Consider the following 115,343-nt stretch of genomic DNA (forward strand, 5'->3'; position numbering starts at 1 on the left):
AGCCGCTCGCCGCTGATCAAAATAACTGGTGATTGAGCAATCCACGCCAGCAATGGCAGGCTGGCAAAGCCCAATGCCAGCGCACCACACAGAAAACGGCGGTTAGCGAGCACTTGCTTATAGTCGCTCCACATCGCCGCTACTGACAATTTCTCACCTTTTCGCGATGCGGTTTCCGGCATGGCTCGCCACAAGCCAACAAATGAAATAGCGCCGAGTGCCGCGAACAGCACAAACATCCACTGCCATGGCGCGACGTGAATCAGCGCAGCACCGGCCAAGGGGCCAAGTAGCGGGGCAATCAGGGCCACATTTGCCATCAGCGCGGTGATTTTGATACACACCGCCTCCTCGAATGACTCCTGAATCGTGGCGTAACCGACTGCGCCAATAAAGCATAAGCCGATCCCTTGCAGGAAGCGCATGGCGATAAACTGCTCAATAGTATTGACCAGCAAAATGGCAAGGCAGGTGACCACAAAAAACGCCACGCCGACCAGCATCACCGGACGACGCCCACGGCGGTCTGACAGTGGCCCCAGCAGCCATTGCAGAAACATCCCACCCGCCAGATAGGCGGTCATGGAGGTCGGAACCCACTCAACACTGGCATTAAAATCGGCGACTACCGCCAGCATTCCGGGCTGAATCATATCGTTGGCGATATAAGCGGCAAATTCGAATAATACCAGGCACAGCGGAAATAAAAGCGCCCGTGAGCCTAAACGCGTCGCGGGTGAAAATGAAGTTTGCATAGATTAAGCTATTAATAGTAAACGTAAAAAAAAGGGAAGCGCTCAGGTAGAATGCCAATTAGAGCGCGTCAGGTCGGCTATTTTGCCGTCAATATAACGTTATGGCAACAATTACCATCCCCCTGTGTATATCCTCAAACTTACGTTATTATTCGTGAGGTAACTGTTTTCTGGCTTATATTAAGGCGATCGAGAGTATGCATGACCAATAAGATTGGCTGGATTGATAATCTGCGGGCCGTGGCCTGCATTATGGTGGTTATGATCCACGCCACCACCTATTACGTGACCAGTGGTGCGCAGGTGGGGGAAGTGAACTGGGATATTGCCAATCTGCTGAATTCCGCCTCTCGTGCCTGTGTGCCTCTGTTTTTTATGATCTCCGGTTACCTGTTTTTTGGTGAAAAAAGCGCCAAACAGAAACATTTTACCCGCATTGGGCTGTGCCTGCTGTTCTACAGCATAATTGCACTGATCTATATTTCGACCCTCACCCCCATCGACGGCTGGGCTTCACTGAAGCATATTTTGCAAAAACCGGTGTTTTATCATCTGTGGTTTTTCTACGCCATTATCGTGGTTTACCTGGTTTCACCGCTGATCAATGTTAAACCGGTGTCGGGTCGCTATCTAGGGGTGATAATCCTGCTGCTCGCGGTGCTCGCCAACCCACAGAGCAGTAAATTTTCCCTTGGCGGCTTCCAGTTACTGCCGATCAACCTCTATATCTATGGCGATACTTTCTACTATTTGCTGTACGCACTGCTGGGGCGGGCGATTGGGATGTTGGAAACTCAGGGGCGAATTATCAGTTGGAGCGCGGCTGCGCTGTTTATCCTGAGCGTGATATTTATTGTTATCTCAACGGAAAAGCAGACGCGGATCAATGGCAGTTTTGCCGACACTTTTTATATGTACTGTGGCCCGTTGGTCTTTGTGGCGGCGGTATCGATGCTGGTGTGGTTTAAAAACTGCCTCAACCAGCAAATTGGCTGGCTGAGTTGGCTGGCGGGTCATTCATTGGCGATTTATGGTTTTCACGCGCTGATTATCCATTTTATCCGCACCCATCATTACGATTTCACCGCTTATCCGGTGCTGGATATCTTCTATGTCTTTGCGCTGTCCCTCGCATTGAGCACCTTGCTGTCAATGGGGTTGCAGCGCATCGATCGGCGACGTTTAGTTAGCTAACCGTCGGCAATCCGCGCTGTTGCGCGCGCCGTAGTTGGCGACCGGAGGAGAATCCGGCGGCCAGCGCGGCTTGCTCCAGATTAAACCCCTCTTGCAAGCGCACTTCGGCGACCGCTACCCGCAGTTGCTCGTGGAATTCGCGCACACTGACGCCGACATGTTCGCGGAACAAGCGGGTTAAATGGCGACTGCTGACGTGGGCTTTCTGCGCCACCTGCAGCAGCGACCATTCGGCTTGTGGCTCCGCCGACATCACATCTTGCGCGCGGTGAACGGCGGGGTGGAGATGATTGCGGTAACGTAACCAAGGCGAAAGTTGTGGGTCATCCCCCGAGCGGCGGAAATAAACCACCATCTCCCGCGCCACCTCCAGCGCGATTTGCGGGCTGCAATAGCGGCTGATCAGATGCAAAGAGAGATCAATCCCCGCCGTGATCCCGGCGCTGGTATATACCCCACGATCTTCAACAAAAATGCGATTTTCTTTGGTTTGTGCCGCCGGTGCTTGTTGGCGCAACCGCTCCAGCACATTGTGATGGGTGGTGCACTGATAACCATCTAGCAGCCCTGCTTGTGCGGCCAGCAATGCACCGGAGCAGACACAGACCAAGATGGTTTTTTGCTGCGCGATGGCTGTTTTCTGCTGCTGTAACCACTGGCGCGCTACTGCTGCCGTTTCGGTCGCAAAGTAGTGGCGTGAATCGCTGACACCTGGCACCACCAGTAAACTACCTTCCGGTAAGTGCGCGGGCAGCGGTTGCAACTGACCCAGCAGCATTTCGGTGGAGGAGATCACGGCCGGTAGCGGGCTGATATAGCAAAGGTTAAATGACCCTGCCAGCCGTAAAGTTTCAGCAGGGCCAGTTAAATCCAGCGACAGCACGCCGGGCAGCAAGAGAAAATAGACATTTCGTTGCATGGTTAATCCACAGTTACCGTCAAATAACGGTTCATATAAGCCGGAATATCCGGAGTATGCTGTAGCAAAGTAGCAACAAAAGCGTCGCGCTCAAAGGCCAATACCTGCAAATCCCACACGCAGAATGATTCATCCCGCGCTGCGCGCCAAACGCCCTGTTCCTGCACCCACACTTTCACGCGTAATTCGTTTTCGTTATCCCACCATCCGACAATCAGGTAATTCAGTGTTTTTCCCTGATGCTCAATCACAACACCCACGCCAGGACGATTGACGGTCTCTGCATCGCGCGGTAACCACTGCCCAACAAGTTGATAAGCGGGGCTGTAATCCGGTGTCGCCCCCTGCGCCTGCGAGTAGCGAATCACATAGCGCTTTAACCGCCATTGATTAAGGATTTTGATGCCTGCTGGCGAGATGGCTCGTGGTAAGTAGGGCTGCGGTTGCCAGCTTATGGTTTTGTCGGCGGCGGCGACAGGTTGTGAATCCAGCGCATCCAGTGTCTCTGCGACTGTACGGATAGCGGCAAATCGATCCGCTAACACGGTTTCAGTGCGCAGTTTCAACTCTGTGCTGCTCAACAGCACACCATTTGGCTGGGTCATCGGGAAGGTCAGTGTGGCCTCGGTGACAAAGGTGACCTGATAGCCCAGATCCGACGCCACGCGGGCCGTGGTCTCACAACACTGCTCGGTGCGCATACCCGCAATAATAAGATGGCTGATATCTCTCTCTTTGAGCCATTGATCCAGCCCTGAATCGGTCAGCGCGTTATGCACGCGTTTTTGCACGGAAACATCGGCCTGATGGGAGACCAGCGACATCGGCTTAACATAGCCGGAAGCCAACGAGAATGGCCCCTCGGGCGAAACATGGAACACATCCACCAGTGCGACGCCACGTTGTTTACAACCGCTAATAAGTTGGTTCAGCGCGGCTGAGAAGGCCGGCACCTCTTGCTGCTGCCAAAAAGGTTTATGCTCGAATGATTGCTGAACATCGATGATCAATAGTGCGCTGTTAGTCATTTTCGGCCCTCCGCCGTGTGGGTATGAACCCATCATGCGCGGGTTTCAAGCCGGGTGGAATGCCAAATCGGGCCATCATAGGGGATAAAAGGGACCAGTTTTTAGTTGCTCCCTTTTATTGGCCTTCCTGTGCGCTTTCGCTTTTATCTATTCAGCTAGCGGTAGTAATTGCTGATACAGTTTTTTAAAAATTATCCGACGTGCGGCGTAATCTTGATGTCGCTGCGCATCTGGCAGGTGGGTCTGCTCCAGTGGCAGCGCGGGTAATAAATCAGCCAGTGACCGCTGCGGATTTAGCGCGATTTGAGCCAAGCGCGCCGCACCTAGCGCCGGGCCAACATCGCCGCCAGTACGATACTCCAGTGTTTGGCCGCTGATATCCGCCAGCATCTGCCGCCAATAGGCACTGCGCGCACCACCGCCAATCAAGGTGACCGATTTTGGCTGTAACCCGCTGGCATGTAGAGCATCCATACCGTCGGCTAAAGCAAACCCCACCCCCTCCAACACGGCGCGCGCTAAATCTGCTCGGCGATGCTCGTGGGTAAAGCCCCAGAATGCCCCTTTGGCATTAGGATTATTATGGGGTGTGCGTTCGCCAGAGAGGTAGGGCAGGAACCATACGGGAGTCGAGGCGACAGGTGAGCTTGCCACCTCATCAATCAGGGCGGGAACAGTGTCGGCACCGGTCAGCTGGCAGGCCCAATCCAGACAGGAAGCGGCACTGAGCATCACTGACATCAAGTGCCAGCTGTTGGGGAGCGCATGACAAAAACTGTGAACCGCACTGGCCGGATTGCTGAGGAAGCCGTCGCTAACCGCAAAATAGACGCCGGAGGTACCCAGCGACAACATCGCCTGACCGGTCTGGTACAGGCCAACCCCTATTGCACCAGCGGCATTATCGCCCCCACCCGCAACGACGGGGATGGTGTTGATACCCCAGCGCTGTGCTATCTCCGCGCTGACATGGCCGGTTATCTGGCTACCCTCGAACAATGCGGGCATCTGCTGGCGGCTTAAACCGCAGGCGGACAGCATCTCATCACTCCAGTCGCGTTTAGCCACATCCAGCCACATTGTTCCGGCGGCATCGGACATATCACTGGCGAAATCACCACTGATCAGAAAGCGCAGATAATCTTTGGGTAACAGCACCTTATCGATACGGCTGAAAACCTCTGGCTCATATTCCGCCAGCCATTTCAGCTTAGGTGCGGTAAAGCCCGGCATCATCAGGTTGCCGGTAATTTGGCGCGATGCAGGCACCGCCTGTTCCAGCGCCTGGCACTGAGAAAAACTGCGGCCATCATTCCATAAAATGGCGGGGCGCAGCACTTGGTGCTGCTTATCCAGCAAGGTCGCGCCGTGCATTTGACCCGTCAGCCCGAGGGCTTTTACCTGCTGCAAAACATGGGCTGCGGCCAGCGCTTGCATGGCCTGATCGGTTGCCTGCCACCAATCGGCAGGGTTCTGTTCTGACCATAAGGGGTGGGGGCGCGAGACAGATAATGCAGCACCTTGGCTAGCAAGCACTTGCCCGTTTTCGGCCAGTAGGATTGCTTTGACGCCGGAGGTGCCCAGATCGATACCAAGGTACATATAACCTCCTTCATTATTAGGCTATTTTATCGTGCAGAGCCTGACGGGGCGACTGCACCGATGGGCACTCCGACGGCTCACGCCACTTGTATTTTAAATAAATAGGAACCCATCCGGTACATTTCCCCGTCTATCAACAGCTGTTATTAGCCCAATGTTATTAACCAAAGATATAGCGGTTAACCTGATTCTCCAGCAACTCCTGATGGCCGCTTTGGTGATGTGGGTTCAGATTGTGTTGGCCTGCATAGCGCGCCAGATCTTCCAGCGACATTTTACCTTTCAGAATCTGTTGGCCCAGTTCGGTATTCCAACCGGCATAGCGTTTAGCAACCCACTGATCCAACTGGCCATCTTCAATCATTTTGGCGGCAATTTTCAGGGCTAATGCCATGGTGTCCATCGCCCCAATGTGACCATAAAACAGATCATATTTATCGGTACTTTGGCGGCGCACTTTGGCATCAAAATTGAGGCCGCCAGTGGTAAAACCGCCCGCTTTAAGGATCTCAAACATCACCAATGCATTCTCCTCCACACTGTTGGGGAACTGATCGGTATCCCAACCCAGCTGTGGATCGCCACGGTTAGCATCCACGGAGCCAAAAATACCCAATGCAATGGCACTGGCAATTTCGTGATGGAAAGAGTGCCCCGCCAGTGTGGCGTGGTTGGCTTCAATGTTCACTTTTATCTCTTTTTCCAGCCCAAACTGCTTGAGGAAACCATACACCGTCGCGACATCATAATCATACTGATGCTTGGTCGGCTCCTGCGGTTTTGGCTCAATAAGCAAGGTGCCCTGGAAGCCGATTTTATGTTTATGCTCCACCACCATCTGCATAAAGCGGCCAATTTGCTCGCGCTCCTGCCGTAAATCAGTATTTAGCAGCGTTTCGTAGCCTTCGCGCCCGCCCCATAACACATAGTTTTCGCCACCCAGTTTTTGGGTCGCATTCATGGCAGTAAAGACTTGGGTTGCCGCCCAACTGAAAACTTCGGGGTCAGGATTGGTGGCCGCCCCTGCACCATAACGCGGGTGGGTGAAGCAGTTCGCGGTGCCCCATAATAGTTTTACGCCGCTGCTCTCTTGTTTCTCAGCCAGGACATCACTCATCACCGCAAAATTATTCAGATACTCTTTTAGTGACGCGCCCTCAGGGGAGACATCCACATCATGGAAGCAGTAATAGGGCACATTCAGTTTATGGAAGAACTCAAACGCGACATCGGCTTTGTGTTTTGCCAGTGCCAGTGCATCGCCAGAGTGCTGCCACGGGCGGTCAAAGGCATTGGCTCCGAACATATCAGCCCCGCCCCAGCAGAAGGTGTGCCAGTAGCAGGCGGCAAACCGCAAGTGATCGGCCATTCGCTTACCAAGGATAATTTCATCCGGATTGTAGTGATGAAACGCCAGCGGGTTAGCGCTCTGGCTGCCTTCGTAACGCACTTGTTCTAATTCATCAAAATAAGATTGCATGCAATACTCCTTGGAAGCTGGCCCGCATTATTGGGCGGGTGAGCTTTTATCTTCGGAGTTGTTTGCTATTCTCTCAATTACGTTATTTCACACTCAAATTCAGAGAATTATTAATTGTGCTGTAGATCTCATAAATAACCCATTAATTATAAAAACGCGCTAATACTTATCGTGCGGATAACATCTCGCTGTGGAATTATGCATTTTGCAGAGAAGAAAACATGATCGTTATCATAAAATTAACATTAAACCAAAAAACATAATTGGCGGATAAAAATCTGTAATTGCTGATGTGCAAATAAGCGTCAACAATCCCTATTGCAGTTGATGTTTACCGTTTCTCTTCCCCTGCTTGCACAATAAGAAAGGTACTGAAAGATGAAATTTAAGAACATTTTACTCTCCGCATGTGCCGCACTGGTGATGTTTAGCCAGCCAGGATTCAGTAAAGAAATTAAAATCGGTATGGCGATAGACGATCTTCGTCTTGAACGCTGGCAGAAAGATCGCGATATTTTTGTTAACAAGGCTGAGTCTCTCGGCGCTAAAGTATTTGTTCAATCAGCAAACGGCAATGAAGAAACACAAATGTCGCAGATTGAAAATATGATTAACCGTGGTGTTGATGTGCTAGTTATTATTCCCTATAACGGCCAGGTATTAAGTAATGTGATTGCCGAAGCGAAACGGGAAGGGATAAAAGTATTGGCATATGACCGCATGATAAATAATGCGGATATCGACTTTTATATCTCATTTGATAATGAAAAAGTGGGTGAGTTACAAGCTAAAAGCCTGGTTGAGCGAGTGCCACAAGGTAACTACTTCTTGATGGGCGGTTCGCCGGTGGATAACAACGCCAAGTTGTTCCGTCAAGGGCAGATGACAGTACTTAATCCACTGATAAAAGAGGGTAAAATCAAGATTGTTGGCGACCAGTGGGTTGATGCCTGGTTACCTGAAAATGCCTTAAAAATCATGGAAAACGCGCTGACGGCCAATAATAACAAGATTGATGCGGTAGTGGCGTCGAATGATGCCACCGCTGGCGGTGCTATTCAGGCATTAGCTGCGCAAGGTCTGGCGGGTAAAGTGGCTATTTCCGGGCAGGATGCTGATTTGGCAGCCATAAAACGTATTGTTGCAGGTACGCAAACCATGACGGTATATAAGCCAATCAGTAAATTAGCTAATGACGCCGCAGAAATTGCCGTGAGCTTGGGTAAAGGTGAACAACCCAAAGCGAACAGCCAATTAAGTAATGGCATAAAAGATGTGCCCGCTTATTTATTAACGCCGATTCAAGTCGATAAAAATAATATTGATAGCACAATTATCGCCGATGGATTCCATAAAAAATCAGATATTTACTGATTAAGTATATTTTGCGGTTTTATTACTAATTTTAATAAGTGGTGAATTTTACCAGTTTATTAAAATTGCTGCTATTTCATATATGGCATAAACAATTAAAGTTGCAGTTTTATTAGCTGCAACTTTAATTAAAAAGGTACAGGAGGGAGCAATGGCCTACCTGCTAGAGATGAAAGAGATCACCAAGCAGTTTGGCGTCGTTAAGGCAGTCGATAATATCAGCCTAACACTGGAGGCTGGGCAAGTATTATCATTATGCGGCGAAAATGGCTCGGGAAAGTCCACACTAATGAAGGTGTTATGTGGTATTTACCCCACAGGTTCCTATCAAGGGGAAATAATTTTTGCAGGTGAAACGCTTCAGGCCAAAAATATTCGTGAAACAGAGCAAAAGGGTGTTGCAATAATTCATCAGGAATTGGCATTGGTGAAACAAATGTCTGTGCTGGAGAACATGTTTCTCGGCTCAGAATGGGGCCGCTTCGGCATCATGGATTACGACGCCATGTATTTACGCTGTCAACGGATGCTGGCGCAGGTCAAGCTAGCGGTCGATCCCCATACACTGGTTGGTGAACTGGGCCTTGGGCAGCAACAATTGGTCGAAATCGCGAAAGCGCTGAATAAACAAGTGCGGCTGCTGGTGTTGGATGAGCCAACGGCCTCGCTGACGGAGAGCGAAACGGCCATTTTGCTGGATATTATTCGTGACCTGCGAAATCACGGCATCGCCTGCATCTATATCTCGCACAAATTGAACGAAGTGAAAGCCATCTCGGATCATATCTGTGTGATCCGCGATGGTCGTCATATTGGCACTCGCCCTGCGGCAACTATGAGTGAAGATGACATTATCGCCATGATGGTGGGCCGCGAACTTAAAGAGCTATACCCCCACGAGGCGCACCACATCGGTGAGGAAATTCTGCGGGTAGAAAATCTCTGCGCCTGGCATCCGGTAAACCGCCATATTCGTCGGGTAGATGGCGTCTCTTTCTCTTTGAAACGCGGCGAGATTTTAGGGGTGGCCGGATTGGTCGGTTCGGGCCGCACAGAAACGGTGCAATGCCTGTTTGGCGTCTATCCAGGCCGCTGGCAGGGCGAGATTTTTATTGATGGCAAAGCTGTCACCATCAGCAATTGCCAGCAAGCTATGAAGCTGGGTATCGCGATGGTGCCGGAAGACCGCAAAAAAGATGGCATTGTGCCGGTGATGGGGGTTGGGGCCAATATTACCCTGGCGGCGCTGGATGATTTTACCGGTGCTTTTAGCGTGCTGGATGATGCTAAAGAGCAATCGACGATTGTGCACTCTCTGGCGCGATTGAAAGTGAAAACCTCCTCTTCAGAGCTAGCCATCGCCCGCCTCAGTGGCGGCAATCAGCAAAAAGCCATATTGGCTAAATGCCTGTTATTGAATCCACGGATTTTGATCCTCGACGAACCGACGCGTGGTATCGACATTGGCGCAAAATATGAAATTTATAAACTTATCAATCAATTGGTCCAACAGGGGATTGCGGTCATTGTGATTTCCTCTGAACTGCCGGAGGTCTTGGGATTAAGTGATCGGGTGCTGGTCATGCATCAGGGGCGCATCAAAGCCGATCTCATTAACCAGAACCTGACTCAAGAAAAGGTCATGGAAGCCGCACTCAGGAGTGAAACCCATGTCGCAAGCTAACCAACCAGAAGTTAATGCACCGGAAAATGGCGCTAAAAAGCCGCTATTTCGGCTAAAATCAGTTAATTTGCAAGTTTTTGTTATGTTGGCGGCTATCGCCATTATTATGCTGTTTTTCACATTCACCACCGAAGGGGCCTATCTCAGCGCCAGAAATATCTCGAACCTGCTGCGCCAGACGGCGATCACCGGCATCCTCGCCGTTGGCATGGTATTTGTCATTATCTCAGCGGAAATTGACTTGTCCGTCGGCTCAATGATGGGGTTGCTAGGCGGAATTGCGGCGATTTTTGATGTGTGGCTTGGCTGGCCGCTACCCCTGACCATTGTGATCACGCTGGGTTTAGGGCTGGTACTTGGGGCATGGAATGGTTGGTGGGTGGCCTATCGCAAAGTGCCCTCATTTATTGTCACCCTGGCGGGAATGCTGGCATTTCGCGGCATTTTGATTGGCATCACCAACGGCACGACGGTGTCGCCCACCAGTAACGCCATGTCGCAGATTGGTCAAAGTTATCTGCCCAATGGTCTTGGGTTCGGCATCGGCGCAATTGGCCTGATGCTGTTTGTCGCCTGGCAGTGGCATCGCCGCAGTCACCGAATCCGGCTCGGTTTGCCTGTCGCCGCGCCACAAGGGGATGTCACCCGCCAATCAATTACCGCCATTATTGTTCTTGGTGCAATATATTTACTGAATGATTATCGCGGTGTCCCTACTCCGGTATTGATTCTGACGGCGTTGATGTTGGCAGGGATATTTATGGCTACCCGCACGGCATTTGGCCGCCGAATCTATGCCATTGGCGGCAATATTGATGCCGCTCGTTTATCAGGGGTGAATGTTGAGCGCACTAAACTGGCGGTATTTGCGATCAATGGATTGATGGTCGCTATCGCTGGTTTGATTCTTAGCTCACGTCTGGGGGCCGGTTCACCTTCGGCGGGTAATATTGCTGAACTGGATGCCATTGCCGCCTGTGTGATTGGTGGCACGAGTCTTGCCGGTGGGATCGGCAGTGTGGCCGGTGCGGTGATGGGCGCATTTATCATGGCTTCTCTCGACAATGGGATGAGTATGCTAGATGTTCCGACATTCTGGCAGTACATTGTCAAAGGCGCGATTTTGCTGCTGGCCGTGTGGATGGATTCTGCCACCAAACGCCGGGTTTAACCCTATCCCGCAGCAGAGAGTTCAGTGCCATACTGCATTGATCTCTCTGCGGATTTCGTTTTAATCCCCCATCCATTTCAGGAGCCACTCCCATGTTTGAGAAACGCTACCGGATAACCTTGCTGTTTAACGCTAATAAAGTGTACGACCGGCAAGTAGTGGAAGGCGTCGGCGAGTATTTACAGGCTTCGCAGTGCGATTGGGATATTTTTATTGAAGAGGATTTTCGCTGTCGCATCGATAACATCCGTGATTGGCTGGGTGATGGTGTTATAGCTGATTTTGATGATCGGCAGATAGAGCAACTGCTGGTGAATGTCGATGTCCCTATCATCGGGGTCGGCGGCTCTTACCATCAGCCGGAGGAGTACCCGCCGGTCGATTATATTGCGACCGACAATCAGGCCTTGGTCGAGGCCGCTTTTATGCATCTGAAAGAGAAGGGTTTAAATCGTTTTGCTTTCTACGGGCTACCGGCCAGCAGTGATAAGCGCTGGGCACAGGAGCGGGAATATGCCTTCCGCCAATTAGTGGCGGCGGAGCAATATCAAGGGGTGGTCTATCAAGGCATGGCCACCGCGCCGGCGAACTGGCAATACACCCAGAATCGGTTGGCGGATTGGGTACAAACCTTGCCGCATCAGACGGGGATTATTGCCGTGACGGATGCGCGGGCGCGCCATTTATTGCAGGTGTGCGAGCATCTGGATATTGCCGTACCAGAAAAGTTGAGTGTGATTGGCATCGATAATGAAGAGTTAACCCGCTATTTATCACGAGTGGCACTTTCATCAGTCGCGCAAGGGACACGGCAAATGGGCTATCGGGCGGCCAAGTTGTTACATCAACGCCTTAACCAACGCCAAAAACAGCAAGAGGCCCCGCCGTTGCAGCGCATTCTGGTTCCTCCAGTGAAAGTAATAGCTCGCCGTTCAACGGATTTTCGTTCGCTACGTGATCCGGCGGTCATTCAGGCGATGCACTACATTCGTCATCACGCCTGCAAGGGGATTAAGGTGGAGCAGGTGCTGGATGCGGTAGGGATGTCGCGTTCGAATTTGGAAAAGCGCTTTAAAGACGATATTGGGCAGACGATTCATGGCGTTATTCATGAAGAAAAGCTCGATCGAGCGCGCAATTTACTGGCCGCTACCTCGCTGCCTATCAATGAAATATCACAAATGTGCGGTTACCCGTCGCTGCAATATTTCTATTCGGTATTCAAAAAAGGCTATTCCATCACCCCGAAAGAGCACCGTGATAAATATGGCGAAGTGAACTATTAGCTCTTTCGAGCTGTTGTAGAGACATAACCGCTGAGTGATTCCGTAAATACAGCAGAATCTGTCACCGTGATTCGACTCTTTCAGATTTCATCTCAGACAATAACCACAGAGCAAAATCCCGCATCGCGGCAGTTTCTGTGCGGGATTGTAGGCGAGTTAACCAATATCCTCCGAGGTTAATCGTCGTGCTAAAAGGTTGGATGATGCGTTCACTACGTAGCAGGTGCATAAACATGGACGGTGGGGCCAGCGCAATACCTATTTCCTCTTGCGCCGCTTCCAGCATACTTACCGACGAGTCGAACATGATTATTTGCTGGGAAGGTGAAGGGAGAGATCCCCCTGCGGCGGTAAACCATGTCGACCATTCATCGCGACGATAGGAGCGAAGCAGAGTAAATTTTTGAAGGTCATTAGGGGTACGTAAACACCCTGCTAATGAGGGAGCACACAAAGGCGCAAGGGGGGCATCGCATAAAAATTGCGACTCCGTGCCATGCCAGGCACCATTGCCATAGCGAATGGCGTAGTCCAGCCCTTCAGCCACAACATCGACGCGATTATTATGTGTGGAAAGTAAAATATCCACATGGGGGTAATGCTGTTGAAAATGCCTCAAACGCGACAATAGATAGCCGGTGGCGAAGGTTCCGACAACGCCCACTCTGATTTTTTCACGCATCATCCCAGCAGAAAAACGGTCTAGGGTGTCAGCTATCCGATCAAAGGAGTCGTTAAGGATGGGGAGTAGATTCTCACCTTCCGTTGTTAGCACTAATCCGCGTGAAATACGAATAAAGAGGCGACAGTTGAGGCGTTGTTCCAGGGCTTTGACTTGCTGGCTTATTGCGGCATGGGTAACATTTAATTCGATAGCAGCCTTAGTAAAACTTAACTGTCTGGCCGCAGCTTCGAAGGCACGAAGTGCATTTAACGGAATATAGCTGCGTACCATAGGCTTATCTGTTAGATTTTCTATTATTAAATGCCAAATATAATCGATTGTTATCGATAGTCAATCCTTGCAGAATTTGTGCCGCAGAAGGAGCCACACTGCGTGTCATTTACCAGTCTATGGAAGATCCCCAATGATGAAAAAGTCTATAATCACTACTTTGGTCTTAGCCGCTATCACAACCTCCCCACTTTGTACCTCAGCACAAACAATACTGACGGAACAACAGGTTGCAGCTATCGTTAATAACACCCTTACGCCATTGCTCAAAGAACAGGATATTCCCGGTATGGCCGTCGCGGTATTTTATGACGGCAAGCCGCAATTTTTTAACTATGGCGTCGCGGATATAAAAACAGGCCGCCGAGTAACAGAAAATACCCTGTTTGAGCTCGGTTCGGTGAGTAAGACCTTTACCGGAGTTGCCGGGGAGTATGCGGTACAAACCGGAATGATGAACCTTAATGATCCTGTGACGGAATACGCTTCTGAGCTAACGGGGAATCAGTGGAAAAAGGTGAAAATGTTGCATCTGGCGACTTACACTGCGGGCGGGCTTCCTCTTCAACTCCCCGATTCGGTGACCGACCAGAAATCATTATGGCAATATTATCAACAATGGCAGCCACAATGGGCTCCAGGGGTAATGCGAAATTACTCCAATGCCAGCATTGGCTTATTTGGTGCGCTGGCGGTGAAGAAAAGTCAGTTAACATTTGAAAACTACATGATGAAAAATGTGTTCCAGCCATTAAAACTGAAACATACTTTTATCACTGTCCCTGAGTCGATGCAGTCAAACTATGCATGGGGATATAAGGATGGTCGGCCAGTACGTGTCACATTAGGCATGTTGGGTGAGGAAGCCTATGGCGTGAAATCCACCTCGCAAGATATGATGAGATTTATGCAGGCCAATATGAGCCCTGATAGCCTGCCTGCTGAAAACGATAAGTTAAAGAGAGCGCTCATCGCGGCCCAGTCTCGCTATTTCCAAGCGGGAGAGATGTTCCAAGGGTTGGGGTGGGAAATGTATAACTGGCCTATCAACCCACAGAGGGTCATTGCCGACAGTGGCAATGATATCGCGTTGAAACCGCGTAAAGCTGAGGAATTGCAGCCACCACACCCTGCGATACCGGCATCTTGGGTGCATAAGACCGGTGCTACCAATGGTTTTGGGGCTTATATTGTCTTCATCCCAGAGGAGAATATTGGCATAGTGATGTTGGCTAACAAGAATTACCCTAATCCTGTCCGCGTACAAGCTGCCTATAATATTCTTCAGGCATTGCGTTGAGAGTCATATCGGCCTGACCCCTTTAGAGCTGGATATAAGTGCAGTCTGGTAACAGGCTGCACTTACCTGGCGACAGCACCACTGCTGCGGAGTGATTTCCGTTAATGCAATAGAGCCATTTATTCACCAACTCATATCTAATGAATAGCGCCATACAATAAACGCGCTATAATCGCCGACTTAGATAATGCATATCTATGGAAGATCATCGTCCCCGGTGGGGCGGCTGGACTTCAAATCCAGATGGGGCCGCCAGCGGTCCTCGGCAGGTTCGACTCCTGTGGTCTTCCGCCAAAATAGTTTTCCAAACTCTCTGTGACTCAACATAATTTTTTATAATCGAATATTTAAAAAGGTAATGATCCATTTGGGTAGACTGCGTTCTACAGGTTTCTACCTATGCAGAGGCACAGTCGGGGGCATATATCCGAAGCAGATCATTAAAACATAATGAACGTTGATGATTACTTGGTGATATCGACGCTATGATGGCATTGAGATTGTCATGACTCTGCTTATGCTGGCATTGCGCCTCTCTTTCAATTTGTAATGAGATACTGATATGAGCAACATTACTATTTATCACAATCCAGACTGTGGTACATCCCGTAATACGTTAGAACTCATCCGCAATAGTGGAGTCGAACCAACAGTTATTTATTATCTCGAAACACCCCCGAGCCGCGATAAGCTGGTAAAGCTCATTGCTAATATGGGAATAAGTGTCAGGGCCTTATTGCGTAAGAATGTTGAGCCTTATGAACAGCTAAGGCTGGCAGAAAACCCGTTTACGGACGATCAGTTAATCGATTTTATGTTGCAATATCCTATTCTGATTAACCGCCCGATTGTTGTTACCCCACAGGGAACACGACTATGCCGCCCTTCAGAAACGGTGCTTGAAATATTGCCTGAACCACAAAAAGGTGTGTTTACCAAAGAAGATGGCGAAAGGGTTATTGATGCATTTGGCAAACAATATAAATAAGTGCTTAATAAATTGCCCTGAAAGCCAGGGCAATTTTGATACTAATCAAAAACGCCGTTAATGATTGCCGTTACGACGGCAGTGCTCAATGCGATCAGCACCAAATCATTACCCACCATCTTCCACTCATATCCTGGGTAATAAGGGAGCTGCCCCAGCATGGAAGCAGGAACACTTTTCTTTGCAATGCCTGGAGGAAGGGGTTTCCCGCGGGCCAAATTTTTCGCTATGCCTGGCGGCAATGATTGATAACCCGTCAGGCCGAAGTTAACTGCCAGATTTCGGGCTAAGTTATAGTTAATATCTGAGTCAACATGATCAGGTTTACCATAGTTTTTACGATGATCGGCTGACGTGGTATTTTTCTGGCTAGCGTTACCTTTTTGGCTATTCCCATGATTGCCACTATTGCCATGGTTACCACCACTGTTGCCATTACCCGGATTTGCCAGTGCCGGTGTTGCAAACATGGAAAGAGAGATAATAGCTGCCAATACTGCGATTAAACCGCGACACTTAAACATGATGATTTCCTTTTACCAACTTATCTCTCACAATATTAGATTGAGTGTTAGCGACTAGCAATCTCACGGATTCTTATTTTTGAGCGCCCGGAAAGCACTCAAATTACCTTTGCGTTTTATGAATACATATTCACCTATGAACAAAACCTCCACTACCAGTTAAAACCAGCGGTTCGGCAAGGCAAGCGGGGATATTGTGGCGATGAGAAATCATAAAAGTGCACCTCTAAATGTCAGGTTGTTATCCAACATTTGAGGTGCAACTTAATTTTTGGTATTAGAAATTTTTTGCGACGTGCTGAAATGCGGTGAGAAGTTAATCGATATTTTGAATCTGCCATGTGATTGCAATGTAATGCATTGATATTTATTGTTTTTATTATCTGTGTTTTATTTGGTACATTTGTTGGTACATTTTTATTTCTGCATTTACACATGAATAAGATAGGTCTTGCTCATCATCTTGTTAGCAAAAAAAGAGCTTAAAACTGAAAGTTGTACTATTTTCATGCTTTAAAAATATGTTGCTTAGATGGGCTATTTTTTACTTATTTTAAGTAAAAAATAAGATGGATGATTTTTGACTGTTTCGTGATCCCTCTTAATAGACTTTATAGTCTTAGCCATACCGATACCAGCACTAATCAAACCCAATATGGTAAATTTAATGTCAATAAAACCAACCGCCGCAACTCCCGATTCAATTACTAATTCGCTTAATGATCTCTTACGTAAGGATGTTATAGCTAATTCTATATACCTTATTCCGTCATCATAAATTCTTTCTTTGAATTCTTTATTAATCATTTCTATATGATATTTATCGGTTGTTAATTGCAATTTATATGCAGTATCACGGAGTACTCTTTTATATGCGTCAAAGCTATCACCATAGTCATTTTTTATTTTTGCAATGGTTTCAGAAGAGAGGCCAGTTAAAAATGGCGTATCAACTTCGAGCATTTTTCTTTTTATATTACCTTCTTTGTTTATATTATTTAGGATTCTGTTTGTAAAGTTACAGTTATAGCCTAGCGATGAATTTATCTCTTTTGCTAGTGATAAATTTAAACTCAAATTTGTAAAATGCTCTCTTATAGTCCTATTTCTTACACCAGCAACCCAATTATCATATGTAGTCCTACTTTCAGGAATAGAATCCACTCTGGAGTTTTCAATGATTTTTATATTTCCGTACTCATCTTTATATGTCCTAGCTGTAGAAAATATATATCCATTAACATAGGGTGAGTTACAATCGCTAATAGTTACTGCTAACTCACCAGCAATTGTTTTTCTATTTACTTCTTTGAAGTAAATGTCACCACCGTTTTGACCAACCCGCTTAATTGGTTTGATATCCATCGATTTTTTATATATATTTATTGTATTTTGAGGGATCAAATCCCATAGTGAATGCTCATCTGCTTGATTGGTTAATACAATTCTCTTTTTGATGGATTCATATTCTCTAGCTCTACTTGGTATTATCTGGATTGAGCCATTGCTAATTAATAACCTATTTTTACTAATGTATTTAATAAAATCGGACACTATAATTTTTGCATGAGTAATGGGGTTGTCAGGCATGTAAATTATTTTATTGTTAACCTCGTAATCTTGTATGTAAGCTAGTGCATCTATTATTTCATCATTAATAATTACTGAATCCATTGATAATAGTGCTTTTGAATAATAGCTAGAATAATTTCTACTAGGTAAATAAACATTAAGAGGTGAACTATGACAAAGATAATCTACAGTAGCTTGAAATAATAACTTATTTGCTTTTTCATTGTATGCTATTAACAAATCAACAAAGTCATCATCTCGAATGCCAACATAGTTATTATAAAACAAAACATCATCGAACAATTCAGAATCCATCAGTATATCGATTATATTGTAATCCATAATTCACCTAATTATTTGTTAGTGATGATGTGAGTGATGTGTTAAATAAATGATTTTGCTATGGCTATAATTAATACCAGTGGAATGCAGGACATTAATCCAGCAGAAAAAAAGGAAAAAACAAACCATGTTTTTGATATTTTATCATTTGGTATTATTTTCGTAATTCCAAGTAAGTAACCACGAAAAACAACCACCGTGAGTAAAATTGTAGCTAAACCTATTAAATAAAGAATAGGGTGCATAGGGTCCTTTTTAAAACCCAAAAATAATGTGGCAAAAAGAGCTGCTAGGACTGTTGAAATACCTATCATTTCATTGAAAAGTTTTATGATTTTTTCACCAACTAGATCGAATCCATCCCACCTAATCATTCATATCACCTATAGTTTATCCGTACTAATAAAATGGTTTTAAAAAAAAGCGTCACATCTTAGCACAAAGTATCCTCGGGAAGACTTTTAGACGATATGACGAAGAGCAGGATTTCATCATATCGTCGATTGATACCCAATGTCGTGGTGGATAGAGATTAATGCAATTTATTCACTGCGCGCAATGCTATCCCCTCCACGCCTGCGCGCTTTACAGGCCGCTTTTCATGCAGTTGCATGCACGCCCTCAAACCGCGGCAGTACTGGGGCTACACAGGGTTTTAAGGGGGGTATTTTGCATGCAGATCCATGCACTCTAGGCATGCACGCCCCTTTTTAGTCTCGCCAACCAGAAATAAAGCTTCAAACGGTGAACGCCATCACTAAATAGCAGACAAAAAAAGCCCCGCACGAGGGCGGGGAAAGGTTGCCATGATTCTGTTATCCGTGTCTGAATGCGTCGCCATATCGTCCTAGGATATGGCGTTTTACCGGTGGGGGTAGGTATGAGCAATCAAACCACGCGTTACTTTTTACTTATTTTGTGTGATTTGGTTTGGCGCTATTTTGTTTCAGTGATCTTGCTCTGCCCACTCTTTTACCCGCGCTAATATCTCCATTTTTTGTATTGGCGACAATGTCAGAATAATAAGCATTATTTCGGCCAATACATCATCAGCGGTATAGAAATAGGCTAACGGCACCTCTAACACATCCGCCAGTTGTTTAGCCATCTCGATACTGACTTCATGTACGCCTTTCTCGTAACGATTAATACGTGTGCTTGCCACAAACTCATCAAGCCCGGCAGCAATGCCCAGCTTCTTTTGAGACAATCCTTTAGCGAGTCTAGCCTGCTTAAGTCTTTGACAAAAAACACTATGGTAATTAGTTTTCATCTTCATAACTACGATAGTCGTAGTTTTCTCTTGATGCTGATACTACGAATAACGTAGTCAAATTACTTAAGTAATAGTGACCGTGAATTAAATAAAAAAGCCCGCTAATCTGCGGGCTTGCTGGTTTTATGCTTTCTGGTGATAGCTTGTGAAACTTTACTCGATATTCTGAATCTGTTCGCGCATTTGCTCAATAAGCACTTTCAGCTCAATGGCTGAGTTAGTGACCTCGGCATTGATAGATTTTGATGCTAGCGTATTCGACTCGCGGTTGAATTCTTGCATCATAAAATCAAGGCGGCGGCCAACAGCTTCTTTTTTCTTCAAAATATTGTGCGTTTCTTTGACGTGCGCTTCGAGGCGATCCAGCTCTTCGGCGACATCGACACGCTGCGCCATCAGCACTAACTCTTGTTCCAGACGGGTATTTTCCAGCTGGACCTGCGCTTCTTCCAGTTTATTTAGTAGCCGCTCACGTTGCCACTGCAAAATGTTGGGCATGTGTGCACGGACTTTAATCACTTCGGCACTCACGCCATCAAGGCGCTGTTCGATCAGTGTTTTTAATGCTGCACCTTCGGTCTCGCGGGAGATGATAAAGTCATCAAGGGCCACATCCAGCGCCTGCATCAGTTCAGTGCTGATGGCATCCAGATCTTGCTCTTCTGCTGACATCACGCCCGGCCAGCGCAAAACATCAAGCGGGTTTATCTCGCCTTCATCACTTTGCATTTTGACCCAGTTCGCCGCTTCAACCAGCTGTTTCGCCAGTTTTTCGTTCAGAATCAGTGAACTTTGTGCCGTGGCGTCCAGTTCAAAGCGCAGGCTGCACTCAATTTTGCCGCGAGTTAGGCGGCTGCGGATACGTTCGCGAATGACCGGTTCCAGGCTGCGGAACTGTTCTGGTAAGCGAATATAAGTTTCTAAATAGCGTTGGTTAACGGAACGCAGCTCCCAAGCTGCGCTGCCCCATTCACCCTTAATGTCACGCCGGGCGTAGGCGGTCATGCTGCGGATCATTGTGCGTACCCGTTTTAATAAAGAAAAGATGCAGGGATTATAGCCTCCGAGGCGCGGGCAGGATAGGCATTACATCACTAAGGCCGTATAATGCGCGACCAATATCGATTTAAAGCCGGAGAAAGCCCATGCGTCCAGCAGACCGAGCAGCACAACAAGTCCGCCCATTAACCCTGACCCGTAATTACACGAAACACGCTGAAGGTTCAGTGTTGGTTGAGTTTGGCGATACCAAAGTATTGTGCACCGCCACGGTTGAAGAGGGTGTCCCGCGCTTTCTAAAAGGGCAGGGCCAGGGCTGGATTACCGCCGAATATGGCATGTTGCCACGCTCCACCCATAGCCGTAATGCCCGCGAAGCTGCGAAAGGCAAGCAAGGCGGCCGTACGTTGGAGATCCAGCGCCTGATCGCCCGCTCTTTGCGTGCGGCAGTGGATCTGAAGAAGTTGGGCGAGTTCACCATTACTTTAGATTGCGACGTTTTGCAGGCTGATGGTGGCACCCGTACTGCTTCAATCAGTGGGGCTTGTGTGGCGCTGGCTGATGCGCTGAATAAGTTGGTGGCCAGCGGCAAATTAAAAGCTAACCCGATGAAAGGGCTGGTTGCTGCGGTTTCTGTCGGTATCGTGAAGGGCGAGGCCCTTTGTGATCTGGAGTATGTAGAGGACTCTGCGGCGGAAACTGATATGAATGTTGTCATGATGGAAGATGGCCGGATGATAGAGGTGCAGGGCACCGCTGAAGGTGAGCCGTTCAGTCATGAAGAGCTGTTGGCGTTGCTGGCATTGGCCCGAGGGGGGATAGAGACTATCTTCCAGGCGCAGAAGGCGGCGTTAGCGCAGTAATTGATTTAGGCGACTCGGTAGTCGCCTTTTTTTTGCCTGCAATTTGAGGCACCTAATGAATAAGTGATTAACGAAAGCCGTCACAATCTAGAGAGGAGAGGTCCCCATGAAAGCCTATCAGCGCGAGTTTATTGAGTTTGCGCTTAACAAGCAGGTGTTGAAGTTCGGCGAATTTACCCTGAAGTCTGGGCGAATCAGCCCCTATTTCTTTAATGCAGGGTTGTTTAATACCGGGCTTGATCTGGCAAAACTCGGGCGTTTCTACGCCGCTGCATTAATGGATTGTGGCGTGGAGTTCGATCTATTATTCGGGCCAGCCTATAAAGGTATTCCGATTGCAACCACCACCGCCGTCGCTTTGGCGGAGCATCATGAGCGTGATCTGCCTTACTGCTTTAACCGCAAAGAAGCGAAAAACCACGGTGAAGGCGGCAGTCTGGTGGGTAGCCCGTTACAAGGCCGAGTCATGCTGGTTGATGATGTGATAACCGCCGGCACTGCAATTCGTGAATCAATGGAGATTATCAATGCGCAAGGCGCGACACTGGCAGGTGTGATGATTTCATTAGATCGTCAGGAGCGCGGCCGTGGTGAAATCTCGGCGATTCAAGAAGTTGAGCGTGATTACCATTGTAAAGTGATCTCTATTGTTACCCTGAGTGATGTGGTCAGTTATCTGGAAGAGCAGCCGGAAATGGCCGATCATCTGGCGGCTGTTCATCGCTATCGCGAACAGTATGGCATCACCCTCGATCGTTAATTATTCGCTGCAATATCTGAACATCATGCCGTGCTTCTCCCTTGGGGGAGCTGTGCGGCACGATTTTCGCCTTTTTGATTTTTTGCCCCCCATCCAAAATGCTATTCACTTCTGTTATTGATTGCATATTTTTTGCAGAAATTGTGCAACAAAATCCTCAACGCTTTCCTGCTCGCCCTGTTAATTGCCGCTTTTTTATTCATTATCACCATTAATCATTTTTGGTTAATTGTCTGGTTGATCTCACTGTATTTCTCTTGTTGCGTTCTCTTGAAGCGTTTCAGTTCTTAATTTCGAACGAAGGGTGCAATCCAGTGCAACTAATAATTTCCATATTGTTATGAGGGTGTTATTTTCCGCGCAAGCACGGATAAAAAAGAAGTGTCACTCAATCATCACTGAGAACAAAGCGATAGGCTGCCGTGTATTTCTTCAAAAGGACATAGTTATGAAAGCGTCAATATTTAAAAGTCTTTATTTTCAAGTGTTAACGGCGATTACCCTGGGTGTTTTGTTAGGTCACTTTTACCCTGACCTCGGCGCTCAGATGAAACCACTGGGTGATGGATTTGTTAAACTAATTAAAATGATTATCGCACCCGTGATTTTTTGTACCGTCGTGACGGGCATCGCGGGGATGGAAAGTATGAAGGCCGTTGGCCGTACCGGTGCGATAGCCTTGCTCTACTTTGAGATTGTCAGCACCATCGCGCTACTGATTGGTCTGGTAATTGTGAATGTGGTACAACCCGGCGCCGGGATGAATATCGACCCGGCGACACTGGATGCCAAAGCGGTTGCACTCTATGCCGAGCAAGCCTCGCAGCAAGGGATTGTGCCGTTCTTACTTGATATTATTCCCGGCAGTGTGGTGGGTGCTTTTGCTAGCGGCAATATTCTGCAAGTGCTGCTGTTTGCGGTGTTATTTGGTTTTGCCCTGCATCGTCTGGGTGAGAAAGGCCAGATCATCTTCAATGTTATCGAGAGTTTCTCCCGCGTTATCTTTGGCATCATCAATATGATCATGCGCTTAGCGCCAATCGGGGCTTTCGGTGCTATGGCCTTTACTATCGGTAAATATGGTGTGGGCAGTCTGGTGCAATTGGGTCAGTTGATCATCTGCTTCTACGCCACCTGTATCCTGTTTGTGGTGGTGGTGCTTGGCTCGATTGCAAAATTCAACGGCTTCAATATCTTCAAGTTTATCCGCTATATCAAAGAAGAGTTGCTGATCGTGTTGGGGACCTCATCATCTGAATCCGTGTTACCGCGGATGCTGGACAAGATGGAAAAAGCGGGCTGTAAGAAGTCGGTGGTTGGTTTGGTTATCCCGACCGGCTACTCCTTTAACCTTGATGGCACCTCTATTTACCTGACTATGGCGGCGGTATTTATTGCGCAAGCCACGAACACCCATATGGATGTGATTCATCAGGTAACATTATTGGTGGTGCTGCTGCTCTCTTCGAAAGGGGCTGCAGGGGTGACAGGCAGTGGCTTTATTGTGTTAGCCGCCACCATTTCTGCGGTAGGGCATTTGCCTCTGGCTGGGTTGGCCCTGATTTTGGGTATCGACCGCTTTATGTCAGAAGCCCGTGCGCTGACTAACTTGGTGGGTAATGGTGTTGCAACCATTGTGGTTGCCAAATGGTGCAACCAGCTGGATAACGATCAGTTGCAAGCGGTGTTATCCAATAAAACTCCCCCGAATAGTGAGATGAAGGGCAGCATCTCTTCTTCTTGATAGACGCGTTATACAGTTTCAGATAATTCACATAAAAACCGCCAGTGGCTCGCTGTCACTGGCGGTACTTCCGTAAAATGAGTCCCCCATCGCCGTTTTCTGGTATTAATTACCCTTTAGAGACTATTTTTTTACTCTGATGAGTGACATCCGCAAAAGCATGCGGTCTAACAGAATGGTACACTCCCACCTCCAGTTTTCATGGAGGCGATGACCGTTGATTTTTAGCCCAAAAATGTCGGCATAGTGACCTGTTTTTGCCAGCTGGATGGTTTATGCATCTCTTTATAGCTGCGGTATATGGCGTTGGTCGCTGATATGCTAAGCATTGGCTGTTCACGTGAAACAAGTGACTTACGTAAAATTGTATTGTTTATACCCAAGGCAATTGGTGTTGCAGGTAGGCCGTCAGCGATGCACTGACCCATGTTAGGGAGGGCAGCTAACACCACTGTGGCTTCGAGTAAGAAGGGTTAAAATTGGATAGATTATTAAGTAGGGGTTCACATGCAGGGCACCAGAATTCGTCTCATAGTGGGTGGATTATTGTTGGCTGCCGCCAGCAGTAATGTGCAGGCTGAAGCACTACAACCCGATCCTGCCTGGCAGCAGGGGAAGCTAGAAAACGGGTTTTCATGGCAGTTGTTGGCAACGCCACAGCGCCCAAGCGATCGGATCGAGTTACGTCTGGTCGTTAATACTGGCTCATTATCAGAAAGCGCACAGCAAGTTGGCTTTGCCCATCTGTTGCCACGTCTGGCATTAATGAGCAGCGTGAGCTTTACGCCCGCCCAACTTCAGTCGCTGTGGCAGCAAGGGGTCGATAACGAGCGCCCGTTGCCACCAGCCATTACATCTTATGATTTCACCTTATACAGCCTTAGTCTGCCCAATAACCGCCCTGACCTGATGAAGGAAGCGCTGGCCTGGTTATCTGATACCAGTGGCAAACTGGCTATAAATGAACAAACCGTTAATGCTGCACTGAATAGCGCGACAGATCCGATTGCCACTTTCCCGCAAAATATTCAGGAACCTTGGTGGCGTTATCGGCTGAAAGGCTCTTCGTTGATTGGGCATGATCCGGGCCAGCCGGTGGCGCAACCGGTCGATGTTGAGAAGCTAAAACAGTTTTATCAGCAGTGGTATACCCCGGACGCCATGACGCTGTACGTGGTGGGGAATGTGGATAGCCGCAGTATCGCCGCCCAAATCAGCAAAACCTTCTCAGAGCTGAAAGGGAAGCGCACGACACCTGCGCCAGTGGCGATGTTAGCGCCATTGCCACCAGAGCCGGTGAGCTTGATGGGTGAACAGGCAACGCAAGACACGCTATCACTGATGTGGGATACCCCATGGCATCCGATTCAGGACTCCGTCGCATTGAGCCGCTACTGGCGCAGCGATTTAGCCCGTGAGGCGTTGTTCTGGCATATCCAGCAAGTATTGAATAAGAGCGATCAGAAGAACCTGAAGCTGGGCTTTGATTGTCGGGTGCAGTATCAGCGCGCCCAATGTGCTATTCACTTGAATACGCCGACCGAGAATCTAACGCCGGGGATGAGTTTTGTTGCCCGCGAACTGGCCGGATTACGCACCAATGGCCTGAGTCAGGCGGAATTTGATGCATTGATGGCGCAGAAAAATGATCAGCTCAGCAAGTTGTTTGCCACCTATGCCCGAACCGATACCGACATTCTGATGAGCCAACGCCTGCGTTCACAACAGAGTGGCGTGGTTGATATCGCGCCAGAGCAGTATCAGAAGCTTCGGCAGGCATTCTTGTCTAGCTTGACTCTCGCCGCGCTGAATCAGGAGCTGAAACAGCAGCTATCGCAAGATACCACGTTGATTCTGACGCAACCGAAAGGCGAGCCAGAGGTGAATGTGAAGGTGTTGCAGGAGGCGTATAACGCGATTATGACGCCGCATACCGTGGTGCCTGAGGATGCCGTGCCGGTGGTGAGTGCTGCGGAAACGGCACCGCCGACACCCACTACCGCACAGTAATTAAGTCGCCCGGCGCGCTATGCTCCGGGTTGATTGATGGCTATTGCTGAACGAAGGGGAAGCGTACCGTTGGGGTCGTAGCGGTGTAAACCGCCGAAGTGCCCCGAGGTGCGTTAGCCCCTTCGAACTCGATGCTGAGCTAATCAGACCGCCGGCATGGCTGCCAGTGGGATGATGGCACCACGATACTGAATCACTGTGCTGGCGGTTAAATGGCCACGCACTGCTGCGTCGTGGGCGCTGCCACCGGTCAGGCGAACCGCCAGATAACCGGCACTGAAGGAGTCCCCGGCGGCCGTGGTATCGACGACTCTCTCTTTCGGCAGTTTGACTGCCGGAACATCATATTGCTGGGCTTCAAAGCCCTCTTTGACCCAGACGATGCAAGAATCTGCACCCCGCTTGATAATAATCTCACTCACGCCTAATGCTTGAGTGCGATCAATCACCTGCTCCAGTGACTTCTCGCCCCACAGCATATCTTCATCATCCAGTGTCAGGAAGGCGATATCAGTACAGGCCAGCATGTCACGGTAGGCTTCCTGCGTCTCCTCCTTGCTCTGCCACAGACGTGGGCGGTAGTTGTTATCAAAGATAACTTTGCCACCATTAGCACGGCAGGCGCGCAGCAACTTCAGTAAACGCTGACGTGAAGCGCTGTCCAGAATCGCCAGACTGATACCGCTGAGATACAGATAATCAAATTTTTCCAGACGTTGGCAGATTTCGTCTGCCGCCGGGCTGGTCAGCCAGAAGCGGGCGGCGGCATCATTGCGCCAGTAATAGAAGGTGCGCTCACCGGTGCTGTCGGTTTCGATGAAATATAGCCCCGGCAACTTATTATCCATACGCTGAATAAGGTCAGTGTGGATCTTCTCCTGCTGCCAGGCGGTCAGCATCTCTTCGCTGAAGCTGTCAGTGCCCAGTGCGGTCACGTAATGCACATTCAGGGCCTGCTCAGAAACCTGACGTGCAACATACACCGCTGTATTCAGCGTATCACCGCCAAAACCCCGGCTAAGGTCGGAACCTTTTTGTGATAGTTCAATCATGCATTCGCCGATAACGGCAATATTTTTGCTGGTCATGGAAAGCTGGCCTATTTCTGAATGTGTGTCAGTGATGGGTGTGGTTTAGGCTAGTCTCACTGCTGGCTTAGTTAGAGTCAATAGTATTAAAACGACGTTTTAAATTTTTTATGATGTAGGTTGGGAAACTGACAAGTTTCCCACTGTTCTGAGCCGAATTATGACGATTTTCGTAGGTCGGTGACACTCTGACCACCAATGCCCCAGTTATCGGTCTCTACTTCATCAATGACCACCACGGTTGTTGCTGGGTTTTTGCCCAAGGTATCGACTAACAGTTGCGTGACGCCAGCAATCAGCTGTTTTTTCTGTTCCGCCGTCGCCCCTTCGCGGGTAATTTTAATATTGACATAAGGCATATTCATCTCCATTAAGAGTAATGGCATTATTGAGTTAAGTAATATAGATGGCTTAAATGTGTCGCGCCAACTCATCTACCTGGGGTCATAATCTATCTGGAAATAAGAATCTGTCATGCCGCAATATAAAGTTATGGCCATACGAGTCGATAACATCTCCAGAGGAAATCACCTTTACCACCGGATCTCTGCGGACTGGCGGCAATACACACTGCCATTACTGTCTGATGTCCTGAAACATGGCGACTAAACTGATGATGACTAACAAAGTATCAGGTTTACTTGCGCCATCCTTTGCCGCCATTGATCGTAATAAAGGGCAGAGCTTCTGGCGGCAATGTCAGCGTCGGTACACTTTTCAACCTATCTATCGCACATCCGGGGCGTTGCTGGCAATTGAGTTGCTCACGGCTGTTTTTCACCCCTCATCACCAGACACCCGTCTGAACCCTGAAGATTACTTCAGTTCTATCAGTATCCGCGACCGTTTGGATGTGGTGCTGGAGCAACTGAACATGATTAAGCAGTGGCACGCGATATTTGTTCATCACTCGGTGCTGGTTTCGATCAATATTGATGGTCAGGCGCTGATGGCAATGCAGGATGACAGGCAGGCCAAGGTGCTCATCGACGCCATGCCCTACATTCGTTTTGAATTACTCGAGCATGTTGATACCTCCCTTGATACCCCCTTTGCGCGCATTGCTGAAGCAGATCGACTGTGGTTGGATGATTTTGGTAGTGGGCTGGCGAATTTCACTTCATTCATTAGCTGGCGCTATGAATACATCAAAGTTGCCAGAGATCTGTTTATCGTGTTGCAAGAGAGTGATGTCGGGAACCAACTCTTTTTCACGCTAGTCACCTTAATGGATCGCTACAGTAAAGGAGTGATTGTGGAAGGTGTCGAAACCTCGCAGGAGTGGGCCATGGTACAGCGCTCTGACGCGGCGGCGGCGCAAGGTTATTACCTCTCCCGTCCAACTTCATTTGATCGATTGCAGACGCTACCTATGCTGTTTTGTGGCTAATGCCTTCTCAACAATATCCTATTTTTCACCACCATTAGGTTCCCCGTGTTGCCTTCCTTCGCGTCACCGCATTGAGCTGCCCAAATAATGGACTCTGCCCCATCATCGACTATGGTTAGTGTAGTCTTCTGAATCTGCATTATTAATCGTTTAACGATTTTCCTGACTAAAATTTCGACTAAAATACCGCAAGCTGACGTGCGTTCAAGCCGATCCCGGCGGTGGATTTAGCGTTATTTATCAGATTATTGGCATGGAGCTACTATGACCAAAACCGGAAAAGTACTCACAGGCGTGGGTGGCCTGATTCTGCTGCTATTGGCGGCAACAGTTGTGCTTATTATGACCTTCGACTGGAACCGCCTCAAGCCGACGATTAACGAAAAAGTCTCCGCCGAGTTGCAACGGCCTTTTGCTATCCGGGGCAATCTGGGTGTCGATTGGTCACGAAAAAGCGATGAGCCGGGTTGGCGCGGTTGGGTCCCCTGGCCGAATATCCATGCAGAAGATCTGGTTCTGGGCAATCCGCCGGAACTGGTCAGTGATAAAACGGCAGACGATAAAATAGCTGCCACGGCGTTCCCTGCAGGCGAAATGGTCACCCTAAAACGGGTTGATGCCAGCATCGCCCCCTTAGCCTTACTGGCGAAAGAGGTCTGGATACCCCGTATCTGGCTGACGCAGCCAGATGCCAACCTACTACGGCTGGCTAATGGTAAGAATAACTGGACGTTTAATCTGGCCAATAGCCCGAAGGAGGGTGAGCAGCCCTCCTCCTGGTCGGTCAATATCGACGATATCGTCTTTGATCGTGGCGCGATAAGTCTAAACGATGCCATGCTGAAAGCGGATCTGCACGCCGTGATTGATCCTCTGGGGAAGCCCTTGCCCTTTGCTGAGGTGACGGGGTCAAGCACTGAGAAAAAGGGTCAGCCGCCTGCCGATAGTGCACAAAGCAACACGGCAGATTATGTTTTTGGCTGGAAGATTGACGGCAAGTATCAGGGGCAGTCACTGACCGGCAGCGGTAAGATGGGTGGGATGTTGTCGATGAGTGATGCGAGTCGGCCATTCCCATTGCAGGCTGATCTGCGCTCTGGAGCTACGCGTGTGGCGGTGGCGGGCACCTTAACTGACCCCGGTAATCTGGCGGGGCTGGATCTGCAACTGAAATTCTCAGGCGCCAGTCTGGACAACCTCTACCCGCTGATCGGCGTGTTACTGCCCGCCACTCCGCCTTACAACACCGATGGCCGCTTAGTGGCGAGTCTCAAGCAAGCCGATGGCGCGGTTTATCGCTATGAAAACTTTAACGGTAAAATTGGCGACAGTGATATTCACGGCAATCTGACCTATACCGCCAGTCAGCCACGGCCAAAATTAACCGGCAACATGTCGTCAGAAAAATTGCGCTTTGCTGATTTAGCGCCATTGATTGGGGCGGATTCCAATCAGGAAAAAGCCAGGCGTGGCGAGCGAAACCGGCAACCCGCGAATAAGGTCTTGCCGACTGAAAAGTTTGATACCAAAAGCTGGGGGGTGATGGATGCCGATGTCACCTATACCGCGAAACGTATCGAGCGCGATAAGTCATTACCCCTAAATGATCTATCGACCCACGTGGTGCTGAATAGTGGCGAGTTATTGCTTGATCCACTGCGTTTCGGCATGGCGGGAGGGAGCCTGAATGCCACGTTACGGCTGAATGGCAATAAAGATCCCATGCAGGGTAAAGTGGATTTACATGCCCGCCGGCTGCAATTGAAGGCGCTATTGCCACAGGTAAAAGCAATGCGTAACAGCTTGGGGCAGTTGAATGGCGATGCATCCTTTACCGCGACCGGCAACTCGGTGGCCGCGCTACTGGCAACCAGTAATGGCAGTCTGCGCTTACTGTTGAATCAAGGGTTGATCAGCCGTAGCTTGATGGAGTTGCTTGGCCTGAATGTGGGTAACTATCTGGTGGCGAAGTTGTTTGGTGACGATGAGGTGAAGATTAACTGCGCGGTGGCTGATATTCAGCTGCGCAATGGGTTAGCCACCCCACGCCTGTTTGTGGTTGATACCGAAAACGCCATGATCAGCATTACCGGTAATATTAACTTCGCGACCGAACGGCTGGATCTAACCATCAATCCAGAAAGCAAAGGGCTGCGTATTCTGACCCTACGCTCCCCGCTCTATGTGAAAGGCACATTTAAGCAGCCGGATGCGGGTGTAAAAGCCGGGCCATTAATCGCCCGAGGTGCTATTGCCGCCGTGTTAGGGGTGGCGCTAACCCCTGCCGCCGCATTGCTGGCGCTGATCTCCCCCAGTGAAGCAGAGGCTAATCAGTGCACGCCATTGCTGCAAAAAATAAAGCAGAAAAAGTAGTCAGTTAGTGTATTGGTGGCGGGGGGAGCAGTTGACACTGGTGATCCTGCAACTCCTCCACTGATGCACGATGTAACTTTGTCAGATCCGCCTGGCTGGCTAACAGCAAAAACTCCCCGTTTGGCAATGCGGTCATGGCTAAACCATAACTGCCCATTTGATTTTTTGCCCCGGTAACTTCATCGGCGAGCAGGCGAAATGCGCCGAGATGCTGTAGTTCAGTTGCTGTGGTGCGCCGCGCCAGATAATCATGACCCAGTAACCCGCCGGGTAAGGGCTGCCATTGTGGGCTGAAATCAGCCTCATGTGCGGCCAGCGCCGCTTTTACCTGAGGTTTTAGGCAAGAGATATGAATATGTAATTGATTCTGAGAGCGACCATATTTTGAATTAATGGTTAGCGAGATATTTGCATCATCAATGGGTGCGCCATATTTATCGGCCATAAAGTGGCGGGCCTGCCAGGCATCCAGAAAATAGTTCGGGCTGTTGGCCGCTAATATCTGCGGGCTTTCTATGCCGCTGATTTTCGCGGTGGGCATGAGTAAATATTGCAATGGCCCGTGTATGTCCTTATACACCACAAAACCAGCCTGCGTATTGACCTCAATACAGGGCTGCGGGTCATGATTGGCTTCCATATTGGGCACGCATTGTTGGCTAACAATTTTCCACAAGGCGTCGGCATGGCTGGAGCGTGATTGATACGCCACGATCACCGCGATTACCACCAGCAGCCCTAATATCATCCATCTAAACCCAGCTTTTTTTATATAGCGTGACATCTGTGATCCTTCACTTCCGATGATGGAGCATCAGTGTAATGACAAATCAGCAGTCAGGGCAAACCCCCATAACCCTTATTTATCATTATGGGGTGTTCACCTGATCCGGACGCAGATAGATTTGGCGGGTTACCCTGCTTTTCCGCCTGGATTTTGCGGTAAGGTTTCGTCCTCCGCATAGTGGGCGGTGGCTATCCAGGCGGCGCAGAAGAGGGTCAGGCGAGCGAAGAAGTAGAAAAAGGCCATCAAACCAATCACCGAACCAAAGGCCGCGCCGGAAGGCGAACTGGCAAGGCGTGGCAGCATCATGGTCATGACAAACTTGATGATCTCAAAGCCGATGGCGGCAATTAGGGTGCCGCGTAGCAGCGCTTTTTTCTTCGGCTTATGCCGTGGCAGAATCCAAAATATCCACAAAAATAGCAGATAGTTAGCCGCGATAGAGATCGACATTGCAATCAGTGTCATGGCGGGTCGCAGCCACTCAATTCCCCCCAGACCTAAGGCGTTGACGATGGCAGACTGCGCCGCGCCGGCGATCGAGGTCAGTGACAGAGTGATAATTAGCGCGACAACTAACCCGATGAGCGAGATAAAATCACGGGCATAGCGGTAGTAGAACTTCTCCTGATCCTGCGGATTGCGCTCCCACACATCCCGTGACTGGGCACGAATGGCTTCGCGCAGATTACCCATCCAGCTAATACCGGAGTAAAGGGCAATCGCTAAACCGGTCAGCCCAACAGTCGTGCGCTGCTGAATGGCGGTATTCACAGTATTTTTAAGTGTGGCGGCTAATGCTGGGTCGCTGATGGTATTAACAATTTTGTTAATTAATTCAGCCAATAAGTCCGGATTTGAGGCCAGAACAAAACCGACGGCGGCAAAAGAGACCATCAAAATAGGGATCAGCGACAAAAATGAAAAATAGGTAATGGCTGCCCCGAACTGGCTGCCCAAGCGGTCATTAAAACGATCTGTGGCGCGGATAATATGGGCGATTGGCGGATAAGCTTTCACTCGGTTACTCATTCGCGTCATCGAGGAGATAGCTCTCTTTCCGGTTTCAATCCCCGTTGCCAGTGGCGCTGAGCTGTTTTTCGGTGCGTTCGGCATAATTCTCCTTAATTGCATTAATCCATGCCTTATGCAGATGATTCTTCTACAAAATGTGACATAAAATCGCGAGTAATCTGTTGATAATAGCAGAGTCGATGGCTATCACAACAGTCGTGGGTAAGTTCTAACGATAGTAATAGTAAGATTAACCCTCAATTTCCCGATTAAAAATAGCCTTAACGTCTTGATTAAGATCTGAATTTATATTTTGTAGGAAGCATCCTACAGATCAGGTCATGCGGTCTTATGTTAAATGTATTTTTGGCGGCCTATATTAGGTGATAGTTAGATTTAATTGTTATCCAATAATTAAATCTGGTGGAAATATAAATAAAAACAAACAGATTAACAATTTTTGATTTGCTTATTTTTTGCAAAAAACCAGGTGATTAATATGATAATAAATAGAATAGCGCCATCTGCTCGTTTTCGTAAAACGCTACTGGCCAGTCTGTTGTTCCCTCTTTTTAGCCCTCTTTATAGTTGGGCGGCACAGACTATTAGTGTCACCGATGGCAGTGCTGTTTCTATCTCTGGCGATTACGGCACAGATGATAACTACCAACCAAGTGTGGTGGTGAAAGGCCCTGGCAGCACTATTATCGGGGCTTCCGACCTTAGTATTCATACCACGGGGCTGATGGGCAATGGTGTTGAGGTGTCTAATGGTGGCGCACTGAATTTGAATGGGTCCACCATCAAAACCGAAGGTGAGGTTGCCTATGGTATCCGTAATAATAGTGGTACGGTTAATTTGCAGAATGGGACAATAGTTACATCAGGTTCAAGCGGTAATGGTATTTACACCTCTGGTGCAGGAAACCGTGCTGATATTAATGGCACCGTGTTTAATATTCTCGGCGGGCTTGCTAACGCGGTGTCAGGTTATGATGGCACCTTATTGACGGTAAATAATGCAACGATAAATATTAGTGGTGGATATGGTATTTATCTAAGTGGTGTCGGGAGCTTATTAACTGGCGAAAATAACGTCATTAATAATACTAGCTCTTATAGTGGTACTGGTGTCTATATTACTAATGGTAGCTTAAATTCCACACTGAATAATACGACACTTAATATGACCAATGCTTATGCAGGGATCGGTGTGGGTAAAGATTCGGCTATTACGATGAATGGTCTAACCGTCACGGGTAATATTAATAACGTATTCGATATCAATGGCAGTGCCAATATCAGCAACGCCAATATTGATTTGGCGTCTGGTTCGGTATTGCGGGCGATGGGCAACAGCCTGACCAACAAGGCGGTCATCGTGTTAAATAACGTCAATGCCCTCTCTCGTAGTGGCAATTCCGCGTTGGTTAACGTGAATATGAACGCCGATGTCACCATTAATGGCGGTTCTTACCACTCCCAAGGCACATATGCCATGGGGATTTGGGTGCCGGATAACAGCTCGTCGGTGAGAGTCACTAACGCCACAGTGATGACTGATGGTAATAATGCGACCGCCATCGAGAATCGGGGAACCGCGATTGTTGACCAGACCACGGTGAAAACTACCGGGGATAATTCCCACGGTATTTACTCTCAATCGATCTTTAACGCCACCAATATGGCTATTTCGACCACGGGTGTTGGCAGTGTGGGTGCTACCGCCGCCAGAGGTGGCAACCTGAATCTTGATGGGGCGACTATTGAGACTACCGGTGCTTCCGGTATGGTGCTGGGCACTTTCATTGGCTCATCAATCAGTGCGAAAAATGTGGCTGGTACTTCTACTGGTGCCAGCGCCTATGCGCTGTGGACGCAAACCAGCAGCTCTATTTTGCTGCAAGACAGCCGCATCATCACAACCGGTATGAATGCTGGCGGTATTTACGCCGCAGGCGCTGACACCATTTATAGCCAGGTGACGTTGGATAACACTCAGATTATCAGTCAACAGGGGGCGGGTGTTCGAGCTTATGGCGCCAATATAAATATTGATGTGAAAAATGGTTCGCAGCTCAGTGGTGGCAACGGCTTGCTGGTAAATGCCAGTACCAATGTTGGCACCACCACCGCGCCACTGGATATTATCAGTAACGTCAATTTGCGTGCCGATAACCACTCTATTCTGGTGGGTGATATTCAGGCCGATGCCAATAACAGTGTCAGTCTGGCGCTGAAAAATAGCTCAGTTTGGACCGGTGCTGCGCGTAACGCCCAAAATATTGATATCGACAGCAGTAGTATCTGGAACTTGACCAACAATACAGATGTCGGCTCACTGAACGTGCTGGGTCAGATAAACTTTATTCCAGCGGTTAGTCGCCTCCCTGGTACCAGTATTCCGGGCGGCAATTTCAGAACCTTAACGGTGAATGGCGACTTAACCGGCAACGGCAGTTTTGTCTTTAATGCGCAATTAGACGATGACAATTCACCGGCTGATAGGCTGCATATCACGGGCAGTGCAACGGGTGAGCACTACGTTAAAGTCGTGAATCAAGGGGGATTAGGCGCGTTAACCACCGGCGCAGGGATCAATCTGATTCAGGTTGATGGCGATGCCCTCTATGGTCAATTTTTGATGAGTGACATGGTTACCGCCGGAGCTTACCAGTATTACCTATATCAGGTTGATGGACATAACTGGAATTTACAATCCTATCTGGCACCGGTTGGCCCCACCGATCCGGGTAAACCGACAGTTGTTGACCCAAATCGCCCGATACAACCGGCGATCGCTTATCGTAATGAAGTGCCGGGCTACATTGCTGCGCCTTGGCTCAATGCCTTTTACGGCTTCAGCACACTGGGCCGCTTACACGAGCGCCGTGGATCGGCCGCTGGGGCTAACAATGGCTTTAATCAAGACTCTTGGGGCCGGATCAGCGGGCAGCGAAATACCTTCGAAGCAGGGCGTTTTAGTTATGACTCCGATATCTGGTTCGCTCAGTTGGGCCATGATTTTTATCAGGGCGAAAATGCGGCCGGAACGCAGGCCACGGCGGGGGGGATGATAACACTCGGTAAGCAGGAGACCGAGACGCAGGATAAGGCGCGCGCGGTGCGTGCGGGTTTATCAATCAATACCGGCAAAATCAAAACTGATGCCTATGGTTTGGGAGGGTATTACACGTTGATGACACGGCAGGGGGGTTATATCGATCTCGTCGGTCAGGGGACGCTATACCGCAACAGCTATCAAAGCCAGCATGATGCCAGACAGAATGGTTATGGTGTGGCGATGTCAGCCGAAGTTGGTCAAGCATACCCTGTTGTTGGTAACTGGAAAGTGGAACCCCAGGGGCAGTTGCAATATCAATATCTGAATTTGAATAGTTTTGCTGATGATATTTCTGGGGTCAATGGCACCTCCTATTCTGTCGGGCAAGCCCGCGCGGGTGTACGAGTATTCAGTGAGGCGACTAAACAGCAAGCGATTAAGCCCTACTTATCTACGGATGTGATCTATCAGCTCGGTGATAACCCAGAAGTGACTATTGATACCACGACTCTTCGCCCTGAATTCAGTAAAACCTACTGGCAAGGTGGGGCAGGTATTAATGCTAAAGTGAATAGCAACGTTGATATCTATGCGGATGTTAAATACCAAAGAGCTTTTGATGGCAAGATGGACGGTTACGCCGGTAATTTGGGTATTAAGGTCAGTTTCTAAGTGATAAGAGCGAGTTAGCTATTGATTTTCAGGCCATTTTCACGCGGTGGCCTTCGCGCTTTAAGACAATAAAAAAGGCTACAAACCCTGGGTTTATAGCCTTTAACGATCTTTTGTCAGTCTGCTTAGCGCATTGTGACAAACTCTTCGGCGGCCGTTGGGTGGATAGCGACAGTGTTGTCGAAATCTTTCTTGGTTGCGCCCATCTTCACTGCCACGGCAAAGCCTTGCAGGATCTCATCCATACCGAAGCCGATACCATGGATGCCGACAATCTTCTCTTGCGCACCAACGCAGACTAACTTCATCCGGCAGGGTTGGCGGTGCTGAGTGACAGCGCTGTACATCGCGGTGAATGACGATTTGTACACTTTCACTTGGTCGTCGCCAAACTTCTCGCGCGCTTGTGGTTCAGTCAGACCAATAGTGCCGATAGGGGGGTGGCTGAATACCACGGTCGGAATATTGCTGTAATCCAGGTGCTCATCCGGCTTGTTATTGAACAGGCGCTCAGACAGACGGCGGCCCGCCGCGACGGCCACCGGTGTCAGTTCAACCGCCCCGGTATTATCACCGACGGCATAGACCCCTGGGACGTTAGTATTTTGGAACTTATCAACCTCAATGTAGCCTTTCTCATTGGTTTTGACGCCGCTGGCGGCCAGATTCAGGTTGTCGGTTGCAGGTTCACGGCCAATCGCCCAAATCAGGTGATCCACAGTCACAGCAGTGCCGTTTTCCAGTTGTAGTGTCAGGCTGCCATCTGCATTTTTGATAACCGCTTTTGGCACCGCTTCGGTATGGAGCTTTGGCCCTTCGCTGTTCATCACTTCCAGCAGGGTTTCCACAATCAGCGGATCAAAAGTCCGCAGTGGCGCATGTTTGCGCACAAACAGATGGGTCTCGGTGCCTAACCCATTGAGTACGCCCGCGATCTCTACCGCGATATAGCCGGCACCCACCACGGCAACGCGTTTTGGCATTTCGTCCAATTCAAAGAAACCATCGGAATCAATACCATATTCAGCGCCTGGAATATCCGGATGGCTCGGACGGCCCCCGGTGGCGATCAGGATGTGGTCAGCGGTGATTTTTTCACCGTTAACTTCCACGGTATGTGCATCAACAAAACGTGCATAGCCATGAATCACATCAACTTTATTATTACCTAAGCCGCGCTCATAAGATTGATGGATACGATCGATGTAAGCAGTACGATTGGCAATTAGCTTTTTCCAATCGAAATGATTCACTGTGGTGTCGAAGCCGTAGTCTGGGCCATACAAATGAATTGCTTCCGCAATTTGCGCGGCATGCCACATCACTTTTTTCGGCACACAACCAACATTCACACAGGTGCCGCCGAGCTGTTTAGCTTCGATCAGCGCACATTTTTTGCCATACATGGCAGCCCGGTTGATCGACGCGATCCCGCCACTGCCACCGCCAATTGCTAGATAATCGTAATGTTTGGTCATCAGGGTCGTTTCCAAGTCGTTTAAAAATGGCCTAAGAGTTTAACCTTTGCTCGCATTTTGTCGCAAAGGTTGGATCAATGGCTCCGATAGGCAATTGGCATTATTCCGGCACTACCCATTTCACCAGTGTATGACCATGGCCTGATGGCACGAGCGCTTTGTGCAGCCACGGCAACAGCGTGTTCATTTGCTGTTCCAGTTTCCACGGTGGATTAATCACAATCATGCCAGAAGCTGTCATGCCGTGCTGGTCGCTGTCTGGGCGAACTGCCAGTTCAATTTGCAAGATACGGCAGATACCTGTGGCTTCCAGATCCCGTAACATGCGCTTGATTTGCTGACGTAAAACCACCGGATACCATAATGCATAGGTGCCAGTTGCAAAGCGTTTATAACCTTCCTGAATGCCTTTCACCACATCCTGATAATCGGTTTTCATTTCATAGGGTGGGTCAATCAGAATGAAACCGCGGCGAGATGCGGGGGGTAACTGTGACTTAAGCTGCTGATAACCATCGGCACGCTGGACTTTAGCCCGCTCATCTTTGGCGAATTCATTGCGCAGCAGCGGGTAATCGCTAGGGTGCAGTTCGGTCAGATGGATTTTGTCATCTTCACGCAATAAATGACGCGCGATCAACGGCGAACCGGGGTAGTAACGCAACTTCTCGGCGCGGTTAAAGTAGTGGATAGCACTCATATATGGGGCTAAATCATCAGGTAAATCATCGCGTTGCCACAGTTTCCCGATACCTTCGAGATATTCACCTGTGCGCTCGGCATGCTCACCGCTTAACTGGTAGCGGCCGGCACCGGCGTGGGTATCCAGATACAGGAAGGGTTTCTCTTTCTCTTTCAGCGACTCGATAATCAAGCTCTGAACAGTGTGTTTAAGGACGTCGGCATGGTTGCCGGCGTGAAAACTATGGCGATAACTTAACATTTTATATTAACCAATTGATATTTATGGTGAATATTAACTTCACCGAAAATATATGCTGTACATTGTGGCAGTGCTTTTTGCGGTCTATCTTTGTGGATGCAATAAAACATCACAGTCAGAAAGCGCAGCCAGCACATTATGGCAACTAGTATAAACTGTCTGGTGGATAAAAAGTGAAATCAAAAGGATTAAGGTCGCCTGCCATTGATTTTCGTGTCCGCAGACCTCATGTTAATTACTCAATCATCACTTATTCTCCACCGCTCGGCCCGCTCTGGCGCTGGAATTCAAAATCATAATCAGGACTGCCCTATGACAAATCCGCTGTTGACCCCGTTCTCCCTGCCGCCATTTTCTGCTATTCGCCCTGAAGATATCGTGCCTGCGGTAAAATCCGCTTTGGATGAATGCCGTCAAGCGGTGGAGCGGGTTGTTGCCCAGCCGGGGCCTTTCACCTGGGATAATCTGTGCCAACCACTAGCTGAATCGGATGACCGCTTATCACGTATCTGGTCACCGGTCGGGCACTTAAACTCGGTGAAAAACAGCCCGGAATTACGCGCCGCTTATGAGCAAAGTCTGCCATTGCTGTCGGAATATGGCACCTGGGTCGGGCAGCACAAGGGCTTGTATCAGGCTTATGTCAGCTTAAAAGAGGGGCCGGGTTTTGAGGCGTTGACCGCCCCACAGCGCAAAGCGGTAGAAAATGCCCTGCGTGATTTCCAGTTATCCGGTATTGGTCTGGCGCCTGAGCAGCAAAAGCGCTATGGCGAAATCGTGGCCCGCCTGTCTGAACTGGGTTCGACTTACAGCAACAATGTGCTTGATGCCACCATGGGCTGGAGCAAGCTGATTACTGATGTCGAACAGCTAAAAGGGTTACCGGAAAGCGCATTGGCGGCGGCTAAAGCTATGGCGGAAGCCAAACAGCAAGATGGCTGGTTGCTGACGCTGGATATGCCAAGTTACCTGCCCGTGCTGACCTATGCTGATAGCGCTGAATTGCGCGAAGAGATGTACCGCGCCTTTGCGACCCGCGCTTCTGATCAGGGGCCGAATGCGGGCAAGTGGGATAACAGCGAAATCATGGCTGAGATCCTCACGTTGCGTCATGAACTGGCGCAGTTACTGGGCTTTAACAGCTATGCGGATAAATCGCTGGCGACCAAGATGGCGGAAAGCCCGCAGCAGGTGCTGGGCTTCTTAAATGATCTGGCCAAACGCGCGCGTCCACAGGCGGAAGAGGAGCTGGCACAGCTACGAGCATTTGCGGAAAAGCATTATGGTGTCAATGAGTTAGCCGCGTGGGACATCACCTACTACTCCGAAAAACAGAAGCAGCATCTATTCTCTATCAGTGATGAACAGTTGCGCCCTTACTTCCCTGAACAGCGTGTCGTCGAAGGGCTGTTTGAGGTGGTGAAGCGCATTTATGGTATCACCGCCAAAGAGCGCCATGATGTGGATACCTGGCATCCGGATGTGCGTTTCTTCGAACTCTATGATGCCAGTGGTGAGCTGCGCGGCAGCTTCTACCTTGACCTCTATGCCCGTGAACATAAGCGTGGCGGGGCGTGGATGGATGACTGTGTCGGTAGCTTGCGCTTGGCGAACGGCCAACTGCAAAAACCGGTGGCGTACCTCACTTGCAACTTTAACGGCCCAGTTGGCGGCAAACCGGCGCTATTTACCCATAATGAAGTGACCACTTTGTTCCATGAGTTCGGCCATGGTTTGCATCATATGCTGACCAAAATTGATACTGCGGGCGTCTCGGGTATCAATGGCGTGCCGTGGGATGCGGTCGAATTGCCAAGTCAGTTTATGGAGAACTGGTGCTGGGAGCCGGAGGCGCTGGCGTTTATTTCCGGCCATTACCAAACCAATGAGCCGCTACCGCAAGAGATGCTGGATAAGCTGCTGGCGGCGAAAAACTATCAGGCCGCGCTGTTTATTTTGCGTCAACTGGAGTTCGGGCTATTTGATTTCCGCATGCATTATGAGTTCGATCCGCTGACCGGCGCGCAGATCCTGCCGATCCTGTATGAGGTGAAAAAACAGGTCGCGGTGGTGCCGTCACCAACATGGGGCCGCTTCCCACATGCCTTTAGCCATATCTTTGCCGGTGGCTATGCCGCGGGTTACTACAGCTATCTGTGGGCGGAAGTGCTCTCTGCTGATGCCTTCTCGCGCTTTGAGGAGGAGGGGATTTTCAATGCCGCTACCGGCCAATCTTTCCTCGACAATATCTTGTCCCGTGGCGGTTCAGAAGAGCCAATGACACTGTTCAAGCGCTTCCGTGGTCGTGAGCCGCAGTTGGATGCTATGCTGCGCCATTACGGTATTAAGGGCTAGAATGTGTCACAGGTAAGTATTTGTTTATTGTCTGAAGCAGGCGCCGATCCCGGCGCCTTGTCGATTCTGGCTGAGCGCTGGGGATTGGTGTCTGACGAGCAGGCGGTTATGGCGCTGGTGTGGACCCCCGAGCGCCTTGAGTTGCGCAAGCGAGATGAGCCAAAACTCGGCGGCATTTATGTTGATTTCGTCTCCGGCACGTTGGCCCATCGCCGCAAATTTGGTGGCGGGCGGGGTGAAGCCGTCGCCAAAGCGGTTGGCATCAAAAAAGGTTATCTTCCGCGGGTGGTTGATGCTACCGCAGGTTTGGGGCGCGATGCTTTTGTTCTGGCGGCGCTAGGTTGCCAGGTGCAGATGCTGGAACGTAATCCGGTGGTGGCGGCTTTGCTGGATGATGGTTTGCGCCGTGGGTATCAGGATGCTGAGATTGGCCCTTGGTTGCGTGAGCGTTTGACGCTGCTACATGCCTCCAGCCTGACGGCGTTGGCGGCAATTGAGCCACGGCCGGAAGTGGTGTATCTCGATCCAATGTACCCGCATCGGCAGAAAAGTGCGCTGGTCAAAAAGGAGATGCGGGTATTTCAATCGCTGGTGGGCGCTGATGAAGATGCCGATGGCTTACTGGCTCCGGCCCGTGCGCTGGCAACCAAGCGGGTGGTGGTTAAGCGCCCGGACTATGCCGAGCCGCTGGCCGGAATAGCTGCGCAGGCGGCGGTGACCACTAAAAGCCACCGTTTTGATCTCTATTTGCCTTAGCTACCCTTAGTTTAAATTCAGGCTGTGGCGAAATAGGGCTGGCAGCCTGCTTTTTATGCTTGATAAGTTACTACGCGGTGAGTTGTGGGCTGGTAATAAAGTTATTTAAGGTGAGCTGATGCCTACCGATGAGTCTTATCATCATATCGGTTTCATACACGTTATTATCAAAATCAACCATTAGATAAGTGATATCTCTCACTGCATCATATTTTTGCTGTATTTCCGTTTGCCCGCTAAAACTGAACCTATTTACCATGGCAATATTCCGATCGCCAAATAAGAGTGGCGACAAATCGATCTTATCTTTATCTGATTTGAAATCGTGAATGGTATCACTAGATGTTGAGGTGGAGTCACTGGTTCTATTATAGCGGAAGATATTGTTCCCTTCGTCACCCCATAGATGATCAGCACCTGCACCACCAGTCAGAATATTATCAACATCGTTGCCAACTAATTTGTCATTGCCACTACCGCCGATGGCATTCTCTATTACTACATCGGCAGCAATAGAGATATTCGCCACTAAACCACCGACGTCAGAAAAACCGAGTTCATTAAGATTAATATTTTGGTTTTCGGTATAACCGGAGAAATCAAAAGTATCAATGCCACCGGCATCCCAAACACAGAATATTAGCTTATCTGTGGGCGTGTTGGCCGTAAGAAAATCTCTATCACTATTGGAGTTAAAACCATAAGCGGTATTACCGGTGCGGGTGGTTAAATTTGGCCCATAGAGATATTGGACAGCGGCAATATCATATAATTGCGGCGTAGACAGAGAGTTACCACCATAATCAGCCCCGGATGCCTGCTCTGACTGGTAGCTCATGATGCTGACCTGCTGCGTGTGTTGCTGCTCTTCAGGCCAATTTTTTGCACCGTGGGTGTGTTTTAAGCCAAGGGTATGCCCAATCTCATGAGTCAGTATATGAGCGCCATAGTTTGATTGAGTAGGTTTTTTTCCATCACTGGAAAAAGAGTTAAGATATATCGGAGAGAGTATTAAGTTATTTGGATGATAGGCGGCTCCATGTCTATTGTTATCTTGCGAATAACTATAAAAACCGAGATAAGCACTCTCATCTCCAGCAGCTTCAGTAAAATAAATATTAGCTACATCAGCCCAAGACTGCATACTTTTCTTTGCTTGAATAACCTGCATTTTATTAAAGGAGAAAACGTCATCAGCGCTAACTTCAAGGAATTCATCTGCTCTTGGGGGCAGATTAAATGAGTAGTTCAGGCTAATGCCGTATCCATATTTACCCTCACCATTCAGACTGCAATCATGGACTATTCTTGGTGCTATTATTGTCTTTATTTCATTTTTGTAACTTATATACTCTTGTTTGGTTGTTGACTTATTATATCTATTTATGAAGGGCATGATTATCCTTGACTTATAAACAATACTATATGTGACCTGGTTAAAAACAGGGCGGTATATTAACAATGAATATTATTTTTAAAACTCGGATAATCTTAAATTGTTTGTTTAATCATTATCAATAAAACTATAAGTCATTATATAGGTTACCTCCCCATACTCTTTATTTATGTCGTTATAAAGAGTATGGGGGGAGTCATATCTTATTTACAGCACGCCTTGGGCCAACATGGCATCCGCTACTTTGACAAAGCCAGCAATGTTCGCGCCATGTACATAGTGGGTTTGCTTGCCGTCACCGCCATATTCAACACAGGAGTGATGAATATCCAGCATGATGTGATGCAACCGAACGTCTACTTTTTCTGATTTCCAGCTTAAGCGGGCGGCATTTTGCGCCATCTCCAGGCCAGATGTGGCAACACCCCCCGCATTGGCGGCTTTGCCCGGCGCGAACAGAACACCCGCTTCCAGGAAAGCATCTGTTGCCTGAATAGTGGTTGGCATATTTGCCCCTTCGGCCACAGCTTTAACCCCATTGGCAATCAGCTGAAGTGCAGCCGGCAGGTCCAGTTCATTCTGTGTCGCGCAAGGTAAGGCGATATCAACCGGCACACTCCATGGCTGTTGATCCGCCAGATAAACCAGATTACGTTCACGGGCATAGTCTTCAATGCGGCCATAACGTTTGTTTTTAATCTCAGCCAAATGGGCCAGTTTTTCCGGTGTGAAGCCCTCTTCATCCACCACTGTGCCGCCTGAATCAGAGGCCGTAATGACTCTGGCACCCAGCTCCATCGCTTTTTCAATGGTGTATTGCGCCACGTTTCCGGCACCGGAAACTGACACTCTTCGACCTTCAAAACCTAAACCGTGGCGTTTTAACATGGCATCGGTGAAATAGACTAAACCGTAGCCGGTCGCTTCTGGGCGAATCAGGCTACCGCCGAAGGACAACCCTTTACCGGTGAAGACACAAGCGGTGTTATTCGACAGCTTTTTCATCATGCCAGACATAAATGCCACTTCACGGCCACCGACGCCAATATCACCTGCCGGAACATCTGTATCTGGGCCAAGGTGGCGATACAGCTCAGTCATCAACGCCTGACAAAAACGCATGACTTCAGCCTGGCTTTTCCCTTTCGGGTTAAAATCAGAACCGCCTTTACCGCCACCCATGGGTAAGGTTGTCAGGGCATTTTTGAAGGTTTGCTCAAAACCAAGGAATTTAAGAATTGATAAGTTGACTGATGGGTGGAAGCGCATTCCGCCCTTATAAGGACCTATCGCTGAGCTAAACTGAACACGCCAGGCACGGTTAACTTGTACTTTACCCTGATCGTCACTCCAGGCCACTCGGAATTGAATCACCCGTTCTGGCTCGACTAAGCGCTCCAGTAGGCTTTGTTCACGGTAGTGTGGGTTCTGTTCCAGAAAGGGCCAAAGCGAGGTGAAGACTTCACGCACGGCTTGGAGATATTCTGGTTGGTTGGCATCACGTTGTTGTAACGACCCTAAAAACGACTCCAGAGAGATTAAATCATTCATTACTAATCATTCCTTGTACCAATTAAGACTCTCCCGACAATTATTTCTAACTATTATTTTTATAAAAATAGTAGGGAGACGATGTTGTGCATCATCGACTATATCATTGGTTTATATTCATACAGCAAGGGATTTTGAGAAAAGTGGGGTCGCCTTGGAAAACGGATATTTTACTACGTTAAGCCTGTTTTTTAAGTAAATGGCCCAATGGGAGCCAAGCTGAAAAATGCGACAAATCTAACAACTTATTGTTATAAATCAATTTTAGTCATATTTAGTTTTAGTTGCTTGATGGTTAGGAAGTTGGATCCGTTTTTTTCCTTTAGGTCAGAGGCAAAAGAGGGTGATAGGACCATGAGTTTCATCAGCTCAGGCAGCACGAGGTTGACGACTGGTTAAAATAACCACCATTTTGATACCCGTACCAAATTTCAGGCTGCTACATCCCGGTTGTTCAGTGAAGCGTAATACGCTTTTTCTGCCTCTACTGGCGGGATATATCCGGTGCGTTCCATTAACCGGTGATTGTTGTACCAGTCCACCCATTTCAGCGTGGCCAACAGTACCCGCACTTTCGCCCGTACGTCTCCTTGACCGATCGCTTCGTCGATTTGCTCGACGAAGCGATCGACGTGGCGGTGCGTATCGGCGGCCCGGATCACTGGCCTGCTTCGGTGGGCCATCACTACCTGGGCCGCGAACGTCTCATCTTCTGCGCCTCGCCCGATTACCTGGCCCACAGCGGCATACCAGCATCGCCCGCCGAACTGTCCCGCCACGATGCCGTGCTCTATGGTAAGGCCGATGGAACCACTGGCCCGTGGCTGTTCGCGCATGACGCGGGAACGATTGAGCGACGCACGATGGAAGGCCGCATCATCGTCGGCAACGGCGAAGCTCAGGTCGCCGCCGTCAAGGCCGGATACGGTATCGCGCAGTTGGCGACATGGCTGGTCAGCGATGAGATTGCACGCGGCGGGTTGGTGCAGATTTTGCCGGAACTGACGACCGGTGGTCTGCCGCTCAATTTGGTGTGGCCCGTCGGGCGGCAACTGCTGCCCAAGGTGGATGCCATGCTGGAACTGCTCGCTGCCGAATTGCGGATCAACTAGCCAGTTGTAGTGATGCACGGCGTTAATGGGATGGACGCCAAGTGGAAAACAAACTGGAAAAACGGTCAGTAAGGCGCTTCATTAAAACAACATGTTACGCCACTCGTCATTTTCGAGGGATCTTCCACTGGACCCCATACAGTAGGTTTCTAATGGTGTAATCTGGGGTCAGCCTGGGAAACGGATAATATTAAACGTTAAACGGGGTTTTCGTTCCATTGACCCTCAAACCCCGATAAGGGGGTTGTACGCCGGAACCGCCGGAAATTTTGTCACCCCAACTTAAGCCCCTCAATCACGGCATCCAAGTCAATTTTTTCCATCACTGATGAATGTATAATGACTATTTAGGGGTTCTAAGCCCTAACCGGCGGGACTTGTCCAACATGCAAAATTTTCAACATACCCCCAGTCAATTCCAGCTAAAATAGCTTCCAAATCAATCGGAAACCGTTTAATTGTAATCGTATCTCGCCATCATCACGATAACTGTCGACTTTTAAAATTAATTAATCAGTCCAATGAAACAAATGAAACATCCTTAAATATTTGATTATAGATAGAATTTTGTTGTTCAATATTTTTAGCCGTAGAAGACATGCCAGACAAAATAGAGAACTGTCCTGTTAAAGTGTTATTTGAGTTTAAAACTGAATTCATATTTTGCTGCTGTACAGCTACTTTCCATTTATTTTCAGTTGTATCATACCACTCGGCACTCACTGTGCCATTATTTTCAGGAAGTAAACCGATGCGCCATAGAGACCAGGTGTTTTTAGGCCAGCCGTAAAGCAGATTTGCACCAGTGTTAGTGGTACTGAATACTGGGGTGTTTATAAAGATCCCATCCATTGGTGTTGTATTGAACTTAATACTTTTAATACTAAGTGGAACTGATAAATTCCAAATAGTTAAATAAGGTGTTGCCTCAGGCAGAGTTTTTCCTGGAGATATATTTGGAGGCATGTATTGTGGCTTACCGTTATATGCAGCACTTAATTGAATTGCAATGTATCCGTAACCAATAGAGCAATACGTGGTTCCAGATGATACTTGTGCCCTTGCACAAATAGTGATTTCAGGGCATGGGGAACAGAATAAATCCATTTCAAAATAGCCATATTTACCGTCAGCCGCACTCGTGGTTGCCAGTGCCATACAGTTACCGAAAGAAACTCCAGATAAAGCAACTGCTTTAAATGTCTTTTTTCCTTGTTCTTCAGTAACTCTCCATGCATTTGTAATGCCGGGTGAGTCAAAAAATATCAAACCACTTTGGGTGTTACCCGAATCCAGCCAAATACCAGACGAGGAACGATTAGGGTACCACTCGGTAGCAGAACAACATGATTCATAAACTCTTCTGTTTAACCAGTATTGATCTGTTCGATAGGGGACGGTGGATAAAGGAACACCTTTATAACCTGAGATAATTTTATTCCATTCCGACTGGGCAAACCATTGGTGAGTTTGCGCATTGTAATGAACATTATCAGATCCAAATATACCAAAATTTGGTGCAACGCCAGTATAGTGTGGAGCATCACGGGGGTCAATGAATGCCCGGCGGGCTGGTTCCGCCGCTACAATAGATTCCAGTGATTGAATAACCTTTTCAGTATTTGCAGGATTATAGACTTGCGACAGCGGATAGAAAAAATGCCAGAAGATATCGTTGTCACCTAAAGCATCATTAATACCAGCCACTATCCGATTAAAATTCATGGCACTTGCCATTGCTGCCGGCGTGTTCAGTGTTTCTGATTCCCATTGGTTCCACTGTATGGCAATTACCCTGGGGTTTTTCCCCAGGGCCCGCAACGAGTCCATTGCCATGCGTAACGTTCTTAATGCCCGAGGATAAAGTGACTCCACATCCGATTCATTTCTGTCAGGTGACCATCTGTTATCACCCGTTGTTCCCTGATACATTCCCTGAGAACCCCAGCCCATTAAAATGACATAAAGGTCAGGTAAAGACAGGCTATTTCCGGAAGTAATGTGATTTTGCCACAAAACCGCAAAGCGGTTAGCCGCATTGACCGGATGATTTTGGTTTCCCAGACCAGAACCTGCTGGCGTACCTATATTGGCGTCACCTAAAGTTGTTAATCCTTTCCAGTTAATAGAGGGGAAAGTAATACTATAAACATCAGATTGGGACAGCGTAAAAACATTAGTTAAGCCTGGAGGTGGAATTTGTTCACTGGCTGGTAATAAGGTGTTATGCCCATAGCTATTTGACTGTCCTAAAACAATAAAAATCGGAGCGTCATTAGGACCCCATGCTGCATTTCCATTAATACTCATGAGTCTTTCTCCTATATAAAAAGGATATATTCATCTAAATAAATTTTAACGATTTTACCCTTGTGATCTACACGATGAACAACAAGCACGTTCTTGGAAAAATCAATTCAGACAATAGCAATGAACATAATGAGCCCCTCCAGTTGAATGATTAACCCATAATTGCACAGATTCCGAACACCCATACAATCAGGAGAAATCCCTTTCATTCAGCAACCATAAAATCATGGATAATAATTTGATGCGGAGTTAAATTGCTTTCCTGAGAATTCGCCAATAGGGTTACTCATCTCCCGTATAGCGCATGCATCGCTGCTATCATCCAGGAGATTAACCAATTGACCAGTTGCCTGAGCCGACAAAATAGCCGCATAGATTGCTTTCCCATATTCATTATCAAGACCAATACCAGTAGAGCGAGCCCAATAAAGTGTTTTGTCTGTATTAGAGTGAGATTGTCCACTAGGAGATAACCAAACCGCCCAATCTTTATATGCATCAGCGCTGACCCACACCTGAACTACATACCCTCCCCCGCATACCTTCATCTCTTTCACTCCAGCCTTTTCAGAGGATAAGGGCACTGTTGGCTGTATAGTGTTTTTATAAGATAGAATTTCAGATGCGCCTGCAATTGTTGATAGCGCCAACATTGATATTATTAACCCATATGACATTGTCTTTTTCATTGCATTTCTCCATAACATTAAATAATTGTATAATTTCATTCAGCTTCAGTACCTGCCTCTGGAAATTATGTCTGGTGGTGCATGCTTATAAAAACGTCGTGACAGTAATTGCATTACCTGAACACGGAATATTCAGTAACAGCTGCAGTTTATACAATCGTTCACTGGACATCCAATAACCACTTAGTGGTCCAATAATAATTTCAACATACTGGTAACGTCAAAAATTGAGTATGTTATATGATAATTACATTCATCCGATTTTAATGAACGTTCCTTTGCGTTTTGTGAGGAGTTAGGGGAACAAATATTCACCCGCCTTATAGCATTAGCTTCGGCGGGACTGGGTAATGGCATGGTGGTGGCGTTGATGAGGCCTCTTTGGCGAGAACGCGAAAAGTATTCACCTGGCTGAGATATCATGATTGGCAATGACTGTGCCGAGTTATTGATAATGGGCACTTGTATTTGGCGCTGATGCGGTGCTATTTGATCCGAATTTCTAGGGGCTGTATCGGGGTGCCTTAACCCAAGAGTATGGCCCATTTCATGGATAATGGTATGTCTAGCTATGTAGCGTGCTATTTCTTCGTGTGGCGTGTTTTGCTCAAAGCTCTCAATAGTATTTCTGTTAATAGGGATTACAAGACCTGTTGGGACATAAATACCCGCCTGGGTTATTCCCAAACGGCTTTGCGCAGATTCATAGCCAGCAGGAACACCGAGAGCAACTATATTGTTATTTGTAAATGAAATTGCCTGCACTCTATAATTAGGAGGTTCCAGTGCGGAGGCTGCTCTTATGTAAAATTCGCAGGATAAGCCGCCCGAAACTCCCGGTATATCTGCTCTAAGGGCGTTATTCCATGTAGTCGCGGCCTCTGCGACCAAATCTTCCAATCTAAACCTATATTCTCTTGTATTTTCACCAACCGTAAAAACCATCACGGGGTTGTCAACAATTCGATATCGGATATACCCGGCATATTCTTGACATGCATCGTAGGGATTATTATTTGCGCCAGACGCTGGTGCAGAAGATACAAAAAAATTAACGTGCCCATATGGGTCTGGTCCTGGATTTAGCTGTGCCTGAGCGCTTGGGATACCATGCATGTACAGGACAAGTATCGCTAATGTATTGTAAATAAACCTTCTTGCTTCAGACACAGGGAGCTTCTCATCAGTTTTTATAAACATAATAGCCAGACCTCGAAAATATGCATGACATCCAGAAAACATGAAACGTTTTCACTAGTAGAGCAGTTTGGTTCCACCTATTCCATAAGGGCATAATATTGTTAGTGCGACAAAAGCTATTGATATTATGTATAAACTAATTTGAGTGTTTGTATCATGAATAAATGGAATCAACTGATAAGAAACCTTCCCAAGGTAGTCCCCAATATTTAGTCGTACCACTCATTAGAGTTCTCTGGTTAAAATACAACCAACGGTAGAACCATCATGAAGAAAACACTGTTTACCGAAACTCAGATCCTGCGGGTCTTGAAAGAAGATTTTGGGAAGGGAAAACTCAACTCAGGATCCTATTGGCAACAGTGCCCTCCTAATAACCTCGTTATCAATTGATTCCATTTATTCATAATGTAAAAAGAAAAATCGGCCTAAAATAATACCACAGCTGATTTTAACCAAGCTCGTTGAAGAATAAACCAACTCGTTAGATGCTACAGAAGTAACTTTTTTCTTTTTTGTGGCACAGTTGCAAAATTGTATTTTTAGCAAAATCAGGCCAATATGGCACAATATACTGTATGTAAAGAATTTATATAGAACTACATATGGCAGGCAAAAAAGTTGTATCCACTATTTGCAACAGTGCCAGACGTGGGAAAGTACGGAGGATTGATTTAATACTAAATTCTTGTCACAAATAATAATAATTAAACTTAATTAATCAGGCTGTAACTATTAATGTTTGCATGGCTACAAATAGCGTTAAAGGGATAACCTTCAAAGTTGAATTCATTAATAATATTTCACACAGGGAATCGAAAACATGAAATTAATTTACGCCTTATTAGTTACGGCTATTATTTATTCAATAAACCTACTTGCAGCACCGCCTCCATATGTTTATCGTTTTGATACCAGAAGCCCAAGTTCATCGGATTATATTTTTGCAAATGGATTCACCGCTTATGGCGATAACGATAATATAATTCAGCATGTTACTGGTGAGTCTGTCGGCGGGGTGACTGGATCAGGTAAAAGTAAAAATAGTGCCTTCATTCCTACGTCAGATGATTTTTCCATAGCCAGAATTTTTGCTGGAATGACTTTTGGGGCCACAAAATCAATTCAAGGCAAAACAGCATGGATATATAAAATAAAAACTGACGAGGCTTTTTATTATGTTCCAGCCACACTTCAGAATATAATTGACAAAGGGTACTACAAAAATTCAAATGACAGCATAGTCAGTATTGAGGAATTGATTAAGGTATACGAGAGTGAACGTGAGTGGGTTGCTGTAAAGCATATAAAAAGCACACAAATAATATCTGCGTTTAGAGTAACTTATAGCCCTGACACGCACACAACAACAATAGGCTCGGAAGAAAAAAATCCATACCACGTTGAAAGCAGTCGAACCCCTATATCCCCCTTCACTTATCATCCCGGTGATACTACTTTAAATGCTATTTACATTTACACCAACATTAAAATGACACCAGACCAATGCATAATTGAAAACACTCAAACCGAAAACCTAAGTGTATCTCAAGAGCAATTGCAAACACCGTGCGGACCGTTAAAAAAATACTCGCCTGCTAATTATGCAGCCATGATCACTAATGTGAAAGCTATAATACCCATTACAACCAACCTCCTTCTAAACTAACTAGGGGTTTGAGGGCCAACCGTACGAAAACGTACGGTAAGCGAAGAATAAACGTCTGAAATATCGATTAGTAGACAACGCTGTCCGTTAAATGCCATTTTTTGATTAAAAAGATACCATTTTAAGGGCGTTTTTCTATGTCCATTATGTTATAACATTTCGGACGGTTGCAGTTTTGTTAAAAAAAAGCCATCAGGTAGGGAGGCCTATATGCCAGTTGATTTTTTGACCACTGAGCAGGCTGAGAGTTATGGCAGATTCACCGGCGAACCAGATGAACTTCAGCTGGCGCGTTATTTTGGGGTCACCCGGGAAAACGGAAATTATCCTACGTTAAGCACGTTTTTTGTACTGCTCTATTTTAGCCGGTCTTAATGCCCTGAATTTACCCGATGCCAGTTTAATATTATTTCGCCAGATATAGTCCCCTGTCAGATTGATATGTTCCCAGCCCAGTGGTGAAAGATGGGATAACAAAACCTCATTAATTCGAATACCCTTTCGTTTCAGTGAATCCAGAGCTCTTTCTATATATACGGTATTCCATAGCACTATCGCTGCGGTGACCAGTGTCAGACCGCAGGCCCGATAACGTTGATTCTCCAAACTGCGATCCCGGATTTCACCAAGACGGTGCATAAATACTGCTCTCGCAAGCGCATTACGAGCCTCACCCTTATTCAGCCCAACCTGAACACGCCGACGTAATGCCGGATCTCGGAACCAGTCCAACATAAATAGCGTTCGCTCTATTCGGCCCAGTTCTCTTAATGCTTTCGCCAGGCCGTTCTGTTTAGGATAGCTGGCCAATTTCTTTAGCATGAGTGAAGCCGTTACTGTGCCCTGTTTAATTGACGCCGCAAGTCGAAGAACTTCACCCCAGTGAGACTTAATATCTTTCAGATTCAGGCGTTGCGATGAGATAATAGATTTCAGCCCGAGATAGTGTTCCGGTTTGCCGGGGATAAATAAGCGTTTGTCAGGCAGATCTCTGATCCTAGGGGCGAAAGCAAATCCCAACAGATGCATCAGGGCAAACACATGGTCAGTAAAGCCGGCGGTGTCGGTATAGTGTTCCTTAATATCCAGGTCACTTTCATGATACAGCAGCCCGTCAAGCACATGGGTGGAATCTCTGACACGGCTAATCACCTGAGTGTGAAAGGGGCTGTATTGATCCGATATGTGCGTATAAAACTGGACGCCAGGCTCCTGACCGTATTTCAGATTAACTTGCCCAGCGTACCGACCACGACTCTCCATGCGGAAATTTTGTCCATCAGATGACGAAGTTGTGCCGTCACCCCAGTATTCAGCTAATGAGTTGTTTTTTTGAGCGTTAACCAACTCCGCCAGCGCTGCCGAATAGGTTTCATCACGCACGTACCATGCCTGAATGCCTTCCAGCGATGAAGAACTGGTTCCCGGACAGGATTCTGCCATTTTACTCAACCCCATATTGATACCATCTGCAAGAATGGTGGTCAGCAGAAGCCTTTTGTCTTTGGGCCGGACATTGTTATTTTTAAGATGAGTAAAGTGACGGGTAAATCCCGTCCAGTTGTCAACCTCATCCAGAATTTCAGTGATTTTAGGATGTGGCAGCATGCCGTAGACTAAATCAGCAACAGGTGAGACGGTTTCCGGCACCTGATTATCCAGAGGCGTAATACGCAACCCTTTATCTGAAATATCAACATCAGGCAAATTCCCTGTTATAGCCTTGGCGTTAACTTCTTCCAGTCTGGACTTCAGCAACGAAAAACGAGAGCCAATGTATTCCTGAAAATCTGTCGGGATAGTCAGCGATAATCCGGCGTTTTTTCTGGTTTTTTCAAAATCATCCTGTGGAATGAGATAGTCGTCAAAATTCTTATACCTGCGTGAACCTTTGACCCAAAGATCTCCAGAGCGCAGTGCTCCTTTCAGCTCGCTGAGCACGCAGAATTCGTAATATTGGCGGTCAATACCCGCTGGGGTAACAACCAGTTTTCGCCAACTCTCCGGTACAAAATCAAGCGGAGCAGAGACCGGAACCTTTCTGAGTTGTTTACGGTACATCTCTCTTACGACATTCAACGCGTCTTCAAGCGGTCTGGCGGCAGGTGTAGCACTAATATCCAATGCAGCCAGCATTTTTGGCGCATATTTTCGTAATGTACTGTATTTTTCGGTAATTAAGTGAAGTGGTTCGTAGTTTTCCTTACGGGCCAGAATACGGGTTTCTTCCAGACTGGATATAAACGCCTGCCAGGGCAGAATCTTTTCAATAGCAGAAAAAGGATCATCACCATATTTGCGTGCATTCATCAAGGCCTGCCCGACAGAAAGATACTGTCTTAGCTTTGCCTGTATGAGTTTACCTGTTTTCTGAAGTCTCTCTGCCTGCGTATGTTTTGCCCTGCTGAACAGGCTGTTCATAATGCGTTCATGTAGTTCAATTATTTCATCTATGAGTGTTGCTCTGGCCTCGGCCACCACACAGACCAGTGTGGCGTGGCGACGTGAAGCAGCAAATTTAGCCAGATCCCTACTGGTCATTTTTCGGCCTTCTCGGGCAAGCTTTAATAACCGGTTTTGATGAATGGCGCGTTCAATACCTTCCGGTAATGCCAATGATTCAATGGCGTTGAGGCGATCAATATGTTGCAGAACATTTTTACCATTTATTTTTCCGGGAGGCTGAAGCAGCCAGGTCAGGCGAGATGGGCGGTTATCACGGGTGACCAACAGAGTATCAAGCGCATTTTTTTGTTGTATCGACAAAGGGTCACTCAGTGCCGAAAAAACGGTTCTATCGCCCAGTGTCATAGCTTCAGCACAGATTCGCTCCAGTACATCCATTGAGGGGGCAATAATGTTTTTATGATGAAAATATAAAAGCAGCTCTTCAGCCAGGAGTATCCCTTTATCAGTCCGCGTTGTTATGGTCGTGAGATGACTGACGCACTCCTGCTGGATCTTATTGCTGAAGGGGGTGAGATCGAGGTAATCGTAGAGTTCTGACAAGTGCTCCCAGCGTGTTTCTTCACGAATGGCGTACTCACCCCAGAGTTCTGCTGATAATTTAAGTTGCTGGGAAATACTTTTGAGTAATGTAGCGTCCGGTAGACTGTTTTTATCAGGAACAAATCCCAGGCCACGTAAATAACAAAGCAAGACTGCAAATCCCAGCTTATTTGCCGGTTTTCGATGTGCGTTGATAAGTGTTATATCCTGTTCACTGAGATAAGCCATGCGTGTTAGGCTGAGTTCATCTTCAGGCAAAGCCATCAGCGCATCTTTTTCAGCGGCAGAAAGGATTTGTCTCCTTGGCATATAGTTTCCCTTTTTGATTATTTAATAAAAAAACCAAAGCATGAAACGTGTATCGCTTAAGAGTACACCCCACGGCGATAAGTAAAACTATGACTAACTCACACTAATGACATAACGTTTATGCGATACTTTGTGCGCGATAACTTATATACGATAGCGTGGAAGAAAATGTTCATTAGAGCCTACCTGAGAGCATCAACCGAAGATCAGTTTGCCGATAGAGCAAAAGAGATGCTGGACCAGTTTGTCCAGGAACGGGGTTATAAAATAGCCAGTTATTACCGGGAAAATATCAGTGGAACGAAACTGGAACGTCCAGAACTTGGACGGTTACTGATAGACAGCCACCATAATGATATTTTACTGGTCGAACAGATAGACCGCCTGACTCGTCTGAGTAACAGCGACTGGATAACGCTGAAGAAACAGATTGAACAACACGAATTGCGGATTGTCAGTCTGGATGTGCCAACATCCTGGCAGGCTTTGACGGACAAAGAGCCAGCGCAAAGTGATCCCGTCACTCGTGCCGTCATTACAGCCATAAACAATATGCTGATAGACCTGATGGCAGCAATGTCGCATAAGGACTGGTTAAGTCGCCGTCTTCGTCAAAAACAGGGCATCGACAGGGCACATTCGTTGGGTAAATACCAAGGTAAACAGGCAGATCGGGAACGCCACCAGAAAGTGATGTACTACCGACAGGTCAAGAAGCTAAGCATTCAGGAAACTGCGGATGCCACGGGTTACAGTTGTTCGCAGGTATGCAGGATACAGGCAATATATCGGGGTGATAAGGAAGGAGCATAGCTATTTTAATTATTGTCTGGAACATTTCAATTATTCAGGAAGGAGCAAAATTGAAGTTAAACTCCCTACAAGAAAAGGCATAGATTCATATGTTGGCGCTGCTCTTAATATTTATTAAGAGATTGTTAATAATTTGTTGCTCCATTGTTTAACATTCGTTTAATAAATAAATAGTATAAGTATTTACCCTTATTTTGCTTTTGTTCGCTTTAGAGCCTACGGGGAAAAATGGTTTTTGTCTGAACACAAGGATAAGTACTGTGTATAAAAATCGCTGCTATATGCCATTCATTCTTTATCCACCCGATATGTATGATGTTTCTGATACAAAATCAGATAACCAACTTATTCAATCACTGGATCTGGAAAGTGACGGAACTGATTTTGTCATGTATCTGTCAATTCCATATTGCCGTGTTTGCTGCAAAGCCTGCCCGTATTTTGTTGACCTGTTACCAATGAATAATGGGAAAAAACAGGAACTCTTAGATCGATATGTTGATGCACTGGTACTCGATCTTAAGCGTCATGCAGCAACGCGTAGGTGGGGGAATTCACGTCTGCGGGGAATATATATTGGTGGAGGTACTGGGTCACTGCTTGAAATTAGTCACCTGGATAAAATACTTTCCACGCTTAGCCGATATTTCCGGCTGGCAGATGACTGTGAGATTACTCTGGAAGGGAATGCCAAGGATTTTAATAAAGAAAAAGCTGTTTTTGTCGCAAACTCTATTATTAATCGAATTTCACTAGGCGCACAATCTTTTCAGCCTGAGGTGCTACAAATCGTAGGTTCACCCCATAAGGCTCAGCAGACAATTGATGCAATTCGCATGCTACAAGATGCAGGTATACATCATATCCAGTTGGATATGATGTATAACATGCCAGGCCACACCCTTGAGCACTGGGAAAAAGATTTTAAAGTACTCCATGAACTGGGTATTAAACATTTAACAACCTACCTCTATCGCGTGACGCCGGGAACCCGTCAGGAATCGCTTATTAAGGCAGGTAAAGTCACGCCCGTTGCAGATGCCGAAAGTGTCATGGTTAAACAAATGCAGGCCATGATCGGGCAGTTTGCTGCTGACGCGGGCATGCGCAACTACATGTATGAGCACTATGCGCTGCCGGGATATGAGTCCAAATATAACCATTGGACCATGAAGGAATGTGTGGACGCGTTAGGTTTCGGTCCAGGTGCGTACAGTTTTATCAATCAGCGTCGCACAGGTATTTCCAAGGATGTTGACCGGTATATTAATGCTGTTCTGAACGGTGATAATACTTTCACTACCGCAAGTATTCCGTTAACACCAAAGTTAAGTCGGCAACGTTATATGATTTTTAATCTTCTTTATTACCGAATTGATAAAGCGCATTACCGTGAGACTTGGAAAACAGAGTGCTACGAAGATTTTAAATCCATTATTGATAGGCTTATTCGTGACAACCTGATACAGGATACCGGAGAAGAATTCATCATCACCGACTCAGGGAAGCACTGGCTGCAAAATATGATGCTGGAGTTCTTTGATGACAGCATGTGGGAGAACTCACAAGCCCTGAGGCAGCAACAAAGTTCTTGGGCAATGAATAACCATATGATTGATATCGGAGCCTCTAAAAAAGAGTTCTGGCTAGCAAGGATGTAATTCATTTACAGGGCGTAATAACTATGATTAATGAAAAATATATCTGGCGCGCTGAAAGCGACGTTGCAGCTATTCTATTTGAGCTGGGAATAACAGGCTCTTCGAATGAAATACTTGATCCCAAGAAAGATATTCGCAACCAACTTGGGCTGGACAGTCAGGAAGTCATGACCCTTGTCGAGATTGTTTCATCTTTGGCAATTTCAGCGAAGCCGCTTCATGAAGATAATGTTAACACTCTTAACGACCTGATTAATTATCTCGTTGCTCATCGGGACAATTGGCTGCATAAAGATGTTCCTTTTATTTTGCAGGGCAGTACTGTTATTAACCGCGATATTGATTCGGTATTTGGTTACATCAAGGATTATCAGCGATGGCCAAAAATATTAAGCCACGTTTCCAAGATTGAACCTGATAACGATGATGGGCGACTGCAAAGTTTCATTATGCACATTGAAGAGTTGGGTACAGGACAAGAGTATTTTGTTAAGTCATGGCGATACGTTAATGAAGAGCTTCGCGTGATTGATTTTTCTCAGCCACTGCCGCCCAAAGGATTCAGGTGTCATAAGGGAGGCTGGCGCTTCCAGTCGTTGGATGAGGGACGAACCCGTCTCATCAGTTACCACGGTTTTTCGCTGTCAGATGACGCAAATGCTGAAGACGCTATTGTTCTCATCAGAAAACACATCCACGCTGCACTGAGTACCTGGGCCCGTTACGGAAACGGTGAAAACAATGCCTGACCTCTGCCTCAACCTGGTGACTAAGCAGGATGTTCCGCTCGGTTCGGTGCCTCTAGCTCAGATCTGGTCTCTTGACCACTGGCTGAGCGCCCTCGATCGTGTTTGTGGCATCAGTCGGATTTCAGAAAGTGCTGTCCGACAGCACTTTATCCTGTTTTTTGCTGCTGGCAGATCTGAACCTGACCGAGTTGAAGTCGAGCGTATACGTTTGTCTGACAGGATACGTGTGACGCACTTGGTTCCCCCGCCAAATGTGCTTGCGTTGAGTGCGGAATGGTGGACTGAGGCTGCACACCCGGGAGTGTTGTTCGCCAGCCGGCGTATTCTAATCGAAGAAGATGCATATTCTCCGGACATGGCGCGAAAAATGTTCACACTGTTGCGGGAAAACATTGACAGATTGGTGGGGCGGTCTTTATGTACCCCAAAATAGCCATCGTCGGAAGTGGGGTTACCGCCGGTCTGGCCGCAAATTTTCTCGCCCCACTGGGTGAAATTACGCTATTCCAGTCCCCTAATCCCTTTGCCAGTGGCATTCCTGAAATAGTGCCGAGAAGAGCGTTTTTTGACGCCTTTAGCACCATCGATGAGGAGGAAGTCATTACCCAGGCGGCGCCAGTTATTCGACGGGTACTCTGGCAACATGACGAGAAGCTGCACAGGACACAACTTGCTTCAAACGAAGAATATTTCGTCTATGACAAGGGCCGTTTGGCGACATTCATGGCTGAATGCATTCCTGCTGCGCAGCGCGTAAAGCAGGAGGTGACCAACATTGCCGATCTGGATGGGTTTGACCGGATCTTCGACTGTCGCGGTGCAAAGTCTGTGATTAACGATCCCGCTTATCAGTCGCACTTTATGCATTCCGCACGGACGGCCTGCCGCTATTTGGTGGTGCATTCTCTTCCTTACGGGGACAGAGAAGAGATGTGCTTCTGGTCTGAAAACACAGATGGCGGTAGCAGGCGCACTTTTTTCATGATCCCGGTCGGGAATGACAGGGTGTCACTGGGATGTTCGTGTTTACCCTCTGACGTGATTTCTGCCGACGAGTTACTCGTGGCTATGGCAGCCAAAGGAATTACTGTTACGCGGGAAAATATCATTTTTAGCGGATGTGCTGAGCCAGAAGGACGAGCGATGACATGCTCCTTTAGCCACGTCATGCTGCTAGGTGATACCTATTCTTTGTCCTGTCCGCTTGGCGAATACGGAACGCTTAAGGCGCTATCTCAAATCAGGGAGATTACCGGCGCAACCGCCTTGCCGCGGCAGTTATTTAAACGCCACAGGAACGGTGAAATCGATCCACATCTGCCTCAGGAGTTATTTTCATGAAAGATTACACCTGTATTTCAACCGCGCTGTATCCAGGGAATGGAGAACCTATCTCTATCCAGGTAGATATCCTTGATCATGTGGCTGGGGTCGCTCACTTGTGCAAAGGTTTCGATATCAGTCCTGAAGACTGGCCTGATGGTTACGGTATTTCTAATGAGATTGTCACGTTATCCACACATCAGGGGACGCACATTGATGCTCCCCTTCATTACTCACCCAACGGTTCTGATATTGTTGCTGCCGATATTAACCACTTTATGGGTCAGGCAGTGATCTTTACCGATCGTGAGTCCTGCGGGTCAGAAGTGGAAATTGATTGGCAGAGATATCTGCAGCGCCTTGATTATTATGCCGGGCGTGCGCATGCGGTATTTTTCATTACCGGAGCCTACGAGCGTTATGGCGAATCCAGTTACTTCACTGAGTTTAAGGGGGTACCGGCCCGTTATGTTGAAGCTGCACTCGATCGTGGTTATACCCTGATAGGTACTGACGCTTTCAGCATAGACCCCCCTTTTGCCGTGATGTCCCGCGCCTATGTTGAGACGAGAGACCCCTCCACGCTCTGGCCAGCACATGTACTGGGACGTAAACGTCCATATTACCAAATTGAGCGTCTGGCAAACCTGCGGGATTTTGAAGCCGCCAGACTCGTTGATTTCATTGCCTTACCCATAAAACTGCACTGTGGTGCTGCCTGGGCCCGGGCTGTAGCGAGGATTGTTGAATGAAGTCCCTGTATATCACCGCAGCAGCAGCAGTGAGTCCGCTAGGTAGTTCGCTGGAGGAAATCTGGCAAAATGTACTCAAGGGAGTCACTGTTTACGGTAAAGCAAGTCTGCCCGGCAAGCGAGATTTTTTCGTTGCTGAATCCGTTCCCGGTACAGGCTCTGATATTGCCGCTTATGCTCCGCTCTTCACGGAAACGATCCGCAAGCTGGTCAGTGAACTGGCGATTAGCGAACCGGTAGATGCCATTTTTTTCGCCAGTGCAGTGGGTAATCTGGCTGAAGTAGAAAATGAAATTTATGCCGGTCGTCCGGTTACACTTGAGCAACTGGATTTTGCGGCGGTTGAACGCGTTTTTGCTGGCACTGCTGCATACGGAAAAAGCACTCAGTTTGTTTGTGTTCCGACCGGTTGTTGTGCCGGACTTCAGGCAATTGGCTTAGCTAAGACAGTCATGTCTCGCATGGGACTTAAGCGTGCGCTGATCATGTCTCTCGATTTTGGCCTGACGCCTCTGGCATTAGAGGCTTTTAACAAAATCAACGCGACCCGCAGCTTCACGCCGGAATTAACCACCAGTCCCTCTCGCCCGTTTTGTCGCGACAGAGACGGATTTCTTTTTTCGGATGGCGGCGGGGCGATCCTGGTCAGCACTCAAGCATCAGAGCCGCCCGAGCCTCGCATCTCAGGGTATGGCTGTGTTTCCAGCGCATATCACATGACGGATATTGCGACTGATGGCAGTTCTATACGACAAAGTATTGAACAAGCGCTGGAAGACGCAGGAATTGATAAGGGTACAATTAATCATGTCAATCTTCATGCTTCTGGGACTCAGCAGAATGATCAGGCTGAATACCAGGCGCTAAAAGATGTGATTGGCACAGAATTACCGACAATCACCGCGTTTAAGGGCAATCACGGGCATGCTCTGGGCGGCGCCAATATGATTGAGGTGGCTCTGGCATGGAAAATGATGACCACCGGTATTCTCCCTCCAACAGCGCTGGCTCTGCCGGTGGATGCCTATGAAGAGATCCCGCCACGTCCACAGGCAGTTCCATTCCAGGTTAAAGTAATGTTAAAGACTGCCAGCGGATTTTCAGGGATCCATGCTTCGATGATTATGGAGAATAGCCATGTCTGAGACTTTCACCTGCATCCTAAAACAGGATGTTGTCGAGCTGACCGACTTTACCACTTCGGTAGTGTCATCGGTTGCATACCGTGAATTTGACGCGCTGATCCCACGTCGACAGCGGGCCAAGTTATCGGTCGCCACCCGACTCGCCGGAGGGCTATGGCAGTACTATCGCCTTAATGGGCGGCTGGAAAGTCAGGATGCAGATCCCAAAAATACGCCTCTGTTGATCCTTAATCGCTATGCCAACTGGGATTACGTAACGGAAATGATGTGCAGTGATATTGCTGTCACACTTGAGGCGGTGAATAGCTATGTCGCTACGGCATGGTTTCCCGCCAGCCTTCAGGGTTACCTCACCATTGAGCAGAGTAATAAAGCTGAAGCACTCACGCTGGCGACCAATAATACTCACATACAGGCCGCTGCCGTCGACGGTTTATTCCAGCGTAATTTGCAGGGAGCGAAGATAGGAACCGTAGTGGTGGGCACCTTTGAATGTATCCCCGGCCAAATTGGCGTACATCCCATTGCTAATGGCAAACCTGTTGCATTTGGTGCATTCAGCCTGATTTCATCAGGGGACAGTGAAGCAGATATCATCGCAACTTTATCCACTCATCAGGAGCTTTATCATTATGTCCGCAATTAACAACAATCCCTTTATATTTTCCCATTCTGTCAATATTCCTGCAGTTGCTGCCGTACGCGTCTGGGATGCATGGAAGGATTTGGCTGGCTGGCAACGCTGGGATGTTTCCCTAAAAGGGACCAAGGCCACAGAAAATGGTCTGTTCCTTGGTAAGCGTTTTATGGTTATTCCCAAGGCCGGGCCCGGGGCCATTGCCGTCAGTGTAACGGCACTGATTGAAGGTGTTCATTTCACCACCACCGCAAACAGTCCTATGGGCCTCCTTTCTTTCGGTCATACCCTGACGCTGAGTGATGACCGCCAGAACGTTAGTCTGCAGCACTCTATTTGTGCTCTGCCAGCCAGTGATGGCACCGTATTCCCACCGCCGTTGCTGGAAAAGCTGCAGGCAGATGTTATTTCCAGTGTTGATGAGCTCTCGCGGTTTGTCCTTCACGGAGAACGAGGGGCATGAAACACTGGATAGCGGTTATCTCTCAGGCTCACGCCCACATTGCTGCCGATTCTGGTTTTCTTCAGGTCTGCCACGGAAAAGCGGGCCCTTTGCGACAAACCAGCGCAGGAGATGAGGTCTTTATTTACTGCCCCCGCAGTGAAATGAATGCGGGGGAGGTATTAAAAACGGTCGAGTACCAGTGCATATTTGATAATGACCATGTGTACCAGGTTGAACAGTTTCCCGGTTTTAAGCCATTCCGTAAGGATGTGAGTTTCAACAGAAAGTTCCAACCAGTTGTACTGAAAGAGGTGGTCGGACTTGAACTCACCGCAAACTCGCATTGGGGGATGCTGGCTCGTAGAGGTTTCTTTGAGATCAGCGAACATGATGCCGAATTACTCAGATTAGCAATGAGGGGGCTGGGATGAGCCAATCTTCGACCATTATCGTGGTGTTTGACAAGGTAACACGCGAGGATTTTTTTCGCCGCCTCGAATGGTCGTATCTTGTAAAAGCCTGGTCAAAAACTATCGCCTGGCATCAACTTTCCGCTCATAAGGTACTGCTCGAACTGGCCGGACTGGACGGTATTGATAATCTGACTATTACCCGCAGACGAAGGGGCGATCGTATATTCATTGGTGCCCGTGACCGAGATGGCGTACTTATTCAGTCAGGTCTTTGGGAATACGAGCGGGAAAGCCAGCTATGCGTATGCTACAGGCGCATTTACAAACCGGAGTTGGTTCCGCTTTTACGGGAACGGCTGGCCGATTTTATCTGTTCAACGTTTATGAAATGAGGAAGCCGGAATGTCAAAATCCTCCATGCCGGGGCTGATAATTGCAGTGCTGGCGATAACCGCTTTTGCTGCTGGCTTGTCTGAATTCATTGTTATCGGGATGCTGAGCCAAGTTGCTACTGAATTCGGTGTGACAATGCCTCAGGTTGGGCTGCTGGTGACTGCCTATGCTTTGGGGATAACGCTGGGTTCGCCGTTACTCACAGCGCTGACGCTGTCGTACAGTGCACGATCACTTGCGGTTATCCTCATGTTACTTTTTTCAATTCTCAGTGCTGGCTCTGCAGTCATCTCTGACTTCACCGTTCTGCTCATACTGCGCGTGGTAGCAGGTGCCATACACGGTGCCTACTTCAGCATAACATCGGCCAGTCTGCCGACGGTTACTGACGCACGCCAGACCCCGCTGGCCATTGCCCTGATGTTTTCCGGACTGACATTAGCCATGGTACTTGGTGTACCTGCCGGGATGGTGGCCGCTGTACATTACGGCTGGCAGGCCCCGTTTGTCGCAATTGCTATTGTCGCGGCCGCCGGAGCCGCTTTGTTGTGGTTCGTCCTGCCAGCAAAATTTGGTCCCCCTATCGTGACCAGGCACCGGGCGTCAGTGTTCCGTTCCACGCTCAGCAATCCGACATTAATCAGACCATACTGTTTTACCGTGCTGGCATTCGGTGGTGGCTTTGTCTTTTTTTCTTACGCAGAACCCTGGTTGGCTGATGCTGTGGGGTTAGAACCCCGGAAGGTAGTGTTAATTATGGGGGCCGTCGGTCTGGGCTCTCTCGTGGGTAATATTATGGGGGGCATTCTTCCGGGGAAAATAGGGTTGCCAGCAGCATTAACCTTCGCGGTCTTCATCCAGATTGCCGGCCTTTTGGGTGTGTTTTATGCGGTTGGCTCAGCAAATTCATCAATATTTCTTGTGTTGTGGAGCATTGGTGCGTTTGCTACGGCACCGATGGTACAGAGTTGGGCAATCGCTGATGCAGAAACGTCTGATGCACGAGTTTCTGCCAGCCTGAATGTATCAGCCTTCAACCTGGGTATGTCACTCAGTTCTTTTATTGCCACGAGACAGGTTGCGGCAGACGGCATGACCCATCTGCCACTTACTGCCGCATTTCTGGTCATGCTGGCTATACCTTTTGGCCTTTTTCATCGGCGGACACAAGTGTTGCGCTGCCCCCTGTTCTGGAGAAATAAAATGTTTAAATGGACTTACAGTGAAAGTGTTACTACCGAAGCTACACCGGAACAAATCTGGGCAATGTGGCAGGATGCTTCATCATGGCCTTGCTGGGACAGTGAACTTAAATGGGTCAAACTGAACGGTGACTTCACAGAGGGCACTACCGGGAGAATGAAGCCAGCCAGCGGGCCTGAAGTTGATTTTACGCTGAGCCGTGTTGAGTTCCACCGCGCTTTCACCGACGTTGCAAAACTGCCATTGACGAATCTGGTTTTTGATCACGAATATTTTAGCTCGCGGGAAGCCGGTGTTCCTGCGCACATATGTCATTCTGTCACTATGACGGGATGGCTGGCGCCGGTATTTGGTCGTCTGATCGGGAGTAAAATAAAAAATCATTTGCGTGAGGCTATGACAGAGTTGAGTCAACGTGCGCTGACGGGTGATAAAACAGTACGTTAGATATTCCGTAAATACCCAGGTTGTAGGAGAGGATACAAGATGTCAGATAACATAACGGAATTACGGTTTACCCATAATGCGCCGATGGACAGCCGGGGTTTCCGCTGCCTGCAAATGTTCCAGCAGTGGCAGCGACGTATTGACATCATTCTATCCCCCTACAGCCTGACGCAACAAAGCTTCAGTATTCTCGCTATGTGTGGCTGGCTGTCGGAAAAAAACTATCGGGCGACCAAGTGCATTGCCGTCAGACAAAAAGTGTTGGTGGAAATGTCAGGTATACCCAAAATGCAGGTGTCTCTGAACCTACGGCGGCTTGAGCATAATAACTTAATCACTGTTCAGCCTTTCCTGCCAGACAGGCGAGAACGTATCATTGCACTGACTGACTTAGGAATATGTACCCTGAATGACACTCTGATACTGGTCGAAGAAGAAGATCAACGGTTACTGAACGATGTGCATTTTGGCGAATGAATTCCCCATGTCACTGTATTTTCTCTAATCCTGTCATACATAATTATAAAACGCTCTCCCGCAGGCAGCCCATAGCCTGAACGTCTGGTCAACTCAAAAACTACCGAACCTGAGTTAGGGGCTTCTCTGGCCTCGACTGTGGCATAACATGGGCAAATGTCCATTTCCCTATTGAGTAATTTGAAAAGGGTTTCTTTCGCTGAAAAAAGAATGGTTGCGGCATAAACCTGTTGTTCGGGCGGAAGGCACCTCAGCCATTTTTGCTCTGCTTCTGTCGCCACTTTACTGAGCACAGCCTGTAATGAAACCGGTACTAAAGGCGGTTCCATATCCACACCAAAAAGTAAGTCGTCTGGTCCCTCCAGAAGTAATACATTTTCACGAGAGTGAGACAGCGCTCCATTTCTGCCTTTAGGAAATGCTGGAGCTCCGGACGCTGACTTCCCTAAAGGGATATTCTGACAAAATGCCAGCATCATAAGGCTGCGGCCAGCCCAGAATTCAGCCTGACGCTTCTTTGTCGCTGTTCCCAACTTCGCGTCGTGTAATGCTTTTCGTATTAAGGCGTTTTGGGTTGGAAAAAACGTAGTCTCGTAGCGTGCGTGCCACAGTCTTATCGTTGGTGAAAGCGTGGTCTGACTGATGTTTATCAGTATCGACTCTTCAGGTTCCTGAATTGGCCGCCACTGTTGTTGCTGTATGACGTCAGGACCGTTTTGCATGTGAAATTACATACTCCGAGTGAGAGGCTGTTGGGGAAGTTTTAACTTTGCAGCATGAAGCTGGAACAGGATTTTTGCCAGAACTAAAACTTCCAGCTAAGAACAGTGTAGTGGTTCAATAGCAGCAGTACCACGAAATACGTATAAAAATAACGCTCCTCTCGCTGAAATGAAAAGGCGCTCCATTTAATGATATTTTACCGTTAAATCTGTCGCATCTGGGTTGCGACAGAGAACATATCACCTGACCGTAAATTACATCGGGTGAAACAATCTTAAGCTGACATCGGGTAAATTCAGCGCATAACGACCTGATAACATACGACCAGCTAACATAGAAAAGTATTAAAAATAGGCTTAACGTAGGATATTTTCCGTTTTCCAGGGCGACCCCAAAGTTAGCAGGGTTATCAATGAGTGGCGGTGGGGGTGATGTCACCAAAAGCACCATAAAAAACGCCCGCGAAAGGCGGGCGTGAGCGGTGATAACGTTAAGCTAGATTGAATGAACGCTTAATCGTCTTCGCCATTTTCGTCATCGCGCAGAGGCACGATTAGCATATCGACATGCACGGTGTTGATCAGCTGACGCGCTGAAGACATCAACTTACTCCAGAAGTCCTGATGATGGCCACATAGCACCAAGTCCATATCATATTTCTTAATGGCATCAACCAGTACTTGGCCCAAGTCGCCGCTACCACTCAGGGTTTGCTCAATCGGGTAGCCCGCATTCTGCGAAAGTTCAGTTAGTGCATTGTGAGTCTCTTCAGAGATGCGCTTTTGCATATCGCCAAGATTAACGTCGATCAGGCCGGTATAGAGATCTGAGTAGTTAACATCGACATGGATCAGGGAAACTTTGGCATTGTACGGTTTGGCCATAGAGACCGCTTTTTCCACCAACACCTTGCTTTCCGGAGATAGGTCAACCGCAATCAGAATGTGTTTGTAAGCCATAAGTAAACTCCTTCCATAATGTTAATTAATGGGTAAGCAAACATTCAACCTGTTGAACGGGTGCTAACGCGATATCGACATAGTAGCATTATGACCCCTAACTGAAGTGTTTCACGGATCACAACACACTGTTTTGACGATGATCACTAAAGTAACCCTATATCGTTTTACATCTATTTGTGCCGAGGTGTAACTCAATTCTGCCGTTTATAGCCTCGGGACATTATCCGGTCACTCGAATTTAGAGCAGATCATTATCTAAAGTATAGCGCTGATAAAGCACCCCAATGAACGGAATTTCATATTTGTGATGCAAATATAATTGAGTGAAAGCAGTGGTCAAGTTTATCTAATTCAGTTAAGCAAGATTAATGTCTGAGCGATTTTTGTATGAATTCAGCGCGTTTACCAGCAAGTAAGATTCGACTTAAGTTAAGGCTAATCGATACTTAATAACGGCCAAAACGGCATAATTTAGAGATTATCAGGCTATTTTCCATTTCATTTCCTACACTCATAAAGGGAGTCCTACACGTTCGGATGTTGTGTCGAGCAAATAACAGGTCGAACCACCATGAGAAAGCGAACGATAGGGGGTGGCTTTTTAAGCCCTGGGGGTGTTTGTATCGGCTAGAGTGAGCGATGGCGCAAAGGTTCAGGTCACTGATCCAATGTGTGAAATATCGCTGGGAGGATGATTATGATCAGTACCGTCGCGCTTTTTTGGGCTTTGTGTGTGGTATGTGTGATTAATATGGCACGTTATTATTCATCATTACGTGCTCTGTTGGTGGTATTACGTGGCTGCGACCCGTTGCTGTATCAATATGTTGATGGCGGTGGATTTTTTACCTCCCACGGTCAGCCGAGCAAACAGATTAGATTAGTGGGTTACATTTTTACTCAACGCTATCTTGACCATCATGATCCCGAGTTTATCCGCCGCTGTGAGCGGTTACGTGGGCAATTTATACTGACTAGTGCATTGTGTGGTTTGGTCGTGGTGAGTTTGATGGGGTTAATCTTGTGGTATTAGCATCAATGATGGGCAGAGTAGTATTTAAAAAGGCGACCTGTTAAGGCCGCCTTTTTGTTTATTATCACCGTTCAGTACACTGTACCGTTCGATATTATCATCGTGTTGCATGCAGACACACGGTGATAGTAAAAGGTTTCGCTGGGTTAAATAAACTTCAATGCGACCCAGTACAGCCCACCGGAAAGAAGAATAGAGATTGGTAGGGTTAATACCCATGCCAACATAATGTTCTTAACCGTCTTACTCTGCACCCCACCGCCATCAACCAACATGGTCCCGGCAACCGCTGAAGAGAGCACTTGAGTTGTCGATACTGGCATACCGGTATAACTTGCAATCCCGATGGAAACCGCCGCAGTCATCTGGGCAGAAACCCCTTGCGCATAGGTCATGCCTTTCTTACCAATTTTTTCACCAATTGTTACAGCAACACGTTTCCAGCCAATCATAGTCCCCAAAGAGAGGGCCAGAGCGACGGCAACGATAATCCAGGTTGGTGCGTACTCCACAGTTTCCAACAAATCAGTACGTAGATTGTTGAGGAAACGGCGGTCTTCAGCACTGGTTTCTGGCAGCTTGGCAACAGTCCCGGCGGTTTCTGCAACACACATCAGCAAGCGACGCATATGGCTGCGTTGATCAACCGTCAGGTCGTCGTAGCTTTGCAGATTAGCCAGCAGCACCTGTGCATGATCAATGGCTATCATGGCGCGTGAGCTATCACAGTGGAACTGTGCGGGTGTATTCGGCAAGGTTTCTGGTGTCGGCACCAGTGGTTTCAGCGCCACGGCATGAGGCAATGCCTCAACATGTTGCTGATAATATTGTTGCAGATGAGTCACTGCATCGCGGGTGCGGGCAATATCATAACCGGTCGCATTCATATTCACGACAAAGCCAGCCGGAGCCACACCGATTAATACCAGCATGATCAAGCCAATCCCTTTCTGACCATCGTTAGCGCCATGAGAGAAACTCACGCCGATAGCCGATATGATCAGCGCAGTACGGGTCCAGAATGGCGGTTTACGTTTACCGTCTTTCTTTTCACGTTCAGCGGGTGTCAGATGAATACGTTGCTGCTTCTTGGTTCCGTTCCAGTAACGACGTAGCAGGAACACCATCAAGCCGGCAATAACCAGACCCACAATTGGGGATAAGATTAATGACAGGAAGATTTGAATCATCTTAGGAACGTTCAGCGCATCGACAATGGATGTACTGGTCATTAATGCATTGGTTAAACCAATACCGATGATTGCACCAATCAGCGTATGAGAACTGGAGGCTGGGATACCGAAGTACCAGGTGCCCAAATTCCAGATAATCGCCGCCAGTAGCATGGAGAAGACCATAGCCAACCCATGTGCCGAACTGACGTTTAACAGCAGATCAGTAGGCAATAAGTGAACAATGGCGTAAGCCACGCTCAAACCGCCCAGCATCACGCCGAGGAAGTTAAACACCCCTGCCATCACAACAGCAACTTGTGAACGCATGGCGCGGGTATAGATTACGGTCGCAACCGCATTGGCTGTATCATGAAAACCATTAATGGCTTCGTAAAACAGCACGAACATCAAAGCAAGAACTAACATTAGGCCGGTATGGAAATCCAGGCCAGCGAAAAGATGTAGCATAAGCGTTACGCCAGTTTGTGGACATGAACGCGGCGCATTATCAGTGACAATGGGGGGTGGGGAAAAGGAAAATATGACCTTTTTTTGACATGACCGCAGACGAACTGCACTTTTTGAACAACATATGCATGTTATATCAGCAGGTTACTTAATTTTACCGTATGAGACATTTTCTTACTATAGCGATCTTTCGGTGAGCGACTTACAATCCCCCGCCGCTAATTTGTCGGTTGAATGCCCTAAATAAGATAATAAGTAGGCAATATGGGCAATTTTGCAGCAATGATGTTTTTATTCAGTGAGGCCCAGTGTGGAACAGTTTGATGTGGTAGTGATAGGTGCAGGTGCTGCGGGGCTATTTTGTGCCGCTCAGGCCGGACAAGCAGGGTGTCGGGTGCTATTGGTCGATAACGGCAAAAAAGCGGGGCGCAAAATATTGATGTCCGGTGGTGGCCGCTGTAATTTCACCAACATGTATGCCGAACCTGCCGCCTACCTGTCACAGAATCCTCATTTCTGTAAGTCTGCCTTGGCGCGCTATACCCAATGGGATTTTATCGATCTGATGAATCGTCATGGTATCGCCTGGCACGAGAAGACACTGGGACAACTTTTTTGCGATGATTCCGCGCAGCAGGTGGTGGAGCTTTTGCTGAAAGAGTGTGAATTGGGGCAGGTAGTGATCCGGTTGCGCAGTGATGTGCTGTCAGTTGAAAAAAGTGAAACTGGCTTTTTGCTCCAGATTAATGATGAAAAAGTGAGCGCTCACTCACTTGTTGTCGCTTCTGGTGGGCTATCAATGCCCGGTCTTGGCGCTTCCCCATTCGGCTATAAGCTGGCAGAGCAGTTTGGTTTGAAAGTGTTGCCCACCCGCGCGGCATTGGTGCCTTTTACCTTGCATAAACCCTTGCTGGAACACCTGCAAACACTATCCGGTGTTTCAGTTCCGGCCGTCGTCACGGCAGAAAATGGGGTTAGCTTCCGCGAGAGCATTTTATTTACCCATCGTGGACTTTCTGGCCCGGCCATTTTGCAACTATCAAGCTATTGGCAGCCTGGGGAGTATGTGAGTATTAACTTACTTCCTGACACTGATCTGGAGGCTTTCCTGAACAACGAGCGGCAAGCACACCCCAATCAGACCCTGAAAAATACCTTGGCTCAACTATTACCCAAGCGCTTGGTGGAGTGCCTGCAGACGTTGGAACAACTGCCGGATGTCACCCTGAAACAGTTAAATGCACCGCAGCAGGCTGCGCTGGTAACCCATCTTCAGCAATGGCGGGTACAACCTAATGGAACGGAAGGCTACCGAACCGCTGAGGTCACCATTGGCGGCGTAGACACTCAGGAGCTATCTTCTAAGACGATGGAGGCTCATAAAGTGCCAGGATTATACTTTATTGGTGAAGTGGTCGACGTCACGGGCTGGTTAGGGGGATACAACTTCCAATGGGCCTGGAGTTCAGCTTGGGCTTGTGCGCAGGCAGTGGCTGCTGTGAAGTAAAAATAGAGTTTATTTATATCTGTACAGTAAGATGAGCGCCAGTTGGTGTTCGGGTGAGTTGGTAGCAACTTCTTATTGGCTTGCAAAAAATATAGGCGATGCTAACAGGGATCGTCTCTTTACTTATATTCTTTTGAAACAACCAATTATTTTTAGCGAGCTTTTAGATATTACTACGATTTATAAGTGGCATTAATGTAATAGGGTTATGATAGTGTCTTATATTTTAGTACAGATAAATACAGGGATATTGAAAGTCGTAAATACATATCCATCCCCTTGCTGATAAATCCGGATCCGAAATCCTCGATCCTTAAACAGATAAAAGTCAGGAACAAATGAAACTAACATTCTAGCCTGATCGTCGCTCAACGCTGAATGGGTAGATAACATGACTATCTCATTACCATTATGAGTGTAATTAAATGATAATTGCTGCGATATTCTCTGGGGCCTCTCTCCTGGCTTACTGAGTTCACCGACTACAGCGACTTCGCCCTCATTACCATTAAAAGTGTATTTAACTTGTACATTGAAGTTTACCTCATTATAGATGAAGTTGATTCTCCCTCGACAAGAAAAGTGATCTGAGTGATAGTCATAGACCATCTTAGCAATATAAGGAGAAAAGGCGAGTGCTGTTAAAAAGACAAAAAACATGAGCGTTTTTTTACCGTTCATTTTTATTCTCTATAATATACAACTTAGTTAAGCAGGACGCAGTATTGTTCGCGCTTTTATCACAAATATGGATGACTGCGCGTGTTCTGAATATATTGATCGCAATATAGGCTAACTGCTCTGGTTGACAGTGGATTTTTTTGTTTTGGATGAAATCTAGATACTCACTACGTGGCCACAAAATAGATGTACTGCTAGCATAAATCTGACACTGGTTCACTTCGCCTATGTGCTGATAGTCGGAAAAAAAGTCTGTATTCTTGCTGGTGTCTTCATGGAAATTTAATAGCAGAAGAGTGAACACACCCAATAGAGTGAATGTGAAAAAAAGCTTCACATATAAATTTTTTTGACTGGAAAATAGTGGCTTGGATGGCGGCAATATTTCTACATCAACCGTATCGGGAGCAAGTTTATCCGTCGATGCTTTTTTGACATTGTCCTGCGCCGACTCAGCAGCAGATCCGGAGTTGCTTTCATCGGGGTAGCTCACTGTACCGGTAAATCGAATTCCTTCCTTTGGCACCGTTTTAATGATGTTTTCTTCAATGCCCGAATTTTTCAATGCCTTACGTAATAAGTGTATATTTTGAAAATAGGTGTTGGCATTAGCAAACTGCCCTTTACTTTCCCAAACTTCATAAACAAAGTCACTTTGACTGATGACAGTTCCTTGGCGTTGCAGTAGCAATAATAAGCATCGGCTAACAGGCACGTTCAAGGAAATGGCAGATCCTTGTTCTCCTATTGGCTGCAAACGATGCTCATCAGACAAAAAGCAAACCTTTCCATTAATAATAAATTTAGTATGCATTTCTAATGCCCTGATTAAAAACAAACCACTCTTCTGTACATAAGCACTGCCTAATTCTAGTGTGATTCAATATTTAATGATAAATATAAATTTAGTAAAAATGAATGTTAATCCAATAAAAACAAGTGTTTAACTAGATTCAGTCAACTGCTTTACTCTATGTTTCTCAACAACCAACTCATCTCTTGCTGACTGGCTCTTTCTACCCAAAATTGACTGTACAGAAACCTTAATAAACTTAAATAAAAAAAGTTAATTACGATAATACGGGATTGTCCCATAGTATTCATCTCACCCAACACAACGGACATAAGCACTGTTGTATGACGGCCAGGAGATAGGATAAATGCTACCGCTGAATAACATGTGTCATATAAATGAAGCTGTTTGTTATATCGAGTCATCTATGGATTTTTAGCCTCATGGTGTGCTGCTCCTATCATGTTGTTAACAAAATCCACTAGGTGTTAACTCTGTGAATATACATTAAAATAACTTTTTATGCTAGCAACGAGAGTGGAGAGGTTTTAAGATGAAAAAACCAATAATTAACATATAACTGAATAAATTAACTGCAATATGCAGAATGATAATAAAAAAACACTAAAACTAACAAACTGGCAATAAAATACTTTGCCATGTGTATGTGATTGCTTTGAGATGAGGATAACCTATATGATCATCATCAATAACCAATCGGTAGAAAAATTGAAAGATATACGCATTTGAATAGGGCTGTATGATTTATGGAAAACGGACTTTTTGGTTTTATTATTGATGATGATATTCAGTTTGATATTTCCAATAAAAGATTAACACGAATCTCAGCAGTGTTCCCTGAGCGCTCAATGATTGTGGGTGCCGTTGCTCTCAATGATGTAATGGTAAGATTTTTGAAATGCCTTTTAACGCGAGTCGCGAAGGGCGAACATACGGTTTCAAAGGAAATTTTCCTAAAGGAAGTTTGGGAAGACTATAATCTCGTTGCATCTAGCCAGCAATTATGGAAGACGATACGGGAATTAAAATTTAAGCTTACCTCTATTGGGTTGAGCCAGGATTTCATTATTAATGTTGGAAAGGTTGGTTACGCATTAAATATCCATACCATTACACCGCTATTTTATCGCTAATCTTGTCGTACCTATGATGCTTTCAGTTGCTTAAGAGATCTTTAATTATAACTTTGTATTTTTCAGATATAAACAAACAGAGGTTACTGGTGGGTTTATATCGAAGTGTATTATAAGTGCAAGCTGATTATGCTTGCATAATATAATGGAAGATCAAAAACAAAACAGATTACTGTCTTGTTTAGAGATAATTTTATCTTATTTTACTAACCCGCCTATATAGGAGGCATTAACATGACAGTACATAATAAATCGCTAACACAAAAGTTATTACCATTCAGTTTATTAGCATTGTTTCCGCTGGCAACTTCATCGTGGGCTGCCGAAGTTGCAGGTGGAACCATTAATTTTAATGGTTCTGTCGTGACTACCGCCTGCGCGGTGAGCAGCGATAGCGCCAATATTAACGTGGATATGGGGCAGGTGAGAGCTGCTACGTTGAGTGCTGCTGCTAGCGAAGCGCCAACGATGAAGAAATTCTCTATTGTTTTGGAAGATTGTGACTCCTCAGTATCTCAGGATGTTGCGGTAACCTTTAGTGGCACCCCAGATAATGATGATCCTGACAGCCTGGCGGTAGGTTCAAATGGCGGAACTGGCACTGCACAAAACGTCGCTGTTCGTCTTTATAGCGAGGAGGGTTCGGTCGTTAAATTGGGTGAAGCCTCTGGCGCTGTAAACTTACGCGATGGCATTAATACATTAAACTTTGGTGCGAAATATTATTCACCTAAAGGTGGTGCTACTGCCGGTGATGCCAGCACTGTAGCTACTTACACTCTGACTTACTCCTAATAGATAGGTCTGGCAGGGATGGCCAGACCTTAAACTTTATTCCAACATCCAGGTGTTTATTATGCGTATTCTGACTACATTTATCTTGTTGATCACTTCTCTGTGCACATCTGTAGTATATGCAGGCGGAGTCGGGTTAGGTGTAACTCGAATGGTTTATTCAGGATCAACTTCACAATCTTTATTAGACGTCAGAAATACTGATAAAGAATTATCATTTCTTATTCAATCTTGGGTTGAAAATGCTGAAGGGCAGCGCTCTAGTGATTTTGTTATCACACCGCCTCTATTTGTTCTTAAGCCAGAAATGGAAAATGCAGTTAAGGTGATGTTTAATGGACAGCCACCAGCTCAAGACCGTGAGACACTTTATTGGATAACCGTCAAGGCGATCCCTCAATCTGATAAGAAAAGTAGTTCTAATACCCTACAGTTTGCCTCTGCGAGTCGTATAAAGTTGTTTTACCGACCAGATGCACTGACAACGAAAACCAATAATGAAGAGTGGAAAAACCTGCGTGGTGAATTTCATAACGGTAAAATAAAAATAATTAATCCGACGCCTTTTTATATTACGACTATTAACATGAAAGTGGACGGAAAAAATGTTAAGCCAATAATGATTCCACCCAAAAATGCAGTGACACTTGAAGAATCATTTAGCAATGCTCGTCAGATTAGTTACCAAACAATCAACGACTATGGTGCCTGGACGCCGGAGAGTTCTCTGGTTTTAACAGTTAGTTAAGTTATTTTTACTATAAAACAATACAACATAAATAAGATTATGTAGGTGAGGATGAAAATAAATCGCGTTCTGCCATCCCTGTGTCTATTTGGAAGTATAGTTCACGCACAGAATGATATTCATTTTAATCCCGCATTTCTTAATGGCGAAAGTGATAGCGTTGCAGATCTATCTTGGGTTAATGATGGGCGTGAGTTACCTGTCGGTGAGTATAATGTCAGTATATACGTAAACGAAGATTACCTATTTACCGGGAATGTGAAGTTTAGCATTAACAATAAGAAAGGTAATTCTTTGCTTGAGCCTTGTTTAACTCTGGACCAGATGAAATCAATGCTCATTGATGTCACTCAAGCTCAGGTGGATTTATCTCTATCCGATGAACAGTGTTATTTCCTAGGTGACTATTTCCCAGACACTGAGTTCTCTTTTGACCAAAATAAGTTGTCGCTTTATTTTAATCTTCCGCAGCGATATATGTTGAATGTACCACGTGGTTATATCAACCCAAAGAGTTGGGAGTATGGTATTTCTTCAGCCTGGCTAAATTACGTCGTTAATGGATCTCGCAATGAATATCATCATGAGACACGGGAAATAGACAATCAGATGTTTATTGGTTTGAACAGCGGAGTGAATTTTGGTCCGTGGCGATTTCGTGATTATTCAACATGGACGAAAAACACGGATGATGGCCTGATGCATGTCCAAACCTGGGTACAGCGTGATTTGCCTGCATTGCAGTCTCAGCTCTATTTGGGGGAGACTCACACCTCCGCACAGATTTTTGGTTCTGTAGGGCTGAGAGGTGTGGCAATGAATACCGATGATAATATGCTGCCAACTAGCCTGAGTGGTTACGCCCCTGAAGTCCGTGGTATTGCTCGCAGCAACGCCACTGTAACTGTACGTCAGAATGGCAACATTATTTATCAGACCCCCGTATCCCCAGGGGAGTTTGTATTAAACGACTTGTATCCGACCTCCTCTGGCGGTGATTTATCCGTTACGATCCAAGAGGCCAATGGTAGTGAAACGTATTATACCGTGCCCTTTGCCAGCGTGCCGAATCTGGTACGCCCAGGACAATTTAAATATGCCACTGGGGTCGGCTATTTTCGTTCGAATGAAAACCAGGACTCCCCTCTTATTATGCAGACTGAAGTTTTCTGGGGCTGGGAATATGGTTTGACGCTCTATGGCGGCGCACAGTTTTCAGAGAATTACACTGGTCTGGCGATGGGGATCGGACAAAACGTTGGGCGCTTGGGCGCATATTCAATGGATGTTATTCATGCTCAAAGTGTACTGGCAGACCGCAATAGTTACAGTGGTGATGCTTTACGTCTGCGTTACAACAAATCGCTTAACGATTATGGGACGAGGATCAATCTAAATTCATGGTTCTTTTCGTCTGATGGCTTCTATGAGCTAAGTGATACCACCTACAAAAGGATGCAAGGTGGAAATGTGGATTTCATAAAGGAGGCTGATGGTTCAATCAGCACCAATTATGAGAATGTCTACGATCTGGCGCTATCACGTAAATCCAGAAATCAGGTCGTTTTGTCACAAAGTATGGGTGATGCCGGCGCGCTGTCGTTGTCGTGGGATAAGCAGACTTACTGGAAATCAGACAAATCCGTTGAGAGTGCGCAATTTGCGTGGAACAACACATTTGGTCGTGTTGCTCTCGGGGCCAGCTACCAGCGTAGTACCAGCCTGCATGACAGTAAAATAGATAATATTTTCTCGTTATCTCTCTCATTACCGTTAGGGGACCCCGCGCTATCAACTCGCGCCAACTACGCGCTGACAAACTCTGATTCATCAGGTTCCATCAGCAATGTGGGCCTTAATGGCTATGTGCCAGGGCAGGAAAATTTATTTTATAGCGCTAACCAACGTTACAGCACCCAGCAACAAAATGGCGGTGATCTTGCCCTGCGTTACCAAGGGGGAAGAGGCGATTACAACCTCGGTTACGGTTATTCCAAGAGCGCTCGCAATCTCAGTTACGGCATGAGTGGTGGCGCCGTGTTGCATGAAGATGGCCTGACATTAAGCCAGCCACTGGGCAATACAAATATTCTGATTAAAGCGGAGGGCGCAAGTGATGTCGCCATCCGTAGTCATCGGGGAGTTAAAACCGACAGTCGTGGCTATGCAGTGATTCCGTATGCAACCCCTTATCGTGTCAATCGGGTCGAAATGGATGTGACGACAGCTGGTGACGGTGTTGAACTGGACAATACCATTATTAGTAAAACACCGACCGAAGGTGCTCTGGTTAGAGCAACAATTCCCACAAAAGTGGGCATGAAAGGGATGTTTTTTGTGCGCCATAAAAACGATGTTCTTCCATTTGGCACTCTTGTTTCGCTAAGTGGCAAGGGCACTAACACCGGTATCGTTGGTGATGAAGGGAGCCTTTATTTGTCTGGGTTGCCACCGCAGGGGATGCTACGGGCGGCTTGGGGAACAGGTAATGATAAAACCTGCACTGCAAGTTATCAGTTGGATCAGAAATATTACAACCCTAAGACTGGTCTCTATTCGCAGGAGTTGGTATGTCAATAATTTCAAGAGTGCCATTACTGGCAATAGTGGCACTTTCGTTTTTACCTTCCCCAGTGCCGGCCTACGATGTGCTGGTATCGGTGACGGGAAAACTGATTGGTAACACCTGTACTGTTTCAACGAATTCGAAAATGCAGACGGTTCCTTTGGGAAATATTGGCACACAACAGTTCGGTGTAAAACACGGAGTTAGCAATATTAAAACCCCCTTTTTCATCAATCTGGAAGAGTGTGGGCCGACGTTTACTGGGGTCAAGGTTCGTTTTATCGGCACGCCGGATAGCAATATAGCCCATCTTATTAAAGTTGAGGAGGGAGGGGCCACCGGCGTTGCTGTTGAGTTACTGAATAGGGCCGAAGAGCCTCTGGCGCTAAATATGCAAACAGATGTTCTGGGCGCCCCCGGTGCGGAGAGTGTGCAGATGAAATTCCACGCACGCCTTACTGCAACTGGCTCACCGGTCACTCCTGGCCCCGTCTCAGCCACTGCCACTTGGGTATTGGAGTATCAATGATAAGGTTATTTCTCACTATTATTTTTTCGCTTTGCTGCATAAATAAGGCTTATGCCTTGGAGTGGAAATCAAATATTACGCTATCGCCACAGCCGATGAGCTATTCAGGTCCAGCTGATTCGGTGAAGCCCGGCAATATTATCGGTTCCACCTGGAGTGCTACGGCATCCGTTCAGCAGGTATTCTGGTGCGGTTATATCTTCAACTGTACAAAAGGCACCATGATGCCGGGCAGCGGTGCCATCTCTACGGGGGCGTCGGTAAATGTCGATGGTGTCAATTACACCATTTTTGAAACTGGAGTGACGGGGGTGGGATTTATTATTGGGGTGAAAGATTTCAACAGCTCCGTCTATATACCGCTGCAGGATGGTCTGACCCAGACATACCCGGCCCCCGGAACCAGCAGCTCCACGCCGGATTTGGGTTGGGCGGCGAAAGTGACGTTTATCAAAACGGGTCATACACTCACATCTGGTGTCTACCAGACAAGTACTATTGATGCTGCCGTGTTGACGGCCTATAACAATGAGGTGAAAACTGCACGTGTGATCATCAATCCTGTCAACATCACGGTGCAAGCATCAGGATGTACTGTCATGACCAAGGCCGCAGATGTGGATCTTGGGACGATTGATGTCCGCACGCTACCTTCAGTCGGCAGCACATCCGCTTTTGGCAATTTCAACATCACACTGGGCTGTGATGAAAATATTGCTGTGAACGCAGTGATGACAGATCAGGCTAAACCGGCGAACAGCTCCTCAGTGGTGTCATTAACCAGCGACTCAACTGCCGCCGGTGTCGGTGTGGAGTTCTTCTATAACGGTAATGGCCCGCTGATGCTAGGTCCGGACAGTTCGGCTTCAGCAACACTTAATCAATTTTTTGTTCAAACCACCGGTCAGGCACAAACACTGACACTGCCTTTCCAGGCGCGGTATATTCGGACGGGGAGTTTACAACCTGGCACTGCAAATGCGCTTGCCAGCATTACATTCTCTTATCAATAGATCAGGATGAATTAACCATTATTGTAGAAGGAGCCTGAGTCGCGCGGTTGAGGCTCCCAAAGCAAAAATATGCAGCCCGATAGTCGTCACTTAATTCCGTTTCAATCGCCGCGGTTTGGTGGGGCTTTGTGTTCCGGTCAGACCCGGCATGGCTTGGCGCATAATATCAAGAAATGCCCGCAAAAATTCGCGTCAACAGCAATACCGAAGGTAGCGATATGGCGGCGGCGCGCCCGTTGATTTGCATCAACAGTAAGTTGCCCGACAATTGTCCCATCAATACATGCCACCAGATTATGAACTCCTGTCGGAATATCTTTGATCTTTTTAGCCCACATCTCTTGTGGCGGCAGGGGAAGTTGTAACGTGTCACGATAAACCTGTGGATGAGAAAACAGCTGCTGCAAGGCTTGATAGTCAGTGGATTCGACATGGCGTATCTGCACATTCTCCATAAGCATATCCTTACTCTTAGTGTTTGAATAATTTGATAAAAAGTCGGATTACTGGCCCGGTTAAATAATATTGCCATTGGCTAAAAAAAACACTTTACAAGTGAGAGTGATAATGATTATCATTGTCGTGCTTTCAGATGAGGCCACCAAAGTTTAGGTGTTCTCATTACGAAGGCACGACATTGCTCACATTGCTTCCAGTGTTTACTTAGCCAGCCGGGTGCTGGCTTTTTTTTTTGCTGTTTTTCGCTATTTGCTCTGTGAATCATGAGCCTGCAAACTACCATGCTCAAGTTATCTCGACGTCCCCTCCCTCTAATGACTGCAAATTCAAATCATTTATGTTTCAGCTGACTAATCAGTCGAATTTTTTGAACAGAGGAGTGAGTTTTTTGCGCTTTCATATTCTCCCGCGACATCTAGACTAAAGAAAACGTTGAGGAGAACTGAATATGATTTTTTTACGCAAAGCAGAAGAGCGTGGCCATGCTAATCACGGTTGGCTGGACAGCTGGCATACCTTCTCATTCGCCGACTATTACGATCCAGAATTTATGGGTTTTTCAGCACTGCGGGTGATTAACGAAGATGTTATCGACGCCGGTCAGGGATTTGGCACTCATCCACATAAAGATATGGAAATCCTGACTTATGTGCTGTCCGGTACTGTAGAGCACCAGGATAGCATGGGTAACAAAGAACAAATTCATGCGGGTGAGTTCCAGATTATGAGCGCCGGTACTGGTATCCGCCATTCAGAATATAATGGTCGGGATGACCAGCCACTGCACCTATACCAGATTTGGATTATTCCAAATAAAACAGGTTTAGCGCCGCGTTATGAGCAGCAGATGTTCGACATCCCACAAGGGCGGCAGCTCGTGCTGTCACCGGATGCCCGTGATGGTTCGCTGAAAGTGTTCCAGGATATGACATTGTGGCGCTGGGCACTGAAGCGCGAAGAGCAGTCAATTTACCAGATTCAGGCAGAGCGCCGCATTTGGATACAGGTGGTGCGTGGTAAAGTCTCCATCAATGGTCACCATGCCAGTACCAGCGATGCATTCGCTATCTGGGATGAAACAGCACTGTCTATTCATGCAGATGAAGATAGCGAGATCTTGCTGTTTGATCTGCCACCGGTATAAGTTTTTCGCCTAATTAATAAAGGGTATGCGCATCGCGCTATACCCTTTTTAATCGGCGCTACAGCGTTGTTAGCGGCTCTCGCTACTTGGCCCATCCTTGGCTGCGAGGCCGCTGCAAGCAGCGTTCAAATCTGCTCCCAGCAGATTTGTCACCCGAATCACTTACTGATGTAGCTCATCGCGATTTACTCGTTTGCTGCCTAGCGGTAACGCCAATTACTTTGGGTATATACCCTTATTCTTTGCTAGAATGACATCCCGTTTACTCTGCCTCAGTTCATTGATAATGAAGAAAAAAAGGCCAGTGCTACAAGATGTCGCTGATATGGTGGGAGTCACTAAAATGACTGTCAGCCGCTATTTGCGTAATCCAGAACAGGTTTCCGCACTCTTGCAGGAAAAAATCGCGCTAGCACTAGATGAACTGGGCTATATCCCCAACCGCGCCCCCGATATCCTTTCAAACGCGACCAGCCATGCCATTGGTGTGTTGCTGCCGTCATTAACTAATCAGGTTTTTGCCGAGGTGTTGCGCGGTATTGAGAGTGTGACGGATGCCCATGGTTACCAAACCATGCTGGCACATTATGGCTATCAGAAAGAGCGTGAGGAGCAGCGGCTGACCTCACTACTCTCCTATAATATTGATGGGCTGATTCTCTCCGAGCGCCACCATACTGCCCGCACATTGAAAATGATTGAGGTTGCGGGCATTCCTGTTATTGAGCTGATGGATTGTTCTTCTCCGTGCATTGATTTGGCTGTGGGGTTTAATAACTTTGAAGCCGCGAGACAGATGACGCAGCAAATTATCGCCAAAGGCCATCAATACGTGGTCTATTTTGGTGCGCGTCAGGATGAGCGGACGGTGATTAAACAGCAAGGTTATGAGCAGGCGATGCGTGAGTCAGGTCTGGTGCCGATGAGTGTTATGACCAGCCGATCCTCATCCTATTCCGCCGGGGCTGAGCTATTGATTGAGGCACAGGCGAGTTATCCGCAGATTGACAGTATTTTCTGTACCAATGATGACTTGGCAATTGGTGCGGTATTTGAGTGCCAGCGCCAGGGTTTATCTATCCCCCGTGATATGGCGATAGCCGGTTTCCATGGTCATGATATTGGGCAGTCGATGGTGCCGAAGCTCGCCAGTGTGCTGACCCCGCGCGAAAGAATGGGGCAAATCGGTGCCGAGCGTTTGTTGGCACGGCTGCGCGGAGAGGTGGTCACACCCAAGATGGTTGACGTAGGTTTCACCATCCTCCCCGGCGGCAGTATTTAACTCACTATTTGCTAAGCTATTATTGCCTAGATCACCATCGACAACAGCAGGCAACCGACCAGACCACAGACTGAAATAATGGTTTCCAGCACCGACCACGATTTAAAGGTTTCGACGATGGTCAGGTTGAAGTACTCCTTGAATAGCCAGAAACCCGGATCGTTTACGTGAGAGAAAATTACACTGCCGGAACCGACGGCAATCACCATTAGCTCAGGGCTGGCGCCGGTGGTGGCGATTAAAGGTGCTACGATACCGCCTGCGGTAATAGCCGCAACTGTCGCCGAACCCAGCGCGATACGCAGAACTGCCGCAATGGTCCATGCCATCAGAATTGGTGATAAGCCGCTGCTATTCATCATGCCAGCAATGTAATGGTCAACGCCGCTGTCGACTAAAACCTGCTTGAAAGCTCCGCCCCCGCCAATCACCAATAGCATCATCGCGATGATTTTAATGGAGTCGCTGACGGTATCCATCACTGATTCCATTGAGCGGCCACGGTTTAAGCCAAAGGTGAAAATTGCGATCAGCACAGCAATCAGTGTGGCGATGACCGGGTCACCGAAGAACTCTGCATAAGAGAGAATTGGGTGGCCTTTTGGCAAAATCATCTCTGCCACTGCCCGCAGCGCCATCAGAATGACGGGAACCAGCGCGGTACTGACACTGACACCAAAGCTCGGCATCTCTGCGTCGGTGAAGGTTTTCGGGTTATACAGCCCCTCAGGAACCGGCTTATCAATCCCTTTCAGAAAACGCGCAAATACCGGGCCGGCCAGAATCACCGTTGGGATGGCCAGTAATGTCCCGTACAGCAGGGTTTTACCCATATCGGCGTGGAAAATGGTGGCAATGGCGGTGGGGCCTGGGTGAGGTGGCAGGAAACCGTGCGTCACTGATAGTGCTGCGGCCATTGGCACGCCTACATACAGTAGCGGAATACGTGCTGAGGCTGCGATACTGAATACTAATGGCAGCAACAATACGAAGCCGACTTCATAGAACAGGGCAAAACCCACGGTGAAACCGGTCAGTACCACAGCCCACTGAATGTGTTTCTTACCGAATTTATCAATCAGGGTGGTCGCAATTCGTTGAGCGCCGCCGCAGTCGGCCAGTAATTTGCCGAGCATGGCACCGAAGCCCATAATCAGCGCCAGACTGCCTAGTGTTCCGCCCACCCCAGCTTTGATTGAGCTGACCACTTTATCGACGGGCATCCCTTGCATGACACCTACCGCCAGCGCGACCAGTATCAGGGAGATAAATCCGTTGAGCTTGAAACGGATCATCAGTAACAGCAGCATGGCAACGCCAACCGCAACAATGACTAATGGCATGGTATTTCTCCACTTACGTTAGATAGGTATCTATTTTAGTTATCGTTTTTAGCCATCTTCACAGGTAGTAGGGGAAGGAAGGTGACCCTTGTTTTATTATTTACACTCAGCCTTTTTGGCCTGCGTGATGGTGCGATTGAGTTTAATAACGATGCTCTATTCGGTGTGATAAAAGTTCTATGTGATAAAAGTCACACCGCCATTTGTTACCGGTATCATGATACCGGTAACATGGTAAAGTACGGAACCATAGAGAGCGGTAAAATTCCCATTCTGAGATAGAGATCAAAATTATGGCAGGACATAGCATTATCGTGATGGGCGTATCGGGCAGCGGTAAAACCACGGTGGGAGAAGCTGTGGCCCGCCAAATTGATGCCAAATTTATTGATGGCGACGACCTGCATCCTCGCGCCAATATTCAGAAAATGGGCAGTGGGCATCCTCTCAATGATGAGGATCGTATGCCGTGGCTGGAGCGCCTGAGTGATGCGGCCTATAGCCTGAACCATAAAAATGAAACTGGCATTATTGTCTGCTCAGCACTGAAACGCCGCTATCGCAATCGCCTGCGGGAGGGTAATCAGGGAATGGTATTTTTATACCTAAAAGGCAGTTTTGACGTCATCATGGAGCGGCTCAAAGCACGGTCCGGCCACTTTATGCCAACCGACCTACTGAAAAGTCAGTTTGAAGCACTGGAAGAGCCAGGTGCAGAGGAGCCGGATGTGGTTTGCGTGGATATTGATGCAGATATTGATGAGGTGGTGCGGCGCTGTGTGTCAGCATTGGAAGGGCGGAACTGAACCACTCTCACCGTCAACGGCTGAAAATTCAAAGCGGGCAGTGCGCCCCGCTTTGGTTATCACATTGGTGGGTAGAGCTTATTTGCTCAAATACGCCCGCACGCCATCTAAAAACATCTGCGTCGATAGCATCACCAAAATTAACCCCATCAGCCGCTCCAGCGCACTGACCCCTTTATTCCCGAGCAAGCGCAGGAACAGATTCGACATCAATAAAATCGCAGCGGATAAACCCCAGGCAATCATCAATGCCAGCACCAAGTGGCTGAGTTGATTAGGATATTGATGCGATAACAGCATCAGCGTCGCCAAAATGGATGGGCCTGCGACTAAGGGAATGGCCAGCGGCACCAGGAAGGGTTCCTCCCCAGCCGATAGCCCGGTGACACTGCTTTCGGGTGAAGGGAAAATCATCTTAATGGCGATTAAAAACAAAATGATACCGCCAGATATCGACACAGTTTCGGTTCGCAGATTCAGGAACGCCAGAATCTTCTCACCCGCAAACAGGAAAATCAGCATCAATACGAGTGCGATTAGCAATTCGCGGATCAATACCACTCGCCGCCGTTTCGGCTCCAGATGCTTGAGCACCGACATAAAAATCGGTAAGTTTCCTAGTGGGTCCATAATCAAAAACAGCAATACAGTTGCTGCAATCATCTCTGTCATTATTACCTCAAAATAATCAAAACGACTGGCGTTTCCAGCCAGTCAAAGTCACATATTAGGAAGATTGCTTTGAATCATTCTGGTATCGAATAATTTAACTTGCCACTTTGTCCATATTTTGTAAGGTGGTATGACGTCTATCTTAGTCAGTCTGCTATACCCTATACAACGTGTAGATGACAAGAGAGCTATCCATTAATCGGTGTCACCCTCCAAGGCAGGACAGTAAACATGAAAAACGTTGGTTTTATCGGCTGGCGCGGTATGGTCGGCTCAGTCCTCATGCAACGCATGATTGAAGAACGCGACTTTGACGGTATCCGCCCGGTCTTTTTCTCTACCTCTCAACACGGTCAGGTTGCGCCGACATTCACCGGCCAGCAGGGCACGTTGCAAGATGCTTTTGATATTGATGCATTGAGTGCATTGGATATTATTATCACCTGCCAGGGGGGGGATTATACCAACGAAGTTTATCCAAAGCTGCGTAAAGCGGGCTGGCAGGGTTATTGGATTGATGCGGCTTCTTCACTGCGGATGCAAGATGACGCGATCATCATTCTTGACCCGGTTAACCACGATGTAATTAAGCAGGGTCTGGATAAAGGCATCAAGACTTTTGCTGGTGGTAACTGTACTGTCAGCCTGATGCTGATGTCTCTGGGGGGGCTGTTTGCGAATAATTTGGTTGAGTGGGCATCGGTTGCCACTTACCAGGCGGCATCCGGCGGCGGCGCGCGTCATATGCGCGAGTTGCTGACGCAAATGGGTATGTTGCATGCTGGGGTGGCAAAAGAGTTGCAGGACCCTGCATCGGCCATTTTGGATATTGAACGTAAAGTGACCGCCGCCACCCGCAGTGGTACTTTGCCGACGGATAACTTTGGTGTGCCGCTGGCTGGCAGCTTGATCCCATGGATCGACAAAGCGCTAGATAATGGTCAGAGCCGCGAAGAGTGGAAAGGCCAGGCTGAGACAAATAAAATTCTGAATACTGGCAGCGTGATCCCGGTTGATGGGCTGTGTGTTCGCATCGGCGCACTGCGCTGTCATAGCCAGGCATTCACCCTGAAACTGAAAAAAGATGTACCATTGCCGGAAATCGAGCAACTGCTAGCGACACACAATGATTGGGTTCGCGTTATTCCGAACGACCGCGAGCTGAGTATGCGTGAACTGACCCCTGCGGCCGTCACCGGTACACTGAACACCCCAGTTGGCCGCCTGCGTAAACTGAATATGGGGCCGGAATATCTCTCCGCCTTTACCGTCGGTGACCAGTTGCTATGGGGCGCGGCAGAACCACTGCGCCGTATGCTGCGGATTTTGCTGTAATCAGTTGTTCAGCGTGATCGGATAGCAATAAATCACCCAAAAGCCCTGATCCAATGGTCAGGGTTTTTTTAACTTAATTGATAATATGAATGTATAGCTGGCATTTGATTTTTGCATTGAATATATATTTAAATCATGTGTGATTAGATATGGTGGTATTATCTCGAAATATAGGGAAGAAGATGTTTATGATATAGGATGTCACCATGAAAAAAATCTATTACACATTCATTGCAATAGTAATATGTGTTATCTATTTGATTAAGTCATCACCCAAAATAATTATTCCACCACAGAATTATAATATTTTGAATCCAGGCACGGTAAAACAACCCGATTATTATCAGCAATAACCCGAGTGATCACTGCTCATCAACCATTGCTTCAGTTGATCGTGTTATTACCTTGGCTTGAGTGGGAGAGGTCACTCACTCGCCGTAATAAAGGGTAATTTAATAATAATCCGAGTGAATTTTTCCACCTCACTAATAACAGTGACGCCATACTCCTTGCCATAGCGGACTTTAATTCGTCGATCGACCAGATTCATCCCCAAGCCATCACCATTAGGGCGCGGTTGATACAATCCGGCATTATCTTCCACCGCCAATATAAGTACGCTGTTATCCAGTTTACCGTGCAAGGTAATTCGCCCATGGCTGAACATCTGTGATGTCCCGTGCTTAATCGCATTTTCGACCACCGGTTGCAGGGAGAATGCGGGTAATCGGGCCTCCATTAATTCATCCGGCAATGCTATTTCAACACTCAGACGATCAGCAAAGCGCGCCTTTTCTATTTCCAGATACGCCTTCACATGTTCAATTTCATCACTCAGCGTCACCACATCGTGGCTGCGTTTAAGATTCTTGCGAAAGAATGTCGACAGTGAGAGCACCAGCTTGCGGGCATGGTCTGGATTACGGCGGATTACCACTGACAAAGTATTTAATGCATTAAACAGAAAATGAGGATTGACCTGCGCGTGGAGCAATTTTATTTCGGATTGCGCCAGTAGTTGTTTCTGCTGTTCAAATTCACCGGCCAGAATCTGTGCCGATAGCAGGTGAGCAATGCCTTCGCCCAGTGTGCGGTTAATACTGGAGAACAATTTACTTTTTGGCTCATACAGCTTGATGCTGCCAATCACCCGATGCTCTTCGCCCCGCAAGGGGATAACCAGTGTGGAGCCAAGCTTGCAACTGGGGGAGATGGAGCAGGTATAGGGCACCGCGTTGCCATCGGCATAGACCACCTGATTCAGCTCAATCGCCCGGTGGGTGTGGTCTGAGGTGATAGCACTGCCGACCTGATGATGGTCAGAACCGGTGCCGATAAAAGCCAGCAGCTTCTCACGGTCAGTGATGGCAACTGCGCCAACACCCAGCTCCTCATACAAAATACGCGCCACCCGCATACTGTTTTGCTGGTCAAAACCATGACGTAGTAACCCCTCCGCCCGCGCAGCTATTTGCAAGGCTTTGGCTGAAAATGCGGTGGTATATTTTTCGAAAATAGCTCGCCTATCCAATAAGATGCGCATAAACATGGCAGCACCAATGGTATTGGTGATCATCATCGGCAGGGCAATGTTCTCGACCAGTTCGACGGCCTCATTGAATGGGCGGGCAACGGCCAGAATAATCAGCATTTGCAGGACTTCAGCCACCAGTGTCACCCCAGCAACTACCAGTGGTTGGAACAGCAGATCAAGGCGGTTTTTACGGATCAGATAGCTGTGAAGCAAGCCGCCTAATAGCCCTTCGGCGACGGTGGATAGCATACAGGCGCTGGCCGTCATCCCGCCCATGGAGTAGCGGTGTAACCCGCCAGTCAACCCCACCAGAAACCCGACCGACGGCCCTCCCAGAACACCCCCCAACACCGCACCAATGGCACGGGTATTGGCGATTGAGTCCTCAATATGCAAGCCAAAGTAGGTGCCCATGATGCAAAACATGGAGAAGGTGAGGTAGCACACCAGTTTGTGGGGCAACCGGATAGTCACCTGCATTAAAGGGATAAACAGCGGCGTTTTACTCAACAGATAGGCAATAACCAGATAGACACACATCTGTTGCAGAAGGGAAAAAATCAGTTCGACCTGGCTGACGCCCATGTTAGATGACCACAATATTGTCTGGGATGGGTTATTTTTGGCGCGATTATACCCACATTTTGGTGTGGAAAATTTTAACTGCCACCCTTTTTAAGTAAAAAAAGACCTTATCTCGCCAAACATTAGTCCAGTTCCCTATTTCCACTATTTCTTAGGACGAATGCTGACCCCGCTATTTTTATGTCATGACTTAGGATTTTTATGTTAGTGGCCCACTTCCTACGCAGTGTAAACGTCGTTTTTATGCCTGATTGACGTGAGAAAAAATTTCATTAGGCATTCGCCAATTTTTTTAGCGTCCTTTGACTATGCTTAGAGTTTGGGTAAGAAAACGCGGTTGATTGCGCATTAACCTTAGAGAAAAAACGTATTTGGACATTAAATCAACATATTGGTTGATCATTGACCTTAATCACGCTTTAAACATTAAATGGATTGCATGATGAAAAGGACATTTTCGAATTGAATTGTTCAGAATTTGTCCAAATATCATGTCATTAATCATAGGAAGAATGCCATGCCAGTACTTCCCGATCGTCAGGTGATTAATCAAATTATTTCCGGCCACTATGCCGATCCTTTTTCCATATTGGGAATGCATCAAACTGCGCAGGGGTTACAGATTTGCGCACTGCTGCCAGATGCTAAAGAAGTCTGGTTGGTCGAAACGGAAACTGGGCGCAACCTTGTTCAACTGACCCGTGAAGACCCACGCGGTTTTTTTATCGCCAAACTTCCTCGCCGTAAAAGTCCGTTTCGTTACCAGCTTGCCGTGACCTGGCAAGAAACTCCACAAATCATCGAAGATCCCTACCGTTTCGGCACATTATTGCAGGATATTGATAGTTGGCTGTTAGCCGAGGGCACTCATTTACGTCCTTATGAGCGATTGGGCGCGCATCTGATGACTCTTGATGGCGTGGCCGGTGTCAGCTTTGCGGTTTGGGCACCTAATGCCAAACGGGTCTCGGTGGTGGGTGAGTTTAACTTTTGGGATGGTCGCCGCCATCCGATGCGGTTACGCCGAGAAAATGGCATTTGGGAGCTATTCCTACCCGGTGTAGAGGTCGGGCAGCTGTATAAATTTGAAATCATTGACAGTAATGATCAGATGCGGCTGAAAGCGGACCCTTATGCGTTTAAAGCACAGATGCGCCCAGAAACCGCGTCGATAATCAGTCCATTACCTGAGGTGGTGCCCAATACCGCCAGACGGCAAAAAGCCAATGATTTGCGCTCACCGCTCTCTATCTATGAAGTGCACCTTGGTTCATGGCGTCGTCATACTGATAATAACTTTTGGCTCAGTTACGGCGAATTGGCCGATCAACTGGTCGAATATGTCAAATATATGGGGTTTACCCATGTCGAACTGCTGCCGATAAACGAGCACCCTTTTGATGGCAGCTGGGGTTATCAGCCATTAGGGCTGTATGCCCCGACCCGCCGCTTTGGTACACCGCAGGATTTCAAAGATTTCGTCGCCAAATTCCATGCGGCGGGGATTAACGTCATCCTGGATTGGGTTCCCGGTCACTTCCCCAGCGACGAACACGGCTTAGCCCAGTTTGATGGCACTTCGCTGTATGAATATGCCGATCCGCGTGAGGGCTATCATCAGGATTGGAATACCCTGATTTATAACTATGGCCGCAATGAAGTCCGTAACTATCTGGCGGGTAATGCATTTTACTGGATGGAGCGTTTTGGCATTGATGCACTGCGCATTGATGCCGTGGCCTCAATGATTTACCGCGATTATAGCCGGGCCGAAGGGCAGTGGGTGCCTAACTATTATGGCGGGCGGGAGAATCTGGAGGCGATTGCTTTCCTGCGCTACACCAATCACACCATTGGTGTTGAGCGCCCCGGAGGCGTAACCATGGCTGAGGAGTCGACGGACTTCCCAGGGGTGACATTGCCGCCGGATGCCGGTGGATTAGGTTTTAACTACAAATGGAATATGGGCTGGATGCACGATACGCTCAATTACATGCAGTGCGATCCGGTTCACCGCAAATACCACCATAATTTGATGACTTTCGGGATGTTGTATGCCTATACCGAGAATTTCATCTTGCCTATTTCTCATGATGAGGTGGTGCACGGTAAGCGCTCTGTGCTGGATCGTATGCCGGGAGATGCATGGCAGAAATTTGCTAACCTGCGCGCCTATTACGCCTTTATGTGGGCGCATCCCGGCAAAAAATTGCTGTTTATGGGGTGCGAGTTTGCGCAGGGGCGCGAGTGGAATTTCGATACCAGTTTGGACTGGCATCTGCTGGATGATGAAAACGGCTGGCATGCAGGGGTGCAGCGCTTCGTTCGTGATCTAAACCATTGCTATCAACAACATGCACCACTCTATGAGCTAGATTATCAACCCGCAGGTTTTGAATGGCTGGTGGTGGATGACCATGAAAACTCCGTGTTTGCCTTCCTGCGCCGCGATGCAAACGGCGGTGAATTGATTGCCATCAGTAATTTCACCCCGGTGCCGCGCTATAACTACCGCGTGGGCATTCCGCAGGGTGGCCATTATCGCGAAGTGCTGAATTCTGACTCTGAATTTTACCGTGGCAGCAATATAGGTAATCAGGGTGGGATTCATAGCCATGATGTGAGTAGCCATAACCACGCGCACTCACTGCTGCTAACCCTGCCACCACTGTCGACGATTTATCTGTTGCGGGAGGGGTAGGATGGTCAATCTGACTCAAGGTTTCCCGACCCCAATGGGCGCACATTTTGATGGGGCGGGGATAAATTTCACCCTGTTTTCAGCTAATGCTGAACAGGTAGAGCTGTGCCTATTTGATGATAATAATCAGGAGCTGCGCATCCCATTACCCGCTCGCACCGGTGATATTTGGCATGGTTATCTCCCCGGAGGGAGGCCGGGGCAGCGCTACGGTTATCGAGTCAGCGGGCCATTTGATCCACAGCGAGGCCACCGTTTTAATCCGCATAAACTATTGATAGACCCCTGCGCCCACGCCTTAGATCATAAAGTGGCTGATGACCCGCGCTTAAGTGGTGGGGTCAATCAACCTGATGAGCGGGAGAGTGCTGCCGCAGTGCCTAAATGTATTGTGGTGCATGAAGAATATGACTGGCAGGGGGATAGGTCTCCAATCATTCCTTGGGGCAATACGGTGATTTATGAAGCCCATGTACGTGGCTTAACCCGACTGCATCCCGATATCCCTGCTGATCTGCGCGGGACTTATGCCGGTTTGGCCCATCCGGCTATGATTAACTATTTGAAAAAGCTGGGGATTACCACGTTGGAACTGCTGCCGGTGCAATTCCACGTCGATGAGCCGCGGCTACAGAAAATGGGGCTGAGTAATTACTGGGGCTACAACGTGCTGGCCCCCTTTGCCGTAGACCCTGATTATGCCTCGGGCCGTGAGGGCGTCTCTCCGCTACAAGAGCTGCGAGATGCCGTCAAAGCGCTACACAACGCCGGTATTGAGGTGATTCTCGATGTGGTGTTCAACCACACCGCTGAGTTAGACGTTTTCGGCCCCACACTGTGTCAACGCGGTATCGACAACGCCAGCTACTACTGGCTCACCCCTGAAGGCGAGTACGACAACATGACCGGTTGCGGCAATGCGCTGTGCCTCAATCACCCTTATGTGACGCAGTGGGTGGTGGAGTGTCTGCGCTATTGGGTCGATAGCTGCCACGTTGATGGCTTTCGTTTTGATTTAGGGACGGTTTTGGGCCGTACTCCGGCGTTTGATCCCCACGCGCCGCTGTTTGCTGCATTAGCCGCCGATGAGCGGCTTAGTGGCTGCAAGATGATTGCCGAGCCTTGGGATATCGGCTTGGGTGGCTATCAATTGGGGCAGTTCCCCACCGGTTTTAGCGAGTGGAATGACCAATATCGCGACGCGATGCGCCGTTTTTGGTTGCGCGATGACTTGCCACTAGGGCTGTTTGCCCAGCATTTTGCCGCCTCCAGCGCGCTGTTCGAACAGCGGGCGCGCTTGCCCTCCGCCAGCATCAATCAAATTACCGCCCATGATGGTTTCACCTTGCAGGATTTGCTGTGTTTTAACCAAAAGCACAATGAGATCAATGGCGAAGAGAACCGTGATGGCAGTGATAACAATCTTAGCAATAATTTTGGCAGCGAAGGTTTAGTGGCTGACGAGGCTATTTGGCAACGGCGTAAATCGTGCCAGAGGGCTTTACTCACCACCTTGTTGCTGTCGCAGGGAACGCCGATGTTGCTGGCCGGTGATGAGCATGGTCATAGCCAGCAAGGTAATAATAATGCGTATTGCCAAAACAACATCCTCACCTGGCTCGATTGGGGCAGTGCGGATAAAGCATTAACGGCATTTACCGCTGAGCTTATTCGGCTACGCCAGCAAATTCCGGCCTTGATCAAAGATTCATGGTGGCAGGAGGGTGATGGCAATGTGCAGTGGCTGGATAGTCAGGGGCAAGAGTTGAGTGATGCCGCTTGGGAGCAGGGTCGTCAGAAACAGCTGCAAATCTTGCTGTCTCAGCGCTGGCTGGTGGTGATTAACGCCACTGACCAACCCTGTGACATGCACTTACCTGCGGGAGAGTGGGAGGCGATTCCTCCTTTTGGGCCATCAGAGCATGAGGGGCCATTAACCGTATGGAGTGGAGCCGCGCATGACATTTGCGTGCTCGTACAGAAATCTTAAGGAGTCAGCCATGGTTAAATTCGAAAATAAAGACCCGTTGATGTTAGCCAGACAATTACCGAATAAAACGGTGGCGCTGATTTTAGCTGGTGGTCGTGGTTCGCGGCTGAAAGATTTGACCGCCACTCGTGCCAAGCCGGCGGTACATTTCGGCGGCAAATTCCGCATCATCGACTTTGCGCTATCTAATTGCCTGAACTCCGGTATCCGCCGCATTGGTGTCATTACCCAGTATCAGTCCCATACGCTGGTTCAGCATATTCAGCGCGGTTGGTCATTCCTCAATGAGGAGATGAACGAGTTTGTGGATCTCCTGCCCGCCCAACAGCGCCTCAGTACCGAGCAGTGGTACAAAGGCACGGCAGATGCGGTTTACCAGAATCTGGATATTATTCGCCGCTATGATGCGGAATATATTGTCATTCTGGCTGGTGATCATATCTACAAGATGGATTACTCGCGCATGTTGATAGATCACGTGGAGAAAGATTCAGAGTGCACCGTCGCCTGTATTCCGGTTCCCATTAGTGAGGCCTCTGAATTTGGGGTGATGGAGGTAGCTGACGATTTTCAGGTGACCGCTTTTTATGAAAAACCGGCTAATCCACCCGCCATGCCCGGTCGCCCTGATATGGCGCTGGCGAGCATGGGGATCTATATTTTCAATGCCGATTATCTGTTTAAGTTATTAGAAGAGGATCGGAATACCCCCGGTTCTACCCATGATTTCGGCAAAGACTTGATCCCGAAAATCACGGCGCAAAAAGCCGCGTGGGCGCATCCGTTTGATCTCTCCTGCGTCACCTCCAATGCGGATATGCCCCCTTACTGGCGTGATGTCGGCACCCTGGATGCCTATTGGCGGGCTAATCTCGATTTGGCTTCGGTCACTCCTGAGCTGGATATGTATGACCGCGCCTGGCCAATCCGCACCCATATGGAACCTCTGCCGCCCGCCAAATTTGTGCAAGACCGCTCTGGCAGCCATGGCATGACGATGAACTCGCTGGTCTCCGGCGGCTGTATTGTCTCCGGCTCAGTGGTGGTGCATTCGGTGCTGTTCCCTCGGGTGCGGGTGAACTCATTTTGCACTATCGACTCCACTGTGCTGCTACCGGATGTCAATGTCGGGCGCTCGTGCCGCTTGCGCCGTTGCATTATTGACCGGGCGTGTCACATTCCCGAAGGGATGGTGATCGGGGAAAACGCCGATGAAGATAGCGCCCGTTTTTACCGTTCAGAGGGGGGGGTGGTGTTAGTGACTCGGGCGATGCTCGCCAAGTTAGCCGCCAAATAGGGCTATTTTTTATCCGATTAGTGGGAGTGAAAATGCGGGTACTACACGTATGTTCTGAGCTATTTCCTTTATTAAAAACAGGGGGATTGGCGGACGTGGTTGGTGCTTTACCTGCCGCCCAAATTGCTGAGGGGGCGGATGTGCGGGTCATGCTACCCGCCTTTCCTGACTTGCGCCGCGGCATTCCGGATACCGTGTTAGTGAGGGAGATTGATACCTTTGCTGGCCGGGTTTCATTACGTTACGGCCAGTTCCAGGGTATTGGGATCTATCTGATTGATGCCCCCGGTCTCTATGATCGGGCCGGTAGCCCTTATCACGATCAATCGTTGCATGCTTATTCCGATAACTATCGCCGTTTTGCATTGCTGGGATGGATGGCTTGTGAGCTGGCGTGCGGACTGGATGGCTACTGGCGTCCGGAGGTGGTGCATGCCCACGATTGGCATGCCGGATTGGCCTGCGCTTATCTGGCGGCGCGGGGTCGCCCGGCACGTTCGGTATTTACCGTCCATAATTTAGCCTATCAAGGGCTATTTTCAGCACATCACTTGGCTGAGTTACAGCTGCCTGCTGCATTTTTCCACATGTATGGGCTAGAGTTCTACGGCCAAATTTCCTATCTGAAAGCGGGGTTGTTCTTTGCTGATCATGTCACCACTGTCAGCCCGACCTACGCCAAAGAGATTACCCAGCCTGCGTTTGGCTATGGGATGGAAGGATTATTACAAGAGCGCGCCAGTCAAGGGAGATTGACTGGGATACTCAATGGGGTAGACAGTGGTATTTGGGATCCACAGACTGATACCTTGCTACATGCATGTTATGACGCGGAGAACCTGCAAGAGAAAGCGGTGAACAAGGTACACCTGCAAACCACGATGGGGTTAGAGGTGACGGAAAAGAGGCCTATTTTTGCGGTGGTCAGCAGATTGACCGCGCAAAAAGGGTTGGATTTAGTGTTGGAAGCCTTGCCCGAACTACTGCAACTGGGGGGACAGTTGGCGGTTCTTGGTGCAGGGGATGCAATTTTACAAGAGGCATTTTTGGCGGCCGCAGCAGACTACTCCGGCCAGGTTGGGGTACAAATTGGTTATCACGAGGCATTTTCTCACCGAATAATTGCCGGTGCAGATGTGATTCTGGTGCCGAGCCGTTTTGAGCCATGTGGGCTAACGCAGCTGTATGGTTTGAAATATGGCACTTTGCCACTGGTCCGGCACACGGGCGGGTTGGCAGATACCGTGGTGGATTGCGCGCTGGAAAATCTAGCCGATGGCAGCGCCTCGGGATTTGTGTTTGATGAATGCGATGCGCAGGCATTAGTTCGGGCAATACGCCGTGCTTTTGTCTTGTGGAGCCGGCCAAAACATTGGCGTCATGTCCAGCGCCACGCCATGGGGTTAGACTTTGGTTGGCAAGTAGCAGCGGCAGAATATCTGTCACTTTATCGGCGTCTCTGATGGCCGATTTGTCGTCACCACGATTTGTTATCACCACGAATGGGGAAAACCGCTATGACATCACCGTTCAGTTATACCTCACCCGTTGTCAGTGTGGATGCACTGAAACACTCCATTGCCTATAAATTGATGTTTATTGTGGGTAAAGACCCCACCATTGCGACTCAGCACGACTGGCTGAATGCCACTCTATTTGCAGTACGTGACCGGATGGTTGAGCGCTGGCTGCGGTCTAACCGCGCACAGTTATCACAAGACGTCCGGCAGGTTTATTATCTGTCGATGGAGTTTTTATTGGGTAGAACTCTCTCTAATGCACTGTTATCGATGGGGATTTATGAAGATATCGAGCAGGCGCTAGATGAGATGGGCCTCAATCTCTCCGAACTGTTACAGGAAGAGAATGACCCCGGTTTAGGTAATGGGGGCTTGGGCCGTCTGGCGGCCTGCTTCCTGGATTCGCTGGCCACATTGGCGCTGCCGGGGCGCGGTTATGGTATCCGCTATGAATATGGCATGTTCAGCCAGAAAATAGTGAATGGCCAACAGATGGAGTCGCCGGATAACTGGCTGGAGTATGGCAATGCCTGGGAGTTCCCACGGCACAATACCCGCTATAAAGTGCGATTTGGTGGCCGAATTCAGCAAGAGGGCAGCAAAACCCGCTGGCTGGAAACGGAAGAGATTCTCGCCTGCGCTTATGATCAAATCATCCCCGGTTTTGATACTGATGCAACCAATACCCTGCGTTTATGGTCTGCGCAGGCCAGTAATGAGATCAATCTGGGTAAATTTAATCAGGGCGATTACTTTGCGGCAGTTGAAGATAAAAACCATTCAGAAAACGTATCGCGGGTGCTCTACCCCGATGACTCAACCTATTCCGGACGCGAACTGCGCCTGCGGCAAGAGTACTTTTTAGTGTCAGCGACGGTGCAGGATATCCTCAACCGCCACTGGACCATGCACCAGACATTCGACAATCTGGCGGATAAGATTGCCATTCACCTGAATGATACTCACCCAGTGCTTTCTATCCCTGAAATGATGCGTCTGTTGATCGACGAGCACAAATTTAGCTGGATGGATGCGTGGGATGTGGTGCAACAAGTCTTCTCCTACACCAACCACACTTTAATGACTGAAGCGCTGGAAACCTGGCCAATCGACATGATCGGCAAGATCCTGCCACGGCATTTGCAAATTATCTTTGATATCAATGATCATTTCCTCAAGCTGGTGCAGGAGCAGCATCCGGACGAACCCGAACTGTTAGCGCGGGTATCCATTATTGATGAAACCCATGGTCGACAAGTGCGCATGGCCTGGCTTGCGGTGATCGCCAGCCATAAAGTGAATGGCGTATCAGCCCTGCATTCGGAGTTGATGGTGCAGTCACTGTTTGCTGATTTTGCCCGCATCTTCCCTAACCGCTTCTGCAATAAAACCAATGGCGTCACGCCACGGCGCTGGCTGGGGCTGGCTAACCGACCACTGGCGGCGGTACTGGATGACAGTATCGGCCACAACTGGCGCACGGATTTGAGCCAACTTAGCGAGCTGGAAAAGAACCTCGATTACCCCAGTTTTCTGCTGGCGTTACGCAAAGCCAAGCTGGAGAACAAAAAACGGCTGGCGATCTATATCGCTCAAAAATTGAATATTGTGGTGGACCCGGCGGCGTTGTTTGATGTCCAAATCAAGCGAATCCATGAGTACAAACGGCAATTATTGAATGTGCTACATGTGATCACCCGTTATAACCGTATTCTCGAAGCGCCTGACGAAAAGTGGGTGCCACGGGTGGTGATTTTTGCCGGTAAAGCGGCATCGGCGTACTACAACGCGAAGCAAATTATCCGTCTGATCAATGATGTCGCGAAGGTGATCAACAGTGATCAGCGGATCAATAATCTGCTGAAAGTGGTATTTATCCCGAACTACAGTGTCAGTCTGGCACAGCTGATTATTCCGGCGGCTGATCTCTCTGAGCAGATTTCGCTGGCGGGCACCGAGGCATCGGGGACCAGTAACATGAAGTTTGCCCTGAACGGGGCGCTGACCATCGGCACACTGGATGGGGCGAATGTCGAGATACGCGAACATGTCGGCGCGGATAATATCTTTATCTTTGGCAACACGACTGAGCAGGTGGAGGCGCTGCGCAATAGCGGCTATAACCCACGGAAATATTATGATGAAGACCCGGAGTTACATCTGGCTCTGACGCAGATTGCCACCGGCACCTTCAGCCCAGAAGAGCCTCAACGCTACACCAGCCTGTTTGATTCGCTGGTGAACTTGGGTGATCACTATCAATTGCTGGCGGATTATCGCAGCTATGTCGACACGCAGGATAAAGTCGATGCGCTCTATCGCCACCCTGATGAGTGGACGCGCAAAGCCTTACTCAACATTGCCAATATGGGCTATTTCTCTTCCGATCGGACCATTCAAGAGTACGCCGATGAGATTTGGCATATTAAGCCTATCCGCCTGTAGCGATACCCTTGCTGCTTGAAGCGGTAGGCTGTTCACTTGCCCAATAACAAAAACCCTCTTCAGCCATAAACGGTGAAGAGGGTTTTTTTGAGCCTAAATAAAGCTTAACTGTTTGAATTCGCTATCAGGAAACCAGCGAAAGAGTCTGCTGTTTCTTCCCTTGCTCTGCGGCTAACCACTCAGCAACGCGCTGTTTTTGTGCTTCATCCAGGGTCATGCCCAGCTTAGTGCGACGCCAGATAGCATCATCCAGTTCGACTACCCACTCTTTCTCGACCAAATAGCGCAACTCAGCTTCGTACAAACCATGGCCGAAGTGCTCGCCCAGATTTTCGATGCTGGTGGCATCTGCCAAAATCAGCTCGCTGTGGCTACCATAGGTGCGGGTATAGCGGCGGGCTAGCGCTTCGGGCAACCAATTGTAACGGTGGCGCAAATGCACGGTGTAGGTATCACGATTACCGCCAATATCGCCGCCCGGTAACGCGCCAGTTTTAGTCCACGCGGGGCCAACATTCGGATAATAGGCCGATAGTTTTTCCAACGCGTGCTCTGCCAGTTTGCGATAGGTGGTCAGTTTGCCGCCGAATACTGACAGCAGTGGTGCTTTGCCATTTTCGTCCGCCACATCCAAGGTGTAATCGCGGGTAACCGCTTGCGGCGCATCTGATTCATCGTCACACAACGGGCGCACACCTGAGTAAGTCCAGACGATATCGTCGCGGCCCAACGGCTTCTTAAAGTGGTCGTTATAGACTTTAAGCAGGTAATCAATCTCCTGATCGTCGATCTTCACATCTTTCGGATCGCCGTGGTACTCGACATCAGTGGTGCCGATGATGGAGTATTCGTCCAACCAGGGGATCACAAAGACAATACGATTATCTTCGTTTTGCAGAATATAGGCTTGCGGCTGGTTATGAACCCGTGGCACCACAATATGGCTGCCTTTGATCAAGCGGATACCATAAGGCGATTTGAGCTTCAGGCCATCGTCGAAGAACTGCTTAACCCATGGGCCGGTCGCATTCACTAAGCCTTTGGCGCGCCAGGTAAAGGTTTTACCGCTGTTCACGTCGACGGCTTCAACCATCCATAAACCTTGCTCGCGCCATGCGCGGGTCACTTTGGTGCGGGTACGAACTTCACCACCACGCTCGACCACTTCCTGCGCATTTAGCACCACCAAACGGGCATCATCTACCCAGCAGTCAGAATATTCGAAACCGCGCACCAACTCGGGCTTCAATACTGATTCTGGCCCAAAACGCAGCCCTTTACTGGCGGGTAAAGTGGTGCGTTTACCCAAATGGTCGTACAGGAACAGGCCCGCGCGAATCATCCAGGCGGGGCGCAGATGGGGCTGATGCGGCAGGCGAAAGCGCATTGGGAAGGCGATATGGGGGGCCAGTCTCAGCAGCACTTCACGCTCGGCCAGCGCTTCACTCACCAAACGGAACTCATAATGTTCCAGATAGCGTAGGCCACCGTGGATAAGTTTGGAGCTGGCGGAAGAGGTCGCACAGGCCAAATCTTGTGCTTCCAGCAGCAGAACGGACAGGCCACGCCCTGCAGCGTCAGCAGCGATACCGGCACCATTAATGCCGCCACCGATCACGATCAAGTCTTTGGTTTCCATGCTTCCTTCCTCCAGATGTTCGAAACAGCTCTTTAATGTTCGTTTTCGCTCACGATTGTAATCAAAAACCAACAAACAAGCCAAGAGTTAACCAAAAAAAAACATTCACCCGTGATGGAGGTAACAGTTTTGTTATCAGGATGTGGGGGGGGAAGTGGGTTTTGATCGGTTGAGTTGAAGTTTGGCTTGGTGATTGGTTCGGTTGTTATAGCTTCACGGCTCACCTTGCCTGCGCAATAGATCGGCGCTGGTTTCGGTTGATAATCGGTCAGGCGATTGGTTCGGTTGACATGAGATCGGCGTTCACTTGGCCTCCAGCGCCTCAACCGCCAATGGGGTTACAAGCGCGTAACCCCCTTGGAACCCCTGCGCTTGCGCACGTATCGCTTGCCTGCTTCGCAGGTTCCCTCGACTCATCCTTTCGCTGGCGGGACGGCTTTATTCGCATCCCTGCTCATGACGCCTAAATCCGCCGTCCATGGCGGATTTCCCTTGCTCCACTCTTCGCTCGGCAGCTCAAATGTGCTTTTAACTTCAAAACCTAAAAACAGGGTTTTGATTTTGACTTTCTCTTTTGACGTTGAGCGCAATCAGGAATATTGCCGACGAGGATAGAGGGTAGAGTGAGCGGGCAGGACGCCCGCGAAAAGCGCGCTTGGGCAGGGATGCCCATCGCGCTGGCTCGTCAGCCCGAAAGACGTGGGAGGTTTACCCGCAGGGCAATATTTCGCGCAAGCCGCAGGAGCAGGAGGGCCGGCCTGCCCTCCTGCTCGGTTGAGGCGACGAGGGTCAGGTGATCACTGAACGAATATCAACCGAAACCAGATCCGATTTAACAACCGAACTAATCACCAACCGAATATCAACCGCTAACATAACTCCAATTGAACATCATGCTGCTCAATAATCTTCATCACACTGGCGGGGGGCATTTGATCCGTGAACAGATAATCAATCAAATTCATATTCCCCAAATTCACCATCGCGTTACGGCCAAATTTAGAGTGGTCAGTCACCAACATCACACAACGGGAGTTTTCGATAATCGCCCGCTTAGTGCGCACCTCATGGTAATCAAACTCTAACAGCGAGCCGTCCATATCGATGCCACTGATACCAAGGATGCCATAATCAAGGCGGAACTGAGAGATGAAATCCAGTGTGGCTTCGCCAATAATCCCACCGTCGCGGGTGCGGACTTCACCGCCAGCCAAAATCAGGCGAAAATCCTCTTTGGCAGTCAGCAAGGTGGCCACGTTAAGATTGTTGGTCACCACCCGCAGACCTTTATGGTTCATCAGCGCGTGAGCAACCGCTTCAGGTGTGGTGCCGATATCAATAAAGAGTGTCGCTCCATCGGGGATCTGGCTGGCAACACGTTGCGCAATGCGGGCTTTCTCTTCTGACCACATCACTTTGCGATCGTTATAAGCGGCATTAACCGAACTGGACGGTAGCGCCGCACCACCGTGATGGCGGTGGATCTTGTTTTGGTCCGCCAAATCATTCAAGTCGCGGCGGATGGTTTGCGGGCTAACGGTAAAATGCTCCACTAACTCTTCAGTACTGACGTAACCTTGCTGGCGTACCAGTTCAATAATCGCATCATGCCGCTGCGTTTGCTTCACGATAATCCCCTAATGCGCCTAGTTATTCCAGGCAGTTATTGTGCGGTTCTTACGCTGCTGCGCGTATCCCAGAATGCCATTAATAAGCCAATAATCAAACCTGAGACATGAGCGGCGTTGGCAATCGATAAACCTAAAATATCGAAATATCCGGCAACCAGCCAGAGAACAGAAAAAGCCATCAAGCCGCGGGGTAGCGAGATACCACGCTCGGGTGCGCGCTCGCCAGTCAGCCAGACATAGCCCATTAAGGCATAGACCACACCAGAAAGACCACCAAAGTTCACGCCACTAAACAGCGACTGCCCCCAACCACTGAACAGGGCGGAAACGATAGTTAATACCAGCAACTTGCTGGTGCCAAGTCGTTTTTCCATCTGCCCACCGAGATACCACCACCACATCAGGTTAAATAGGATATGCAGCAGTGAAAAGTGTAGGAAGGCATGGCTGACCCAACGCCAGATTTGCAGATATTGGCTACCATCGCGGGGCCAGGCAAGGTAGGACATCACGGCATAATCGCCGAAGATCTGCATCAATATATAGACGGCGATACACAGCACCATCAGGCTGAGAGTCAGTGGCCCGGCCTGGCTGCGCAGTGTCTGGAGGTAGGAGAACCGCTGATAGGGCAAATTAGAGTGCAAATTCCCCGATTGCCAACTGGCGGCTTGATAGCGCGGATTCAGCGGATCAAGCAAAAACTGCTCCAGCTCATGCTGCACCAGGGGGAGTTGCTCATCATCGGCTAACCAGATCTCAGCGCCCTGAGTCTCGGGCCGGAGTTCCAGCGGCACATTGCGGGTGGCCATATAATCAACAAAGGCCTGCGCCAGACGTAGATTAGAGATTGCTATCACACGGATCATATTTTTTTCATTCTAACGTGAAGTTATAAATCTTATAAATGCGATTAAGGCGCTTAAAAATATCACAATTGGGCGAGTATTAGCTAACGGCAGACACCACCTCTTGCGGATAGCTTCTGGCCCAGGCTTCAAAACCACCGTCAATGCTGTAAACCGCATCAAAACCTTGCTGGAGCAAATACTGCGCAGCACCCTTGCTGCTGTTACCGTGGTAGCACATCACCATCACCGGTTGTTCAAAATCGGTCTGCTGCATAAAGGTATGCAGGCTGCTATTGGTCAGGTGGAATGCGCTTGGCGCATGACCTGCTTCATAACTTTGTGGGTCACGAATATCCACCAATACCGCGTTATTTTCTTTCAAACGGCTGTACGCCTGCTCAACACTGATTGTTTCAAACTGTTCCATATTGCTATTAAGCCCTGATGCAGATGAGTGATGTTAACGCACTATTGTAAGCGATTTTCGCCAGACAAAAACCAACAACTTATATAGGGGTATAGCTGCTCTTTTAAAAGGGCATACTTTATAAAATAGGGTGTTATATAAAAGAAATTTTTATTGCAGGAGGTAGAGTTATACAAAATTGTATAGGAGGATCTCTATGGGCGATATTACGGCAGGGTATTTTTCCAGTAATAAATTAAGTGAAAATGATTTATATTCTCTTCAAGTAAAACCTGATGAGTTTAAAACTCAATTAACCATTTGTGAAAAAATTGCCGATTTTTTCAGAATGATACTCAGCTTTGAAACGAAAAGTAGTGCGCTAACTCATCTAAATGAAATTATGCATAAAAATCATTTAGTAAATAACCCAATTGAGATATTGGCTGCATTAGAAAAAATACTGCCAGATGAGATAAGAGAAAAAGTTAAGTATTGTTTTCACTGCGAGGTTGAGTGGGATGAGGAAAAACTTAAAATCAAGGGTGGGAAAAAAATTAAAGCTATAGATATAAAGTACAATGACAAGTCTATAACGATAAATCCCGAGCAATGTTGGTTAACAGATTATGATGAAGAGATAATAGAAAGATTAAGGTTTAGTTTTGATAAATATGGTGATGAAAGTAATAATGATGAAATCAATGAAATTGAGTGGAATAAAAATAGCAAAAATAGCAATGGAGTAAACAGCAGAGAGGATTTCATTTACAACACGATAAGTAACGGAGTCATTAACTCCTCAACGGAGAAAAAAAACTGTTTCGTTAGAATAATCTACAATAATGATGATAAGCTAGTTAAGCTAGAGCGGGTTGTCCTGATGGCTAATGGCTATCCTCATTTGGCAATACAACTCAAGCCAGGAGAAGAAGGAGGAATACAAGAATTTTGCAATGATTCTGGTATCAGGATAGTAAAAAAATACACGACTTCGCCATATGTAAAAACAATTGATGAATTAAAGTCTCTTGACAAGATATTGGCATGTTTAGATTATGATAAAATAGTTGCGGACTATAAATTAATTGATGATGCTATCAATATAATAGAAAATTTAAAAGGGTTAATTCAGCTTAATGAAATAGTTAGACAGATAGATATTCATACTAATGTTGAGAAAATGAAATGTGGAAATCTTATTTCCACTGCTTTAGATGCAGTTAAAGACATTAAGAAAAATAAGTTAGAACGTGAAGCAGTCAGTAATAACATTGAAAATATAAAGAAAAAAATATTTTTCTTTAAAAATAACATAGTATTTCAAAGTTATCTTGATTCGAATGACAAAACGTTAAGCATTAATTATGCTGAAAATATTATTGAATCTGCGAAGAAAAAGTTAACACCTGATGAAAATAAAGTAGGCTTAACTGATACTGATTTAGACATACCTAATATGGAGAAGTTTGTTAAATATTGTAAGAAAAGTCTAAACTTAAAACCTACCGTGCAGAATACTAAGAACATTGCCAATGAAAAAGACATCGTTAACATTCAGCAGATTATCTAATCTTGAACGTAAAATAGATATGTATAAAGCGTTTAATAGGCTGTATTATTTCGCTTCGAATGATGGCAAAAGTTCGACCATTATCACAAATTGTGAAATTGAAGATTTATTATTAGTATGCCAGCAACCTGATTTTATTAATAATGAAAAGAAAAAGGTATCAAAATTAGTCGATGAGCTTTGGGTTTTTAATCCCAAGTTATTTATTCCAGGGGATTTTTATAATGAGTATTTATGTGCTAATAAAACATTGGTCGAAAAAATTAAAACCAAGCTAAGCTTGTCACGCAACGAACCGGAACTATTTAAAACTAAGGCTATGTATTTCTTAAATAAAATATATGCAGTAAAATTAGCATTCTTAGGTGATTATATGAATTGTTTTGATGCAGAACGAATAAGTGAAAGCCGGGATATGTTAATGGTGTTTAAGTCTATTCTAAATCACTTCCAACAGAACAAGACTATCGATGAGGATAAAAAATACACATGGCTTTTACGGGCTAATAAATGATTACTGGATGAAGTCAACCGCCAAATAGAGGCAAGCACCACTATACCGAAATAATGAAATAGCAGGGCATATTCGCCCTGCGGCTTAAATATACCCCATCATCTGTAATAACCGCTGCGCCTGCTGTACCGCTTCTTGTCGGTGGGCGACACCCAGCTTTTGATACAAATTACGGATATGGGTTTTAATGGTGGTGGCCGCCACCTCCAGCTCGCCGGCTATTTGGTCATTACTGTAGCCAGAATAGATCAGCCCCAACACCTGCCATTCACGTTGCGTCAGCGGGCTGGTACGAATCAATTCCGGTACTTGCGGGTGAGTAAGCAACTTATCGACGAAGATCTCATCAAAATGGGCGAACTTATGTCGATGGTGCTGGTTAAGGTCTTTCAGAATTCGTTGGGCGCGGAACTGTTCTAATTCGGGCAGGGCATTAAGCTGAATCAGTTGGCGTAGCTGTTGTGCCATGGCTTCACCTTCAATCACAAAATGGCTGATAAAGCCGGTGCGATTGGCCAGCGACAGTGATTCAATCAGCGCTTTCTGTGCTTCACCTTTACGTTCGGTTTGCCAGTATAAGGTGTTGCTTAACAATAAATTACGGTTGAGATCGCTGGTTAGGCGTAGGCGGCGAGCATTCTCATTTAGCTCGTCCAACACCACTTCAGCTTCATTAAAGCGCCCCAACATAATCTGAATTCGGGCAATATTGCGCCATTGACCCTGTAAAAAGTGGTTATCGGCCATGCCCGGTTTTTCCGCCTGACGCAGCCAATTCGCTGCCGCGACTTTATCTCCGGTCATCTGCCAGTGGATCACTCGTGGTTTATCGGCATTGGTTACCCAGTCGAGATGATACTGGCTGCCATGTTGCAACGCCTCGCAGCGCTGGATATACATATTGGCGTTATCCAGATCCCCACGAGCCAATGAACACTTCGCCAGCATCGCCAAACACTGCAGCTGCTGTTGTGGCTGGTAGTTCACCAGGATTTCGATGCCTTTACGCGCCGCCTCCTCTGCCTCATCCAGCCGTGACCATGACCACAATACCTGAGAGCGAATACGCAGCAGGAATTCATGCATCGGCAGTTGCTCAAGATGCTGCTCATGAATCAGCTCAAAGGCTTTATCCTGAGTCTCATAGGCCGCCTGTAGGAAGCCCTGAGCAATCAGAATTTCGCTCTGTTGCAGCAGCGCCCATAGAGCGTAGTGATAAGCCTCATGGCGGCGCGCCATCTGCTCGGTTTGCTGCATCATCGGCAGTGCACGGCTCAGCTCCCCCTTGCAGTGATGCACCTCTCCGGTGACGGAGGTGGCGACGATCCGGCTGTAAAAATTCGCCATCGGCAGATATTTCAGGGCCTCGGTAGCCAGTTTTTCGGCTTCGTCCGGTTTACCGGCATTGATTGCCACCTGAGCACGTAGCGCATCAAATTCAGCACGTAAAATTTCATCAATCGGAATTTTACGCTCCTGCATTGCCGCCTCTGCGCGCTCAAGCAGAGTATTGACCTCGCCGTAGCGGTGCTGGCTCTGGGCCAGCCAGGCTTGCAGCAGCGCCAGCTCTGGATTTTGTACCAATAACGAGTAAGGCAGGGCGACCAGACACTGCTCCAGTAGCGCCAGCTCACTGTGGTTAAATAAGGTCCAGGCGTGTTGCAGCAAAATATCGCGTAACATGCCGACATCACCGGCCGCCAGCGCGTGGTGAATCGCCTCTGCGGGGTAGCCCAGCGCCATCCACCCCTCCGCTGCCGCGTGATGTAGCTCCGGCAGCTCTAGCGCCAATTCCCACTGACAGCGCTGACGCAGGAAGGTGGCAAATAGGGGGTGGAAGCAGAACCATTCGCCGCTGTCATCCATGCGATGAATGAATAATCCCTGACGCTCTAGCTCTTCCAGCCGCTGCTGACCATTGTCTTCTCCGGTCAGGCGCACAATCAGGGCATCATTCATGGAGCGTAATACCGAGCACCGCAGCAGGAAAGCACGGGCATTGCTATCAACCTGATCCAGTACTTCATCGACCAGATAGTCTGACAGATGGCTGGCATTCAGCCCCGCGAGGCGCTTGGCCGATTTTTGCGCCGAGGAGTTGGGTTGACGTGATGATAGCGCAATCAGTTGCAGCGCCGTGGCCCAACCTTCAACTTCATCACACAGGCGGCTGCTATCACCCTGCTCCAGTGGCGTGGACAGGCGGCAATCGAAAAATTGCTGTGCTTCCTGATGATTAAACGCGAGCTGCTGCATCCCCAACTCCAGCAGTTGATCGCGCACCCGCAGGTTAGCAATACCCAGTGGCGGCAAGGTGCGGGAGAGTAAAATCAATGTCAGATTTTCTGGCTGATGGCGCAAGAAGAAGCGCATGGCCTCATGAATGGCGTCATTAGTGATCAGATGATAGTCATCGATGACCAGATAAAGTGGGCCATCCCAATCGGATAATTCGATGAATAATTGAGCAAATAGTGCGGAGAGGCTGGCATATTGATGCTTCTGGCTGAGGGCTTCACTTTTGCTGCAATGGCCGCCAGTCGCTAGCTGCACTGCGGCGACAAGATAGGTGGCGAAGCGTTCCGGCTGATTGTCACTTTCATCCAGAGAGTACCAACCGAGACAGGATTGGTCAGCTGCCCATTGAGCAATTAGCGTGGTTTTACCGTACCCCGCCGGGCAATTTATTAAGGTCAGGCGATAGTTCGCCACACCTGATAACTTAACCAATAGGCGGTCACGTATCACGGTATTTTGTAGCCGTACCGGGCGGCTCAGTTTTGATGGGATCAGCATACTGTATCCGGTTTTAAAGAGATCCGGTGAGAAGACGTCCTGGTGATTGATATGTCCATTTGTAATGAGTTGTTACAGGCATTCATAAGAGTAATTATTTTTAGCCTCGTAATTAATCAGCACTGCTAAGGTCTGATAACAGCCATCGTATTGCAATAGAGTTAATGTTTCCTATGGCTGTAAGTTGCACCGGATCACAATTTTAGCTACGCCCTGCGACTCATCCCCAGCTAATCCTCCGGCAGGATGATGCCCTTGCCGCTTCTCCTTGGCAGGATAAGGGTAAAATTACCCAACCCACAGGATAGAGACCTCCCTATGTCACAGCCTATGCTTAAAAAGGATGATTTCCTGGCTGCACTGACCCGCCAGTGGCAGCGCTTTGGCTTAACCTCCGCTCAGCAAATGACCCAACACCAATGGTGGGAAGCGGTCAGTGCGGCGTTAGCCGAACAGTTATCTGCCCAACCTGCGCCAGTGAAAGCCAAAAAAGTACAGCGCCATGTTAACTACATTTCGATGGAGTTTTTAATTGGTCGTTTGACGGCAAATAACCTGATTAACTTGGGTTGGTACGACCAGGTGGAAGCCGTGTTGGCTGAACAGCAGATTAACTTGAGTGATCTGCTGGAGCAGGAAACCGACCCGGCACTGGGCAATGGTGGACTGGGGCGTTTAGCGGCCTGTTTCCTTGATTCGATGGCGACGGTTGAACAACCTGCCACCGGCTATGGCCTGAATTATCAATATGGCCTGTTCCGTCAGTCTTTCAGTGAATGTAAGCAGCAGGAAGCGCCAGATAATTGGCAGCGCGAGAGCTATCCGTGGTTCCGCCACAATGCCGCACTGGCGGTGGATGTTGGTTTTGGCGGCAAGCTGGAAAAACAGGCGGATGGCCGTCAGTTATGGCGTCCGGCGTTGACTTTGCGCGGCGAGGCCTGGGATTTACCGGTGTTGGGCTATCGCAATGGTGTCACCCAGCCACTGCGCTTATGGCAGGCGACTCATCAGCATCCATTTGATTTAACTAATTTTAACGACGGCAAGTTTTTGCTGGCAGAACAAAATGGCGTTGAAGCTGAAAAGCTGACCAAGGTGCTGTATCCCAATGATAACCACCTGGCCGGCAAGCGCTTGCGACTGATGCAACAATACTTCCAGTGCGCCTGTTCGGTGGCCGATATCCTGCGTAAGCACCATCTGGCGGGCCGTAAATTGGCTGAACTGCCGGATTATGAAGTCATTCAGCTCAATGATACTCACCCGACGATCGCTATTCCTGAAATGCTGCGCGTACTGCTCGATGAGCATCAGCTAAGCTGGGATGCTGCCTGGGCGATTACCAGCAAAACCTTTGCCTACACCAACCACACCTTGATGCCAGAAGCCCTTGAGTGCTGGGATGAAAAGTTGGTTCGCAGCTTGTTGCCGCGCCATTTTGTCATCATCAAGCAGATCAATGCGCAGTTTAAAAAGCTGGTTGATAAGCAGTGGCCGGGCAATGATGAGATTTGGGCCAAACTGGCGGTGCATCATAATAAGCAGGTGCGCATGGCCAATCTGTGTGTCGTCAGTGGCTTCGCTGTCAATGGTGTCGCGCAATTGCACTCAGATCTGGTTATCAAAGATTTGTTCCCTGAATACTATGAATTATGGCCAAATAAATTCCACAATGTGACTAATGGTATTACGCCGCGCCGTTGGTTGAAGCAGTGTAATCCGGCGCTGTCTGGCCTGATTGATGAAACGCTGAAAGTGGAGTGGGCAAATAATCTGGATGCATTAGCCGGTCTTGAGTCTTATGCCGACGATAAAGCTTTTTGTGAACGCTATCAGCAGATCAAATATGACAACAAAGTTAAACTAGCTGAATATGTTAAGCGCGTGATGGGGCTGACCATCAACCCAGACGCCATCTTTGATGTACAGATTAAGCGGCTGCATGAATATAAGCGCCAGCATTTGAATCTGTTGCATATTCTCTCTCTGTATCGCCAGATTCGCGATAACCCGAATTTGGATATTGCGCCGCGCGTGTTTCTGTTTGGGGCCAAAGCTGCGCCCGGTTACTATTTGGCCAAAAATATCATTTATGCGATAAATCAGGCCGCCGATAAGATCAATAACGATCCGATCGTCAAAGATCGCCTAAAAGTGGTGTTTATCCCCGATTATCGTGTATCAGTCGCGGAATTGATGATTCCAGCGGCGGATGTATCTGAGCAGATTTCAACTGCGGGTAAGGAAGCCTCCGGCACCGGCAACATGAAATTGGCGCTGAATGGTGCCTTGACGGTAGGCACGCTCGATGGTGCTAACGTCGAAATTGCCGAACAGGTGGGCGACGAAAATATCTTTATTTTCGGTAACACCGTGGAGCAGGTAAAAGCCATTTTGGCGAAAGGCTATCAGCCTCAAAAATACCTGAAAACCGATGCGCACCTGAAAAGTATTCTGGATGAACTGGCCAGTGGGGCATTCAGCCAGGGTGATAAACACGCCTTTGACATGATGCTACACAGCCTGCTGGAAGGGGGTGACCCTTATCTGGTGCTGGCTGACTTTGCCTCATATTGTCAGGCACAGCAGCAAATTGATGCCCTGTACCGCGATAAGGATGAATGGACCCGCCGTACCATTCTTAACACTTCGCGGGTGGGGATGTTCAGTTCTGACCGTTCAATTCGCGATTACCAATCGCGGATCTGGCAAGCCAAACGTTAAGGAGAAGACTGCATGGATCGTAAATCGCTCGATCAAGCAGCGACACTGGCAGGGATCGCCGCCAGCTATATTAATGCTCATGGTAAGCCGCAAGCCACTTTGCCGGAAACCAAGCAGCAGTTGTTGGCGGCCATGGGGCGTATGAATGTATCCCATGTTACCCAGACAGAAAAAGCACCATTACCGGTGGTAAAAGTATTTATTTTTGGTAGCCCGATGCAGCTGCCAATGGCGGGGTCAGGCGATTATCATTGGCAGTTGCAGACAGAGAAAGGTGATTTATATCAAGGGCGTATCAGTGCGAATAAAACACTGACCCTGCCCACGGCCCTACCACAGGGTTATCACCGGTTGATGCTGGAGCAAGGTTTACAGCAGTGGCAGTGCTCGGTTATCGTCGCGCCGAAGCGCTGCTATGAACCGGATGCATTACTGGCCGGGAAAAAACTGTGGGGAGCTTGTGTGCAGCTCTATACCCTGCGCTCTGAGCGCAATTGGGGTATCGGCGACTTTGGCGATTTAGCCCAGATGTTAGGGCAGGTTGGGGAGCGGGGCGGCGCTTTTATTGGCTTAAATCCGATTCATGCGCTCTATCCGGCGAATCCACAAAGTGTCAGCCCTTACAGCCCCTCATCCAGACGCTGGCTGAATGTGATTTATATCGACGTCAACAGCGTGGATGAATTTAAGCACAGCGAAGCGGCACAAATTTGGTGGCGTCAGCCCGAGACGCAACGCACTTTGGCTGAGATTCGCGCCAGTGAATGGGTTGATTATCCGCAGGCGATGCAGCTTAAACTGACCGCTTTGCGTTTGGCGTTTCCACTGTTTACCGCGCGGAAAGCAAAAGATACGCGGGTGCAGGCATTCCATCAGTTTGTTGAGCAGGGTGGTGCTAGCCTGCATCAACAGGCTACCTTTGATGCCCTTCATGCCCATTTGAGTGAAAATGACCCCATGATGTGGGGCTGGCCGGTGTGGCCTGCCGAATATCGTGATGGGCATAGCCCCGCCGTGGCTGATTTTTGCCGTAAGCACGCGGATGACGTGAACTTCTATCTGTGGCTACAGTGGTTAGCCGCCAGCCAGTTTGATGACTGCTTCCGTGACAGCCAGGCGCGTAAAATGCCGCTGGGTCTGTACCGTGATTTAGCGGTGGGTGTGGCTGAAGGTGGGGCTGAAACTTGGTGTGATCGCGAGTTATATTGCCTGAAAGCCTCGGTAGGCGCGCCGCCTGATATTTTAGGGCCGCTCGGTCAGAACTGGGGCTTGCCGCCGATGGACCCGCACGTGATGGTGGCTCGCGCCTATCAGCCGTTTATTGACCTGCTGCGCGCCAATATGACCAGTTGTGGCGCGCTGCGTATTGACCATGTGATGGCGCTATTGCGTTTGTGGTGGATCCCTTATGGTCACACGGCGGATCAAGGGGCATACGTTAAATACCCGGTCGATGATCTGCTGGCGATATTGGCGCTGGAGAGTCAGCGTCATCACTGTATGGTGATTGGCGAGGATTTGGGCACGGTGCCGGTTGAGATTATCGGTAAGTTGCGTGATAGCGGCGTGTACTCCTATAAGGTGCTCTATTTTGAGCATGACAGCGAGAATACTTTCCGTGCACCGCAGTCTTATCCGGTTCAGGCGATGGCGACCATTACCACTCATGACCTGCCGACACTGCGAGGCTATTGGCAAGCAGATGATCTGACACTGGGCAATAAGCTGGGGTTATATCCGGACCAACAGATATTGAAGCAGCTCTATCTCGATAGGGAGCGCGCCAAGCAAGGGTTGTTGGAAGGGCTGCATCATTATGATTGCGTGCCTAAGAAGGTGGGTCATAAAGCTTCGTTACTGGCGATGAGCCCGGTACTCAATCGTGGGTTGCAGCGCTATGTTGCTGATAGTGCCAGCGCGTTATTGGGCTTGCAGCCAGAAGATTGGCTGGATATGGCGACACCGGTCAACATTCCCGGCACTAGCGATGAGTATCCAAACTGGCGGCGCAAGTTGACGGTTACGCTGGAAGAGATGTTTGCTGACAGCCAGGTGAATCGCCTATTGAAGGATTTGGATAAGCGCCGTAAGAGTGTTTCTGCGGGGTGATTTTTTAGGTCGCAAAAAGGATGATTAGGTGATGGGTTCGGTTGACATGAGATTATCGTCCACCGAACCCTTGATGCCTCAACCGATTAAGGGTGTATGGGCGCACACCCTTAACAATCCCGCGCCTTGCGCGAAATATTGTGGCTGCGCCATTCCCTCCAGCCGCCGCTAGCCTTGTCGGGCCATCGTCTTTGTCGGCAATATTTCTGATTGCGCTCAACGTCAGAAGATAAACTCGTCACATGCTTCAAGTGCATGCATTCGAGCGAAGCTAACACCGCTGTAGCGGCAAGGGCGCAGGATAAGGTCTGTTAACCGTCTAATATTAGCCAAAGTCATTGGTGTTACAGCAAGGCAGCAAGCGAACAAATCCCGATGAGCTGACTTGAGTCAGTGATTCGGGTGAGAGAGCGAAGCTAACACCGCTGTAGCGCCAAGGACGCAGGATAATTAGTAGTAAGAGTGCTCGCCGCGCTGATGCTCGGTCAAATCCCTCACGCCCTTCAATTCTGGGAATTTCTGCAACAGTTCTTTCTCGATACCCTCTTTCAGGGTGACATCGACCATAGAACACCCGTTACAGCCGCCGCCAAATTGCAGGATAGCCAATGCATCTGGCGTGATTTCCATCAAGGTGACTCGACCACCATGACCGGCCAGTTGCGGGTTAATCTGCGATTGTAGGACATACTCGACCCGTTCCATCAGCGGCGCAGTGTCATCCACTTTGCGCATTTTGGCATTTGGGGCTTTCAGTGTGAGCTGTGAACCTAGCTGGTCGGTGACGAAGTCGATTTCCGCGTCTTCCAGATAGGGTTTGCTCAGTTCATCAACATAGGCTGATATCTGCTCGAATTTCAGTTCAGTATCTGTTGCTTCAACCGCATCCGGTGGGCAGTAGGAGACACCGCACTCAGCGGTTGGCGTACCGGGGTTGATAACAAATACACGGATTTGGGTGCCTTCTTCTTGATTTGCCAACAGTTTGGCAAAATGAGATTGTGCTGCGTCTGTTATTGTGATCATGGCATCTGCTCAATAGTTGACTACTCTTGTCGGCTATAATACGCCCATTGTTAGGGTGACTACAAGGTTCGGCAAATACACCAAACCTGCAATGAGGCAATCCCCTCCGCCCATAATAGCTTGGCAATCTCATTCAGCGTACTGCCTGTCGTCACTACATCATCCAGCAGGGCAATATGTTGACCACGAATAGGCTCCATACAGCGAAATATTCCCCGTATATTTTCACGCCGCGCTGTGGCGTTGAGTTGCCGCTGGGGTGACGTGGCACGAATGCGCTGTAAGGTCATATTACTGTAGTGGCAGTTAAGCCAGCGGGCTAATGGCTGGGCTAACAGGTCCGTTTGGTTATAGCCACGCCGCCAATGACGCCAGCGGTGTAGCGGTACACTGATCACTCTTTCTGGTTTGATAACCTTGCCCTGACGCCACGCATCGAGCCAGTGTAGTAGTAGTAGGCGCGCTAATGCTGGGGCCAGTTGTGTGGCGCCATTAAATTTGAGTTTTTTTATCAGCCCATTCAACGGCGGGGCATAATCACTGACAAAAGTGAGGCTCCCCCACTCTGGTGGTGCGCGCAGGCAGCGGCCACAGGGGAGCTCAGTGTTGGTGCAGGGCAAACCACAACGTGGGCAACAGGGTGGTAACTTGGGCAGATGGCGACGGCAGTAGCAGCAGATGCCGTGCCATGGATGGTATAATCGTTGTTGGCATAGCCAGCATTGGCTAATGATTGTTAGCATATCCATCTCCTTATCCCCTTCGTCCTTGAAGCTGCAGGGGTGTTAGCTACACTCACTCACCCGAATCACTTACTGATGTAAGCTCATCGGGATGCGTTCACTTGCTGCCTACCTGCAACATCAATGACCTTGGGGATAGTCTTCGGCCTTGAAGCTGCAGGGGTGTTAGCTACACTCACTCACCCGAATCACTTACTGATGTAAGCTCATCGGGATGCGTTCACTTGCTGCCTACCTGCAACATCAATGACCTTGGGGATAGTCTTCGGCCTTGAAGCTGCAGGGGTGTTAGCTACACTCACTCACCCGAATCACTTACTGATGTAAGCTCATCGGGATGCGTTCACTTGCTGCCTACCTGCAACATCAATGACCTTGGGGATAGTCTTCGGCCTTGAAGCTGCAGGGGTGTTAGCTACACTCACTTACCCGAATCACTTACTGATGTAAGCTCATCGGGATGCGTTCACTTGCTGCCTACCTGTAACATCAATGACCTTGGGGATAGTCTTCGGCCGGGGCATTGCTCTATTTTCGTTAAGTCATTGAATCAGGCAAGATGCCTGACAGGATTGAGGCGATAGGATATTAGCGTATGAAACAACTTTATTGGAACATCTGCGGT

At 48.1% G+C, this 115,343-nt stretch carries 90 protein-coding genes, 1 tRNA gene and 2 pseudogenes (2 of these 93 cut by a window edge); 53 read left to right on the forward strand and 40 right to left on the reverse strand.

The genetic code is table 11. The annotated features are described in order from the left end of the window. Positions 1-755, reverse strand: partial view of an MFS transporter gene (locus FFE93_RS00250; RefSeq protein WP_138774656.1) — the 5' portion only. 475 nt of this gene lie to the left of the window's left edge; 755 of the gene's 1,230 nt are visible here — the first part of the coding sequence; the start codon lies at positions 753-755; its stop codon lies off the left edge, out of view. A gap of 201 nt (positions 756-956) precedes the next feature. Between FFE93_RS00250 and FFE93_RS00255 the strand changes: the two genes are divergently transcribed. After that, a complete protein-coding gene (locus FFE93_RS00255) occupies positions 957-1,949 on the forward strand; it encodes an acyltransferase (RefSeq protein WP_049601139.1) in 993 nt (330 codons plus the stop codon). On the opposite strand, the gene FFE93_RS00260 is transcribed toward FFE93_RS00255, so the two are convergent. The 4 genes from FFE93_RS00260 to xylA all read right to left on the reverse strand — a co-directional run bounded on the left by FFE93_RS00260 (position 1,942) and on the right by xylA (position 6,978). Then, positions 1,942-2,868, reverse strand: coding sequence for a GlxA family transcriptional regulator (locus FFE93_RS00260; RefSeq protein WP_049601140.1), 927 nt, complete (start codon positions 2,866-2,868; stop codon positions 1,942-1,944). The genes FFE93_RS00255 and FFE93_RS00260 overlap by 8 nt on opposite strands. Before the next feature lie 2 nt (positions 2,869-2,870). Further along, on the reverse strand, positions 2,871-3,896 hold the full coding sequence (locus FFE93_RS00265; protein ID WP_005273433.1) for an isochorismatase family protein: 1,026 nt from the start codon (positions 3,894-3,896) through the stop codon (positions 2,871-2,873). A gap of 147 nt (positions 3,897-4,043) precedes the next feature. Continuing rightward, entirely contained in the window at positions 4,044-5,498 is a 1,455-nt protein-coding gene (gene xylB, locus FFE93_RS00270) for a xylulokinase (protein WP_138774657.1), read from the reverse strand. A gap of 160 nt (positions 5,499-5,658) precedes the next feature. After that, complete coding sequence (xylA, locus tag FFE93_RS00275; protein ID WP_005273438.1) at positions 5,659-6,978, reverse strand: xylose isomerase; 1,320 nt, start codon at positions 6,976-6,978, stop codon at positions 5,659-5,661. Positions 6,979-7,356: 378 nt separating this feature from the next. Between xylA and xylF the strand changes: the two genes are divergently transcribed. The 4 genes from xylF to xylR all read left to right on the forward strand — a co-directional run bounded on the left by xylF (position 7,357) and on the right by xylR (position 12,493). Further along, positions 7,357-8,352, forward strand: a complete 996-nt coding sequence (gene xylF, locus FFE93_RS00280; RefSeq protein ID WP_138774658.1) for a D-xylose ABC transporter substrate-binding protein — start codon at positions 7,357-7,359, stop codon at positions 8,350-8,352. A 151-nt stretch (positions 8,353-8,503) separates the two neighbouring features. Then, entirely contained in the window at positions 8,504-10,036 is a 1,533-nt protein-coding gene (locus tag FFE93_RS00285) for a xylose ABC transporter ATP-binding protein (protein ID WP_049601149.1), read from the forward strand. Continuing rightward, on the forward strand, positions 10,023-11,207 hold the full coding sequence (xylH, locus tag FFE93_RS00290; protein WP_057648039.1) for a xylose ABC transporter permease XylH: 1,185 nt from the start codon (positions 10,023-10,025) through the stop codon (positions 11,205-11,207). The genes FFE93_RS00285 and xylH overlap by 14 nt, the downstream gene beginning before the upstream one ends. Before the next feature lie 92 nt (positions 11,208-11,299). Continuing rightward, positions 11,300-12,493 carry a D-xylose utilization transcriptional activator XylR gene (gene xylR, locus FFE93_RS00295; RefSeq protein WP_005273449.1) on the forward strand — a complete coding sequence of 398 codons (1,194 nt, stop codon included), beginning with the start codon at positions 11,300-11,302 and terminating at the stop codon, positions 12,491-12,493. A 61-nt stretch (positions 12,494-12,554) separates the two neighbouring features. Here the strand turns inward: xylR and ampR are convergent, their stop codons facing one another. Next, on the reverse strand, positions 12,555-13,448 hold the full coding sequence (gene ampR, locus FFE93_RS00300) for a LysR family transcriptional regulator AmpR (protein WP_138774659.1): 894 nt from the start codon (positions 13,446-13,448) through the stop codon (positions 12,555-12,557). Positions 13,449-13,581: 133 nt separating this feature from the next. Here ampR and ampC point away from each other — a divergent pair, with 133 nt between their 5' ends. The 3 genes from ampC (at position 13,582) to arsC (ending at position 15,736) form a co-directional block, all read left to right on the forward strand. Next, positions 13,582-14,748, forward strand: a complete 1,167-nt coding sequence (ampC, locus tag FFE93_RS00305) for a class C beta-lactamase (protein WP_138774660.1) — start codon at positions 13,582-13,584, stop codon at positions 14,746-14,748. Positions 14,749-14,947: 199 nt separating this feature from the next. After that, a tRNA-Sec gene (locus FFE93_RS21445) sits at positions 14,948-15,042 on the forward strand. Between the two features lie 268 nt (positions 15,043-15,310). Beyond that, positions 15,311-15,736 (forward strand): glutaredoxin-dependent arsenate reductase, encoded by a 426-nt coding sequence (gene arsC / locus FFE93_RS00310; RefSeq protein WP_138774661.1) that lies wholly within the window; start codon positions 15,311-15,313, stop codon positions 15,734-15,736. A 41-nt stretch (positions 15,737-15,777) separates the two neighbouring features. On the opposite strand, the gene FFE93_RS00315 is transcribed toward arsC, so the two are convergent. From FFE93_RS00315 to FFE93_RS00335, 5 genes are all read right to left on the reverse strand, one after another. Continuing rightward, complete coding sequence (locus FFE93_RS00315; protein WP_005273463.1) at positions 15,778-16,260, reverse strand: anti-virulence regulator CigR family protein; 483 nt, start codon at positions 16,258-16,260, stop codon at positions 15,778-15,780. A gap of 537 nt (positions 16,261-16,797) precedes the next feature. Beyond that, positions 16,798-18,174, reverse strand: a complete 1,377-nt coding sequence (locus tag FFE93_RS00320) for a hypothetical protein (RefSeq protein WP_138774662.1) — start codon at positions 18,172-18,174, stop codon at positions 16,798-16,800. A 41-nt stretch (positions 18,175-18,215) separates the two neighbouring features. After that, positions 18,216-18,548 (reverse strand): hypothetical protein, encoded by a 333-nt coding sequence (locus FFE93_RS00325; protein ID WP_057648058.1) that lies wholly within the window; start codon positions 18,546-18,548, stop codon positions 18,216-18,218. A gap of 572 nt (positions 18,549-19,120) precedes the next feature. Next, positions 19,121-19,453, reverse strand: coding sequence for a helix-turn-helix domain-containing protein (locus tag FFE93_RS00330; RefSeq protein ID WP_032897552.1), 333 nt, complete (start codon positions 19,451-19,453; stop codon positions 19,121-19,123). Between the two features lie 150 nt (positions 19,454-19,603). Next, positions 19,604-20,467: a YicC/YloC family endoribonuclease gene (locus FFE93_RS00335; RefSeq protein WP_005273471.1), complete on the reverse strand. Its 864-nt coding sequence runs from the start codon at positions 20,465-20,467 to the stop codon at positions 19,604-19,606. A 128-nt stretch (positions 20,468-20,595) separates the two neighbouring features. On the opposite strand from FFE93_RS00335, the gene rph reads away from it, so the two are divergent. The 4 genes from rph (at position 20,596) to FFE93_RS00355 (ending at position 25,826) form a co-directional block, all read left to right on the forward strand. Beyond that, entirely contained in the window at positions 20,596-21,312 is a 717-nt protein-coding gene (rph, locus tag FFE93_RS00340) for a ribonuclease PH (protein WP_004705100.1), read from the forward strand. 106 nt (positions 21,313-21,418) lie between these two features. Continuing rightward, positions 21,419-22,072: an orotate phosphoribosyltransferase gene (pyrE, locus tag FFE93_RS00345; protein WP_005273475.1), complete on the forward strand. Its 654-nt coding sequence runs from the start codon at positions 21,419-21,421 to the stop codon at positions 22,070-22,072. Between the two features lie 448 nt (positions 22,073-22,520). Continuing rightward, positions 22,521-23,816 (forward strand): dicarboxylate/amino acid:cation symporter, encoded by a 1,296-nt coding sequence (locus FFE93_RS00350; RefSeq protein ID WP_005273481.1) that lies wholly within the window; start codon positions 22,521-22,523, stop codon positions 23,814-23,816. 507 nt (positions 23,817-24,323) lie between these two features. Then, positions 24,324-25,826 (forward strand): M16 family metallopeptidase, encoded by a 1,503-nt coding sequence (locus tag FFE93_RS00355; RefSeq protein ID WP_032897555.1) that lies wholly within the window; start codon positions 24,324-24,326, stop codon positions 25,824-25,826. Positions 25,827-25,969: 143 nt separating this feature from the next. Here the strand turns inward: FFE93_RS00355 and FFE93_RS00360 are convergent, their stop codons facing one another. Together FFE93_RS00360 and FFE93_RS00365 are read right to left on the reverse strand one after the other, a co-directional pair. Beyond that, on the reverse strand, positions 25,970-26,914 hold the full coding sequence (locus FFE93_RS00360) for a sugar kinase (RefSeq protein ID WP_138774663.1): 945 nt from the start codon (positions 26,912-26,914) through the stop codon (positions 25,970-25,972). Positions 26,915-27,072: 158 nt separating this feature from the next. Next, a complete protein-coding gene (locus FFE93_RS00365) occupies positions 27,073-27,273 on the reverse strand; it encodes a 2-hydroxymuconate tautomerase family protein (RefSeq protein ID WP_032897557.1) in 201 nt (66 codons plus the stop codon). Between the two features lie 239 nt (positions 27,274-27,512). Between FFE93_RS00365 and pdeH the strand changes: the two genes are divergently transcribed. Beyond that, the gene (gene pdeH / locus FFE93_RS00370; RefSeq protein WP_005273495.1) at positions 27,513-28,304 is read left to right on the forward strand and encodes a cyclic-guanylate-specific phosphodiesterase; all 792 of its coding nucleotides are present in this window, start codon (positions 27,513-27,515) and stop codon (positions 28,302-28,304) included. Between the two features lie 264 nt (positions 28,305-28,568). Next, positions 28,569-30,677 (forward strand): AsmA family protein, encoded by a 2,109-nt coding sequence (locus tag FFE93_RS00375; RefSeq protein ID WP_138774664.1) that lies wholly within the window; start codon positions 28,569-28,571, stop codon positions 30,675-30,677. Positions 30,678-30,681: 4 nt separating this feature from the next. Here the strand turns inward: FFE93_RS00375 and FFE93_RS00380 are convergent, their stop codons facing one another. Further along, on the reverse strand, positions 30,682-31,425 hold the full coding sequence (locus FFE93_RS00380) for a CDP-diacylglycerol diphosphatase (protein WP_005273500.1): 744 nt from the start codon (positions 31,423-31,425) through the stop codon (positions 30,682-30,684). Positions 31,426-31,590: 165 nt separating this feature from the next. Next, positions 31,591-32,577, reverse strand: coding sequence for an inner membrane protein YhjD (gene yhjD / locus FFE93_RS00385; RefSeq protein WP_005273503.1), 987 nt, complete (start codon positions 32,575-32,577; stop codon positions 31,591-31,593). A gap of 397 nt (positions 32,578-32,974) precedes the next feature. Between yhjD and FFE93_RS00390 the strand changes: the two genes are divergently transcribed. Next, on the forward strand, positions 32,975-36,211 hold the full coding sequence (locus FFE93_RS00390) for an autotransporter outer membrane beta-barrel domain-containing protein (RefSeq protein ID WP_138774665.1): 3,237 nt from the start codon (positions 32,975-32,977) through the stop codon (positions 36,209-36,211). Positions 36,212-36,336: 125 nt separating this feature from the next. On the opposite strand, the gene gorA is transcribed toward FFE93_RS00390, so the two are convergent. Together gorA and FFE93_RS00400 are read right to left on the reverse strand one after the other, a co-directional pair. Continuing rightward, positions 36,337-37,689: a glutathione-disulfide reductase gene (gene gorA / locus FFE93_RS00395; protein ID WP_005273510.1), complete on the reverse strand. Its 1,353-nt coding sequence runs from the start codon at positions 37,687-37,689 to the stop codon at positions 36,337-36,339. Positions 37,690-37,789: 100 nt separating this feature from the next. Next, positions 37,790-38,632 (reverse strand): 23S rRNA (adenine(2030)-N(6))-methyltransferase RlmJ, encoded by an 843-nt coding sequence (locus FFE93_RS00400; protein WP_049601174.1) that lies wholly within the window; start codon positions 38,630-38,632, stop codon positions 37,790-37,792. A 312-nt stretch (positions 38,633-38,944) separates the two neighbouring features. Here FFE93_RS00400 and prlC point away from each other — a divergent pair, with 312 nt between their 5' ends. Next, the gene (prlC, locus tag FFE93_RS00405) at positions 38,945-40,987 is read left to right on the forward strand and encodes an oligopeptidase A (RefSeq protein ID WP_005273518.1); all 2,043 of its coding nucleotides are present in this window, start codon (positions 38,945-38,947) and stop codon (positions 40,985-40,987) included. A 3-nt stretch (positions 40,988-40,990) separates the two neighbouring features. Then, positions 40,991-41,743, forward strand: coding sequence for a 16S rRNA (guanine(1516)-N(2))-methyltransferase RsmJ (gene rsmJ / locus FFE93_RS00410; protein WP_049601177.1), 753 nt, complete (start codon positions 40,991-40,993; stop codon positions 41,741-41,743). Between the two features lie 70 nt (positions 41,744-41,813). On the opposite strand, the gene FFE93_RS00415 is transcribed toward rsmJ, so the two are convergent. From FFE93_RS00415 to FFE93_RS00425, 3 genes and pseudogenes are all read right to left on the reverse strand, one after another. Then, positions 41,814-43,139, reverse strand: coding sequence for a M10 family metallopeptidase C-terminal domain-containing protein (locus FFE93_RS00415; protein WP_138774666.1), 1,326 nt, complete (start codon positions 43,137-43,139; stop codon positions 41,814-41,816). 207 nt (positions 43,140-43,346) lie between these two features. Continuing rightward, entirely contained in the window at positions 43,347-44,690 is a 1,344-nt protein-coding gene (gene gdhA, locus FFE93_RS00420; protein ID WP_005273526.1) for an NADP-specific glutamate dehydrogenase, read from the reverse strand. Between the two features lie 431 nt (positions 44,691-45,121). Beyond that, positions 45,122-45,256, reverse strand: a pseudogene (locus FFE93_RS00425) (IS3 family transposase); the annotation flags it as partial. A 24-nt stretch (positions 45,257-45,280) separates the two neighbouring features. On the opposite strand from FFE93_RS00425, the gene FFE93_RS00430 reads away from it, so the two are divergent. Then, positions 45,281-45,802, forward strand: coding sequence for a LysR substrate-binding domain-containing protein (locus tag FFE93_RS00430; RefSeq protein WP_222421225.1), 522 nt, complete (start codon positions 45,281-45,283; stop codon positions 45,800-45,802). Between the two features lie 513 nt (positions 45,803-46,315). Here the strand turns inward: FFE93_RS00430 and FFE93_RS21450 are convergent. The 3 genes from FFE93_RS21450 to FFE93_RS00445 all read right to left on the reverse strand — a co-directional run bounded on the left by FFE93_RS21450 (position 46,316) and on the right by FFE93_RS00445 (position 50,001). Continuing rightward, positions 46,316-48,112 (reverse strand): hypothetical protein, encoded by a 1,797-nt coding sequence (locus FFE93_RS21450; RefSeq protein ID WP_186367684.1) that lies wholly within the window; start codon positions 48,110-48,112, stop codon positions 46,316-46,318. Between the two features lie 224 nt (positions 48,113-48,336). After that, positions 48,337-48,801: a hypothetical protein gene (locus tag FFE93_RS00440; protein ID WP_138774668.1), complete on the reverse strand. Its 465-nt coding sequence runs from the start codon at positions 48,799-48,801 to the stop codon at positions 48,337-48,339. 183 nt (positions 48,802-48,984) lie between these two features. Then, a complete protein-coding gene (locus FFE93_RS00445; RefSeq protein ID WP_138774669.1) occupies positions 48,985-50,001 on the reverse strand; it encodes a hypothetical protein in 1,017 nt (338 codons plus the stop codon). A gap of 823 nt (positions 50,002-50,824) precedes the next feature. Here FFE93_RS00445 and FFE93_RS00450 point away from each other — a divergent pair. Beyond that, a complete protein-coding gene (locus FFE93_RS00450; protein WP_138774670.1) occupies positions 50,825-51,670 on the forward strand; it encodes a hypothetical protein in 846 nt (281 codons plus the stop codon). A gap of 333 nt (positions 51,671-52,003) precedes the next feature. On the opposite strand, the gene FFE93_RS00455 is transcribed toward FFE93_RS00450, so the two are convergent. Further along, on the reverse strand, positions 52,004-54,988 hold the full coding sequence (locus tag FFE93_RS00455) for a Tn3 family transposase (RefSeq protein ID WP_138774671.1): 2,985 nt from the start codon (positions 54,986-54,988) through the stop codon (positions 52,004-52,006). Positions 54,989-55,156: 168 nt separating this feature from the next. On the opposite strand from FFE93_RS00455, the gene FFE93_RS00460 reads away from it, so the two are divergent. The 12 genes from FFE93_RS00460 (at position 55,157) to FFE93_RS00515 (ending at position 65,446) form a co-directional block, all read left to right on the forward strand. Beyond that, positions 55,157-55,801 carry a recombinase family protein gene (locus tag FFE93_RS00460; protein ID WP_138774672.1) on the forward strand — a complete coding sequence of 215 codons (645 nt, stop codon included), beginning with the start codon at positions 55,157-55,159 and terminating at the stop codon, positions 55,799-55,801. Between the two features lie 260 nt (positions 55,802-56,061). Continuing rightward, positions 56,062-57,462, forward strand: a complete 1,401-nt coding sequence (locus FFE93_RS00465) for a coproporphyrinogen-III oxidase family protein (protein ID WP_138774673.1) — start codon at positions 56,062-56,064, stop codon at positions 57,460-57,462. 23 nt (positions 57,463-57,485) lie between these two features. Then, positions 57,486-58,211 carry an SRPBCC family protein gene (locus FFE93_RS00470; RefSeq protein ID WP_138774674.1) on the forward strand — a complete coding sequence of 242 codons (726 nt, stop codon included), beginning with the start codon at positions 57,486-57,488 and terminating at the stop codon, positions 58,209-58,211. 417 nt (positions 58,212-58,628) lie between these two features. Next, positions 58,629-59,552, forward strand: a complete 924-nt coding sequence (locus tag FFE93_RS00475; RefSeq protein WP_138774675.1) for a hypothetical protein — start codon at positions 58,629-58,631, stop codon at positions 59,550-59,552. Further along, entirely contained in the window at positions 59,549-60,286 is a 738-nt protein-coding gene (locus tag FFE93_RS00480; RefSeq protein WP_138774676.1) for a cyclase family protein, read from the forward strand. The genes FFE93_RS00475 and FFE93_RS00480 overlap by 4 nt, the downstream gene beginning before the upstream one ends. Next, the gene (locus FFE93_RS00485) at positions 60,283-61,431 is read left to right on the forward strand and encodes a hypothetical protein (RefSeq protein WP_138774677.1); all 1,149 of its coding nucleotides are present in this window, start codon (positions 60,283-60,285) and stop codon (positions 61,429-61,431) included. The genes FFE93_RS00480 and FFE93_RS00485 overlap by 4 nt, the downstream gene beginning before the upstream one ends. Further along, positions 61,424-62,077: a hypothetical protein gene (locus tag FFE93_RS00490; RefSeq protein ID WP_138774678.1), complete on the forward strand. Its 654-nt coding sequence runs from the start codon at positions 61,424-61,426 to the stop codon at positions 62,075-62,077. The genes FFE93_RS00485 and FFE93_RS00490 overlap by 8 nt, the downstream gene beginning before the upstream one ends. Continuing rightward, entirely contained in the window at positions 62,064-62,531 is a 468-nt protein-coding gene (locus FFE93_RS00495) for a hypothetical protein (RefSeq protein ID WP_138774679.1), read from the forward strand. Before FFE93_RS00490 ends, FFE93_RS00495 begins: the two co-directional genes overlap by 14 nt. After that, positions 62,528-62,944 carry an EVE domain-containing protein gene (locus tag FFE93_RS00500; protein ID WP_138774680.1) on the forward strand — a complete coding sequence of 139 codons (417 nt, stop codon included), beginning with the start codon at positions 62,528-62,530 and terminating at the stop codon, positions 62,942-62,944. The genes FFE93_RS00495 and FFE93_RS00500 overlap by 4 nt, the downstream gene beginning before the upstream one ends. Beyond that, positions 62,941-63,318 carry a hypothetical protein gene (locus tag FFE93_RS21455; RefSeq protein ID WP_186367685.1) on the forward strand — a complete coding sequence of 126 codons (378 nt, stop codon included), beginning with the start codon at positions 62,941-62,943 and terminating at the stop codon, positions 63,316-63,318. The genes FFE93_RS00500 and FFE93_RS21455 overlap by 4 nt, the downstream gene beginning before the upstream one ends. 10 nt (positions 63,319-63,328) lie before the next feature. Further along, on the forward strand, positions 63,329-64,969 hold the full coding sequence (locus tag FFE93_RS00510) for an MFS transporter (RefSeq protein ID WP_138774681.1): 1,641 nt from the start codon (positions 63,329-63,331) through the stop codon (positions 64,967-64,969). A 39-nt stretch (positions 64,970-65,008) separates the two neighbouring features. After that, a complete protein-coding gene (locus tag FFE93_RS00515) occupies positions 65,009-65,446 on the forward strand; it encodes a MarR family winged helix-turn-helix transcriptional regulator (RefSeq protein WP_049600385.1) in 438 nt (145 codons plus the stop codon). Here the strand turns inward: FFE93_RS00515 and FFE93_RS00520 are convergent. After that, on the reverse strand, positions 65,410-66,168 hold the full coding sequence (locus tag FFE93_RS00520) for a 4'-phosphopantetheinyl transferase (RefSeq protein WP_138774682.1): 759 nt from the start codon (positions 66,166-66,168) through the stop codon (positions 65,410-65,412). The two genes, FFE93_RS00515 and FFE93_RS00520, sit on opposite strands and share 37 nt — an antisense overlap. Positions 66,169-66,681: 513 nt before the next feature. Next, positions 66,682-67,128, reverse strand: coding sequence for a universal stress protein UspA (gene uspA, locus FFE93_RS00525; RefSeq protein ID WP_004874931.1), 447 nt, complete (start codon positions 67,126-67,128; stop codon positions 66,682-66,684). 700 nt (positions 67,129-67,828) lie between these two features. Between uspA and uspB the strand changes: the two genes are divergently transcribed. Beyond that, positions 67,829-68,164 (forward strand): universal stress protein UspB, encoded by a 336-nt coding sequence (uspB, locus tag FFE93_RS00530; protein WP_005273532.1) that lies wholly within the window; start codon positions 67,829-67,831, stop codon positions 68,162-68,164. 146 nt (positions 68,165-68,310) lie between these two features. On the opposite strand, the gene pitA is transcribed toward uspB, so the two are convergent. Beyond that, positions 68,311-69,807 carry an inorganic phosphate transporter PitA gene (pitA, locus tag FFE93_RS00535; RefSeq protein WP_032897566.1) on the reverse strand — a complete coding sequence of 499 codons (1,497 nt, stop codon included), beginning with the start codon at positions 69,805-69,807 and terminating at the stop codon, positions 68,311-68,313. Between the two features lie 310 nt (positions 69,808-70,117). Here pitA and FFE93_RS00540 point away from each other — a divergent pair, with 310 nt between their 5' ends. Next, positions 70,118-71,314, forward strand: coding sequence for an NAD(P)/FAD-dependent oxidoreductase (locus FFE93_RS00540; RefSeq protein ID WP_005273538.1), 1,197 nt, complete (start codon positions 70,118-70,120; stop codon positions 71,312-71,314). Positions 71,315-71,533: 219 nt separating this feature from the next. Here FFE93_RS00540 and FFE93_RS00545 read toward each other — a convergent pair whose 3' ends face one another. Together FFE93_RS00545 and FFE93_RS00550 are read right to left on the reverse strand one after the other, a co-directional pair. Further along, on the reverse strand, positions 71,534-71,995 hold the full coding sequence (locus tag FFE93_RS00545) for a hypothetical protein (RefSeq protein WP_138774683.1): 462 nt from the start codon (positions 71,993-71,995) through the stop codon (positions 71,534-71,536). Continuing rightward, positions 71,985-72,809, reverse strand: coding sequence for a transcriptional regulator (locus tag FFE93_RS00550; protein WP_138774684.1), 825 nt, complete (start codon positions 72,807-72,809; stop codon positions 71,985-71,987). Before FFE93_RS00550 ends, FFE93_RS00545 begins: the two co-directional genes overlap by 11 nt. A 746-nt stretch (positions 72,810-73,555) precedes the next feature. Here FFE93_RS00550 and FFE93_RS00555 point away from each other — a divergent pair. The 6 genes from FFE93_RS00555 (at position 73,556) to FFE93_RS00580 (ending at position 79,593) form a co-directional block, all read left to right on the forward strand. Beyond that, positions 73,556-73,942, forward strand: a complete 387-nt coding sequence (locus FFE93_RS00555) for a transcriptional regulator (RefSeq protein ID WP_032897571.1) — start codon at positions 73,556-73,558, stop codon at positions 73,940-73,942. A 234-nt stretch (positions 73,943-74,176) separates the two neighbouring features. Further along, positions 74,177-74,737 (forward strand): fimbrial protein, encoded by a 561-nt coding sequence (locus tag FFE93_RS00560; RefSeq protein ID WP_005273547.1) that lies wholly within the window; start codon positions 74,177-74,179, stop codon positions 74,735-74,737. A 61-nt stretch (positions 74,738-74,798) separates the two neighbouring features. Further along, positions 74,799-75,485, forward strand: a complete 687-nt coding sequence (locus FFE93_RS00565) for a molecular chaperone (RefSeq protein ID WP_005273550.1) — start codon at positions 74,799-74,801, stop codon at positions 75,483-75,485. 51 nt (positions 75,486-75,536) lie between these two features. Continuing rightward, entirely contained in the window at positions 75,537-78,065 is a 2,529-nt protein-coding gene (locus FFE93_RS00570) for a fimbria/pilus outer membrane usher protein (RefSeq protein WP_138774685.1), read from the forward strand. After that, positions 78,056-78,580, forward strand: a complete 525-nt coding sequence (locus tag FFE93_RS00575; RefSeq protein ID WP_057648078.1) for a fimbrial protein — start codon at positions 78,056-78,058, stop codon at positions 78,578-78,580. Before FFE93_RS00570 ends, FFE93_RS00575 begins: the two co-directional genes overlap by 10 nt. Continuing rightward, entirely contained in the window at positions 78,577-79,593 is a 1,017-nt protein-coding gene (locus tag FFE93_RS00580; protein WP_049601192.1) for a fimbrial protein, read from the forward strand. The genes FFE93_RS00575 and FFE93_RS00580 overlap by 4 nt, the downstream gene beginning before the upstream one ends. A 179-nt stretch (positions 79,594-79,772) precedes the next feature. Here the strand turns inward: FFE93_RS00580 and FFE93_RS00585 are convergent. Further along, a pseudogene (locus FFE93_RS00585) lies at positions 79,773-80,048 on the reverse strand (GNAT family acetyltransferase); the annotation flags it as partial. 452 nt (positions 80,049-80,500) lie between these two features. Here FFE93_RS00585 and FFE93_RS00590 point away from each other — a divergent pair. Next, entirely contained in the window at positions 80,501-81,196 is a 696-nt protein-coding gene (locus FFE93_RS00590; protein ID WP_005273565.1) for a pirin family protein, read from the forward strand. A 286-nt stretch (positions 81,197-81,482) separates the two neighbouring features. Then, the gene (gntR, locus tag FFE93_RS00595; RefSeq protein WP_032897578.1) at positions 81,483-82,478 is read left to right on the forward strand and encodes a gluconate operon transcriptional repressor GntR; all 996 of its coding nucleotides are present in this window, start codon (positions 81,483-81,485) and stop codon (positions 82,476-82,478) included. A gap of 26 nt (positions 82,479-82,504) precedes the next feature. Here gntR and gntT read toward each other — a convergent pair whose 3' ends face one another. Further along, on the reverse strand, positions 82,505-83,821 hold the full coding sequence (gene gntT, locus FFE93_RS00600) for a gluconate transporter (RefSeq protein WP_005273570.1): 1,317 nt from the start codon (positions 83,819-83,821) through the stop codon (positions 82,505-82,507). Positions 83,822-84,114: 293 nt separating this feature from the next. Between gntT and FFE93_RS00605 the strand changes: the two genes are divergently transcribed. Beyond that, positions 84,115-84,627 carry a gluconokinase gene (locus FFE93_RS00605; RefSeq protein WP_005273573.1) on the forward strand — a complete coding sequence of 171 codons (513 nt, stop codon included), beginning with the start codon at positions 84,115-84,117 and terminating at the stop codon, positions 84,625-84,627. Between the two features lie 78 nt (positions 84,628-84,705). Here FFE93_RS00605 and FFE93_RS00610 read toward each other — a convergent pair whose 3' ends face one another. Continuing rightward, positions 84,706-85,299, reverse strand: coding sequence for a YhgN family NAAT transporter (locus FFE93_RS00610; protein ID WP_005273576.1), 594 nt, complete (start codon positions 85,297-85,299; stop codon positions 84,706-84,708). Between the two features lie 231 nt (positions 85,300-85,530). Here FFE93_RS00610 and asd point away from each other — a divergent pair, with 231 nt between their 5' ends. Beyond that, positions 85,531-86,634 carry an aspartate-semialdehyde dehydrogenase gene (asd, locus tag FFE93_RS00615; protein ID WP_005273580.1) on the forward strand — a complete coding sequence of 368 codons (1,104 nt, stop codon included), beginning with the start codon at positions 85,531-85,533 and terminating at the stop codon, positions 86,632-86,634. 424 nt (positions 86,635-87,058) lie between these two features. Here asd and FFE93_RS00620 read toward each other — a convergent pair whose 3' ends face one another. Beyond that, on the reverse strand, positions 87,059-88,753 hold the full coding sequence (locus tag FFE93_RS00620; protein WP_005273586.1) for a sensor histidine kinase: 1,695 nt from the start codon (positions 88,751-88,753) through the stop codon (positions 87,059-87,061). A gap of 517 nt (positions 88,754-89,270) precedes the next feature. On the opposite strand from FFE93_RS00620, the gene glgB reads away from it, so the two are divergent. The 5 genes from glgB to glgP are packed head-to-tail and all read left to right on the forward strand — an operon-like array spanning position 89,271 to position 98,706. Continuing rightward, positions 89,271-91,454, forward strand: coding sequence for a 1,4-alpha-glucan branching protein GlgB (glgB, locus tag FFE93_RS00625; protein ID WP_138774687.1), 2,184 nt, complete (start codon positions 89,271-89,273; stop codon positions 91,452-91,454). 1 nt (position 91,455) lies between these two features. Beyond that, positions 91,456-93,444, forward strand: coding sequence for a glycogen debranching protein GlgX (glgX, locus tag FFE93_RS00630; protein WP_138774688.1), 1,989 nt, complete (start codon positions 91,456-91,458; stop codon positions 93,442-93,444). Between the two features lie 10 nt (positions 93,445-93,454). Further along, the gene (glgC, locus tag FFE93_RS00635; RefSeq protein WP_005273593.1) at positions 93,455-94,741 is read left to right on the forward strand and encodes a glucose-1-phosphate adenylyltransferase; all 1,287 of its coding nucleotides are present in this window, start codon (positions 93,455-93,457) and stop codon (positions 94,739-94,741) included. Positions 94,742-94,773: 32 nt separating this feature from the next. Next, positions 94,774-96,204, forward strand: a complete 1,431-nt coding sequence (gene glgA / locus FFE93_RS00640; RefSeq protein ID WP_049601203.1) for a glycogen synthase GlgA — start codon at positions 94,774-94,776, stop codon at positions 96,202-96,204. Between the two features lie 54 nt (positions 96,205-96,258). Next, complete coding sequence (gene glgP / locus FFE93_RS00645) at positions 96,259-98,706, forward strand: glycogen phosphorylase (RefSeq protein WP_032897587.1); 2,448 nt, start codon at positions 96,259-96,261, stop codon at positions 98,704-98,706. A 124-nt stretch (positions 98,707-98,830) separates the two neighbouring features. Here glgP and glpD read toward each other — a convergent pair whose 3' ends face one another. The 4 genes from glpD to glpE form a co-directional block, all read right to left on the reverse strand. Next, positions 98,831-100,345 carry a glycerol-3-phosphate dehydrogenase gene (gene glpD / locus FFE93_RS00650; RefSeq protein ID WP_049601206.1) on the reverse strand — a complete coding sequence of 505 codons (1,515 nt, stop codon included), beginning with the start codon at positions 100,343-100,345 and terminating at the stop codon, positions 98,831-98,833. Positions 100,346-101,214: 869 nt separating this feature from the next. Continuing rightward, positions 101,215-101,973, reverse strand: coding sequence for a DeoR/GlpR family transcriptional regulator (locus FFE93_RS00655; protein ID WP_004878022.1), 759 nt, complete (start codon positions 101,971-101,973; stop codon positions 101,215-101,217). Positions 101,974-102,008: 35 nt separating this feature from the next. Next, positions 102,009-102,845 (reverse strand): rhomboid family intramembrane serine protease GlpG, encoded by an 837-nt coding sequence (gene glpG, locus FFE93_RS00660; RefSeq protein WP_049601209.1) that lies wholly within the window; start codon positions 102,843-102,845, stop codon positions 102,009-102,011. 79 nt (positions 102,846-102,924) lie between these two features. Further along, positions 102,925-103,254, reverse strand: coding sequence for a thiosulfate sulfurtransferase GlpE (gene glpE, locus FFE93_RS00665; protein WP_005279432.1), 330 nt, complete (start codon positions 103,252-103,254; stop codon positions 102,925-102,927). A 196-nt stretch (positions 103,255-103,450) separates the two neighbouring features. Between glpE and FFE93_RS00670 the strand changes: the two genes are divergently transcribed. Both FFE93_RS00670 and FFE93_RS00675 read left to right on the forward strand, forming a co-directional pair. Next, positions 103,451-104,806 carry a hypothetical protein gene (locus FFE93_RS00670; protein ID WP_138774689.1) on the forward strand — a complete coding sequence of 452 codons (1,356 nt, stop codon included), beginning with the start codon at positions 103,451-103,453 and terminating at the stop codon, positions 104,804-104,806. Beyond that, a complete protein-coding gene (locus FFE93_RS00675) occupies positions 104,769-105,320 on the forward strand; it encodes a hypothetical protein (protein WP_138774690.1) in 552 nt (183 codons plus the stop codon). The genes FFE93_RS00670 and FFE93_RS00675 overlap by 38 nt, the downstream gene beginning before the upstream one ends. A gap of 84 nt (positions 105,321-105,404) precedes the next feature. Here FFE93_RS00675 and malT read toward each other — a convergent pair whose 3' ends face one another. Continuing rightward, complete coding sequence (malT, locus tag FFE93_RS00680; protein WP_005279425.1) at positions 105,405-108,116, reverse strand: HTH-type transcriptional regulator MalT; 2,712 nt, start codon at positions 108,114-108,116, stop codon at positions 105,405-105,407. A gap of 318 nt (positions 108,117-108,434) precedes the next feature. On the opposite strand from malT, the gene malP reads away from it, so the two are divergent. Then, entirely contained in the window at positions 108,435-110,840 is a 2,406-nt protein-coding gene (gene malP / locus FFE93_RS00685; protein WP_032899050.1) for a maltodextrin phosphorylase, read from the forward strand. 12 nt (positions 110,841-110,852) lie between these two features. Continuing rightward, the gene (malQ, locus tag FFE93_RS00690) at positions 110,853-112,949 is read left to right on the forward strand and encodes a 4-alpha-glucanotransferase (protein WP_005279421.1); all 2,097 of its coding nucleotides are present in this window, start codon (positions 110,853-110,855) and stop codon (positions 112,947-112,949) included. A gap of 450 nt (positions 112,950-113,399) precedes the next feature. Here the strand turns inward: malQ and nfuA are convergent, their stop codons facing one another. Both nfuA and gntX read right to left on the reverse strand, forming a co-directional pair. Next, complete coding sequence (gene nfuA / locus FFE93_RS00695) at positions 113,400-113,975, reverse strand: Fe-S biogenesis protein NfuA (protein WP_004875174.1); 576 nt, start codon at positions 113,973-113,975, stop codon at positions 113,400-113,402. 59 nt (positions 113,976-114,034) lie between these two features. Beyond that, positions 114,035-114,718, reverse strand: coding sequence for a DNA utilization protein GntX (gene gntX / locus FFE93_RS00700; RefSeq protein WP_049601219.1), 684 nt, complete (start codon positions 114,716-114,718; stop codon positions 114,035-114,037). A 595-nt stretch (positions 114,719-115,313) separates the two neighbouring features. Here gntX and bioH point away from each other — a divergent pair. Beyond that, on the forward strand, positions 115,314-115,343 hold the 5' end (the start) of the coding sequence (gene bioH, locus FFE93_RS00705) for a pimeloyl-ACP methyl ester esterase BioH (RefSeq protein ID WP_032896744.1). 747 nt of this gene lie beyond the right edge of the window; only the first 30 of its 777 coding nucleotides appear in the window; its start codon is at positions 115,314-115,316; its stop codon lies off the right edge, out of view.

This window comes from Yersinia sp. KBS0713 (assembly GCF_005937895.2).
GTDB classification, from domain to species: Bacteria; Pseudomonadota; Gammaproteobacteria; order Enterobacterales; family Enterobacteriaceae; genus Yersinia; species Yersinia bercovieri.

Bases quoted from the DNA above. Each gene is read 5' to 3' on its own strand.
- FFE93_RS00255 (WP_049601139.1), top strand. From the start codon at position 957: ATGACCAATAAGATTGGCTGGATTGATAATCTGCGGGCCGTGGCCTGC.
- FFE93_RS00260 (WP_049601140.1), bottom strand. From the start codon at position 2,868: ATGCAACGAAATGTCTATTTTCTCTTGCTGCCCGGCGTGCTGTCGCTG.
- FFE93_RS00265 (WP_005273433.1), bottom strand. From the start codon at position 3,896: ATGACTAACAGCGCACTATTGATCATCGATGTTCAGCAATCATTCGAG.
- xylB (WP_138774657.1), bottom strand. From the start codon at position 5,498: ATGTACCTTGGTATCGATCTGGGCACCTCCGGCGTCAAAGCAATCCTA.
- xylA (WP_005273438.1), bottom strand. From the start codon at position 6,978: ATGCAATCTTATTTTGATGAATTAGAACAAGTGCGTTACGAAGGCAGC.
- xylF (WP_138774658.1), top strand. From the start codon at position 7,357: ATGAAATTTAAGAACATTTTACTCTCCGCATGTGCCGCACTGGTGATG.
- FFE93_RS00285 (WP_049601149.1), top strand. From the start codon at position 8,504: ATGGCCTACCTGCTAGAGATGAAAGAGATCACCAAGCAGTTTGGCGTC.
- xylH (WP_057648039.1), top strand. From the start codon at position 10,023: ATGTCGCAAGCTAACCAACCAGAAGTTAATGCACCGGAAAATGGCGCT.
- xylR (WP_005273449.1), top strand. From the start codon at position 11,300: ATGTTTGAGAAACGCTACCGGATAACCTTGCTGTTTAACGCTAATAAA.
- ampR (WP_138774659.1), bottom strand. From the start codon at position 13,448: ATGGTACGCAGCTATATTCCGTTAAATGCACTTCGTGCCTTCGAAGCT.
- ampC (WP_138774660.1), top strand. From the start codon at position 13,582: ATGATGAAAAAGTCTATAATCACTACTTTGGTCTTAGCCGCTATCACA.
- arsC (WP_138774661.1), top strand. From the start codon at position 15,311: ATGAGCAACATTACTATTTATCACAATCCAGACTGTGGTACATCCCGT.
- FFE93_RS00315 (WP_005273463.1), bottom strand. From the start codon at position 16,260: ATGTTTAAGTGTCGCGGTTTAATCGCAGTATTGGCAGCTATTATCTCT.
- FFE93_RS00320 (WP_138774662.1), bottom strand. From the start codon at position 18,174: ATGGATTACAATATAATCGATATACTGATGGATTCTGAATTGTTCGAT.
- FFE93_RS00325 (WP_057648058.1), bottom strand. From the start codon at position 18,548: ATGATTAGGTGGGATGGATTCGATCTAGTTGGTGAAAAAATCATAAAA.
- FFE93_RS00330 (WP_032897552.1), bottom strand. From the start codon at position 19,453: ATGAAGATGAAAACTAATTACCATAGTGTTTTTTGTCAAAGACTTAAG.
- FFE93_RS00335 (WP_005273471.1), bottom strand. From the start codon at position 20,467: ATGATCCGCAGCATGACCGCCTACGCCCGGCGTGACATTAAGGGTGAA.
- rph (WP_004705100.1), top strand. From the start codon at position 20,596: ATGCGTCCAGCAGACCGAGCAGCACAACAAGTCCGCCCATTAACCCTG.
- pyrE (WP_005273475.1), top strand. From the start codon at position 21,419: ATGAAAGCCTATCAGCGCGAGTTTATTGAGTTTGCGCTTAACAAGCAG.
- FFE93_RS00350 (WP_005273481.1), top strand. From the start codon at position 22,521: ATGAAAGCGTCAATATTTAAAAGTCTTTATTTTCAAGTGTTAACGGCG.
- FFE93_RS00355 (WP_032897555.1), top strand. From the start codon at position 24,324: ATGCAGGGCACCAGAATTCGTCTCATAGTGGGTGGATTATTGTTGGCT.
- FFE93_RS00360 (WP_138774663.1), bottom strand. From the start codon at position 26,914: ATGACCAGCAAAAATATTGCCGTTATCGGCGAATGCATGATTGAACTA.
- FFE93_RS00365 (WP_032897557.1), bottom strand. From the start codon at position 27,273: ATGCCTTATGTCAATATTAAAATTACCCGCGAAGGGGCGACGGCGGAA.
- pdeH (WP_005273495.1), top strand. From the start codon at position 27,513: ATGGCGACTAAACTGATGATGACTAACAAAGTATCAGGTTTACTTGCG.
- FFE93_RS00375 (WP_138774664.1), top strand. From the start codon at position 28,569: ATGACCAAAACCGGAAAAGTACTCACAGGCGTGGGTGGCCTGATTCTG.
- FFE93_RS00380 (WP_005273500.1), bottom strand. From the start codon at position 31,425: ATGATATTAGGGCTGCTGGTGGTAATCGCGGTGATCGTGGCGTATCAA.
- yhjD (WP_005273503.1), bottom strand. From the start codon at position 32,577: ATGCCGAACGCACCGAAAAACAGCTCAGCGCCACTGGCAACGGGGATT.
- FFE93_RS00390 (WP_138774665.1), top strand. From the start codon at position 32,975: ATGATAATAAATAGAATAGCGCCATCTGCTCGTTTTCGTAAAACGCTA.
- gorA (WP_005273510.1), bottom strand. From the start codon at position 37,689: ATGACCAAACATTACGATTATCTAGCAATTGGCGGTGGCAGTGGCGGG.
- FFE93_RS00400 (WP_049601174.1), bottom strand. From the start codon at position 38,632: ATGTTAAGTTATCGCCATAGTTTTCACGCCGGCAACCATGCCGACGTC.
- prlC (WP_005273518.1), top strand. From the start codon at position 38,945: ATGACAAATCCGCTGTTGACCCCGTTCTCCCTGCCGCCATTTTCTGCT.
- FFE93_RS00415 (WP_138774666.1), bottom strand. From the start codon at position 43,139: ATGCCCTTCATAAATAGATATAATAAGTCAACAACCAAACAAGAGTAT.
- gdhA (WP_005273526.1), bottom strand. From the start codon at position 44,690: ATGAATGATTTAATCTCTCTGGAGTCGTTTTTAGGGTCGTTACAACAA.
- FFE93_RS21450 (WP_186367684.1), bottom strand. From the start codon at position 48,112: ATGAGTATTAATGGAAATGCAGCATGGGGTCCTAATGACGCTCCGATT.
- FFE93_RS00440 (WP_138774668.1), bottom strand. From the start codon at position 48,801: ATGAAAAAGACAATGTCATATGGGTTAATAATATCAATGTTGGCGCTA.
- FFE93_RS00445 (WP_138774669.1), bottom strand. From the start codon at position 50,001: ATGTTTATAAAAACTGATGAGAAGCTCCCTGTGTCTGAAGCAAGAAGG.
- FFE93_RS00450 (WP_138774670.1), top strand. From the start codon at position 50,825: ATGAAATTAATTTACGCCTTATTAGTTACGGCTATTATTTATTCAATA.
- FFE93_RS00455 (WP_138774671.1), bottom strand. From the start codon at position 54,988: ATGCCAAGGAGACAAATCCTTTCTGCCGCTGAAAAAGATGCGCTGATG.
- FFE93_RS00460 (WP_138774672.1), top strand. From the start codon at position 55,157: ATGTTCATTAGAGCCTACCTGAGAGCATCAACCGAAGATCAGTTTGCC.
- FFE93_RS00470 (WP_138774674.1), top strand. From the start codon at position 57,486: ATGATTAATGAAAAATATATCTGGCGCGCTGAAAGCGACGTTGCAGCT.
- FFE93_RS00475 (WP_138774675.1), top strand. From the start codon at position 58,629: ATGTACCCCAAAATAGCCATCGTCGGAAGTGGGGTTACCGCCGGTCTG.
- FFE93_RS00480 (WP_138774676.1), top strand. From the start codon at position 59,549: ATGAAAGATTACACCTGTATTTCAACCGCGCTGTATCCAGGGAATGGA.
- FFE93_RS00485 (WP_138774677.1), top strand. From the start codon at position 60,283: ATGAAGTCCCTGTATATCACCGCAGCAGCAGCAGTGAGTCCGCTAGGT.
- FFE93_RS00490 (WP_138774678.1), top strand. From the start codon at position 61,424: ATGTCTGAGACTTTCACCTGCATCCTAAAACAGGATGTTGTCGAGCTG.
- FFE93_RS00495 (WP_138774679.1), top strand. From the start codon at position 62,064: ATGTCCGCAATTAACAACAATCCCTTTATATTTTCCCATTCTGTCAAT.
- FFE93_RS00500 (WP_138774680.1), top strand. From the start codon at position 62,528: ATGAAACACTGGATAGCGGTTATCTCTCAGGCTCACGCCCACATTGCT.
- FFE93_RS21455 (WP_186367685.1), top strand. From the start codon at position 62,941: ATGAGCCAATCTTCGACCATTATCGTGGTGTTTGACAAGGTAACACGC.
- FFE93_RS00510 (WP_138774681.1), top strand. From the start codon at position 63,329: ATGTCAAAATCCTCCATGCCGGGGCTGATAATTGCAGTGCTGGCGATA.
- FFE93_RS00515 (WP_049600385.1), top strand. From the start codon at position 65,009: ATGTCAGATAACATAACGGAATTACGGTTTACCCATAATGCGCCGATG.
- FFE93_RS00520 (WP_138774682.1), bottom strand. From the start codon at position 66,168: ATGCAAAACGGTCCTGACGTCATACAGCAACAACAGTGGCGGCCAATT.
- uspA (WP_004874931.1), bottom strand. From the start codon at position 67,128: ATGGCTTACAAACACATTCTGATTGCGGTTGACCTATCTCCGGAAAGC.
- uspB (WP_005273532.1), top strand. From the start codon at position 67,829: ATGATCAGTACCGTCGCGCTTTTTTGGGCTTTGTGTGTGGTATGTGTG.
- pitA (WP_032897566.1), bottom strand. From the start codon at position 69,807: ATGCTACATCTTTTCGCTGGCCTGGATTTCCATACCGGCCTAATGTTA.
- FFE93_RS00545 (WP_138774683.1), bottom strand. From the start codon at position 71,995: ATGAACGGTAAAAAAACGCTCATGTTTTTTGTCTTTTTAACAGCACTC.
- FFE93_RS00550 (WP_138774684.1), bottom strand. From the start codon at position 72,809: ATGCATACTAAATTTATTATTAATGGAAAGGTTTGCTTTTTGTCTGAT.
- FFE93_RS00555 (WP_032897571.1), top strand. From the start codon at position 73,556: ATGGAAAACGGACTTTTTGGTTTTATTATTGATGATGATATTCAGTTT.
- FFE93_RS00560 (WP_005273547.1), top strand. From the start codon at position 74,177: ATGACAGTACATAATAAATCGCTAACACAAAAGTTATTACCATTCAGT.
- FFE93_RS00565 (WP_005273550.1), top strand. From the start codon at position 74,799: ATGCGTATTCTGACTACATTTATCTTGTTGATCACTTCTCTGTGCACA.
- FFE93_RS00570 (WP_138774685.1), top strand. From the start codon at position 75,537: ATGAAAATAAATCGCGTTCTGCCATCCCTGTGTCTATTTGGAAGTATA.
- FFE93_RS00575 (WP_057648078.1), top strand. From the start codon at position 78,056: ATGTCAATAATTTCAAGAGTGCCATTACTGGCAATAGTGGCACTTTCG.
- FFE93_RS00580 (WP_049601192.1), top strand. From the start codon at position 78,577: ATGATAAGGTTATTTCTCACTATTATTTTTTCGCTTTGCTGCATAAAT.
- FFE93_RS00590 (WP_005273565.1), top strand. From the start codon at position 80,501: ATGATTTTTTTACGCAAAGCAGAAGAGCGTGGCCATGCTAATCACGGT.
- gntR (WP_032897578.1), top strand. From the start codon at position 81,483: ATGAAGAAAAAAAGGCCAGTGCTACAAGATGTCGCTGATATGGTGGGA.
- gntT (WP_005273570.1), bottom strand. From the start codon at position 83,821: ATGCCATTAGTCATTGTTGCGGTTGGCGTTGCCATGCTGCTGTTACTG.
- FFE93_RS00605 (WP_005273573.1), top strand. From the start codon at position 84,115: ATGGCAGGACATAGCATTATCGTGATGGGCGTATCGGGCAGCGGTAAA.
- FFE93_RS00610 (WP_005273576.1), bottom strand. From the start codon at position 85,299: ATGACAGAGATGATTGCAGCAACTGTATTGCTGTTTTTGATTATGGAC.
- asd (WP_005273580.1), top strand. From the start codon at position 85,531: ATGAAAAACGTTGGTTTTATCGGCTGGCGCGGTATGGTCGGCTCAGTC.
- FFE93_RS00620 (WP_005273586.1), bottom strand. From the start codon at position 88,753: ATGGGCGTCAGCCAGGTCGAACTGATTTTTTCCCTTCTGCAACAGATG.
- glgB (WP_138774687.1), top strand. From the start codon at position 89,271: ATGCCAGTACTTCCCGATCGTCAGGTGATTAATCAAATTATTTCCGGC.
- glgX (WP_138774688.1), top strand. From the start codon at position 91,456: ATGGTCAATCTGACTCAAGGTTTCCCGACCCCAATGGGCGCACATTTT.
- glgC (WP_005273593.1), top strand. From the start codon at position 93,455: ATGGTTAAATTCGAAAATAAAGACCCGTTGATGTTAGCCAGACAATTA.
- glgA (WP_049601203.1), top strand. From the start codon at position 94,774: ATGCGGGTACTACACGTATGTTCTGAGCTATTTCCTTTATTAAAAACA.
- glgP (WP_032897587.1), top strand. From the start codon at position 96,259: ATGACATCACCGTTCAGTTATACCTCACCCGTTGTCAGTGTGGATGCA.
- glpD (WP_049601206.1), bottom strand. From the start codon at position 100,345: ATGGAAACCAAAGACTTGATCGTGATCGGTGGCGGCATTAATGGTGCC.
- glpG (WP_049601209.1), bottom strand. From the start codon at position 102,845: ATGATCCGTGTGATAGCAATCTCTAATCTACGTCTGGCGCAGGCCTTT.
- glpE (WP_005279432.1), bottom strand. From the start codon at position 103,254: ATGGAACAGTTTGAAACAATCAGTGTTGAGCAGGCGTACAGCCGTTTG.
- FFE93_RS00670 (WP_138774689.1), top strand. From the start codon at position 103,451: ATGGGCGATATTACGGCAGGGTATTTTTCCAGTAATAAATTAAGTGAA.
- FFE93_RS00675 (WP_138774690.1), top strand. From the start codon at position 104,769: ATGAAAAAGACATCGTTAACATTCAGCAGATTATCTAATCTTGAACGT.
- malT (WP_005279425.1), bottom strand. From the start codon at position 108,116: ATGCTGATCCCATCAAAACTGAGCCGCCCGGTACGGCTACAAAATACC.
- malP (WP_032899050.1), top strand. From the start codon at position 108,435: ATGTCACAGCCTATGCTTAAAAAGGATGATTTCCTGGCTGCACTGACC.
- malQ (WP_005279421.1), top strand. From the start codon at position 110,853: ATGGATCGTAAATCGCTCGATCAAGCAGCGACACTGGCAGGGATCGCC.
- nfuA (WP_004875174.1), bottom strand. From the start codon at position 113,975: ATGATCACAATAACAGACGCAGCACAATCTCATTTTGCCAAACTGTTG.
- gntX (WP_049601219.1), bottom strand. From the start codon at position 114,718: ATGCTAACAATCATTAGCCAATGCTGGCTATGCCAACAACGATTATAC.